97 protein-coding genes and 4 pseudogenes are annotated in these 115,343 nt (G+C 50.3%); 49 read left to right on the top strand and 52 right to left on the bottom strand.

Features of this window, described 5'->3' with window-relative positions:
* Positions 1 to 6 precede the first annotated feature (6 nt).
* Complete coding sequence (gene glgX / locus KNV97_RS04235) at positions 7 to 2,007, bottom strand: glycogen debranching protein GlgX (protein WP_218562132.1); 2,001 nt, start codon at positions 2,005 to 2,007, stop codon at positions 7 to 9.
* Between the two features lie 454 nt (positions 2,008 to 2,461).
* Here glgX and KNV97_RS04230 point away from each other — a divergent pair, with 454 nt between their 5' ends.
* From KNV97_RS04230 to KNV97_RS04220, 3 genes are all read left to right on the top strand, one after another.
* Complete coding sequence (locus KNV97_RS04230; protein ID WP_218562131.1) at positions 2,462 to 3,772, top strand: maltoporin; 1,311 nt, start codon at positions 2,462 to 2,464, stop codon at positions 3,770 to 3,772.
* 96 nt (positions 3,773 to 3,868) lie between these two features.
* Positions 3,869 to 4,687: a MalM family protein gene (locus KNV97_RS04225; RefSeq protein ID WP_136483700.1), complete on the top strand. Its 819-nt coding sequence runs from the start codon at positions 3,869 to 3,871 to the stop codon at positions 4,685 to 4,687.
* Positions 4,688 to 4,970: 283 nt separating this feature from the next.
* Entirely contained in the window at positions 4,971 to 6,137 is a 1,167-nt protein-coding gene (locus tag KNV97_RS04220) for a tetratricopeptide repeat protein (RefSeq protein WP_218561607.1), read from the top strand.
* A 264-nt stretch (positions 6,138 to 6,401) separates the two neighbouring features.
* Here the strand turns inward: KNV97_RS04220 and sstT are convergent, their stop codons facing one another.
* From sstT to KNV97_RS04190, 6 genes are all read right to left on the bottom strand, one after another.
* Positions 6,402 to 7,619: a serine/threonine transporter SstT gene (gene sstT, locus KNV97_RS04215; RefSeq protein WP_136483702.1), complete on the bottom strand. Its 1,218-nt coding sequence runs from the start codon at positions 7,617 to 7,619 to the stop codon at positions 6,402 to 6,404.
* 485 nt (positions 7,620 to 8,104) lie between these two features.
* Positions 8,105 to 8,548, bottom strand: coding sequence for a copper chaperone PCu(A)C (locus KNV97_RS04210; protein WP_407701866.1), 444 nt, complete (start codon positions 8,546 to 8,548; stop codon positions 8,105 to 8,107).
* Position 8,549: 1 nt separating this feature from the next.
* Entirely contained in the window at positions 8,550 to 9,182 is a 633-nt protein-coding gene (locus tag KNV97_RS04205; RefSeq protein ID WP_218561606.1) for an SCO family protein, read from the bottom strand.
* Positions 9,179 to 9,607, bottom strand: coding sequence for a hypothetical protein (locus KNV97_RS04200; RefSeq protein WP_218561605.1), 429 nt, complete (start codon positions 9,605 to 9,607; stop codon positions 9,179 to 9,181). Before KNV97_RS04200 ends, KNV97_RS04205 begins: the two co-directional genes overlap by 4 nt.
* Positions 9,608 to 9,847: 240 nt before the next feature.
* Positions 9,848 to 10,768: a DUF368 domain-containing protein gene (locus KNV97_RS04195; RefSeq protein ID WP_218561604.1), complete on the bottom strand. Its 921-nt coding sequence runs from the start codon at positions 10,766 to 10,768 to the stop codon at positions 9,848 to 9,850.
* Positions 10,769 to 11,177: 409 nt separating this feature from the next.
* Positions 11,178 to 11,927: a PilZ domain-containing protein gene (locus tag KNV97_RS04190; RefSeq protein ID WP_136483706.1), complete on the bottom strand. Its 750-nt coding sequence runs from the start codon at positions 11,925 to 11,927 to the stop codon at positions 11,178 to 11,180.
* 132 nt (positions 11,928 to 12,059) lie between these two features.
* Between KNV97_RS04190 and KNV97_RS04185 the strand changes: the two genes are divergently transcribed.
* Complete coding sequence (locus tag KNV97_RS04185) at positions 12,060 to 12,389, top strand: GNAT family N-acetyltransferase (protein WP_218561603.1); 330 nt, start codon at positions 12,060 to 12,062, stop codon at positions 12,387 to 12,389.
* A 79-nt stretch (positions 12,390 to 12,468) separates the two neighbouring features.
* Here the strand turns inward: KNV97_RS04185 and KNV97_RS04180 are convergent, their stop codons facing one another.
* Positions 12,469 to 13,449 (bottom strand): endonuclease/exonuclease/phosphatase family protein, encoded by a 981-nt coding sequence (locus KNV97_RS04180; RefSeq protein WP_218561602.1) that lies wholly within the window; start codon positions 13,447 to 13,449, stop codon positions 12,469 to 12,471.
* A 140-nt stretch (positions 13,450 to 13,589) separates the two neighbouring features.
* Here KNV97_RS04180 and KNV97_RS04175 point away from each other — a divergent pair, with 140 nt between their 5' ends.
* Positions 13,590 to 14,765: an MFS transporter gene (locus tag KNV97_RS04175; RefSeq protein WP_136483708.1), complete on the top strand. Its 1,176-nt coding sequence runs from the start codon at positions 13,590 to 13,592 to the stop codon at positions 14,763 to 14,765.
* A 104-nt stretch (positions 14,766 to 14,869) separates the two neighbouring features.
* On the opposite strand, the gene KNV97_RS04170 is transcribed toward KNV97_RS04175, so the two are convergent.
* From KNV97_RS04170 to deoD, 4 genes and pseudogenes are all read right to left on the bottom strand, one after another.
* Positions 14,870 to 16,453, bottom strand: coding sequence for a GGDEF domain-containing protein (locus tag KNV97_RS04170; protein ID WP_218561601.1), 1,584 nt, complete (start codon positions 16,451 to 16,453; stop codon positions 14,870 to 14,872).
* The gene (locus tag KNV97_RS04165) at positions 16,434 to 17,921 is read right to left on the bottom strand and encodes a hypothetical protein (protein WP_218561600.1); all 1,488 of its coding nucleotides are present in this window, start codon (positions 17,919 to 17,921) and stop codon (positions 16,434 to 16,436) included. Before KNV97_RS04165 ends, KNV97_RS04170 begins: the two co-directional genes overlap by 20 nt.
* A gap of 167 nt (positions 17,922 to 18,088) precedes the next feature.
* A pseudogene (locus tag KNV97_RS04160) lies at positions 18,089 to 19,557 on the bottom strand (transposase).
* A gap of 69 nt (positions 19,558 to 19,626) precedes the next feature.
* Positions 19,627 to 20,337, bottom strand: coding sequence for a purine-nucleoside phosphorylase (gene deoD / locus KNV97_RS04155; RefSeq protein WP_136483712.1), 711 nt, complete (start codon positions 20,335 to 20,337; stop codon positions 19,627 to 19,629).
* Positions 20,338 to 20,775: 438 nt separating this feature from the next.
* Here deoD and KNV97_RS04150 point away from each other — a divergent pair, with 438 nt between their 5' ends.
* The 4 genes from KNV97_RS04150 to KNV97_RS04135 are packed head-to-tail and all read left to right on the top strand — an operon-like array spanning position 20,776 to position 24,892.
* Positions 20,776 to 21,729 (top strand): YbgA family protein, encoded by a 954-nt coding sequence (locus KNV97_RS04150; protein ID WP_136483713.1) that lies wholly within the window; start codon positions 20,776 to 20,778, stop codon positions 21,727 to 21,729.
* Positions 21,719 to 22,519: a MerR family transcriptional regulator gene (locus KNV97_RS04145; protein ID WP_136483714.1), complete on the top strand. Its 801-nt coding sequence runs from the start codon at positions 21,719 to 21,721 to the stop codon at positions 22,517 to 22,519. Before KNV97_RS04150 ends, KNV97_RS04145 begins: the two co-directional genes overlap by 11 nt.
* Before the next feature lie 23 nt (positions 22,520 to 22,542).
* The gene (phrB, locus tag KNV97_RS04140; RefSeq protein WP_218561599.1) at positions 22,543 to 23,970 is read left to right on the top strand and encodes a deoxyribodipyrimidine photo-lyase; all 1,428 of its coding nucleotides are present in this window, start codon (positions 22,543 to 22,545) and stop codon (positions 23,968 to 23,970) included.
* On the top strand, positions 23,960 to 24,892 hold the full coding sequence (locus tag KNV97_RS04135; RefSeq protein ID WP_136483716.1) for a L,D-transpeptidase family protein: 933 nt from the start codon (positions 23,960 to 23,962) through the stop codon (positions 24,890 to 24,892). Before phrB ends, KNV97_RS04135 begins: the two co-directional genes overlap by 11 nt.
* 153 nt (positions 24,893 to 25,045) lie before the next feature.
* Here the strand turns inward: KNV97_RS04135 and KNV97_RS04130 are convergent, their stop codons facing one another.
* Positions 25,046 to 25,315, bottom strand: coding sequence for an Lpp/OprI family alanine-zipper lipoprotein (locus KNV97_RS04130; protein WP_136483717.1), 270 nt, complete (start codon positions 25,313 to 25,315; stop codon positions 25,046 to 25,048).
* Positions 25,316 to 25,761: 446 nt separating this feature from the next.
* Here KNV97_RS04130 and KNV97_RS04125 point away from each other — a divergent pair, with 446 nt between their 5' ends.
* Positions 25,762 to 27,096: a DEAD/DEAH box helicase gene (locus KNV97_RS04125; RefSeq protein WP_136483718.1), complete on the top strand. Its 1,335-nt coding sequence runs from the start codon at positions 25,762 to 25,764 to the stop codon at positions 27,094 to 27,096.
* A 110-nt stretch (positions 27,097 to 27,206) separates the two neighbouring features.
* On the opposite strand, the gene KNV97_RS04120 is transcribed toward KNV97_RS04125, so the two are convergent.
* A complete protein-coding gene (locus KNV97_RS04120) occupies positions 27,207 to 28,847 on the bottom strand; it encodes a methyl-accepting chemotaxis protein (protein WP_218561598.1) in 1,641 nt (546 codons plus the stop codon).
* 404 nt (positions 28,848 to 29,251) lie between these two features.
* On the opposite strand from KNV97_RS04120, the gene KNV97_RS04115 reads away from it, so the two are divergent.
* The 4 genes from KNV97_RS04115 to pstB all read left to right on the top strand — a co-directional run bounded on the left by KNV97_RS04115 (position 29,252) and on the right by pstB (position 32,772).
* Positions 29,252 to 30,073, top strand: coding sequence for a phosphate ABC transporter substrate-binding protein (locus tag KNV97_RS04115; RefSeq protein WP_136483720.1), 822 nt, complete (start codon positions 29,252 to 29,254; stop codon positions 30,071 to 30,073).
* Between the two features lie 97 nt (positions 30,074 to 30,170).
* Complete coding sequence (pstC, locus tag KNV97_RS04110) at positions 30,171 to 31,103, top strand: phosphate ABC transporter permease subunit PstC (protein WP_136483721.1); 933 nt, start codon at positions 30,171 to 30,173, stop codon at positions 31,101 to 31,103.
* A 5-nt stretch (positions 31,104 to 31,108) separates the two neighbouring features.
* Positions 31,109 to 31,972, top strand: a complete 864-nt coding sequence (pstA, locus tag KNV97_RS04105) for a phosphate ABC transporter permease PstA (protein ID WP_136483722.1) — start codon at positions 31,109 to 31,111, stop codon at positions 31,970 to 31,972.
* A gap of 50 nt (positions 31,973 to 32,022) precedes the next feature.
* Positions 32,023 to 32,772, top strand: a complete 750-nt coding sequence (pstB, locus tag KNV97_RS04100; RefSeq protein ID WP_136483723.1) for a phosphate ABC transporter ATP-binding protein PstB — start codon at positions 32,023 to 32,025, stop codon at positions 32,770 to 32,772.
* A 354-nt stretch (positions 32,773 to 33,126) separates the two neighbouring features.
* Here the strand turns inward: pstB and KNV97_RS04095 are convergent, their stop codons facing one another.
* Both KNV97_RS04095 and KNV97_RS04090 read right to left on the bottom strand, forming a co-directional pair.
* Positions 33,127 to 34,506 carry a YjiH family protein gene (locus tag KNV97_RS04095; RefSeq protein ID WP_218561597.1) on the bottom strand — a complete coding sequence of 460 codons (1,380 nt, stop codon included), beginning with the start codon at positions 34,504 to 34,506 and terminating at the stop codon, positions 33,127 to 33,129.
* A gap of 378 nt (positions 34,507 to 34,884) precedes the next feature.
* The gene (locus KNV97_RS04090) at positions 34,885 to 36,561 is read right to left on the bottom strand and encodes a SulP family inorganic anion transporter (protein WP_218561596.1); all 1,677 of its coding nucleotides are present in this window, start codon (positions 36,559 to 36,561) and stop codon (positions 34,885 to 34,887) included.
* Positions 36,562 to 36,817: 256 nt separating this feature from the next.
* On the opposite strand from KNV97_RS04090, the gene KNV97_RS04085 reads away from it, so the two are divergent.
* From KNV97_RS04085 to KNV97_RS04075, 3 genes are all read left to right on the top strand, one after another.
* Positions 36,818 to 37,441 carry a hypothetical protein gene (locus KNV97_RS04085; protein WP_218561595.1) on the top strand — a complete coding sequence of 208 codons (624 nt, stop codon included), beginning with the start codon at positions 36,818 to 36,820 and terminating at the stop codon, positions 37,439 to 37,441.
* A 227-nt stretch (positions 37,442 to 37,668) separates the two neighbouring features.
* The gene (locus KNV97_RS04080) at positions 37,669 to 37,968 is read left to right on the top strand and encodes an isoamylase early set domain-containing protein (RefSeq protein WP_136483726.1); all 300 of its coding nucleotides are present in this window, start codon (positions 37,669 to 37,671) and stop codon (positions 37,966 to 37,968) included.
* A gap of 214 nt (positions 37,969 to 38,182) precedes the next feature.
* Complete coding sequence (locus tag KNV97_RS04075; RefSeq protein WP_218561594.1) at positions 38,183 to 39,535, top strand: peptidoglycan DD-metalloendopeptidase family protein; 1,353 nt, start codon at positions 38,183 to 38,185, stop codon at positions 39,533 to 39,535.
* Between the two features lie 151 nt (positions 39,536 to 39,686).
* Here the strand turns inward: KNV97_RS04075 and KNV97_RS04070 are convergent, their stop codons facing one another.
* Together KNV97_RS04070 and KNV97_RS04065 are read right to left on the bottom strand one after the other, a co-directional pair.
* On the bottom strand, positions 39,687 to 41,594 hold the full coding sequence (locus KNV97_RS04070; protein WP_218561593.1) for a putative bifunctional diguanylate cyclase/phosphodiesterase: 1,908 nt from the start codon (positions 41,592 to 41,594) through the stop codon (positions 39,687 to 39,689).
* Between the two features lie 198 nt (positions 41,595 to 41,792).
* Positions 41,793 to 42,695, bottom strand: coding sequence for a LysR family transcriptional regulator (locus tag KNV97_RS04065; RefSeq protein WP_136483729.1), 903 nt, complete (start codon positions 42,693 to 42,695; stop codon positions 41,793 to 41,795).
* Positions 42,696 to 42,902: 207 nt separating this feature from the next.
* Here KNV97_RS04065 and uraH point away from each other — a divergent pair, with 207 nt between their 5' ends.
* From uraH to KNV97_RS21910, 3 genes are all read left to right on the top strand, one after another.
* Positions 42,903 to 43,292, top strand: a complete 390-nt coding sequence (gene uraH / locus KNV97_RS04060; RefSeq protein WP_136483993.1) for a hydroxyisourate hydrolase — start codon at positions 42,903 to 42,905, stop codon at positions 43,290 to 43,292.
* A gap of 159 nt (positions 43,293 to 43,451) precedes the next feature.
* The gene (locus KNV97_RS04055) at positions 43,452 to 43,802 is read left to right on the top strand and encodes a hypothetical protein (protein WP_136483730.1); all 351 of its coding nucleotides are present in this window, start codon (positions 43,452 to 43,454) and stop codon (positions 43,800 to 43,802) included.
* A 130-nt stretch (positions 43,803 to 43,932) separates the two neighbouring features.
* Positions 43,933 to 44,067, top strand: coding sequence for a hypothetical protein (locus tag KNV97_RS21910; protein ID WP_256611436.1), 135 nt, complete (start codon positions 43,933 to 43,935; stop codon positions 44,065 to 44,067).
* 182 nt (positions 44,068 to 44,249) lie between these two features.
* Here KNV97_RS21910 and KNV97_RS04050 read toward each other — a convergent pair whose 3' ends face one another.
* The 3 genes from KNV97_RS04050 to KNV97_RS04040 all read right to left on the bottom strand — a co-directional run bounded on the left by KNV97_RS04050 (position 44,250) and on the right by KNV97_RS04040 (position 47,316).
* Complete coding sequence (locus KNV97_RS04050; protein ID WP_218561592.1) at positions 44,250 to 44,861, bottom strand: glutaredoxin family protein; 612 nt, start codon at positions 44,859 to 44,861, stop codon at positions 44,250 to 44,252.
* A gap of 863 nt (positions 44,862 to 45,724) precedes the next feature.
* Positions 45,725 to 46,714 (bottom strand): porin, encoded by a 990-nt coding sequence (locus KNV97_RS04045; protein ID WP_136483733.1) that lies wholly within the window; start codon positions 46,712 to 46,714, stop codon positions 45,725 to 45,727.
* Between the two features lie 176 nt (positions 46,715 to 46,890).
* Entirely contained in the window at positions 46,891 to 47,316 is a 426-nt protein-coding gene (locus tag KNV97_RS04040; RefSeq protein WP_136483734.1) for an organic hydroperoxide resistance protein, read from the bottom strand.
* 116 nt (positions 47,317 to 47,432) lie between these two features.
* Here KNV97_RS04040 and KNV97_RS04035 point away from each other — a divergent pair, with 116 nt between their 5' ends.
* Entirely contained in the window at positions 47,433 to 47,903 is a 471-nt protein-coding gene (locus tag KNV97_RS04035) for a MarR family winged helix-turn-helix transcriptional regulator (RefSeq protein ID WP_218561591.1), read from the top strand.
* Between the two features lie 105 nt (positions 47,904 to 48,008).
* Positions 48,009 to 48,623: a fumarylacetoacetate hydrolase family protein gene (locus KNV97_RS04030; protein ID WP_218561590.1), complete on the top strand. Its 615-nt coding sequence runs from the start codon at positions 48,009 to 48,011 to the stop codon at positions 48,621 to 48,623.
* Between the two features lie 162 nt (positions 48,624 to 48,785).
* On the opposite strand, the gene KNV97_RS04025 is transcribed toward KNV97_RS04030, so the two are convergent.
* The 3 genes from KNV97_RS04025 to KNV97_RS04015 form a co-directional block, all read right to left on the bottom strand.
* On the bottom strand, positions 48,786 to 49,106 hold the full coding sequence (locus tag KNV97_RS04025) for an AzlD domain-containing protein (RefSeq protein WP_218561589.1): 321 nt from the start codon (positions 49,104 to 49,106) through the stop codon (positions 48,786 to 48,788).
* 13 nt (positions 49,107 to 49,119) lie between these two features.
* A complete protein-coding gene (locus tag KNV97_RS04020) occupies positions 49,120 to 49,842 on the bottom strand; it encodes an AzlC family ABC transporter permease (protein WP_218561588.1) in 723 nt (240 codons plus the stop codon).
* A gap of 120 nt (positions 49,843 to 49,962) precedes the next feature.
* The gene (locus KNV97_RS04015) at positions 49,963 to 50,799 is read right to left on the bottom strand and encodes an AraC family transcriptional regulator (protein ID WP_218561587.1); all 837 of its coding nucleotides are present in this window, start codon (positions 50,797 to 50,799) and stop codon (positions 49,963 to 49,965) included.
* Between the two features lie 189 nt (positions 50,800 to 50,988).
* On the opposite strand from KNV97_RS04015, the gene KNV97_RS04010 reads away from it, so the two are divergent.
* Positions 50,989 to 51,621 carry a LysE family translocator gene (locus tag KNV97_RS04010; protein WP_218561586.1) on the top strand — a complete coding sequence of 211 codons (633 nt, stop codon included), beginning with the start codon at positions 50,989 to 50,991 and terminating at the stop codon, positions 51,619 to 51,621.
* A gap of 75 nt (positions 51,622 to 51,696) precedes the next feature.
* Here the strand turns inward: KNV97_RS04010 and KNV97_RS04005 are convergent.
* Positions 51,697 to 52,279 (bottom strand): annotated as a pseudogene (locus KNV97_RS04005) (TetR/AcrR family transcriptional regulator).
* 163 nt (positions 52,280 to 52,442) lie between these two features.
* Here KNV97_RS04005 and KNV97_RS04000 point away from each other — a divergent pair.
* Complete coding sequence (locus tag KNV97_RS04000; RefSeq protein WP_136483741.1) at positions 52,443 to 53,486, top strand: alkene reductase; 1,044 nt, start codon at positions 52,443 to 52,445, stop codon at positions 53,484 to 53,486.
* Positions 53,487 to 53,551: 65 nt separating this feature from the next.
* On the opposite strand, the gene KNV97_RS03995 is transcribed toward KNV97_RS04000, so the two are convergent.
* The gene (locus KNV97_RS03995; RefSeq protein WP_218561585.1) at positions 53,552 to 55,258 is read right to left on the bottom strand and encodes a phospho-sugar mutase; all 1,707 of its coding nucleotides are present in this window, start codon (positions 55,256 to 55,258) and stop codon (positions 53,552 to 53,554) included.
* A gap of 322 nt (positions 55,259 to 55,580) precedes the next feature.
* Between KNV97_RS03995 and coxB the strand changes: the two genes are divergently transcribed.
* The 4 genes from coxB to KNV97_RS03975 are packed head-to-tail and all read left to right on the top strand — an operon-like array spanning position 55,581 to position 59,878.
* Positions 55,581 to 56,750 carry a cytochrome c oxidase subunit II gene (coxB, locus tag KNV97_RS03990; protein WP_256611428.1) on the top strand — a complete coding sequence of 390 codons (1,170 nt, stop codon included), beginning with the start codon at positions 55,581 to 55,583 and terminating at the stop codon, positions 56,748 to 56,750.
* Complete coding sequence (ctaD, locus tag KNV97_RS03985) at positions 56,747 to 58,390, top strand: cytochrome c oxidase subunit I (RefSeq protein ID WP_218561584.1); 1,644 nt, start codon at positions 56,747 to 56,749, stop codon at positions 58,388 to 58,390. The genes coxB and ctaD overlap by 4 nt, the downstream gene beginning before the upstream one ends.
* Before the next feature lie 11 nt (positions 58,391 to 58,401).
* A complete protein-coding gene (locus KNV97_RS03980) occupies positions 58,402 to 59,001 on the top strand; it encodes a cytochrome c oxidase assembly protein (RefSeq protein WP_136483744.1) in 600 nt (199 codons plus the stop codon).
* A complete protein-coding gene (locus KNV97_RS03975; protein WP_218561583.1) occupies positions 58,994 to 59,878 on the top strand; it encodes a cytochrome c oxidase subunit 3 in 885 nt (294 codons plus the stop codon). Before KNV97_RS03980 ends, KNV97_RS03975 begins: the two co-directional genes overlap by 8 nt.
* A 40-nt stretch (positions 59,879 to 59,918) precedes the next feature.
* Here the strand turns inward: KNV97_RS03975 and KNV97_RS03970 are convergent, their stop codons facing one another.
* Positions 59,919 to 60,146 carry a DUF2909 family protein gene (locus KNV97_RS03970; RefSeq protein WP_218561582.1) on the bottom strand — a complete coding sequence of 76 codons (228 nt, stop codon included), beginning with the start codon at positions 60,144 to 60,146 and terminating at the stop codon, positions 59,919 to 59,921.
* Positions 60,147 to 60,198: 52 nt separating this feature from the next.
* Here KNV97_RS03970 and KNV97_RS03965 point away from each other — a divergent pair, with 52 nt between their 5' ends.
* The 3 genes from KNV97_RS03965 to KNV97_RS03955 all read left to right on the top strand — a co-directional run bounded on the left by KNV97_RS03965 (position 60,199) and on the right by KNV97_RS03955 (position 62,644).
* On the top strand, positions 60,199 to 60,948 hold the full coding sequence (locus KNV97_RS03965; RefSeq protein ID WP_256611424.1) for an SURF1 family protein: 750 nt from the start codon (positions 60,199 to 60,201) through the stop codon (positions 60,946 to 60,948).
* Positions 60,949 to 61,012: 64 nt separating this feature from the next.
* Positions 61,013 to 61,552 (top strand): hypothetical protein, encoded by a 540-nt coding sequence (locus tag KNV97_RS03960; protein ID WP_136483747.1) that lies wholly within the window; start codon positions 61,013 to 61,015, stop codon positions 61,550 to 61,552.
* An 18-nt stretch (positions 61,553 to 61,570) separates the two neighbouring features.
* Entirely contained in the window at positions 61,571 to 62,644 is a 1,074-nt protein-coding gene (locus KNV97_RS03955) for a COX15/CtaA family protein (RefSeq protein WP_218561581.1), read from the top strand.
* A gap of 47 nt (positions 62,645 to 62,691) precedes the next feature.
* On the opposite strand, the gene KNV97_RS03950 is transcribed toward KNV97_RS03955, so the two are convergent.
* Positions 62,692 to 63,753: an MBL fold metallo-hydrolase gene (locus tag KNV97_RS03950; RefSeq protein WP_136483749.1), complete on the bottom strand. Its 1,062-nt coding sequence runs from the start codon at positions 63,751 to 63,753 to the stop codon at positions 62,692 to 62,694.
* A gap of 253 nt (positions 63,754 to 64,006) precedes the next feature.
* On the opposite strand from KNV97_RS03950, the gene KNV97_RS03945 reads away from it, so the two are divergent.
* Positions 64,007 to 64,651, top strand: a complete 645-nt coding sequence (locus KNV97_RS03945) for a TetR/AcrR family transcriptional regulator (protein ID WP_240798130.1) — start codon at positions 64,007 to 64,009, stop codon at positions 64,649 to 64,651.
* 178 nt (positions 64,652 to 64,829) lie between these two features.
* Positions 64,830 to 65,882 carry a 3-deoxy-7-phosphoheptulonate synthase AroG gene (gene aroG / locus KNV97_RS03940; protein ID WP_136483750.1) on the top strand — a complete coding sequence of 351 codons (1,053 nt, stop codon included), beginning with the start codon at positions 64,830 to 64,832 and terminating at the stop codon, positions 65,880 to 65,882.
* Between the two features lie 95 nt (positions 65,883 to 65,977).
* Here the strand turns inward: aroG and KNV97_RS03935 are convergent, their stop codons facing one another.
* On the bottom strand, positions 65,978 to 67,315 hold the full coding sequence (locus tag KNV97_RS03935) for an MATE family efflux transporter (protein WP_136483751.1): 1,338 nt from the start codon (positions 67,313 to 67,315) through the stop codon (positions 65,978 to 65,980).
* Between the two features lie 408 nt (positions 67,316 to 67,723).
* On the opposite strand from KNV97_RS03935, the gene KNV97_RS03930 reads away from it, so the two are divergent.
* Positions 67,724 to 70,555 carry an alkaline phosphatase family protein gene (locus KNV97_RS03930; RefSeq protein ID WP_256611418.1) on the top strand — a complete coding sequence of 944 codons (2,832 nt, stop codon included), beginning with the start codon at positions 67,724 to 67,726 and terminating at the stop codon, positions 70,553 to 70,555.
* Here KNV97_RS03930 and KNV97_RS03925 read toward each other — a convergent pair.
* Complete coding sequence (locus KNV97_RS03925; protein ID WP_240798132.1) at positions 70,543 to 71,505, bottom strand: DMT family transporter; 963 nt, start codon at positions 71,503 to 71,505, stop codon at positions 70,543 to 70,545. The two genes, KNV97_RS03930 and KNV97_RS03925, sit on opposite strands and share 13 nt — an antisense overlap.
* A gap of 115 nt (positions 71,506 to 71,620) precedes the next feature.
* Positions 71,621 to 72,343 (bottom strand): AraC family transcriptional regulator, encoded by a 723-nt coding sequence (locus KNV97_RS03920; protein WP_136483753.1) that lies wholly within the window; start codon positions 72,341 to 72,343, stop codon positions 71,621 to 71,623.
* A 420-nt stretch (positions 72,344 to 72,763) separates the two neighbouring features.
* Between KNV97_RS03920 and KNV97_RS03915 the strand changes: the two genes are divergently transcribed.
* From KNV97_RS03915 to KNV97_RS03905, 3 genes are read left to right on the top strand one after another with little or no spacing between them, the layout of a single operon-like run.
* Positions 72,764 to 73,522: a gluconate 2-dehydrogenase subunit 3 family protein gene (locus KNV97_RS03915; RefSeq protein ID WP_218561579.1), complete on the top strand. Its 759-nt coding sequence runs from the start codon at positions 72,764 to 72,766 to the stop codon at positions 73,520 to 73,522.
* Positions 73,523 to 73,525: 3 nt separating this feature from the next.
* A complete protein-coding gene (locus KNV97_RS03910) occupies positions 73,526 to 75,310 on the top strand; it encodes a GMC family oxidoreductase (protein WP_218561578.1) in 1,785 nt (594 codons plus the stop codon).
* Positions 75,311 to 75,318: 8 nt separating this feature from the next.
* The gene (locus tag KNV97_RS03905) at positions 75,319 to 76,644 is read left to right on the top strand and encodes a c-type cytochrome (RefSeq protein WP_206208381.1); all 1,326 of its coding nucleotides are present in this window, start codon (positions 75,319 to 75,321) and stop codon (positions 76,642 to 76,644) included.
* A 200-nt stretch (positions 76,645 to 76,844) separates the two neighbouring features.
* Here the strand turns inward: KNV97_RS03905 and KNV97_RS03900 are convergent, their stop codons facing one another.
* The 4 genes from KNV97_RS03900 to KNV97_RS03885 form a co-directional block, all read right to left on the bottom strand.
* Complete coding sequence (locus KNV97_RS03900; protein ID WP_136483756.1) at positions 76,845 to 77,639, bottom strand: PhzF family phenazine biosynthesis protein; 795 nt, start codon at positions 77,637 to 77,639, stop codon at positions 76,845 to 76,847.
* A gap of 308 nt (positions 77,640 to 77,947) precedes the next feature.
* Complete coding sequence (locus KNV97_RS03895) at positions 77,948 to 78,907, bottom strand: transposase (protein ID WP_136483757.1); 960 nt, start codon at positions 78,905 to 78,907, stop codon at positions 77,948 to 77,950.
* A gap of 292 nt (positions 78,908 to 79,199) precedes the next feature.
* Positions 79,200 to 80,429, bottom strand: a complete 1,230-nt coding sequence (locus tag KNV97_RS03890) for an aldose 1-epimerase family protein (protein ID WP_218561577.1) — start codon at positions 80,427 to 80,429, stop codon at positions 79,200 to 79,202.
* Between the two features lie 251 nt (positions 80,430 to 80,680).
* Complete coding sequence (locus KNV97_RS03885; protein WP_218561576.1) at positions 80,681 to 82,054, bottom strand: aminotransferase-like domain-containing protein; 1,374 nt, start codon at positions 82,052 to 82,054, stop codon at positions 80,681 to 80,683.
* Positions 82,055 to 82,162: 108 nt separating this feature from the next.
* Between KNV97_RS03885 and KNV97_RS03880 the strand changes: the two genes are divergently transcribed.
* Entirely contained in the window at positions 82,163 to 83,065 is a 903-nt protein-coding gene (locus KNV97_RS03880; RefSeq protein WP_218561575.1) for an EamA family transporter, read from the top strand.
* Positions 83,066 to 83,341: 276 nt separating this feature from the next.
* Here KNV97_RS03880 and rarD read toward each other — a convergent pair whose 3' ends face one another.
* Positions 83,342 to 84,262, bottom strand: coding sequence for an EamA family transporter RarD (gene rarD / locus KNV97_RS03875; protein WP_218561574.1), 921 nt, complete (start codon positions 84,260 to 84,262; stop codon positions 83,342 to 83,344).
* A gap of 112 nt (positions 84,263 to 84,374) precedes the next feature.
* Here rarD and KNV97_RS03870 point away from each other — a divergent pair, with 112 nt between their 5' ends.
* Positions 84,375 to 84,842, top strand: a complete 468-nt coding sequence (locus KNV97_RS03870; protein WP_218561573.1) for an Lrp/AsnC family transcriptional regulator — start codon at positions 84,375 to 84,377, stop codon at positions 84,840 to 84,842.
* A 158-nt stretch (positions 84,843 to 85,000) separates the two neighbouring features.
* On the opposite strand, the gene mqo is transcribed toward KNV97_RS03870, so the two are convergent.
* Together mqo and KNV97_RS03860 are read right to left on the bottom strand one after the other, a co-directional pair.
* Complete coding sequence (gene mqo / locus KNV97_RS03865) at positions 85,001 to 86,605, bottom strand: malate dehydrogenase (quinone) (RefSeq protein ID WP_218561572.1); 1,605 nt, start codon at positions 86,603 to 86,605, stop codon at positions 85,001 to 85,003.
* Between the two features lie 688 nt (positions 86,606 to 87,293).
* Positions 87,294 to 88,325: a helix-turn-helix domain-containing protein gene (locus KNV97_RS03860; protein WP_218561571.1), complete on the bottom strand. Its 1,032-nt coding sequence runs from the start codon at positions 88,323 to 88,325 to the stop codon at positions 87,294 to 87,296.
* Positions 88,326 to 88,548: 223 nt separating this feature from the next.
* Here KNV97_RS03860 and KNV97_RS03855 point away from each other — a divergent pair, with 223 nt between their 5' ends.
* On the top strand, positions 88,549 to 88,905 hold the full coding sequence (locus tag KNV97_RS03855; protein ID WP_218561570.1) for a DUF805 domain-containing protein: 357 nt from the start codon (positions 88,549 to 88,551) through the stop codon (positions 88,903 to 88,905).
* Complete coding sequence (locus KNV97_RS03850; protein ID WP_218561569.1) at positions 88,902 to 89,447, top strand: hypothetical protein; 546 nt, start codon at positions 88,902 to 88,904, stop codon at positions 89,445 to 89,447. Before KNV97_RS03855 ends, KNV97_RS03850 begins: the two co-directional genes overlap by 4 nt.
* A gap of 69 nt (positions 89,448 to 89,516) precedes the next feature.
* On the opposite strand, the gene KNV97_RS03845 is transcribed toward KNV97_RS03850, so the two are convergent.
* From KNV97_RS03845 to ppsA, 3 genes and pseudogenes are all read right to left on the bottom strand, one after another.
* On the bottom strand, positions 89,517 to 89,711 hold the full coding sequence (locus tag KNV97_RS03845) for a hypothetical protein (protein ID WP_218561568.1): 195 nt from the start codon (positions 89,709 to 89,711) through the stop codon (positions 89,517 to 89,519).
* Positions 89,712 to 89,755: 44 nt separating this feature from the next.
* Positions 89,756 to 89,878 carry a hypothetical protein gene (locus KNV97_RS21905; RefSeq protein WP_256611410.1) on the bottom strand — a complete coding sequence of 41 codons (123 nt, stop codon included), beginning with the start codon at positions 89,876 to 89,878 and terminating at the stop codon, positions 89,756 to 89,758.
* A 175-nt stretch (positions 89,879 to 90,053) separates the two neighbouring features.
* Positions 90,054 to 92,427 (bottom strand): annotated as a pseudogene (gene ppsA / locus KNV97_RS03840) (phosphoenolpyruvate synthase).
* A 170-nt stretch (positions 92,428 to 92,597) separates the two neighbouring features.
* On the opposite strand from ppsA, the gene ppsR reads away from it, so the two are divergent.
* Positions 92,598 to 93,431, top strand: coding sequence for a posphoenolpyruvate synthetase regulatory kinase/phosphorylase PpsR (gene ppsR, locus KNV97_RS03835; protein ID WP_136483768.1), 834 nt, complete (start codon positions 92,598 to 92,600; stop codon positions 93,429 to 93,431).
* Between the two features lie 92 nt (positions 93,432 to 93,523).
* On the opposite strand, the gene KNV97_RS03830 is transcribed toward ppsR, so the two are convergent.
* From KNV97_RS03830 to KNV97_RS03820, 3 genes are all read right to left on the bottom strand, one after another.
* Positions 93,524 to 96,367, bottom strand: a complete 2,844-nt coding sequence (locus tag KNV97_RS03830) for an FAD-binding and (Fe-S)-binding domain-containing protein (RefSeq protein ID WP_218561567.1) — start codon at positions 96,365 to 96,367, stop codon at positions 93,524 to 93,526.
* Between the two features lie 110 nt (positions 96,368 to 96,477).
* Positions 96,478 to 97,617: an FMN-dependent L-lactate dehydrogenase LldD gene (gene lldD, locus KNV97_RS03825; RefSeq protein WP_136483770.1), complete on the bottom strand. Its 1,140-nt coding sequence runs from the start codon at positions 97,615 to 97,617 to the stop codon at positions 96,478 to 96,480.
* A 102-nt stretch (positions 97,618 to 97,719) separates the two neighbouring features.
* Positions 97,720 to 99,414 carry an L-lactate permease gene (locus KNV97_RS03820; protein ID WP_218561566.1) on the bottom strand — a complete coding sequence of 565 codons (1,695 nt, stop codon included), beginning with the start codon at positions 99,412 to 99,414 and terminating at the stop codon, positions 97,720 to 97,722.
* Between the two features lie 271 nt (positions 99,415 to 99,685).
* On the opposite strand from KNV97_RS03820, the gene KNV97_RS03815 reads away from it, so the two are divergent.
* Positions 99,686 to 100,585, top strand: coding sequence for a LysR family transcriptional regulator (locus KNV97_RS03815; protein ID WP_218561565.1), 900 nt, complete (start codon positions 99,686 to 99,688; stop codon positions 100,583 to 100,585).
* A gap of 71 nt (positions 100,586 to 100,656) precedes the next feature.
* On the opposite strand, the gene KNV97_RS03810 is transcribed toward KNV97_RS03815, so the two are convergent.
* Positions 100,657 to 101,151 carry a hypothetical protein gene (locus KNV97_RS03810; RefSeq protein WP_218562127.1) on the bottom strand — a complete coding sequence of 165 codons (495 nt, stop codon included), beginning with the start codon at positions 101,149 to 101,151 and terminating at the stop codon, positions 100,657 to 100,659.
* A 204-nt stretch (positions 101,152 to 101,355) separates the two neighbouring features.
* Here KNV97_RS03810 and KNV97_RS03805 point away from each other — a divergent pair, with 204 nt between their 5' ends.
* A complete protein-coding gene (locus KNV97_RS03805) occupies positions 101,356 to 103,716 on the top strand; it encodes a Lon protease family protein (RefSeq protein ID WP_136483773.1) in 2,361 nt (786 codons plus the stop codon).
* A gap of 84 nt (positions 103,717 to 103,800) precedes the next feature.
* Here KNV97_RS03805 and KNV97_RS03800 read toward each other — a convergent pair whose 3' ends face one another.
* Complete coding sequence (locus KNV97_RS03800) at positions 103,801 to 104,919, bottom strand: mechanosensitive ion channel family protein (RefSeq protein WP_218561564.1); 1,119 nt, start codon at positions 104,917 to 104,919, stop codon at positions 103,801 to 103,803.
* Between the two features lie 219 nt (positions 104,920 to 105,138).
* Between KNV97_RS03800 and KNV97_RS03795 the strand changes: the two genes are divergently transcribed.
* Complete coding sequence (locus KNV97_RS03795) at positions 105,139 to 105,801, top strand: potassium channel family protein (protein ID WP_136483775.1); 663 nt, start codon at positions 105,139 to 105,141, stop codon at positions 105,799 to 105,801.
* Entirely contained in the window at positions 105,798 to 107,165 is a 1,368-nt protein-coding gene (locus KNV97_RS03790; protein ID WP_136483776.1) for a TrkH family potassium uptake protein, read from the top strand. The genes KNV97_RS03795 and KNV97_RS03790 overlap by 4 nt, the downstream gene beginning before the upstream one ends.
* A gap of 39 nt (positions 107,166 to 107,204) precedes the next feature.
* Here the strand turns inward: KNV97_RS03790 and KNV97_RS03785 are convergent, their stop codons facing one another.
* Positions 107,205 to 107,591 carry a DUF2850 domain-containing protein gene (locus KNV97_RS03785; RefSeq protein ID WP_136484001.1) on the bottom strand — a complete coding sequence of 129 codons (387 nt, stop codon included), beginning with the start codon at positions 107,589 to 107,591 and terminating at the stop codon, positions 107,205 to 107,207.
* Between the two features lie 436 nt (positions 107,592 to 108,027).
* Between KNV97_RS03785 and ppnP the strand changes: the two genes are divergently transcribed.
* Positions 108,028 to 108,309: a pyrimidine/purine nucleoside phosphorylase gene (gene ppnP, locus KNV97_RS03780; RefSeq protein ID WP_218561563.1), complete on the top strand. Its 282-nt coding sequence runs from the start codon at positions 108,028 to 108,030 to the stop codon at positions 108,307 to 108,309.
* A 288-nt stretch (positions 108,310 to 108,597) separates the two neighbouring features.
* Here ppnP and KNV97_RS03775 read toward each other — a convergent pair whose 3' ends face one another.
* Positions 108,598 to 109,446 (bottom strand): pirin family protein, encoded by an 849-nt coding sequence (locus KNV97_RS03775; protein WP_218561562.1) that lies wholly within the window; start codon positions 109,444 to 109,446, stop codon positions 108,598 to 108,600.
* Positions 109,447 to 109,828: 382 nt separating this feature from the next.
* Here KNV97_RS03775 and KNV97_RS03770 point away from each other — a divergent pair, with 382 nt between their 5' ends.
* Positions 109,829 to 110,122, top strand: a complete 294-nt coding sequence (locus tag KNV97_RS03770; RefSeq protein WP_218561561.1) for a hypothetical protein — start codon at positions 109,829 to 109,831, stop codon at positions 110,120 to 110,122.
* On the opposite strand, the gene KNV97_RS03765 is transcribed toward KNV97_RS03770, so the two are convergent.
* Positions 110,088 to 111,275 (bottom strand): GGDEF domain-containing protein, encoded by a 1,188-nt coding sequence (locus KNV97_RS03765; protein ID WP_218561560.1) that lies wholly within the window; start codon positions 111,273 to 111,275, stop codon positions 110,088 to 110,090. The two genes, KNV97_RS03770 and KNV97_RS03765, sit on opposite strands and share 35 nt — an antisense overlap.
* Before the next feature lie 218 nt (positions 111,276 to 111,493).
* The gene (locus tag KNV97_RS03760) at positions 111,494 to 112,390 is read right to left on the bottom strand and encodes a LysR substrate-binding domain-containing protein (RefSeq protein ID WP_136483781.1); all 897 of its coding nucleotides are present in this window, start codon (positions 112,388 to 112,390) and stop codon (positions 111,494 to 111,496) included.
* A gap of 92 nt (positions 112,391 to 112,482) precedes the next feature.
* On the opposite strand from KNV97_RS03760, the gene KNV97_RS03755 reads away from it, so the two are divergent.
* Complete coding sequence (locus KNV97_RS03755; RefSeq protein WP_136483782.1) at positions 112,483 to 113,400, top strand: DMT family transporter; 918 nt, start codon at positions 112,483 to 112,485, stop codon at positions 113,398 to 113,400.
* A gap of 23 nt (positions 113,401 to 113,423) precedes the next feature.
* Here KNV97_RS03755 and KNV97_RS03750 read toward each other — a convergent pair.
* A pseudogene (locus KNV97_RS03750) lies at positions 113,424 to 114,579 on the bottom strand (DUF3541 domain-containing protein).
* A gap of 107 nt (positions 114,580 to 114,686) precedes the next feature.
* Positions 114,687 to 115,295 carry an alpha-ketoglutarate-dependent dioxygenase AlkB family protein gene (locus tag KNV97_RS03745; RefSeq protein WP_218561559.1) on the bottom strand — a complete coding sequence of 203 codons (609 nt, stop codon included), beginning with the start codon at positions 115,293 to 115,295 and terminating at the stop codon, positions 114,687 to 114,689.
* Positions 115,296 to 115,343 lie beyond the last annotated feature (48 nt).

Raw genomic sequence — 115,343 nt, 5'->3', positions numbered from 1 at the left:
CCGGACTCAGGCTTTTTTAGCGCCGGAGGCTGGCGTTTTCTTAGCGTGCGTTTTGGGCTGGTAATGTAAAATAGTCATTGATATCGGCAACTGCAGGACTTCACCTTCGGCATGTCCCGGCTGAACCTGACGCATGTTGGTATCGCAGATGATTTTCCAGTCCTGTTTACGATCATTGGGCAGGACAAATCGGGCCGGAGCGTTGGTCTGGTTAATCAAATACAGCAGTTCCTGACCTTCTTCACCAATACCAATGTGCAGTGCCACGCAGCTGAGCCGGTTCCAGTCGTCATGTTCCATCAAATGACCATCGACCCGACGCCAGAAGATGCGGTTGAAATTGCGTTCCTCACCACTGAAAGCGCGGATGAAAGGCACCATGTAAGTCTGACGGGCTGCGACCATCTCAGCCAGCCAGTTCTTGAAATAAGACTTACGTTCTGACGGTGTCCAGTCGAGCCAGCTGATCTCGTTATCCTGACAATAGGCGTTGTTATTGCCCTTCTGGCTGTGGGACAGTACATCTGCGGTTAGAATATGCGGGATACCGAACGCAAACAGCAGGCTGGCCATAAAGTTGCGCTTTTGCCGCTCGCGGATAGTGCGGATAACCATGTTGTCGGTTTCACCTTCGACCCCATAATTATCTGAGCGGTTATCACCGTGACCGTCCCGGTTTTGCTCGCCGTTGGCTTCATTATGTTTGAGCTTGTATGACACCAAATCCTGCAGGGTAAAACCGTCATGATAAGTAATGTAGTTAACGGTCAGTTTATACGGCCAGTTGGCGGCACTGTATAAATCGCGCGATCCCATTAATCGGGTGGCGAACTCTTTCAGGTAGCCCTGATCACCACGCCAGAAACTGCGAGTAATATCGCGTAGTTTGTCGTTTGTCTCGTTCCAGCCAAATGGAAAGTTACCGACCTGATAGCCGTTGGGGCCGATATCCCAGGGTTCAGCGATGAGCTTGACCTGACGCAGTACCGGATCTTGAGCCACCGCTTTAAAGAAAGCGGCGTCACGACTGAAATCATCGCCGATACGGCCAAGAGTCGCCGCCAGATCAAAGCGAAAGCCGTCAACATGAAATTCACTAACCCAGTAGCGCAGCGTATCCATCACCAGGTTGAGTGATGCCTGATAAGAGAGATCTAAGGTATTACCGCAGCCGGTAAAATTAGCGTAATGCTTGCCATGTTTGAGGTAGTAGCTGGGATCAAGCGCTTTAAGGTTAAACACCGGGCCATCTTGACCACCTTCTGCAGTGTGGTTATAGACCACATCCAGAATGACCTCGATACCTTGCCTATGCAGCTCCCGGATGGTGGTTTTAAGTTCGGTGACGGCATCCTGACTGGCATAGCGCGGATCCGGCGCCATAAACAGATATGGGTTATAACCCCAGTAGTTAACCGTCTCCATCTCAAGTAAATGTGGCTCATGCATACATGCGGCAATCGGTAGCAGTTGCAGGGTATTGATCTGCTGCTGACGATAAAACTCCAGCATAGGTTCGCTGACAAGGCCAAGATAAGTGCCGCGCAGCGCACTATCGACTTGCGTGTGAAGTTTGGTCGCGCCTTTGACATGGGTTTCGAACAGGACCATTTCGTCGCGCGGACGATTGGGTTTCGCGACATCCTGCCAGTCAAAGTGACTATCCGTGACCACGCATTTGGCCAGAGAAAAACTATCGCGCAGTTGAAACGGAACTTTGTAAGTCAGGTTTTTGTCCAATGCTTTCGCATAGGGGTCGGAAATATAGAAAAGTTCTTCATCACTCTGGATTAAAAAGCCGTACCGTTGACCAGCCTGAATACCTTCGAGGTAAATGTGCTGAATCCCGGCGTATTGGTCTGCAAAGGGATGAGTTTGGTAACTGCCGTCAGAGTTGAACAACGCCAGTAACAGGTTTTTGTTAGCCGGTGCATACACAGCAAAATTGCATCCATCTGGATCAAGTGTTGCACCTAAAGGGTAAGGGCGAGAACGAGTCGTTTTCATCATATCCAGTCGTTGTTGTTATTGGCGTAATATTAACCATCATTTTTTAAGTAAAAGGCTTTGGCCGTTCAAGGTCAAGAGCCTGGTCACATATTTTATAATGTAATTTTATTTCAGAAGTGCATGGCTAATACGTTGAAATTGTGATCAAATATGCATTTTGTATTCCAGGATCCTGGAAGTTAATGATCTCCTCCGCCCCGAAATTCGTGATCAGCCCTAAAGAAAGACCATACCTGTAATTTTCTACGCCTTTCTACTCCCCCTTAATAATCTCAAGGGGTGGAGGAAGTGTGCCTGTCGGCCGTCAAGTAATCTGAGTTGCAGTTGAAACAAACGGGGTTTACCCCATCACCCTCTGACGTTAAACCCATCTTTTCTGCCTTTTAGAGACGTTTAGCCCGCCAGAGAGTGACGAAAATTCCGATAAAAACGACCCTAAATGGAGTTAATGATGAAAAAAGTAAGTGTAATCGCTGCCGCAGTGGCTGCTTCTCTGGCAGCAGGTTCCGCATTCGCAGTGGATTTTCATGGCTACATGCGTGCTGGTGTCGGTGTCAGCGCCGACGGTGGTCAACAAGTAACTTATGAGAAGAATAAAGTTGGTCGTCTGGGCAACGAAGGTGATATCTACGGCGAAGTTCAGCTGGGTCAGGAAGTCTACAACAACAACGGCAAAACGTTTTATGTTGACTCTATGGTTGCGATGACCTCTAACGGCTCGAATGACTGGGAAGGTACTGGTACTAACTGTGGTTTGAATGACGCAGGTGATGGTGTGGATTGTGTTGATGATGCTGAATTTGCGCTGCGTCAGTTCAACGTTCAGGCGAAAGGGGTGCTGGGCTTTGCACCGGAAGCCACACTGTGGGCCGGTAAACGCTTCTACCAACGTCACGACATCCACATCAGTGACTTCTACTACTGGAACATTTCCGGTGCCGGTGCAGGTATTGAAGGTATCGAAACCGGTCCGGGTAAATTATCTCTGGCTTGGGTGCGTAGTGATCGCAACGACAATTTTAGTTTAGGTTCAAATAACCCAGGTGATACTCCGGATAGCGGCAACAGTGGCGGCGCTGTGAACGTGAATACGCTGGACGCGCGTTATGCAGGTATCCCTTTGTGGGACAACGGCTCACTGGAAGTCGGTGTGGATTACGCGATCGTAAATGAAACGGACAGCGCTTCTCAGGCTGCAAAAGATGCGAAAAACGGCGTGATGCTGACCGCTGAACTGACTCAGGGTCTGGCGAACGGTTTCAACAAAACGGTCGTCCAATACGGTACCGAAGGTTATTCTAAAACCATGGCCTTCTATGGTGACGGCAGCTGGTACGGTGCAGAAGCTAAGAGTGGCGCTGATGGCTACCGCCTGATTAATACTGGTGTGGTTGGCCTGGGTGACAGCTGGGAACTGGGTCACCAACTTGTGTATGGTGTTGGCCAGGACATGTGGGATGGTCAGGACAAATACGAAGCGATGTCCGTTGTGGTTCGTCCTGTTTACAAATGGGATGAGTACAATAAGACTATCTTTGAGGCAGGCTACGCAGTTGATGACAACGACGGAGACAAAAATAAATTTGGTAAGCTGACAGTGGCGCAAGCCTGGTCTGCCGGTTCAAGTTTCTGGGCTCGTCCTGAAATCCGTCTGTACGCGTCTTACCTGACTAACGATAACGATGGCGATTCCAACGTGTTCGATAATGGTACTTCTGATAATTCATTCCAGTTTGGTGTACAAGCCGAAGCTTGGTGGTAATTATCTGATTTTTAAAACTAATAAACTGTCCTAAACTAATACAGCCAGATAGACTCTGGCTGTATTTCTTTCAAGCAGATATTGAGGTAAACGTTAATGAGAAAATGGCTTACTCCCATATTGTTAGGGATGGTGGTGACCGGTTGTACATCCGTAGATCCTGTTGAAATGGATTCGCAGGGAGCGCAGCAAGTCATTACTCAGGCAGAACAGATCAGCTGGACTCCGCTCGCGGTGCCGGTGACGACTGAGTTTGCGCTCACCGAGAAAAGCCAGATTTTGCTGGATGGTCACAGTGCCGGCGCGATTGCGGGCTTTAAGATCCCGGGCAACCGCGGTAGCCTGGATATGCAGATCGAAACGTTTGTCAGCCAGGATATGCAGTTCTATGCACCAAATGTCGAGGTGCTGAACAGCAAGGGTGAGTCGATTTATCATGCAGATTTTGCCCAGTTTAAATATGTTCCGGCCAAGCTGCTCGACAACGACAAATTTGTTCTAGATTTCAACGTGATTCCTGACATGAGTGGTCAGGACTTGCACGTGCTGATTTACACCACTGCTGAGGATATCAAAGGCAGCAGTACCATCATGCATCCGGCCAAAGCGTTCGCGATTGCGCGTCATACTCAGCCGCCTGATATTGCCGACCCGCAAGCCAAGCACAGCTCATTAGGCCAATTTCGTTTGTCTGTGTCAGCTAACGATATCATCAATCGCAAGATTGTTAACCAGAACGACAATATACCACAGGGTACTGAGCTGACCGGGTATTACCACACCGCGATTGAGCGTTCGGTCGAAGCCAACGATATTCCAAAAGCATTGAGCTTACTCGATGAAGCCAAAGCACTGGGTATCCAGGGGGCTCAGGAAGTGTTTGTTAAAGCGGTGAATCGTAAATCGGCTCAGTGATTTTTCTCTGTCCACAGTGGGTGAACAGTCAATTGCGGTTCACCCTTAATTTGTTTGTCACTAGCCAGACACGTTGCGAGCCCCATGTGTCTGCGCTCAAATCCTATCTTCAATAAGATTGTCAGTACCGCGCTCTAATGGAGTGCGGTACCATGGTCATCTATCCTGCTGGGATGATATTACGCAGGCCTTCATTTATTCAGCACTGTTAGCGCATATCAGACTCAATCTTTTGGCGTTTCAGCCGATACAGTGCACAAAGTACAGATAAAGAATTAATTGTATGAATACCATAGGGATCGCGATTGGCGCGACAGGCTTATCACTGATACTGATTTTTGTCTGGATGATTTCACTTTCGGTGCGTAAAAAGCGCCTGGAAGCTGAGAAAAAAGCGCGTGAAGAAGCGTATCGTAAAGCTCTGGAGCGTCAGCGAGATCTGGAGCGTAAAGAGCGCCTGCAAAAAGCAGAGTCCGGCCATGTACCGACCATGCTGTTTCTGGCCAAAGAAGCGGAACGCAGCAATTTGCGCGAAGCTCTGTTCTGGTATGAAAAAGCGGCCCAGAGCGACAGCATTCCCGGCATGTATGGCATCGTAAGATTATGCCAACGGATGCGTGACGATGTGATTTTAAAAGAAAAAGCCAAGTTCTGGCAGAATTATCTCCGTGGTGTGGAAGGTGACAACACCGCAAAGTATGAGGCAGGACGTGCACTGTTTCATGGTCGCGGTGTGGAGACAGATGTCACCAAAGGTATCGCTATCATTCAGGAAGCGGCTGAACAACACTATATCGACGCCATGTTGTTTATGGGCGAGTGGTGCGTGTCACACGATAATATAGCGCCAGCTCCGGGTGACTCGACTTACTGGTATTCTAAGGCAGCCAGCCTGCATAGCCTGGAAGGCATGATGAAACTGGGGATGAATTATATCAAAGGCGTCGGGGTAAGCAGTGATTTTGCCAAAGGTATTTACTGGCTTGAGCGGGCCTGTGAAAAAGGTCATGCTGAAGCCATGTATCATTGTGGTCAGGCTTGGATCGAACGTGGTGCTCACGGTAAAGCGAATGCCTACATCTGGTTGTTTCTGTCGGTATTATTCGGTTACGAACCTGCCAAGGCTCTGCGCGATCAGGTAGGCAGTCAGATAGGTGTGGATTCAGTGGTTGGTCTGCAGTCGCTGGCTAAGCCTTTGCAGAAGAAAATTGCCTCCGGTACGGTACGGAAACATTCCATTATCCGTGCGCTGAATAAACTGTATAAACGCGGTGTGCCGATACCCGATGTGGCGGATCCCAGTGAGGATACGCAAGAGCCCGGGCTGCACCGTGATGAGTTTGGCGTTGATGGCGAACTGCTCCAACCGACCCAGTTACCCGCGGATCAGACGGAAACGAAGCCGTCACCAGCAGTGAATTTTTCGCACACTCCGATGGACCGTTATTAGTACCTGAGAGCGCTTACGGCTTATCGCCGACAGTAACTCTCTTTCAACAGTAACTGTCTTTCAACAATGACTCAGGTTCAACAATGACTCAGGCTAATTGTCGCCTGAGGTCATGACACCGTACCTTGTTTCATTCAGACGCCGATTACTGACCGTTGACCTTGATCAACGGTCAGTAGTGAGTACAAGCAGTGAGTACATAAGACAGATCAAAAATGCCCCGACACAGCGGGGCATTTTCATGTCTAACGATCAGCTTAGTGATTAAGCAGCCGGTTTATGTTCTGAGTGACATACTGCTGCGGTAAACACAACGTCCGTCGAACTGTTTAGTGCAGTCTCTGCTGAGTCCTGAATCACGCCGATAATGAAACCGACACCGACAACCTGCATCGCAACTTCATTCGGGATACCAAACAGACCACAAGCCAGTGGGATCAGCAGCAGTGAACCACCTGCAACACCTGATGCGCCGCAGGCAGAAATTGCCGCAACCACGCTTAGCAGCAGCGCTGTCATCAGGTCGATTTGAATACCCAGAGTATGCACTGCAGCCAGAGTCAGAACGGTAATCGTGATCGCTGCGCCGCCCATGTTGATGGTTGCACCCAGAGGAATCGATACAGAGTAGGTGTCTTCGTCCAGTTTCAGGCGTTCACACAGCGCCATGTTGACCGGAATGTTGGCTGCACTTGAACGGGTGAAGAACGCAGTTACACCGCTCTCACGCAGACACTGCAGAACCAACGGGTATGGATTGGTGCCTGTTTTGATGTAAACAATCAGCGGGTTTACGAGCAGGGCAATGATCAGCATTGCGCCAAGCAGAACCGCCAGCAGTTGCGCGTAGCCAGCCAGCGCGCTGAAACCTGTGGTCGCGAAGGTCGAAGAAACCAGGCCAAAAATACCAAATGGCGCGAGACGAATAATGAAACGCACGATTTGAGAGACGCCGTGGCTCAGATCTTCAAATACCGCTTTGGTGGTTGCAGAAGCATGGTGCAGCGCCAGACCAAGGCCGATAGCCCAGGCCAGAATACCGATGTAGTTAGCAGACATCAGGGCATTTACCGGGTTGTCGACCAGTTTGAATAGCAGAGTATGCAAAACTTCAGCAATGCCTTGTGGTGGCGTTGCCCCTTCAGCACCAGCAACCAGCGTCAAAGTGGTCGGGAACAGGAAGCTTAGTAATACAGCGGTCAGCGCTGCGGCAAAGGTTCCCAAAAGGTATAGAATGACGATCGGGCGCATAAAGGTATGCTGGTTTTTCTTTTGGTTGGCGATAGACGCGGCAACCAGAATAAACACCAGAATTGGTGCAACGGCTTTGAGTGCACCTACAAAAAGGCTTCCGAGTAAACCCGCGTTTTGTGCAGATTCCGGTGCGACGAGTGCCAGCAGGATACCAAGGATGATACCTGCCAGGATTTGCAGCACCAGGTTACCGCGCGCAAAACGGGCAAAAATATTGTTGCTTTGCATTAGTTATCCCTGAGATGAAAATAAAGTTCAGTTTGTAGTTATTTCAGTGAATATCACTGAAGGTAGCCAATATTAACGTCACGGGATAATGTGTCTAGGATTAATTGTTCGTTAGAACAAAAAATTACCGCTTATGTTGAATTGCAACACATTTTAGGATTTTTGTTAAATACTTGTAGTTGACTTGGTTGTGAGCGGATTGGTCAGGTATTTGGTGTGTTGAATTATTTTCAGACTATTGTACCGCTCTCAGAAAAGAGCGCAGTCCCTTGTTCTGACTGCTATGCGTCTGGTTTGTTATTGAGTGCGCAAAGCCAGCACCGAATGACCGTTTGGTTCTAAAAGCGAGTGGAATAAGGTGTCATTAACGTTCTGGTTACATTTTCTGAATGGTGGCGGGGGCAGCAGATATCCGTGGCGTGATGAAGAAAAAGAGCGGGAAGTAAAAGTGCCGGCAGTTCAAGCGCGCGGCACTGAACGCCATATTAATGCTGATGCATTCCTGCCATCACCTTTTTTACCGGGGCATCAAAACGGTAGTGGTCGCCATTTTCTAATTGCAGTTCGACCTCAATGTTCATACCTGCCATCAGGGGCTGGGGTAAATCAAACAACATAATATGAAAACTGCCGGGTTTGAGTTGCAGCGAGCCGCCGGCCGGTAGTTTAAAAGAAGTGACCTGACGCATTTTCATCATGTCACCCTCGGTGATCACGTCATGCAGTTCTGCTTTGCCCGCTGCCGGTGTCAGCGCTGCCACTATGGAATGGTCCTGGTTGTCATGGTTGCTGATAGTGGCGAATACGGCACTGGTGACCGCATTGGGCGGGGTCGCGCGGGCATACGCCTGGCTCACTTCTAGGGTGGTGGCTGATAGTGTCATCGGACTTAGCAGGACGGCCGCTAATAAGCACATTTTGATCATCACTTTACTCTCCTTGTGATGGGGGGATATTCGACGTTGCAGACAGAACTTGCTGAATTGCGGCGATGAGCGGCGCCGGGTTCTGGGTGTGAGGCACCTTAGTGATCAGGCTGCCATCCGGACGAATAAAGTAGAAATAGGAGCTGTGGTCCAGGGTATATTGCAGCTTGGAGTCAGGTAATTCAGTCTTGCGGAAGATCACGCCATATTGATGAGCCAGAGCTGTCGTCACCGCGAGCGGGGCAGACAAACCTTCCAGCATCGGATGGAAGTAATGGGCATATTTGGCCGAGTCGGCGGCGTTATCTCTTTCCGGATCAAGAGAGATGAACATCGGGCGTAATTGATCCAGAGCTGTATCATCCAACTGATTCAGCGCTCCGGCTAACATCGCCAGTGAGGTAGGACACACGTCCGGGCAACGGGTGAAGCCAAAATAGAGAATGCGGATACGGTTGTCGTTTCGGTCAAACACCTCGACCGCTTTATTATTTTCACCATATAACACCACCGACTTAAGCTGTGTTGCGTTTTGTGGCGGTGGCATCGGCTGCTGTTGATGTGTGTCGAGATAGTTTTTTAGCGCGAAGCCAAGCGCAAAAGCCACCACCAGGATCAGAGACCAGTTTTTACTCATCGTTGCATCCTTATTGCCGGATAGACAGTTTGTCTGCCATCGGTCAGAGTACCAAGCCAGGTCATATCGCCTGCGGTACAGACTGGCAGGACGATATCAGCAGTAAAAATCCCCTGCTGATTGCGCTGCAACTTAAAGCGCACTTCTCCCATCTCCATTTCCAGACCTTGCATGGAGAGCAGCAGAGTCTCTGCAGCGGTGTCCGGCCAGTCTATGTGAATGAGGGTTGCAACCAGTGGCTGCACATGGTCGTCGGCCATTGTCATGGTGACGTTGTGTTGCTGGCAACTGATGGTGGACAGGGTGCAGTAATCGCCCAAGTCAGCCGGGCGATGTCCCTGCTGAGAAAAATCGGTCATCTGGGCGGCAAAAAAGCCGCCGGTCAGCGCTAAAAGGATGCAGCCAATGTGAAGTGTTCTTTGCATTCGGACGGCTCAGATCATCGAAGGCTACAGCGACGTTGTCTGCTATTGCCAGGTTTAACATCACAACACAGTTACGCCAGTCACGGGAATGACGTAATTAAGGCAAGACTAGCACATTGCATAATAAGTGGCTGTGAGCAAAGGGGAAAATTGTGATAGTGCGGTAGAAATCTGGGCCTGGCGCAGGGGCGATATGAATAACAAAGGTGGCCGCAGCCACCTTTTGTGTTGGTCAGTTGGTCACATGTCGTGACGGCTGGCATATTTCTCCAGGCCTAATACCAGAGCAATCGCACATACCATGAACAGGATGGCGATACCTAGTTGAGCTGGCTGGGATGTTACGGATTCAAATTCAAAAGGACTGAGATTATGTTGCAGCAGCGGTACTTGTTCACCGTGTGAATTGGTGCGCCAACTGAGAGTCTCTTTCCAGGGCCAGATTTTCGGTAGAGTCCCCAGCATCAGGCCGGTGAGAAAAGACAGCGTGACGTCACGATAGTGGTTCAGCAGCCATGACAGCAGGTGAGAGAAGCAGAGCAAGCCTGCCACACAACCGAGCACAAACAATCCCAGCACACTGCCTTGCAACGATTTCACCGCATCAATAATCGGCGTATACATACCGATCAGCAGCAGGATAAAGCTACCGGATATCCCGGGTAGAATCATCGCACAGATGGCAATGCTGCCTGCCAGCAGAATATTGAGGCTGGTAAAATCCATACTAAGAGGCTTGATTACGGTAATCGAATAGGCGAACGCCACCCCGAGTGCCAGACAGCACCAGCGGGACACACTTTTTTGCTGAACCTGACGCAGAATATGGTACACAGAGACCAAAATTAAACCGAAGAAGAAAGACCAGGTCGGGATGGGATGGGTTTCCAGCAGCCAGGAGATGAGTTTCGCCAGGCTGACGATGCTGGTGATGATGCCGCCGAACAATGCGATCAGAAATCCGCCGTTGATATGACGAAAAGCGGCAGCAAAACCTTCTCGTCTCCATAAGCTGAGTAAACGTGGGTTAATGCGGCGAATACTTTCTAACAGGGTATCGTATACGCCGGTAATAAAAGCAATAGTCCCCCCTGACACGCCGGGTACAACATCCGCAGCGCCCATGGCGATACCTTTTAAAAATGTAGTGATGTAATTCATTACTAACCTTATTAGACCAACTGATGACGGCAGTATACCCAAAAAGGCGAGTCAAATCCGACCGATAAATTGAAATTATCGTTAAACAATGTCAGCGTAGATTAAGTGATGAGTTGCGTATCAAAATGCGTGTTTTTGCATTTTGCAATTTTTAAAATGCAAAAACATGCTGAAGATTGAGGTGAATGTGCGCAGAACAGGCCGAAAAAGCGCTTTTCAAGTTGGCACGCTTAATGCATAATATGTATCGACCCTTATTAAGCCGAGGGTCACCTAGCCAACTGACGTTGTTAGTGAATCGATATTTGTTCACATCATATATAAGCCAATCGCACCATTTGCGGTTGGCTCTTTTTTATCTGTCGTTGGTCAATCCTGCCTGCAACTCCAAGTCGTTTGGGGCTAGTCTTTATTCCACGTTCAAGGTTAATTTCGTACCGTTGAATTTGAGTCGTGCCAGCAAATTTTTAGCGTTGGTCTTACCCTGATCGTTAAATTCCAAGCCGTAACGGGCATAATGCATTGAGCGCTGTAAGTTACAGATTTTACCAGTCAGCGGCGCAAACACTTTACTGCTTCTGCGGTCTGCAAACAGCTCGACGGAGACCAGATCTCCCACCTGATAGGTACGGCCAACCGGAGCGGTAATGAAACGACAGCCACTTTTAGACAGATCCCGGACTTCGCATTCCGCTTTTTGTTCACCCAGGTAAACCTTGCCGGACAAGTTGACCTCGTAACGCGGTTCTTTACGTAGCTGGGTGACTTGCATGGTGTTGGGAATGGACAGCATCGCCAGCGCTATCGGCTCTTGCATAATGTGCAGTAGCTGGCTGCGAAAATGCAGCATAGCGCCTTCCCCACGTGGGGAAATGGCTCGGACGTTGATCCAGAATCCTTCCTGAAAGAAAAAGTTGAGATCTTCTGCTGAGACCTGTGGAATCTCTATCAACAGATAAGTATCAGAATGCGTGCCAATAAAAGGGGTTTTACAACTGAATTTAGTTCCGACCGGGGTAGTGATGCTTAAAGTCAGCTCACTGCCGTGTTCCACCATCGCCAACGCATCTGTGCTGTTGAGAGTCGACACATTTTTTTGTCGGGCGCTGGACTTCGAGCTTCCATGCTCTTGCGGTGTTGCCACTGACTGTGCGCGCATTATGGTCTCCGTATTATTGACTGCTTTTATGCTTTTTTTCTGCAGTTAAGCACATTTTATGATTAGATAATTTGAGATTCAATGTGATGAGGCGACAATTTCTTTGAGTTATTTATCAAAATTGGAGCAAAAATGAAGCGGAACAGCTCGCATACGGCGTCGGATGAGGCTGGCAATTACCATGAAGTGGTGTTTGATCAACAGCAGCAGATTCGGGTGCATCTGGAGGGCGACGACTGGGCCCGGATGGACTATTACCTGGAGGGGAGAGTGATGACAATAACCTCAACCCGAATTCCCGAATCACTGCGTGGCAAGGGATACGGACAAGTCATGATGGAGTGCATTCTACCGTTGCTGGAAGCGAGACAATGGCAGCTGATTCCACGTTGTAGTTACGTTGCACACTATCTGCAGAGCCATTCCCGATGGCAGCACTTGATCAAGACGGCGGGATTATAATCTGCCTGGGGCAAGGATCAATGCTGTCCGCCTTGCGATGCTTTAAGGTGAACCGGGCAGTGATAGCGCTCATTATTATTTAAAGCGGCAACTCGCTATTCCCGGCTATGGTTTTAGCGCACTGCAAGGTCACGGCAACCAGGGCGTGATCGCTGGCAAAGCGGTCGGCTTCTGAGTGCGGATTGACCAGATGGTGATCTTCCACATGATAATCGACCACGGTTGCCACCGGATGGTCGGCGTCCTGGGTAAAGTCGCTGCTGAGCAGGATATAGTCGAGCACCTGACCACTGGCGCCACTGTAATGGGTCGGTTTCCGTGCTCCTGCGTGACTATGGCTAAAGAGCTCCCAACTGTCGTGCAGATGATAGGGCAGTAAAGGTGCAAAAGTATCAGGCTGGCGGAAACGATGAGTCGCGCGCAGCGCATTGAATTCCATGCTGCTTAGCACCTGGTTGAAATCGCCCATCAGTACCATGGGATGGCCATACTGGCGTTTGCGCTGCACCATGGCCTGATGAAGCAGATGCGCCTCTTGTCCTCGTTGCATCGCGGATTGCCAGCGTCCGTAGAGCTCTGTTTGCCAGGCATCAACCAACCTGGCGTCTTCCTCGCTTTCCAGCATTGAACGTTGGGATTTAAAATGCACCACATACACATCCACCAGGCCGAGCGCCGGATGGATGAGGGTTGCACGTAGCGGCTGACGTTGAAAACTGAACCCCTCCACCGTCACATCGATCTGCTTGACCTCGATCAGTTCGAAACGCGAGGCAATCGCGACGACAGGCGATGAATAAATGTAGCCATCGCTGATTTTGGGTTGATCGACCACCGCGAAATAAGGGTACCCCAACTCCGTCACTTGCTGTTGCAGAGCCTCTGGCGTGAATACTTCCTGGAAACCAATCACATCGGCATTCAGCGCGGCGAGTTTACGATTTAGCCAGGCTTGTTTCTGCTGCCACTGGCCAGCTTCGTAAATATTGTTAAAGTCATAAAACGCGTTCGGCGGCGCCAGATAATTGAGCAGATTGGCAGTAGCAAATCGGATATGCATAGCAGTCCTCGGCAGTCAGGTATGATGTCAGCGTTCGTTCAACAGGTATTGGTGTTAATGTTGTGCTACAGAAAGGTTACAGTGCACAGAAGTTTAGGTAAACTGGCCGCCTGTTAAACGCTAGGATGATAATAATACCCATGGAAGCTAAAAATTGGCGAACTCCTGAAAATTTTCTGCTGATAATTTCGATTATCGTGCCGATTGCATTTTCCAGCTGGATGGCTCTGCTCAACAATTTTGCGGTTGAGCAAGCGCAGTTTAATGGTGCAGACATCGGCTTGCTGCAAAGTGTGCGTGAAATTCCGGGCTTTCTCGCCTTCACCGCCATCTTTGTTCTGCTGTTCATTCGTGAACAGCGTTTTATGATCATCGCGCTGGCGATGCTCACTTTCGGAGTGACCATGACCGGATGGTTCCCGACTCTGACCGGACTGTTGTTTACCACTTTGATCATGTCGATCGGATTCCACTATTTTGAAACATTAAAACAGTCCCTCTCGCTGCAATGGCTGACTAAAGAAGAAGCGCCGGAAATGCTGGGTAAATTTATCTCGGTTGGCGCGTTGGCTTCCCTCATCACCTATGGCGTTGTCTGGGTGATGCTGGAGCAATTACAGCTCAGTTACAAATGGGTATATGGCATCACAGGAGGGACCGGTTTGGTGTTGGTGATTGCCATCGCATTACTGTTTCCTGAATTTCAGGCTAAGACACCGCAGAACAAGAAACTGGTGCTGCGTAAACGCTACTGGCTTTACTATGCGCTGACTTTTATGAGTGGCGCACGGCGTCAGATATTTACCGTGTTTGCCGGTTTTCTGATGGTGGAAAAATTTGGCTATTCGGCGGCTGATATTACCCTGCTATTTTTGATCAACTATGTGTTCAACTTCCTGTTTGCTAAGCGTATTGGTCGTTTTATTGGCATTGTTGGCGAACGCAAAGCACTAATGTTTGAGTACCTTGGGCTGATTTGTGTGTTTGTTAGCTATGCTTTCGTGACTGATGCTCATTGGGCTGCGGGCCTGTACGTGGTTGACCATCTGTTTTTTGCGCTGGCGCTGGCGGTGAAAACCTATTTCCAGAAAATTGCTGATCCGGCTGATATGGCCTCTACTGCGGGTGTGTCGTTTACGATTAACCACATCGCAGCGGTCGTGATTCCGGTGACCTTTGGTCTGCTGTGGCTGGTTTCGCCAGCCGCGGTATTTCTGATCGGGGCTGCGATGGCCGGAGTTTCTTTCCTGCTCTCTCTCAATATTCCTGGTCAGCCGCAGGAAGGCAACGAAGTGCGCATCCTGCGCTGGAGCTGATAGCGGCTCAAATTGATTGCATAAAAGGGCTTTGGGGAATAAGGGCGCCGGGTGCAATCAGTCCAGGCTAAGAGGTTGGCGAGCGTTGCGCTCGCCGGGAGGATTCAGTTCTCCGTGCAGACCTGATTACGGCCGTTGGCTTTGGCGCGATACAGCGCTTTGTCGGCACGATAGAAAGTGCGTTGGGTGTTTTCACCCTCTCGATGCAGAGTGACGCCGATACTGACGGTCAGGCGGCGCTCACCAAGAATACTTTCCCAATCAAACTGGTTAATGCGTTCGCGAAACATTTCCGCATGGCCATGGGCTTGTTCGAGAGTCGCATTTTCGATAATCACCAGGAATTCTTCGCCACCAAAACGAACACATGACGCATTACGAAAACGGAAATAGCGCGCCAGTTCGGATGAGACACTGACAATAGCACTATCCCCGACCAGATGGCTGAGTTCATCATTAATCGATTTAAAATGGTCGATATCGACGACCAGAAAGGCGAATGGTGTTACGTTGAGCAGCAGATCTTTGAGTTTGCTATCCAGCCAGCGCCGATTGTGCAGCTTGGTCATCGGATCGGTGTAGACGTCTTGCTGCAATTGCGCCACGGCATGTTTCTGATTCTCTGTGGTTTCTTTGAGCTCGCGGTTTTCCAGTTCAGATAAGATGAGTTTCAGTTGCAGTTCAAAGCGAGATAAGCGGCGCAGTTGCGGCGAGCCCAGTTCGCCGATCGGGATCTGTTTCATCAGATCGGATTCTATGCGAAAGCCTTTCTTCTCATAAGCCAGTGCCGTTTTAAACTGTCCCTGCTGCTCGCTGATTTGGCTGAATGCACGATAAAGGCGTTGTTCAAGCACCGAGGTGATCTTGGTTGGCAGGCGTTTTTCCGTTGCCTGCAGTACCAAAGTGGCGTACTGATACTTATCTAACTGCAGCAAGCAGTAGGCTTTTTCGATTCTCAGCATGACGGAAAGCCACAATGAATGCACCTGACCGACCTGGTTCGCGACGCTGCCCAGAGTCGCTATCGCCAGCTCCAGTTTATTCTGCTGGCGATATAACGTAGCCCGATAAAGCAGGATTTGTCCGGCGAGATTTTTGTCGTTGACCAGAATACTCAGCTCTTCGCACTCTTTAATCAAATCGTTGGCGGCGGTGTAGCGATGCAGATGCAGATAGCAGCCCAACATATTCAGCTTGTACCTCAGCCGTAAAGAGCGGCTGGAGATGGCATGATCAATCCCGTCTATTTTCTGGTAGTAGCGCAGTGCCCGGGTATGATCGCCATAGTCATCGCATAAGCTACCCATGCCCAGCACGGCCAGCACGTAGTCGTCAATCAGGCTGTGTTCCACCGCCAGGCCCGACGCAGAAATATACTCTGTCAGTGCCGCGGAGTAGTCGCCAAGTTCAATCAAACGTTCACTGAGGCTGTTTTTCAGTGACAGGATAAGTTCATAGTCATGACTGGCTGCTAATAGTTTCAGTGCCGAACGCAACTCCTCGCTGCTTTGGGCTAACTGATTGAGTTCAGCGCGGCATTCTGCACTGAATATCAGACACAGGGCTTTTTCTTCCGGTGTGGTCGCAATATGCTTACGTACATGATTCCAGAAAATGATCGCACCTTCGCCCGTGACCGACGTGGCGTCCAGTCCCGCGTCCTGAATTTTATTGAGTAGGACTTCCATACGACTTTTCCTGTGTTTGTATCTGTTCTAACTGCTCTAGGGTAAATGGAAAACTGAGAATATCGTACAGCTGAATATCCGGCATCTCGTGATGCAGCCCTTTACGCTGCCAGGGATAGATGTCGATCATCTGTTGCAAGGTCTGATAGAGCTTGTCTGCGGCGCGGTCTTTTTCTTTTACCAGCAGTCCCAGCCGATGAGTGCTCAGTCTTGACAACAAGTCCTGTGAAGCACACAAGGTGTGTACCAGCTCGGTACAAATGTCGAGAAAGTAGGGATCCGGATGCAAAATGGTAATCACCGAGTGATTGGCATGGTTCAGCTCCGCTTTGAACTGAACTAATTGTTCCCACCAGTAGGTTTCTGACACCATATTGGACAGATGCTTTTCCGGGTCGTATTCGAACTGGGTGCGGATGCGGTTAATCAGCTTTCTGGCGCGCTGCTCAAGCTGATCTTTGGACATACGAGCTTTATCGAGCCCGATTTGTACCGTCTGCTCCCGTAGCATGCGGGTCGAGTGGAGACGATAATGACGAAATGCCCGCAAGGCGCTTTGGTAGTCACCGCGTTCTTCGGCGATTAAAGATTGTTGATAACAGATTTGTGCCAACAATTCCCGGTTATCGGCATCGTCGGCTGAGCGTTCGGCGGCATGCAGCAGCCGAGTCGCCTCGTCCAGATTATGGCGTAGCATCTCCAGTCGTGCACGGCTGATGTAGGAGTGAGCGGTCATCCAGACTAAATCGTGTTTGACCGCCAGATCATGCGCGCGTTGGGTGGCTTCATCGGCATCACTGAGCCTTTCCAGCCCGAGTAAAGCTAATGCTCTGAAATCCCACACTTCAGCCTGCCAGGTGCGGTCCTGATGACCTTGCAGTGCTTCTTCAGCACCATCAAGTACAGTTAGCATGTCGACAAACTGATTGAGCAGGTAGAGATCCCAGGCCCATAAAATGCGGGCTTTGCCTTCCAGCCAGTGAATGCGCGTGTTGTTGGCGACCTTGACGGCCAGCTCATGGGTTGAAGCGGCCAGTTTATGCTCGCCGGTCGTTCGCCAGACATTACCCAAACCGATCAGACACTCGATCATAATGCCATGTTCATCGACCAGTGCGGCCTGCTCAAGGGCATTGATCCAAAACTGTTGTGCAGTGTAGAACTTTGCTTGTCCCCAGAAATGTAAGGCGTGGATATGCAATATTTCGGGAACATAATCATCGGTGTCCAGGCTGTTCTGGTAACTGAGCGCCTGTTTGATGGTTTTCAGCCCCTGGCCGTGATTGTGCTCAAGCCAGTGGCAACGGGAGAGAATAATCAGTGCCTGGATAATACCATCGGAGTAATCGAGTTGTTTTGAACGCACCAGACACTGCTCAGCCACCAGCAGTGTCTGCTGGGGTTCTGATTCAAATTTATTGCGCAATTGGTCGAGTTCAAGATCGATTAGGTAGTGGTTTTTATCCAAACTGATGAGATCCTTGGCGTTGTGGTCAGCAGTTGGCCGAATTTCTCCGGGTAAAATGCCGACATGACTTCAAACGTATTAGTGCAACAATTTTAGTTATTTTACAATGAGTCACTGTATTTATTGACCATAGTTCACAAATTTACGTTTGGGAATTCGCCGAAAGTTTAGGACAAAAGTTCTTTTAATGTAAGGGGGTGTTGTGTTACGCCCAGGTTTTGAGCCGCGGTAAAGCCGTGTTTATCCTGATAACAGAGGTTATGCCAGGCACGGAAAATGTCCAGTAACGGCAGCAGCCCGCCCGGTCTGAGTTTGCGTCTTGGCTCGTTGATAAAGCCATCGAACAGCAGTTGGAAGCGCTGCTGATAAAATTCAATCTGGCGGATTGAGGCTTGCTCCAGCCAGTACGTTGGCTCTGGGTTATCGCCGGCCAGATAACAGATGCCTTTGCTGCCTGATTGCTGATGAGTGATTGCCCAGCGGTCACGCCACCATCCCATAAGTACGATGTCGACTTTTTCAAACTTGTGGCCGCTGATCCACTGGCTGTCTTCCTCCACATACATCAGATCCACACGGTTGGTTCTGATTCGTGGTAGACAAACGCTGAGTGCTGCCGAGCGCAGCAGAGGATCCTGCGGCATATAGAGAGTTATCCGCTTGTTCTCATTACACATATCCAACAAATGCAGATAGTGCGCGTAGGCAGTATACGGCGGGTGAATCAAAGCACCTTTGGATGGATACTGAAAACGGGTCAGATTGCCCATCGGATCTTCCACATTGGTGCGGGCTAGAATGGTTTGGTATTTCTGATCGATACGTTGACGCAGATGCGGAGAAGGCGGCTCACTCTCCAGACTGGCTTCAGCGGACTGCTGACGGGACACAAACCGGGCCGGAAAGGCATACGGGTCGTGATCCACCGGGCCTTGTGGCTCTTCATCGGCGGAGTAATTGACATGTTGGCACAAAATGTAGCCGCTACGAGCGTCACCGGTCGTTATCCACAGCGCGCCATTATTACTGTGCGGTTGCAGCGGCATAAAGCGTGACGCAAATTGATAGCTGTCGGTGTGATTAATCCAGCGTGCATCCATGACGGCCAGTTTGCGCCGGCAACGACTGGCGATGTGGTCGACATGGTCATAGAAGGTTTTAGGATTAATGTTTAATTTACGGCAGATTTCGCGCACTGAGTAGCCAGTAAACAGCAGGCCGAGCAGGGTTTCCTGCACCTGGAGTTTGTGATTGGCTCCCGACCATTTATCGACAAACGTCGACTGGCAGGTTTTGCAGCGGTAACGCTGACGATCACCACTGTAACCAAAAGCGTGATACAAGTGCTTATGGGTATGAACCGACAGGCCGAAATTAGCGCACTCAGACTGGCGACACGCGGGCAGGCCGTCACTGTGCAACTGGCGCAGACGGTGCAGCTCGTTGAGTACTTCGCGATTGTTAAGTAAGGGGGGAAGGCGCCACATTCACGACAAACCATGGTAGGACGCTTGGGGTTTGCGCGTTGCAGAATATAACGTTCAGCATCACTTAATCCAAAGTTGTCACACGCCAATGTTTTACAAAAGTTAAGTTGCAGACCATCCGCATCCACCGGTAATTGGTCGTAAGACACGATCGCCCCCTCGGAGTTTGTCAGCCGCCACTGTTAATTACAGTGGCGGTGAGATAAGTTGAATTTACCTTAGATGTTGATCGCCGTTTCCAGTGCGACCTGCATCATGTCATGGAAAGATTTCTGACGATCCTCTGCGCTGAGTTTTTCACCGCGCAGGATATGATCGGATACAGTCAGAATAGTCAGTGCACGTGCGCCCAGTTCGGCGGCCACACCGTAGATGCCGGCCGCTTCCATATCTACACCCAGGATGCCCAGTTTCTTCATCTTTTCAAAGATTTCAGGTTCCGGGGTATAGAACAGGTCGGCGGAAAAGACGTTCCCTACTTTAATCGCAACATTCTGAGCTCGCGCCTGATTAACCGCCGTTTCCAGTAAGTCGTAGTCGGCGATTGCGGCAAAATCATGACCGCTGAAACGAATGCGGTTTACTTTGGAATCGGTCGACGCGCCCATGCCAATGACCACATCCATCAGTTTGACATCATCACGCACCGCGCCACAGCTACCAATACGAATGATGTTTTTCACGCCGAATTCTGCGATCAGTTCATGCACGTAAATGCTGCAGGACGGAATGCCCATACCATGTCCCATTACCGACACTTTCTTACCTTTGTAAGTGCCTGTGTAACCAAACATATTACGTACATCGCAGACCTTTTTTACGTCATCGAGATAGGTTTGCGCGATGAATTCTGCACGCAGGGGATCACCTGGCATCAGCACGGTTTCTGCAAAATCACCGGTTTCGGCATTAATGTGTGGGGTGGCCATTGTTGTTCTCCAAAGTTGGACAGTCTTTCGTCAACTGAGATTAATTCACTGACATGAAGGTGTGGTTACCGATCGTGAAAGTGTAATTACCTATATTGTTGACTCATGAATGATTTGTTGTGGCAATACTAATCAGTAATAGCAAGGATCCTTGCGATGTTGGTCACAAAATGGTGTTGGTAATCGAGAATGAATTACTTTGATAACTATTTATGTTGAAAGTGCTAACGTAATCGATTTGCTGCCTATCGATTGGCTCTATATCGAAGGATTCAACCGCGATATTTGCAAACTGGCAACCCGCGTTGTCTGGATGGAAACGGGGATGATGCAAACACATCAGACCGAATTTTTTGTACAAGAAATTTGTTTGTATAACCTTTAGCAGTTATGCTATATCTTATACAAAGTTTTTAATTGTACAATTTGGAGGCCAGTATGGAATCGCAAGGTATTCGAGTCGGAATCAGCTCCTGTGTGCTGGGGGAGCGGGTGCGTTTTGACTCTGGGCATAAAAAGAGCCGGTTTGTGACCGACGAGCTTGCTCCGTACTTTGAGTTTGTTGCGGTTTGTCCGGAGGTAGGCATGGGATTACCTGTTCCCCGCCCGACTATCCGGCTGATTTCGGATCAAGAGCGTATCGCTCTGGTTGAGACCAAAGACCCGAGTCGTGATCACACGGCTGGCCTGCTGGCCTACTCTGAGCAGAAAATTGCTGAGCTGCAGCACGAGCAGCTACGGGGATACATTGTCTGCGCCAAGTCGCCTACCTGCGGGATGGAGAAAGTTAAAGTGTATAAAGAGCATGGCGCGGAAAAAGAGGGCGTCGGACTTTACACTCAGAAATTGAAAGAGGCGATGCCTTGGCTGCCGATTGAAGAAGATGGCCGGCTCAATGATCCTGTATTGCGCGAAAACTTTATTACCCGGGTGTTCTGCCTGCATGATTTCTATCAGAGCATGGGTGATAAGCCGAGCGCAGGCAAAGTGGTCGACTTCCATTCCCGCTATAAATTGTCGCTTATGGCTCATCATCCGCTCTCTTACCGGGCGTTGGGCAGGCTGGTGGCCAATGTCAGTCATCATGATCCGCAAGAGTTTGTGCGTGAATACCGCTTGGGCCTTATGCAGGCGCTGTCACATCGTGCCAGCCGCAAAAACCATACGAATGTGCTGATGCATCTGCAAGGCTACTTCAAGCGCTCTCTGAATGCCGAGCAGAAATCAGAACTGGCGGGTCTGATCCATGATTATCGTCTCGGCACCTTGCCGCTGCTGGCACCCCTGACGCTGATTAAACACTATTTATCCATGTATCCGGATGCGTACCTGAGTAAACAGCGTTATCTGGATCCTCATCCTCAGGAGTTGAAATTACGTTATGGCTTATGAAGAGAAGTTGTACGCGATTCGCGAAGTCTCAGAAATTACCGGGGTTAAACCGGTCACGCTCAGAGCCTGGCAACGTCGTTACAACCTGGTGCAACCCCAGCGCACGGAGAAAGGACACCGTTTGTACACCGACCTGGATATTCAGACGATACGTCAAATTCAAAACTGGCTGCTTAAAGGTGTCTCAATCGGAAAGGTCAGCCAGTTGTTGCAGGGAGCGCTGCTTGAACCGGGTGAGCTGACAGCGGCTCAAACGGAACTGGAAGAGTGTGAAGCCCTGTTGAGTGCTCTGGCGCAGCTCAATCGTGGTAAGGCTGAAAGTGTGATTTCGACCGTGATGAAAGAGTATCCGCTTGATATCGTCGAGCGTCAGTTCTTGTTGCCGGTGATTGACGCGGTCGACAAGGTAAAAGGTCCGCTGCGCTCGCTGCAAAAAGGTCTGCTGCAATCGATTATGCTGACCAAGTTATCGGGCATCATGGAGTCGGAAAATAAAGCAGCGCATAAAGGGCGCTGCCTGGTGGTGAGTTTCGACCCTGTGGGCAGTGTGCTGGCGTGGCTTTGGGCGCTGACCTGGGCCGAGCAAGGCTATAACGTCACCTTCCTGGATGGTGTTGAGGACATGACGGGTCTGCAGGAGCATGAGTTCCTGGCGCAATATAGCGCTGTGGCGCTGTTCTCTCATCGCAGTCTGGCTGAGAACCAGGTTCAGACGCTGCATCAACTGGTCAGCCGGTTTGGCGAGCAGTTATTTCTGTCAGATGTGTTACAAACCCTGACTCAACAGTAAGCCTGTTTTGAAGAGGAACCGATATGAAGCTGGTGTGGTTACGTCGCGATTTACGCTCGGTAGATAACGGCGCGCTTAATCAAGCGATCAGCAGTGGTGAAGCGGTATGTGCACTGTTTATCGCGACGCCTGCTCAGTGGCAGCAACATGATTTGGCGCCGGTTCAGGCCGATCTCATTTACCGCCGCTTGTTCGCGTTGCAGCGCGAGTTGCAGGCGCTGAACATTCCGCTGCTGTATAAAGAAGTCGATGACTTTAACCAGGCTGCTGAGTGTGTTGCCGACATAGCGCAGCAACTCGATGCGGGCCAGGTGCTGGTGAATCGAGATTATGAGCTCAATGAACAGCAGCGTGATGCTCTGGCTGCTGAATTGCTGACGGCGAAAGGAATTGACTGGCACTCGGAACACGATAAATGCGTTCTGGCGCCCGGCAGCGTGCTCAATAAGCAGGGGGCTTATTTCAAAGTGTTCACGCCGTTTAAGCGTGCCTGGCTAACACGTTTCTCTCCGCCGAGAATTGAGTCACCGGTTAAAGCCGCGTGTTGGGTGCTGGATGCCTCTCTTAGCGTGTTGGTATGGGATGACACGCAGCCTTTTTCTTACCCGCGAGTGGACAGCAGCGACTGGCCGGTTGAATTTGATGATTTGCGTCAACGCCTGCGCGCGTTTTGTCAGGAGCAGGTGACGGATTACAAGCAACTGAGGGATTTTCCTGCTCGCGCGGCCACCAGTACGCTTTCCCCTTATTTGGCGATCGGTGCCCTGTCGGCTCGTCAGTGTATTGCTCGTCTGTATGCAGAATCTGATATGGGCGCGTTGTCGGAAGGGGCGCAGACCTGGCTCAGTGAACTGATTTGGCGCGAGTTTTACCAGCACTTATTGGTGTTTGAACCACGTCTGTCGAAGAGCAAAGATTTTCTCGATTGGGGCGCCCGCCTGGAATGGTGGCAGGATGAGGAGAAATTCCGCCGTTGGTGTGAAGGCAAAACCGGCTATCCGATTGTTGATGCTGCGATGCGTCAGCTCAACCAGACTGGTTGGATGCATAATCGGCTGCGCATGATTGTCGCCAGTTTTCTGACCAAAGATCTACACATCGACTGGCGCTGGGGTGAGCGCTACTTTATGCAACAGCTTATTGATGGTGATTATGCAGCCAATAATGGTGGCTGGCAGTGGTGTGCTTCCACCGGTTGCGATGGACAGCCCTACTTTCGTATCTTCAACCCTGTGACCCAGAGTGAAAAGTTTGATCCGCAAGGGCGCTTTATTCGCCAGTGGATCGAAGAGCTCAATCAGGTGCCGGAAAAGTATATTCACGCGCCATGGCTCTGGTCCGGTGTTAACTCTCTGTTATATCCGCAGCCAATAGTTGATCACAAAGCGGAAAGAGAAGTAACCTTACGCTTATATAAAGAAGCGAAGGATAATAGCGATCATGTTACGTAAGTTATTGCTGTGGGGAGCATTGACCACCAGTTTTGCAACCAGTGCGTGGGCTGCGACTTACGATTTGCCCCATGAAGGCAGCAGCATGGTCGGCCATACTCAATACCATGTGATTGAGAAAGGGGAGACACTGGCCAATATTGCCAAGCACTATGATGTGGGTTTCCTGGCTCTGATGGCCGCCAACAAAGGGGTTGACCCGTTTTTGCCGCAGGAAGGCTATGTCCTGACCATTCCCTCCCAGGTGATTTTACCGGATGTTCCTTACGAAGGCATTGTGGTTAATCTGGCCGAATTGCGTTTGTACTATTTCGAGCCTGACTCAGGCAAAGTCCATATTTTCCCGGTCGGTATTGGCCGGATCGGGCGTGACACGCCAGAAATGCAAACTGTGATCAGTCAGAAACGTCCGGCTCCGACCTGGACGCCAACTGAAAATATTCGCCAGGAATATCGTAAGAAAGGGATCGAACTGCCCGCAGTCGTGCCGGCCGGCCCGGATAACCCATTGGGTGAATACGCCTTGCGTCTTGGTTATGGGCATGGTGAATATCTGATCCATGGTACTAACAAAGATTTTGGCATTGGATTGCGCGTCAGCTCAGGCTGTATTCGTATGGAGCCGAAAGACATTGAATGGTTATTCCAGCAGGTTGATCGCGGCGAAAAAGTACGTGTCATCGACGAGCCGGTCAAAGTGGCACTGGAACCGGATCGCAGCGTGTTTGTCGAAGCGCATGAACCACTGACCCGCAGCGACGGCAGTAAGAAATCTCTGGCGATGCCAATGGAGCTGAAATGGTGGATGGATGAATTCAATAAATCTGACACAAAAGCGCGCGCAGTGATTCTGGCTCAAAACGGGGTACCGGTTGAAGTGGTCGCACCGGACCTGAAAACGGAAACTGCCGAGGTCAACTGAGCACTGTTTTTCTGCCGTTGAACACGTTTATCATTTGTCGCCGTGTTGCCGCTGGCCATTTAGTCAGATGTTTTGTCACAGTCAACAAGTTAGCGCTGAATGCAGACATAAAAAAGAGCCTCATCAGAGGCTCTTTTTCAATTCTACAAAGGCTTACTTGGTGTAAGACTGTGCGATATTGTCAATGCGCTCGTTTGCACGTGCAGCTTCTTCCTGAGCTGACATTGCAGCATCAGAAGTTGCATTCAGCTTAGACATCATTTGAGATTGGCTGTTTTGCAGAGAAGATACTTGATTGCTCAGATCGCTTACTTGGTTGCTAAGTTGATCCAGTTTAGAAGAGGTTGCTTCGTCTGGACCTGATGCACAGCCAGCCAGTACTAGTACAGATGACGCTGCAGCTGCGATTAACATTTTGTTCATGCTGAACTCCTTGTTTACATTTATCAAAAACGCCCTATACATTTTTGCCCATATAGTGACGAATTAAAGTGTAGACACTATTTTAGCCTTCGACTACCGGGAAAAAGTCAAAATAATCCAAATTTTTACCAATTAATCAAATAATTGACCTTCATCTCAAGCTGAGTCTTGCTTTGCTTCATTATCTAAAGGCCGATTTTGGGCTAAATTAAGTATAGATGGGAATCACACAAGCCTTAACGTATAAGGCTTTGAGAGCTTTATCCTTGTTTTGATGAAGGTTTATGGGGGGGCTAATGAAGGCAGGAGAGGCTTAACCGTAATGAAAACCAGATTATTTTGTGTGATCTCTATCTATTGATGTTCTATTCGCGTTATCATACCGCGTTTTTAATTTTGACCCCTGCCTTGCGGCGCAAGGCTTGATAACGATATTGGAGAATCCTTTGCAGTTCAAAGACTTAGGTTTAGATAATCGCTTACTGAAAACACTGGCACATTATGATTTCAAGCAGGCGACCCAAATCCAACAGCAGGCTATTCCTGTTGCTATAGCCGGAAAAGATCTTCTGGCTTCATCCAAAACGGGTTCGGGTAAAACGCTAGCCTTTTTGTTGCCGATGCTGCATAAAGCATTAAAAACCAAGGCATTGTCTGCTCGCGATCCGCGTGGTTTGATTCTGGTACCTACCCGTGAACTTGCCAAGCAAGTGTACAGTGAACTGCGTTCAGTGCTGTCGGGACTGAGCTATACCGCGACCCTTATTACCGGTGGTGAAAACTTCAATGACCAGGTTAAGGCACTGCGCCGTGGCCCGAAATTCATCGTAGCGACTCCCGGACGTCTCGCTGACCACCTTGAGCATCGTTCACTGTTTCTGGAAGGTCTGGACACCCTGATCCTCGATGAAGCGGACCGCATGCTGGATCTGGGTTTTGCTCCTCAGTTGCGTCATATCCACAACGTGGCAAAGCACCGTCGCCGCCAGACCCTGATGTTCTCTGCGACGTTGGATCATGCTCAGGTGAATGACATTGCGTATGAAATGCTGAATGAGCCGAAGCGCATTGCAATTGGTGGTGCCAACGAACAGCACAAAGATATTACCCAACGTTTTTATCTGTGTGATCATCTTGATCACAAAGAGGCGTTACTGGAACGTGTGCTCAGTGATGCCGATTATCGTCAGGTCATTATTTTTACTGCGACCCGCAACGATACCGAGCGCCTGACTGCCAAGTTGAACGAGCAAAAACTCAAAGCGGTGGCACTGAGCGGTAACCTGAATCAGACGCAGCGCAATACCATCATGAGTCAGTTTGAGCGTGCGGTATTTAAGATTCTGGTGACCACCGATGTTGCTTCGCGCGGTCTGGATATCGCGAATGTCACCCACGTGATTAACTTTGATATGCCTAAACATACGGAAGAGTATGTACACAGGGTTGGTCGTACCGGTCGTGCCGGCAATAAAGGCGATGCAGTTTCTCTGGTCGGGCCGAAAGACTGGGACAGCTTTAAGCGGGTTGAGGCCTTTTTGCAACAGGATCTTCAGTTTGATGTGCTGGAAGGCCTGCAAGGTAAGTTTAAAGGGTTGAAACCGCGTCAGGCACAGAATGACAAGGTTACGGCACGCAACGCGAAAGCGAAACCTCAGGCGAAGAAAGTCGCGAAGAAACCGGTCAAACGCGATAAAGGTTTCTATGATCATGTGGCAGTCGGTGATTCGGTCTTTATTCCGAAAAAGAAAGTTGCCCCTAAGGTTGATGACGGCGAGTAATGACTGTTCAGTCAAGCCGGTTGGTTCAACAATTAGTCAGTGTTATCGGTAAATAATCAGGCCGCCCTTTGCAGGGGCGGCCTGATTATTTTGAGTGAAAGCGGGTATTTCTATACCTTAAAATAATCCAACTGCTGTTTCTGCTGTTCGGCCAGGGCGGATAGTTCCTGGCTGGCGGTGGCTGATTGGGTAATGCCGGTGACATTCTGGCTCACCAGGTCATAAATATTGCCCAGGTTACGGTTAATATCTGAGGTAACCTGATTTTGCTCTTCAGACGCTGATGCAACCTGGGTATTGAGCGCACTCAGTTCTGCGATCGCCTGGTTAATCGCTTGCAGGGCACCGCTGACCTGTGCTGACAGAGATTGGTTCTCTTCCAGCATTTTCAGGCTGGAGTTCATGCTGTCGTTGGCGATACCGGATTGATCCTGCAGGTCTTCAATAATGGCCTGGATTTCTTTCGTCGAATCCTGGGTTCGAGCTGCCAGCATACGCACTTCGTCGGCAACCACGGCAAAGCCGCGTCCGCTTTCGCCGGCACGCGCAGCCTCGATGGCTGCATTCAGCGCCAGTAGGTTAGTCTGTTCAGATATGCCCTGAATCACTTCAATCACTTTGCCGATTTTTTCGGACTGCTCTTTCAGGTTGTTCACCACGTTGGCTGCATCACCCAGTTTGTCAGCCATCAGCGCGTTAGCACGGTTGCTCTGTTCAAACATGGCCATACTGCTTTGTGCCTGCTGGTTGGCACTCTTAGCGGCCTGATCGGCCTGAGTCGCGTTATCGGTCACGGTGCTGGCGGCAATTTCCATCTGGTTTACCGCTGAAGCAACTTGCTCGACTTCCTGTTTTTCCTGATCGGAGTTCACGCTGGACTGCGTCATTACCGCAGCCAGTTCCGTTGCCGAAGAGGCCACGTCATCACTGATGCGTACCAATGCGCCGACAGTGCTGCGCAACTGAGTCACGGTACTGTTGACATCACGTGCCAGCAGCGTCACTTCGTTATCACCGTCTTCGTCTGCGTTTACTAACAGGTTGCCTTGTGCAACTTCACGCACCACACTTTGCAGCTTTTGAATCGGGGTGACGATAACGCCGGCCAGATACCATGCGAACGCCGCGGCAAACAGCAGAACAAAAATCAGGCCGGTTATCGACATGTTCATCACACTGTGATTGTGTTCCTCGCTCAGATGGACTTTTTCGAGCGCTAAACGATTAAGCTCTTTTGACAGAGCATCAATGGCTTTGATCATGACAGCACCTTGATCACGATACACATCCATCGCCCGCGTATATTCGGCGTCAAATGCGGCTGAAGTCTGCTGGTGATGTTTGACGTTAAGCAGGGGAATCATGGTTTTAATTGAGTAATCCACATAATCCTGCATCGCGTTTTTCAGCTGTTGCACTTCTTCGTTCAGTTCAGGAATAGTGCCAATCGACTGCAGGTGAGCCAGGTTGTCACTCTGACGCTGTTTTAATACGGATGGCAGGACTTTGACTTCTTCCGGCTTGAATAAGCTATAGATGGCACTAATACGCATTGCATAGGTGTTGTCTATAATTTTAGTCACTTCGTCTTTGTGATTGATCAGCGCTTCGGTTGATTGGGTCATGTCACGAAACGCATCTTTAAGGGTGGATGTACTGTATATAATGCCGGAGATGAGTAACAGCATTGTCATAAATACCGGTACCACCACCTGCAGTTTAATCGACAAACCGCTGAGTAGCTGGCGCATTGAAATTCCTCTTCTGAAATATGAGATAAAAATGAATTAACACTTAACTAGGATGTTATTTTGATTATTAAAATAATTCGCTGATGATATCGGCTAACTACAAGATATCAATAGGGATTTAATAGAAAAGTCATCTGACTTATTCCTTTTGGTCTTAGTTTCAACAGAGGAATGTTGTTGATTTTGTCACAAGATCAATAAAAGCGGGCTGCATCAGAATTCACTTATTAAGTGATTGGTTTTGCTAACGAAGTTAACTGTGGTGCTGATTTACCTTGGTTGCCGGTATGACACTCTGTCATGCACTGTTCAATTTATTGAAACATAATTGTCATATTCGCAGCCTAAAGTGACACTCGTTCAAGTGACACACAACGGCAATAAAGCCACTAAAGGAAATTGTGATGAAAAAGACAGTAATCGGTGCAATCGCTCTGCTAGGTGCTCTGGCAGTAAATCCAGTTTCAGCAAAAGAGACCATCTCTGCAGTTGGCTCGAGCAGCGTAACACCACTGATGGAAGTTTTCTCTGAAACATACATGAAAAAGAATTCAGACGTGTTTATTGAAGTACAAGGCCCGGGTTCTTCAGCGGGTATTAAAGCTGCGAAGAACGGCAGCGCAGATATCGGCATGTCTTCTCGTAACCTGAAAGATTCTGAAAAAGAATCAAACCTGGTTGAAGAAGTCATTGCTCGCGATGGTATCGCGGTTGTGGTTAACCCAAGCAACAAAGTGAAAGGCCTGACCGCTGAACAAGTTTCAGCTATTTATAAAGGTGAAGTCTCTAACTGGAAAGAAGTGGGTGGCGAAGACAAACCAATCGTTGCTATCACTCGTGACACAGCATCAGGTACTCGCGGCGCATTTGAAGAAATCATGGAACTGAAAATGAAAGTTTCTGGTAAAACTGTGTCTGCGATTTCTCAGCGAGCTCAGGTTGCAAACGGTAACGGTGGCCTGAAAACTATGGTTGCTTCTAACCCATACGCAATCGGCTACATCTCTCTGGGTACGGTTGACAACTCAGTACACGCTCTGGCAATCGACGGTGTGAATGCCAGTGTTGACAATGTGAAGAGCGGTTCTTACAAAGTAGCTCGTCCATTCCTGGTTCTTTACAAGAAAGGCCAGCCTTCAGCAGAGACTCAGAAATTCCTGGATTGGATGCTGACTGATGAAGCACAGGAAATCGTAGGTTCTCACCACTACATCTCTGTGAAGTAAGATATTCCGTTACAACCAATCAGTAGTTTGCTCAGCCCGCTTGCTTAGGGCTGAGCGTTTTCAATCCAAATCGACTCGCTCGACAAGTGAGATGAATATGACCATCGCGACAAATAGTGATCAGCTTATGAACAGTGAATCGACACAGCTATCCAAACGCACTTTGCGTGAGAAAAAGCGTATCGACTGGAGAGAGCGCATTTTCCACGGTTTGTTCTTAACCAGTGCCGTCATCGGTATCGTCTCTCTGGCGATTATTGCTTATTTTATCATCCGGGAAAGTATTCCCGCATTTCAGGAAGCCGGTGTATCCGGTATCGTTCTGGGCCAAAACTGGCTGCCACCGGCACTGTACGGCGTGGCGACCATGATTGTCGCCTCCGTTGTCTCTACCTTTGGTGCCGTGATTGTCGGGGTGCCAATTGGTGTCCTGACCGCTATTTTTATCGCTGAGATTGCTCCTAAACGTGTCGCGGACATCATTCGCCCGGCGGTAGAGCTGCTGGCAGGTATTCCTTCGGTGGTTTACGGCTTCTTTGGTCTGGTTATCATTGTTCCTCTGATTCAGAACATCTTCCAGGTTCCGGCAGGTAACACCATTCTGGCCGGTATTATTGTGCTGGGTGTGATGATCCTGCCAACCGTGATTACCGTTTCTGAAACATCCATTCGTGCCGTGCCGAAAACTTATAAAGAAGGTTCTCTGGCGCTGGGCGCATCGAATATCTACACCATTTTTAAGTTGCTTGTGCCTGCTGCTCGTTCAGGGATTATGACCGGCGTGATTCTGGGCATTGGTCGTGCTCTGGGTGAAACCATGGCGATCATCATGGTGATGGGGAATGCGCCGGCGATGCCGCAGGGCATCCTTGATTCTGCGCGTACCCTGACCGCGAACATTGCGATCGAAATGTCATACGCGAGCGGTGTTCACGCCAATGCGCTGTATGCCACCGGCGTGGTATTGCTGGTGTTTATCATGATGCTCAATGCGGCATTGCTGTACCTGAACCGCGAGAAAGCGAGGTAATCCCCATGGATCGTGTAAAACTGAAACAAGCGCGTGAATTTAAAGATAACGTACTGCGCAGCTTGATCTGGATTGCGGCGGCACTGACCGTTGGTTTTCTGTTCTGGATCATCTGGTACATTCTGTCTAACGGCCTGCAGCACGTGGACTGGAATTTCATCAGCGACAATTACACTCGTACCGGGGAAGAGCATGGTATCTTCCCGATGATCGTCTCAACCATTTATATGGTAGTGGCCTCTATTGCTGTGGCTGCTCCGCTCGGTATTATGACGGCTATTTACCTGACCGAATATGCCAAAGTCGGCAGCCGCCTGGTTAAGGTGATTCGTTTCTGTACTGAATCTCTGGCCGGTATCCCATCGATTATTTTCGGTCTGTTTGGTATGACTTTCTTCGTTGCGATTCTGGGGCTGGGCTTTTCAATTCTGTCGGGCGCGCTGACGCTGAGTATTCTGATTCTGCCCGTCATTATCCGTACCACAGAAGAAGCGTTGATGTCTGTACCGCAAACCTATCGTGAAGGCTCCTACGGCCTTGGTGCTTCTAAAATCTATACTATCTGGCGTTTGATTTTGCCAAGCGCAATGCCAGGTATTCTGACTTCAGTCATTCTGAGTATCGGTCGGGTGATCGGTGAATCGGCTCCGGTCTTTCTGACCGCAGGCATGGTGGCACGTATTCCGGATTCATTAATGGATTCCGGACGTACCCTGACGGTTCACCTTTACAAGCTGACTACCGAGCTGTTCACTGTTGAAGAGTGGAACCAGGCTTATGGTACAGCAACGGTCCTGATTGTCGTCGTGTTGCTCATCAACATGATTACCAAATTGATCGCCAAGCGATTCAATACGGCGACTTACTAATCCGTAATTTACTCGTGTACTACGACTGACAGAATTGAAGAGATAACACAATGAACAAATTCAACATTGAAAACCTGAACCTGTTTTACGGTGAAAACCAGGCACTGAAATCGATCAACCTGCCAATCCCGACTCGTCAGGTAACGGCGCTGATCGGCCCGTCCGGCTGTGGTAAATCGACGTTACTGCGTTGTCTTAACCGCATGAATGACCTGATTGAAGGGGTTAAAATTACCGGTAAGCTGACCATGGACGGCGACGACGTGTATGGCAATATCGATGTCGCGGATTTACGCATTCGCGTTGGTATGGTGTTCCAAAAGCCAAACCCATTCCCGATGAGCATTTATGAAAACGTTGCTTACGGCCTGCGTGCGCAGGGTATCAAAGACAAAAAACACATTGATGAAGTGGTTGAAAGCTCGCTACGCGGTGCGGCGCTGTGGGATGAAGTAAAAGATCGTCTTAAGTCGCATGCGTTTGGTCTGTCTGGTGGGCAGCAGCAACGTTTGTGTATTGCTCGTACTATCGCGATGCAGCCTGACGTGATCCTGATGGATGAACCGACGTCCGCGCTGGACCCGATTGCGACCCACAAAATTGAAGAGCTGATGGAAGAGCTGAAGAAGAACTACACCATCGTCATTGTGACGCACTCCATGCAGCAGGCTCGTCGTATTTCCGATCGCACGGCCTTCTTCCTGATGGGAGAGCTGGTGGAACACGATGAAACTCAGAATATCTTTAATGAGCCGAGAGACGATCGCACTCGCGGCTATGTGAATGGGGACTTTGGCTAAGCCCCCTCGCTGTTGAACGGATTATAACTATAAAGCGATGGTAACCTTGCCCCTCATCTTGAGGGGCTTTTTTTGTTTGCTTATCGGGCGTTATCGGATCATCAGCCTGTTGTATACAGCTCTTTATGCTTGAACGCATTCATCTGTTCACCGATAGCACAAACCAACGTTTGTTTACCATCCCCGCATGTGGGCTGTTTTAACGATTGGCGGAGTATGATGGCCAAAGCACAGGATATAGAGCGGTTTTCGCTAGGCGCTTTGTTGATAGGAGTGAATGGAAAGTAAGCCGGTGATAAACCAAAACAGCCTCACACAGTGAGGCTGTTTTGCATCGTTTTGTTACAACCGGAATCAGAAAATCAGGTGGGCAACACCAGCGATCACAGGCAGTGTGATCAGGGTGCGCAGGATGAAAATCACGAACAGCTCGACAATGTTGACCGGAATACGGCTGCCCAGTAGCAAAGCACCCACTTCGGATAAGTAGATCAGCTGTGTTACCGACATGGCGGCAATCACAAAACGGGTCATTTCGTTATCGATTGAAGCGGCCAGAATTGCCGGAATGAACATGTCGGCAAACCCCACAACCATGGTCTGTGATGCCTGAACTGCTTCCGGAATGCCCAACAGTTCTAGGTAAGGCACAAACGGCTGACCCAGAATCGAGAACACAGAGGTATATTCAGCGATAACCAGCGCAATCGTACCCAGACCCATCACCACAGGCAGTACCCCGAATACCATATCAACAGCGTTGCGTACGCCTTCAGCCAATACGTGTTTCAGCGAACCAACTTGTCCAGCTTTAGCCAGCGCCAGATCCATGCCCCATGAAAACGCAGTATGCCCTTGTGGTACCGCATCTTGATCTGCTTGCGGCTTACTGCCATCGATGTAGGTGTCTTTCTTCAGGCTAAGTGGTGGCAGACGAGGGATGATCACTGCAGCAACCAAACCAGCCAGACAGATAGCGGCATAGAATGGCAAGAACAGATGCTCCAGGCCTACCTGTGCAATGACGATCAGGCTGAAAGTAATCGATACTGCAGAAAAGGTGGTGCCAACGACCGCAGCTTCACGTTGAGTATAAAATTTACCTTCGTACTGTTTACTGGTCAGCAGAATACCGACACTGCCGTCACCCAGCCAAGAAGCCACACAGTCAATCGCACTGCGTCCTGGCAGGTTAAACAGCGGACGCATGATCTTGCTCAGCAATGCACCCATCAGTTCCAGCAAACCAAAGTTCAACAGCAGCGGCAGCAACAGGCCAGCGAAAATAAATACTGAGAACAAGGTCGGTAGCAGGCCTTCCAGCACCAGACCACCGGTGTTTTCTTCCCAAACCGCTTTAGGACCAATTTGGAAAAAGGTCATGATCACTGCCGCGCCGCCAATGATACGTACCACGAGCCAGATCCAGTTCGGATTGAACAGGCCATTCAGAAACGGACGTTGAGTGATCCAGGCCGGCTGGAAAAGTTTGGTCAACACGGAAGCAACCGACATAAAAGCGATGATGATGGTCACGATAGCAACCAGGCTGTCACCCAGTACCGCTTGAATCGATTTGGCCAGAATAGCGACAGGAATCGTCAGAGAGTCCTGATAGCTGATCGGTGCCATAAACAGGAAAAGCCCGATCAGAGAAGGGATCAGGAACATCCAGAAGCTGCCGGAAGAAGTGTTTTCTGCCGGTGATTTAATAGTTTGAGCGTTATCTTGCATTGCGTCTCTCGTGATACCACTGGTTCAAGTAATACCCACTCCCTGGCATAGTCATTCACTCAATATCCCTATTTACTCATGCACGCAAGAATATCTAGTTTTTATGTTTTGAGCAATACTATTCATTAAATATCGTTAAATATTCACTTTATTTCACTAGGGAGTGGCTGCAATATAGTTAATTGTTTTGTTATTGTTACATTGGTGAATGGAATGTTTAAAATGGTTTGTGCTTTTTATGTGACCATGAACACAGTCCCATAGCGCGTTATGGTGAAAGAACACAAAAGAGGTTGATAACTCAGCATCGCGGTCAAAAAAACACCCCTGATTTGTAAATTCAGGGGTGAAGAGGACAAAATGGGTAATTAGTAATGTTCAGTTGAAGGATGGATTCTTGTCTGTGGCCGCTTCTTTCATGGCCAGCGCAGCGCCCAGGGCATGATGAAAATCCGGCTGGATATTCTGCTCACCCAGCAAGGCGACAATTCCTGCCCGACGCAGCTTGTGTGCCACTCTGGGATTGGCACCGGAGAGCAAGACATTAACCTGCTGGTGTTGGAAGCGGCTCACCATCTCTTCCAGTGTCTGCAAGCCGGTAATATCCATAAAAGGCACCCACTTCAGACGAATGATCAAAATACGGGGCGGCTGGGCGATACTGGTCATGACTCGCTCAAAGCTCTCTGCGGCGGCAAAAAAGAAGGGGCCGTCCAGAGCGTAGACCGCGATGTCGCGAGGTAATACGGTCAGGTTGTACTCGCGAAGTTCCTGGCTGAGATCCTGACTGGTATTGGCGGTGACCTCAACACTGGCTGCCATGCGTTTGACAAAATGCAGAATAGCAAGAATAACCCCGATATTGACGGCGACGACCAGATCGGCAAACACGGTCAACAAGAAAGTTATCAGCAGGATCACCACATCGGCGCGTGGCGCCCGGCGGACAAGTTTCACGAAGTGGCCTGCCTCACTCATATTCCACGCCACCACAAACAATATCGCGCTCAGTGTAGCAAGCGGGATGTTAACGGCCAGCGGTGCCAGGGCCAGAATAATCACCACCAGAGTCAGGGCATGCACCACGCCGGCAATCGGGCTGTTGCCCCCATTACGGATATTGGTTGCAGTGCGTGCGATTGCTCCGGTCGCGGCGATGCCGCCAAACAGGGGCGTAATCATATTCGCGATGCCTTGGCCAACCAGTTCCTGATTGGAGTTGTGTTTGGTGCCCGCCATGCCATCAGCGACGACCGCAGACAGCAAAGATTCAATCGCACCCAACATGGCGATGGCAAAGGCCGGTCCAATCAGACTGAGAACTTGCGCCAGGCTGACATCGGGGACGGACAAATCGGGCAGGCCCTGGGGAATACCGCCAAATGCAGAACCTATGGTTCGAACCCCCTCGAACTGGAGGCAATATTGCAGCACGGTGACCACAACCACAGCGACTAAAGGGCCGGGAATTCTATTCAAGCGCGGAATTTTAGGCGTGAGCAGCACCAAGGCCAGAGATAACAGCGCCAGCAGCGTAGTGGTGAGATCCAGATGCGGCAACGCTTGCAGCAGAGCCAGCAGTTTCTGATGAAAATGTTCGGCGTGAATTGCGGGCAGACCAAAAAATTCGCGCCACTGACCAACCCAGATGATGACACCGATCCCGCTGGTAAATCCGACGATAACCGGATCGGGAATGAAACGGATGATACTGCCGAGCTTACTGATGCCGAGCAGCAGTAAAATGGCTCCGGCCATCATGGTGGCGATTTGTAGCCCCACGATGCCGTGTTCAGAGACTATTCCCGCCAGAATGACAATAAATGCGCCGGTGGGGCCTGCTATCTGAACCCGGGATCCACCGCATAACGACACTATGATACCGGCAAAAATGGCAGTATAAATGCCTTGCTCGGGTTTGACTCCGGACGCAATCGCAAATGCCATGGCCAGTGGCAGCGCCACGACACCGACGATCAGACCGGCAACGAGATTACGTGTCCAGTGGCCGGATTTAAGTAAGCCGGCCTGATAGGACTCATAGATGGCAAACATAAGAAAAAAACCTTACAAAAGTAATGGTGATGAGCGAGTGGATTCTACGCTCATTGCTAACGCTGTAAAGTGAAACCCGGGGCGCTGCACATTTTGCTTGTGCTCCGGTAAACCGGGGTCAAGATTGAGGTATAGTGCCCGCTAATCGTGGTGTATTGGGGTGGTTAGCGAGGCCAGAATGATGAAGAGCCCGCTTTTTGCAGGCAACCGCCTGGAGGCGAATCGCTTGGAAGATAAACGCTTGGGAGAAAAAACAATGAGAAAACGCGGGCTGCCGATTCCTTTAATATTACTGACGCCACTGTTGTTGTTGGTGTTGGTCGTAGCCGCAGGGGTGTATCGGTTCTCTTTGTCGGATGATGACATTCTGGCCAAATTTCCTTCCCGTCCGGCCAGCAGCGATGAGATTGTCGAACAATTATTTGATGTTAAGGTTAGTGCACCTTTAACGATTGGCGTGCCTGGCTCTTTTGCTTTTGCCTTGATCAATCGTCGCGATGATGTCCGGGGATTGCTATTGGGTTCTTACGATTCAGGTCAGCAACGTGGCGAGGTGGCGCTCGATGCCAGGACTGTGCTCAAACTGGCGCAATACTCTCAGCGGTATGGCTATGCCGGTATTATCCGGGTATCTGATCAGAGCCGTGCTCTGATGTACTATCTCGCCTTGTTTGAGTTTGATGCCCAGCGGCAACGCATGGTGATGACTGACAGTCTTTGGTTAGGCGATCGTATTGTGGTGCAGGCATTAGAACAAAAGGATGACCAACTTAACGTTTCTCTGCTGACTCATGATGAGAATCAGGCTGTGAGTGATGTCCCGACAAAGTTTAAGTCTATACTGGTGGGTATATCGCAGAAATATCAGTTAATTCAATAACAATGAACAGCCAGTGTCACTGCAGGCGTAGTGCCCGGACTGTGCAATATCTGCCGGGTGTCCAAAGCCGCTGATGCGTACTGAACATCTGTGGCTGGTTCGTTTCACGTATGACTGACGACTTTATACAGAGCTGATTTTCTTATCTGCAGATGATGCTTTTTTCTACAGCAGGTTAGTTTTATAGTCAGCGAGCGGAGTGATTTTTTCAAAAATGGAGTTTTGACATGATTAATAAGCGTTTCTTTAAAACCAAAGATGAAGTGGAAGTGACGTTTGAGCTGGACGTTCCGTCACAAGCCTCAACGGTCGAAATTGTGGCTGATTTTCTTGGTTGGCAGCCTGAACCCATGAAAAAAGTGGCCAAAACCGGCACCTTTAAATACAAAACGCGTTTACCTAAAGATGGTGAGTATCAGTTCCGCTATCTGCTCGATACTGAGCAGTGGGTCAATGATGCTGAGGCCGATCAATACATCCCTAACGGTTTTGGCGAAGATAACTGCCTGGTGAAAACGTATCAGTAGCCAATTTATCCGTTGCTGAGATGTCGCCCCCCGCTTAGTGAGCCATTCTATCCGGGTGGGCGAGCATAATATCAGCGAAATCTAACATAAATCTTACAAGGCACTGCGGTGCCTTTTTAATCTGCGATTGACACTGTATGACACTCTACAGGTGACTTTTAGCCAAAAAAAACTTACTCTTTGTGCTCTTTTAACATTATCCACGGGTTAGATTGTGCTACCGAAGTCTTTAATATTACGATTTTCTGAGCTTTCTAAACGCAAGAAAGCATCAGTTGTAGGATTACCCCTACTGGCAGTGGCAGCCATCTCATCTTCGCTTAACAGTCCTTCGTATCCACGAACTATCGAATTGTCGATTCCAGAATCGCAAATCGTGGAGTCGATTCTGTCTGATTCGGCAGACTCACAGCGGGTCTATCCGGATTATGAATATGAGATTCAATCTGGTGATAATCTGAGCTCTATCTTCACGCAACTGGGATTTACCTACCAGGAAATGATGAAGGTAATGGAAACCGATTTAAACTACCTCGCACTGGATACGCTGAAACCGGGCAATATTTTGCGCTTCTGGAAAGGTCAGGATGGTAAGAGCCTGGCCAAAATGGAGCTGGAATTCAGCATGGTCGAGCGCGCGGTGTATTCTCGAACACCGGATGGTGGCTACGAGTTCAAGGACGTTAAAATTCCGGGCAAATGGAAAGAGTTTGCGTTGATTGGTGAAATTCAGGGCAGTTTCTCGCAGTCGGCAAATCAGTTGGGTCTGGGAAGCTCAGATATCGATCAGATAGTGACGTTGCTGAAAGATAAAATTAATTTTGGGCGTGATTTGCGTGCCGGTGACCGGTTCGAAGTTGTGCTATCACGTCAATACGTTGGCGATAAACTGACGGGCAACCGTGAGATTCAGGCGATTAAGATTTTGGGTCGCAGTAATGAAGTCACCGCGTATCTTTACAAAGATGGTCAGTATTACGATAAAAATGGTGAGAGCCTGCAACGCGCTTTCCAGCGCTATCCAAGTGCTCACAAGTGGCGTATGTCTTCACCGTTTGATCCGCAGCGTCGTCATCCGGTGACTGGTCGCATCGCGCCGCATAACGGCACTGACTTTGCTGCGCCGACCGGCACACCGGTCTTAGCAACCGGTGATGGTGTAGTCGTGATGACCCGCAACCATCCTTACGCCGGTAAGTACGTGGTGATTAACCATGGCAGTACCTATACCACGCGTTATCTGCACCTGAGTAAAATTCTGGTTCACAAAGGCCAGAAGATTACCCGTGGTCAACGTATTGCTTTGTCTGGTGCTACCGGTCGAGTTACCGGGCCGCATATCCATTATGAGTTGATTGTACGCGGACATCCGGTCAATCCGATGACGGCGAAAATTCCAATGGCAAATTCAGTGCCGAAAAAGGATATGGCGAATTTTATCGCGCGCCGTGATCAGCTCGACACCATGCTGGAACAGCAGGAAGGTTTACTGGCCGCAAACCAGGCCGAGACATCGTCCGCCAATGAAGTTTCAGCCAGTGAAACAACACCGGAATCAGGCTCTTAATGAGCAGTGTGCCGGGTCAATAGGTTGCCGGGTATCACCAGCGTTGTAAGACAAAGGCCCTGTATTACAGGGCCTTTTTTCATGCGTTCGCCCGGCCAAACCACGTTGACCACCACCAACCTCGCCGCCGTGTTAACCGCGATGATGAGGGTTAATCGCGATAATTGTTTTGATCGGGATGATTACTTTGATCGGGACGACTGGTCTGTTCGGCGTTTTCTGAACGGGTACCGGCCAGCTTAGCGCGGTTTTCACGCCACAGCTGAGCAATGTGGGCCGGCCTGTCCGGTTTTGAGAAAAAGTAGCCCTGAATTTGCTCACAGCCCATCGAATAGAGCTTGTCTAACTCATCCTGGCTTTCCACGCCTTCGGCGACCAAGTCGACCTGTAACTGTTTGGCGAGTTGGATAATCAGCCAGACGACCCGCTCCGAGTTTTCATTGCACAACATGTTGCGAATAAAGCTGGCGTCTATCTTGATGCAGTCGATCGGATAACTATGGATGTAATTGAGACTGGAATAGCCGGTGCCAAAATCATCCAGTGCGACGGTAAAACCGAGTTCTCTTAGTCGGTCGAGAATATACTTCACCTCATTGGTTTGTGATAACAGCACCGTCTCGGTCAGCTCAATGGTGAACTCATGAGGAGCGAACTGATAACGGTTGAGTGTGTGCATTAAGTGATTGAGATAACGGGTCGAATTGGTTAATTCATACGCAGAGCAGTTGAGGCCTAACTTAACTTTGTAACCCAGTTCCGCCTCTAACGCGGCCTTGGCTTCACAGGCCAGTTCGACAATACGCTCCCCAAGTTCAATGATCAGCCCGGACTGCTCGGCCGCTTCGATAAACTCAACCGGAGAAATGAAGCCCATGCTGTGATGATTCCAGCGCGCCAGGACTTCATAATAGTTCCAATCGCTCTGGCCACGCTGCACGATGGGCTGTACGACTATAAAAATTTCCGCCTCGGTGACACTGGTTTTATCCAGTTCACTGCGCAGAGCGTCAATGATTTGAGTGCGGCGGTGATACTGACTGCTCAGGTGAGTGTCATAGCAGCGAATCTGGCTGCTGCGGCTCTGTTTACAATCTTTCAGCGCCAGGCTGGCATTGAGTATCAGCTGGTCAGCGCTAATCGCTTCCGGTCCTTTTTTCGCAATACCGATACTGAGGCTGACTTTGATGCGATGGGACGGATCGAAGTAGCCTTGTTCGAGTTTATCGAGAATGGAGCGGCAAATTTTGAGTGGGTCTGATGAGTAGGTGATAAATGCGAACTCATCGCCGGCAATCCGAAATGTCAGGTTCTCCTCACGCACGCATTGCAAGATCGAATTAGCGACAAACCGAATGATCTGGTCGCCAATATAGTGTCCATACAGGTCATTGATGGCCTTAAAATTGTCAATATCAAGGTAGGCGAGCGTAAACGGCTCACTGCTGGTCTCGACCAGACGCTCTAATTTATCTGACAGATAATTGCGGTTCATCAGGTTGGTCAGATTGTCATGCGACACTTCATAACTCAGCTGATTGACCAGGCTGTCAGAGCGCTCAGATAACCATTTGTTACGCAGCGAATGGACGATGATGCGCGCAATAATACGATGGTATTCCACCATGCTCCCTTCATCGTGCATGGTTTCGGTAAAGGTTGAAATCAATATCCCCAGCACTTCGCCATTGTTGGTGCGCAAAGGTACGCCGATATACGACTCAATCTGATTGTCTGCCAGAAAATCATCAAACGGAAAAATCTTACTGACCTGAGAGGGAAACAGGCAAAACTCCTGTTTAGATTTTGCCACCTGCTCACAAGGGGTGCCTTTCAACTGGTAGCACGGGCTGACTTTCAGTTCCATGCCGGCCGCATAGGAGAGAGGATGGGCCTTGTAATGAGATTTATCGAGTTCGACAATGCAGGTACAAAACGTGCTGAAATGCGAATGCAGCACTCTGGCCGCTCTGTCCAGCAATGCGTGCTCTTCCAGCAGAAGCAATTCGTTTATGGTTTCCAGACTAACGGCGTTTCTAGCCAGTGACGTTGTAGTCATAATTCGCACTCACGTTGTCTCAGACAGACTGATGGGAATTAAGTAACTGATATCATATTATGCTCTTGGTTACTATGGCTGAAATTATCACAATTTTCCACTATCTGCGCGGCTCTGCGCAGATAGGTAGTATTAGTTATCGCAAATCAACATGTTACTTAGTTTTACCTGAATGAATGCTTTTTTCGGTTTGCGACATTATCCAAAGGTGAGCATTTTGTCCTGTGACTGAGCCAGTTTCTGTTTGAGGAAATTGAGAAACAACTGGGTGCGCGTGTGCTGATAATCCAGTTTCGGGTAGTAGGCATAGACCGTGGCCTGATCGATAGTAATGTCAGGTAAAATACGCACCAATGCTCCCTGTCTGAGTTCTTCTTTCAGCATGACATGGTTGGAGACCACAATACCCATGCCACATTTACCGGCATAAAACAGGGCTTCAGGGTTGGTTGTAGCAAAGTTACCCGATACCGTGATACGTTGATTATTACTGGTTTTCATCTCGCGCCGGGTCTGCTCACCCCAGCATAAGACATTGTGGTTATTAAGATCTTGTAGCCGGGTTGGCATGCCGTTCCGCTGCAGATATTGCGGAGAGGCGTAAAAGCCGGCATGATGCTCAAATAGGGCTGTCGCTTTAAAGCTGAGGGAATTGAGCTGCTCGATTTCACGGCTGATAAACAGGTCAAGATGCAGTTCAGGTAACTGGCCTGGCGTTGTGGTCGTCAACTGGATACGAATATCGGGATAAAGATGAAGAAACTCGTCGACATATTGCATCAGGAATTTTGAACCTACCGCCAAAGTGGCACCGATTTTTAGCAGTCCGGCCGGGCTTTGGTTGAGCGAGCGGGTTTCATCGACGACAGATTGCCAGCTTTCCAGCTGTGACTTGGCTCGCTGATAAAAAAGTGCACCAGCTTCGGTCTGGGTGACCGAGCGGGTAGTTCGCTTGAGCAGTTGAACGCCAATGCGCTCCTCTAGCCAATGGATACGTTTGCTGACCGCTGAGCTGGTGGTATTGAGCTTGCGTGCCGCACCATTAAAGCTGCCTTCCTCAACCACGCGGGTATAAGTGGTAACACTTTGCAGCCAATCCATAACATATTCCTATCGAGCGCTCTTTTCGGTGGGGAAAACTGAGCCAATGGTTAAAGAGCACCACTATAAACACTTTTCTCCGGGAATAAACCCTTAGCCGTACGGAAAAATTTTGCATCAGTTGAAATATTTATCGCAGTCTCCGGGTCTTGTGATGGGCATATTCATTACAAACAGAGGTAACTATAAATGGTTAAGCAAACACCTATGACCCGGTTTATTCAACGTAGCCTGGCGGCTGCTGCTTTATTGATTAGTGTGCCAGCTTTGGCTGATGTCAGCGTGCATGTGCTGGATACCAATCAGGGTTTACCAGGGCAAGGCGTCGATGTGCGTTTCTATCAGCAGTTGAACGGTGAATGGCAGTTACTGTCCGAGCAAACCACTAATGCTCAGGGACGCATCAACAGTTTTGCTTTAGGCGACGGAGATCACTACCGGGTGGTTTTTGATGTTGCTCCATTCTTTGACAAGCAACATATCGACAGTTTCTACAGTGAAATTCCGGTTGAATTCAATGTGACGGATAAAGACGCACATTATCACATTCCTCTGCTATTGAGCCCTTACGCTTATTCTACTTACCGCGGCAATTAAGTTAAGCTTGAGCGATAACGCGTGGGTGGCTTTGGCCACCCATTTTTAATGCCCGGCGGTTCGCCCAGCGCAAAGATAATTACCGGGGATGTAGTATTGCTGATGCAGGCCGGGCACCTTATCGTTATAATCCGGCACTGCAATCAAAGAGGAAGCAAGATGCAACAGAATGAGTTTGAAGCGCTGGTAAAAGAACTATGTGCGAAAGAATCACTGCCACAAGCGCTCGAATTGCTGAAGCAATCGGATGACGCGGATATCGCGCAAGCGGCACACTCTCTGAGTGGTCAGTTTGCTCTGGCTGATATTGAAGGTGAACAACGTATCTATCATGTGTTTGTGCAGACTGATGAACAGGGCGTAGAGCAGGAATACGTTGAGCACATCATGAACGAAGGTGAAGATGTGATTAAGTTTGTAGCCTGGTTCTTTGAAGCGCTGTTTGATGTCAAAGTGAAGGACACTTATCAGGCGGCGGGTAAGACCTATAAACAGCCTAAACGCAGCTAATTTGTTGTGTAATTACTGCTTTTCGTTGTTTAATTACTTTAAAGTGTGACCTATGTCTTGTTTTATCCTGTTTTGATGCTATATTAACTTCAATATGTAGTTAAATTACATCTTAGTGTGGGAGGAAATCATGGGTAATGATTTAGGTGCACTGTACATGAGTCAAGTGATCGGTCAGCAGCTGATGCATGCAGAGCTGTACGGCAAAATTAAGCCGAAGAAAAAGTCTTTCATCAAAACATTGTGGAAGAAGATCAGCCGCTAACGCGAGCCATCAATATTATCGAAGCCCTGGTTGTCACAACCGGGGCTTTTCGTTTTTATCCGGGGTTGAAACTATATGGCATCGAAACTATATGGAATCGAAACTATATGGAATCGAAACTATATGGAATCGAAACTATCTGAGATCGAAACATGGGATGGTAACTCCAGAGCAATGCTGTGCTATTCACCACTGACCGTGCTTGAGAAGTGGATAACATTGTTGCTGTCCATATGGCTTTTGAGCCAATCTTCAAGCGCATCACAACCGCCAATGTAGTCACCGTTAAGCCAGATCTGCGGTACGGTGACCGGAGTTTTACCACCGATATGCGCTTTGACTTCCGGGATCATACGATACAGGGCGGCACTCTCTTTCACAACATCATGATACTGATAGCGAATACCAGCGGTATCGAGCAGCTTCTTGGCTTTTTGACAATATGGGCAGTTGTATTTACCAAAGACAATATTGCCCTGTAATCTGTCGCGTTTGACCCATTCGCTGATCACAGCCTGAATAAACGCTCCCCGGTTGAGGGCTTCTCCCTGGCTGACGACCCGATTTTCCACCGTCACAATAGGTGCGTGCCATGCGCCGAAGCGCAGTGGCTGCCACCAGTTGCTGAGCCAGTCTTTGATTTCCAGATCGACCGGTACATCCAGTAGTTCATTGCGTAAACTATCTTCCAGGATATCTTTGCTTAATGTGCATTCACCGCATGGTATTTTGACTTTAAACGGGCCAAACTGCCCAGCCCACCGATAAAGTGTCACTTTAATTGGCTTGGTCATCCTCATTCCTCTGAATCTTGATTTGAGCCCGATTAATCATCAGCATAAGCATTCGCTGTCAGCTGTGCAATCGGGTGAGTTAAAGGTTAAGACAGAGATTCTGGTGTTTTTCTTTCAGTTTATTTTTAACGCAGGATTGGTTGACAGAGACAGGTTGCCGCAAACACAGCTCGCTATCGGTGCTAAACGGGATTTATATTATGCAATTGGTTTTGTATTGGTCTGATCTGCGCCACATTTGTCGATGCCATTTGTGTTTCAGGAGGCGTAGATTTTGATAATATTGATGCCGCTCAAATAACGAGCAAGCTAAAGCGACTAGTATCCTTTCGGTGTCAGATACATGACACGCAAAAAAAAACCTCCCAGAGGGAGGTAAAGAACATGAAGTGATCAGTGATTTCTGCCATATCACTGAAAAGAAGCACAAACGCTGCCTGCATTTGTAATTATAGCAATGCATTCTCTATGCCAATTTTATAAAGCCAATAAAATCAGATGATTGAGGTTTTTATCGCTGAGGTAGAACCAATTTTGCTGCTTGGTTTTAGGGCATGAGAGTAAACTTGGTGCAAAAAAAAGACCTCCCAGAGGGAGGTCAAAGAACATGAAGTGATCAGTGATTTCTGCCTTACCACTGAAAAGAAGCACAAACGCTGCCTGCATTTGTACTAACTACTAAGCATTCCTCATGCCAACTTTGAAAAGCCAATAATATCCGTTGATTAACCTGTGTGGTGAATCTTGATTCAGCGGCTGAGCATTTTCTCAGCACTGTTTCGGCTCATACTGCACTCACGAAGTGCAAAAAGGCCAAGCGAAGCTTGGCCAATGGACAGTATCCCACAAGATTAAGGGAGGGATCAGAAGTCGTAGCGCAGACCCAGGCGAACGGTGTCGTTTACATCGTAACCAGTGTCTTCTTCATCCAGGTTGTTTAGCATGTAAGACAGGTAACCACGGAAGTTTTTATTGAAGTCGTAGCGACCAGTCAGTTCGAAAAAGTCAGCTGTGTCTTCATCAACACCGTTGGTCTCTTCAGTTTGTTTCTGGTACGCCGCAATCATGCGGAATTCTTTGGTCAGTTTGTACTGAGCAACCAGTTCCACACCATCAAACTCCTGGTTCGCATCGTCGTCCAGGTCACCTGTGGTGTAGGTTGCTGCCAGGTACAGTTGATCAATGGTGTAGCCCAGGCCCGCGATAACTTGGTCAGCAGAACCGTTACCTTCACCATTGTCATTGAATGAGTAGCCCAGACCGATATCCAGACCAAATGGGGTGTTGTAGATTGCAGAGATACCAAAACCATCAGTATCTTTTTCTTCGCCGGCAATGTAGCTTGCTTTCAGGCTGACAGCGTCGAACTCGTAGCCATAAGCAATCGTGTTGTTGATTTGCTCGTTACCTGAGTTGATGAATGCCTTTTGGTCGCCAGTAAAGGTAGCAATATCTGACATGTTAGAGATTTGCACGCCAGCACTGTCCTGACGGCCGAATGAGACTGCGCCGAAGTGGCCTTTCAGACCCACGTACATATAACGTTGGTCAAAATCAGATTCTTCGTCGTTATCAGCAGATGAGTTAACACCTTGCTCTGCTTCCCAAACTGCAAAGCCTTTCATCTCGTTAGCCAGTTCCGTTTCGCCTTTCACGTTCAGACGCATACGGCTTTTGTTTTTCATTGTGCCTTCGATTTCTTCGCCTTTGGTGGTGCCGTTGAAGTCACCACGGAACTCCATACGACCGCCAACTTTCAGTTCGGTACCATCGGCTTTGTAAACGGTTGCTGCCATTGCTGAGCCTGATGCCAGGGCTGCGAAAACGGCGATTGCCACTGCTGCTTGTTTCATTGTTATTACCTTATTCATAGTTCACGAGCTTCGGTGCTCTTTCGTTTGGATGTGAGTAAGGTAGGATTTTTAAATGACGGTTTGATTTCTGCTTTGTGACGTTTAGGTTTTGTTTTTATTGAAGAAAAATGAATAAAGCCGCCAGGTGGCGGCTTTTTGTGCAATTTTGCTCCCAATTAGGCAATTTTGATACCGTTGGCAGTGACGCCGACGGCAATGTTGCCGCGGGTTGCATTGGAGTAAGGGCAAACCTGGTGTGATTTAGTTACCAGTTCGACTGCCTGTTGCTCCGGCAGTTCCAATGTTGCCGCTAAATTTACCGTCAAAGCGAAACCGCCGTTCTCGTTCTGGATAATACCGACTTCCGCACTGACCGGGGCCGACTTGAGGCTGATTTTGGCTTCTCTTGCGACGTGTAAAATCGCGTTCGAAAAACAGGCTGCATAACCTGCGGCAAATAATTGCTCCGGATTGGTTGCGGCTCCGGTGCCACCCATCTCTTTCGGGTAGCTTAAGTCCAGGGTCAGTAATCCGTCATCAGTACTGACTTTGCCGTTACGACCTGCTGATGCGGTGGCTTTGGTTGTGTATAGAGCACTCATCTTTCTTCTCCTATAGGGTAATTTAAGTTGTACGCAATTTAATTGTAAGCAATATTAGATCGATCTTTGCTCATAAGGCAAGTATATTGTGCGCAATTTAATTGCGAGTGATAAAAATGAGTGATTGCCGTTCCTCTCAAACTGATTTACCTGCCAGTAGCGATGACATGTTGTTGCTGGATAACCAGCTCTGTTTCCCTCTTTATAGCGCGGCTAATGCGGTAGTGAGGGCTTACCGACCACTGCTCGACGCCCTGGATCTGACGTATGTTCAGTATCTGGTGATGATGGTGCTGTGGCAGCAAAATGCGATCAGCGTAAAAACGCTGGGCGAAAAACTTTATCTCGATTCGGGGACCTTAACGCCGCTGCTGAAACGCCTGGAAGGGAAAGGTCTACTCGAGCGCCGTCGCAGTGCGATTGACGAACGGGCGCGTGAGTTGTGCCTGACCGAAAAGGGACAAAGCCTGCGTGAGCGGGCACTGACGGTGCCGGCTGCGATGATGTGCAAATTTGATCTGGAGGTTGCAGAACTGGTTCAGCTCAAGCAGTTATGTGAAAAAGTCATCGGCAAGGTTGCGAATTAAGAGTGGGCGGCAGATCTTAATTTTGGCATCGCATCGACAGAATTTGATGGGAGTGCCTGTCGGATCCGGTACACTTTTCCTTTCACCATAGTTCAAGGAAGAGAGATGAATTCGGTTCGTGTTGATGAGAGGTTGGTCTACCCGTCAAAAGTGGTTTGTGTCGGGCGTAATTATGTTGAGCATGTGAAAGAGCTCAACAATGTCATTCCGGACCAGATGGTGGTGTTTAATAAGCCCAATAGCAGTATTTCCAGCACTCTGCACGCGTTTCATCAGGAAGCTCTCCATTATGAAACTGAGATCTGTTTTGTGGTCGAAAATGGTCGTTTTAGCGCTGTCGGTCTGGGTTTAGATCTGACCAAGCGTGAACTTCAGTCACAGCTGAAAGGCAAGCAGCTGCCGTGGGAAAGAGCCAAAGCATTTGATGGTTCTGCGGTTCTGAGCCGTTTTATCTCTTTACAAGGCCTGGACATCGGACAGCTCTCACTGGAGTTGTATATTAACTGTGTACGAGTTCAGTGCGGTGGTGTGAGTCAGATGATGTTCAAACCCGACGTGATTCTGGATGACCTGCAATCCTATACGACGTTAGCCGATGGAGACATCGTGATGACGGGCACTCCGTCCGGAGTTGGTGTGGTGCATCAAGATGACTTGTTTCTGGCGCGCCTGAAATGCGCTGATAAAACTCTGATGGAAATTGAATGGGTTGCTGAGTAGCAACGGAGCTGAATAACGTGTTATTTTGGTGAATAACGGTTTATTTTAGTGAATCGCTTTCTATGTCATTGAATGGCATTAGAAGATATCAGTGTTGATTGAAACCACCGCTTCGCGGTGGTTTTTTGTTTTTGGCAGCCACTGATTTGCGTCCGTTGCTGGTTAAGCGGCAAAGGTAACCAGATTAAGGAACAGAAAGACAGTCATACTCAGTACGGTGGTGAGCAGAACATTTTTCGTTTTCCAGGCCAGCAGGGCAGCCAGTGCCGCAGCCCACAGATAAGGGTTGTTTTGGCCAAGCCACAGTGTGTGCTCATGAGTAAAAACGATAGGAGCCCAAATTGCCGTCAGAACCGCCGGGCCCGAGTAGCTGAGCAGACGCTGCAGACGCGGGCTGAGGCGCAGCGGCAGTCTGGGTTCGAGAAAAACGTAGCGGCTGACAAACACCAGAGCAGTCATGGCGAGGATTGAAAGCAGGATCATGCGCGGCCTCCCATTAGTTGTTTAGTGGCGAAAGTTGTTCAGTGGCAAAACCGGCCAGCATGGCCCCGATACTGGCAATCATCAGGCTACCGTCTATCTGTAATACATTAAGTGTTACCGACAGCACCAGGGCGACTATCACAGACACCAAAACCGGCACACTTTTGATATTGGGCACGACAATCGCGATAAAAGTGGCTGCGACCGCAAACTCCAGACCAAGATCAGTCAGCGCCGGGATGTAACTGCCGGCAACGATACCTGCCAGTGTGGCCAGATTCCAGCACAGATAGAAGCTCAGACCTGCACCGAGTGCATACCAGCGATTAAATTGCTGTTCATTTTGTTGTCCGCACAAAGCAAATAATTCGTCCGTGAGCAGAAAGCCCAGAATTAAGCGCCATCGGGTCGGTAACGGACTGATTTTACTGCGCATTGAAATGCTGTACAGCAAGTGACGTGAGGTGATAAACAGGGTGGTGATCAGCATGGTCAGCAGACCTGCGCCCGCTTTAAACATGCCAGTGGCCACCAACTGCGCCGAACCTGCAAACAGGATCGCTGACAAGGCCTGGCTTTCGAGTGGATTGAGACCCGCATCGATGGCGAACGAACCGGCTAACAGTCCCCAGGGCAATACCGCCACACTGAGCGGAAGCATGGCAACAGTGCCCTGCCAGAACAGGCGGGCGCGAGAAGGATTGGGGTTGGCATGTGACAAAACGGTACTACTCATAAATCATCCTGATTGTGAAGGTGACATTATACTAATTTGGCTGCGTAATGCAGCGTCACCGGTGGTGTTTATTGTTCCGAGTTAGCCACATGGAACAGAGAAAAACTTGGATGAAATTGCTCAGCTTTGCAGATATTGGCGCGGAGTGATGCCCATGGCTCGTTTAAAATGGCGGTGCAGGTGGCTTTGGTCGTGAAAACCACACTGCTGAGCGGTATCGGCAATCGAATGACCTGCACGCAGCAGGGTTTTGGCGTAGCGTAAACGCGACTGAATCTGATAAGCGTGTGGCGGCAGGCCAAACATTTTCTGAAATGCTCGGACTAAATGAAACGCGCTGATACCAGCCAGCTGTGCTAATTCATCCAAGGATACATCGGCTTGCGGAAAGTCATCCAAAAATTCTTTTACCACTTTAAGCGGTTGCTGCAGTTTGCCTGTGTCACGCGCCTGAGGTGTGTGTTTACCATGCCGGGTCATCAGTTTTACCAGGCTGGCGTAGATCAGCGTTTCGCGCAACAGGCGGTTATCTGAATGCTGTAGAGTATCAAACACCAGACGAAACTGATTTGCGAGGTCGGCATCGTTGACCACGGCACTGGGGAAATAGGGTGAGCCGTAGCGGGTGGCCCCCATTTCACGGGCTATAGTGGCAAACTGTTGTGGCAGAGGGTACATCGCCCGATAAGCCCAGCCACCTTCCACGGCTGAATGGCCGGTATGCACTTCATCGGCGTTAACCAGAATAATGCTGTCCTGAGGTGCGACGTGTTCTCCGCCGGTACGATAAAAACGCTGAGCCCCACGTTCAATGACGCCCACCGTGAACCCTTCGTGACTGTGACGGGAGAAGTTCTGCTTATGATATTCAGCATCAAGTAGCTCGATACCGCCCAGCTCATCTGCGATCTGAAAGCGGGCGCTTTCTTTGCTGCGTTCGTCGTGTGGCTTATTCATCGTGGCCTCGTAATGGCAGGATTCACCAGTCTACTGCATCAGCGGGCAGAATTTTTGTACAAAATTGCTCTCAATCGTTCATATGAAACTATAGTCTTTTTAATTGAATTTTTTCAGTTAATGGTGTTGTTATTGCGTCTATTATTAATATAAGATCCGCCACCTTTTGATTTTGACAACATGATAACTATGATTGATCCGACTGTGCTGCCGGTGTATCTGACCGCTGTGATTGCGCTGTTACTGCTGCCCGGGCCTGACATGCTGCTGATTGCCAGTTCCAGCCTCAGCTATGGAAAAAAAATCGGCGTATTTGCCAGCCTGGGTAATGCCACCTCAGGCATTATTCTGACTTTGCTGGCCGCGTTAGGCGTGTCGGCACTGATTGCCGTCAGCCCGTTAGCGCTAAGCGTACTGCATCTGTTGGGGGGCGCGTATTTACTCAAGTTGAGTGTGGATTGTCTCAGCGCCCGGGCCGAACACGCTCCGCAACTGGACGATAAACATCAGTTGGCGACCACGTTTTATCAGCGAGCCTTGGTCAGTAACCTGCTCAACCCGAAGGCGTTGTTGTTTTTTGTGATGTTTTTACCTCAGTTTGTGTCAGCCAATATTGCCGCCAGTTCTGCCCAGCAGATGCTGAGTCTTGGTCTGCTGCTTAACTGTCTGGGATTGGTATTTAATCTGCTGTTGGTTGCTGCCATCGGGGTATTTGGTCGTCCGCTGCTGGACAATCGTCGCTTTCGCACTTATCAGCATAAAGTCATGGGCGTTATCTTTTTACTGCTGGCGGGCTGGATGCTGAGTGACGGCTTGTTTTAAACCAATGAGTTCAACCAACCATGGATAATCCGGCACAGGATGTGCCTTAGCTATACGGCTATATCAGTGGTTCATTTACTGGGTTTTGATGGTTGCCAGCAGCTGTTCAGCCATCTTACACAACAATTCTTTTCTCGGTTTAGCATGTGCAAAGGTGCGTAATCCATAGATGCCCATCACCAGATAATCAGCCAGAAAATCGCAATCCGATTCCGGGCTGATTTCGCCCCGCTGACGAGCAAGTTGCAACTGATCACGCAGACCCTGTTTCCAGATATTGAGCGTGTCACGAATCACAGATTCCACTTCATCATCCTGCTGCGATAACTCACTTTGCGCTTTTTGCAGCAGACAATCTTTGACCGTGTCCTGGGCACATTCGTCGATGACCATACAGAAATAGCTGTTCAACCCGTCCATGACACTCTGGCTGCGCGGCAAAGATGGCGTTGAATTCCGCTTCACGTTCACTGGCGTAATGTTCAAGAGCGGCGAGCAGTAAGCCACGTTTATTTTCGAAAGCGCAATAGATCGACCCCGGATGCAGGCCGGTGGCTTTTTTTAGATCTTGCATGCTGGTTTTATTAAAGCCCTTCGACATAAATTCATACATCGCAGAACGCAATACCTGCTCTCGGTTAAATTCGGCTACGCGCACAACGTTTCTCTGTTGGAATGGATAGGCTGATTCTACTCTGAATTTGTAAGGCTGACAAAGTATCTTGAACGGTCATTCAAAATATATCTTGAATGATCATTCAAAATTGATCTAGCATAGTGGCACGCAAGTAAAGTAAGCATTCAAATACCAGGATAGTTCTATGACCGATTTATTGTTTCAACCTTATGCTCTTAATGAGCAGATCACCTTAAGCAACCGCATTGTGATGGCGCCGCTGACGCGTTGTATGGCCGCTGCTGGTCTGATACCCACTGACGAAATGGCGGCCTATTACGCGCGCCGCGCTGACGCGGGTTTGATTATTTCTGAGGCCACTATTATCCGCCCCGATGGTCAGGGATATCCGGATACCCCGGGACTGTTCAGCGATGAGCAGATCGCAGGATGGACTAAAGTGACTCAGGCGGTGCATGAGCGTGGCGGCAAGATTTTCGCCCAGCTATGGCACACCGGCCGTGTGGCTCATCCGGAGTTTTTTGGTGGTGGTGAGGTGATTGGCCCGTCTGCGCTTGCCTTTGATGGCAGTGTCCCGCGTCGTCGTGATCTGACTTATGTGGTGCCGAAAGCCGCCAGTAAAGAAGAGATTGAGCAACTGATCGAAGATTATGTGACGGCTGCGGAAAACGCACTTGTGGCAGGTTTTGATGGGGTGGAAATTCACGGCGCTAACGGCTATCTGCTTGACCAGTTCCTGCACTTTGATACCAACCAGCGTGAGGATGAATTTGGTCAAACGCCGGAGAATATGGCGCGTTTTCCTCTGGCGGTTATTGATGCGATCATCGCTCGTATCGGTGGTGAGCGCACTGGCCTGCGTTTGTCACCGGGTGCGTATACCCATATCAACCCGGATGCCCGTGATCGTGCGGTGTTCGATTACCTGCTGGCTGAGCTTGGCAAACGTGAACTGGCTTACCTGCACGAAGGCATGTTTGATGACAGCATGGAATTTGACTATCTGGATGGTAAAGTGTCGGAGTATATGCGCAAACACTATTCAGGTACGCTGATGGCATCAGGCGGCTTTACGGCACAAAGCAGTGCACAAGCGATAGAACAGGGCAAATTCGAGTTAGTGGCGATTGGTCGTCCGTTTATTGCTAACCCGAACTATGTGGAATTGGTTCGTGACGCCCAGCCGCTGCAAGAGTACGATGCTAGCATGTTGGATGTTTTGGTATAACTGACGGCTGGTCTGATACCAAGAGCAAAGCCCTGCCTATCTGGCAGGGCTTTGTCGTTGATGGCTCAGGTCAGGCTGTGCTGATGTTCACTCATGAGCAGCGAGAGTAGTTCATCAGCCCGTTCCTGGGCACTGGCATAGCTCTCGTTGTGAGAGAAGCTGCCCACCACCTCGTAGTAACATTTTAGTTTCGGTTCAGTACCGGACGGTCTGACGATGACACGCGCCCCCCCTTCAAGATGGTAAATCAGCACATCACTGGCAGGCAGGTCGATGTTTTCTGTGCTGCCATCAGCCAGATAGCGTATTGATGATTTCAGATCTTCCATCACAGTGACTACCCGGCCGGCAATCTCGTGCGGAGGCTCGGCACGCAGTCTGTCACCGACCGCTGGCTGAGTTGGATCGAGCGCAATACTGCACTGAGCGGTGACGTACAGGCCGTGCTGACGATAGATGGCTTCGAGCTGATCCCAGATGGTTTTGCCTTGACTGTAAAGCTCGGCTGCAAGCTGGGCAAATCCAACCAGCGCTGAGAGGCCGTCTTTGTCCCATACGGTTTGCCCCAGGGTATAACCCAGCGCTTCTTCATAAGCGAACAGGAACTGATGCTGCGGGCTTTGTTGCTGCATCGCGACATTGGTCAGCCATTTGAAGCCAGTCAGGGTCTGGTAATATTGTGCGCCGTGTGCCGCAGCAATTTTGCCCAGCAAGCTGGAAGAGACGATGGTATTGCCGACCAGCTGCTTGCTGGCATCGGTGTGACTGAGCAGGTATTCGGCGAACAGCGTTCCGACCTGATCGCCGGTCAGCATCTGATACTCGCCATCGCTGCGGCGCACTGCGACGGCAAAGCGGTCAGCATCGGGATCGTTGGCGCAGGCCAGCTCGGCCTCAACAGAATCGGCCAGGGCGATCACCATATCCATCGCGCCGGCTTCTTCGGGGTTGGGGAAATTGACGGTCGGGAAGCGGCCGTCCGGCTCACGTTGCTCAGCGACGCTCAGGACATTTTTAAATCCGGCATCACGCAACAGACTTTCTGCCATGTCCGCGCCGACACCGTGCATGGCGGTATAAGCCAGGGTAATACTTTGCGGATTCGTATGATTGTTGAGTAACTTACTGCTTTCCAGAGTGCGGCGATAGGTCTGGTAATACGCATTATCTAACCACTCCAGCAGGCCTATCTGATGGGCATCATCCAGTGCCATCAGGGGAACGGCACGGGTTGCAGCCAGCTCTATTTCAGCGGCGATACCACCATCATGAGGCGGTATGATTTGCGCGCCATTCTCCCAGTAAACCTTGAAGCCATTATACTCTGGCGGGTTATGACTGGCGGTAACAACTACGGCAGCGGTCGCTTTGAAATGTTTGACCCCGAAGGCAACAACAGGCGTCGGCGCGACTTTATGGGTCAGATACACTTTGATGCCAAGGGCAGTCAGCACCGCAGCGGTATCATGGGCAAATTGCTCTGAATCAGGGCGTCCGTCGTAACCGACGACTACACCTCGCATCTTGGCATTATCGACGTGTTTGATGAGGTATTCACCCAGTCCGGTGGCTGTTTCCTGAATCACCAGACGATTCATCCGGTTTGGTCCGCAACCGACTTTGCCGCGCAGGCCAGCTGTACCGAATTCGAGGCGCGCTTGAAAGCGTGATGCCAGTTCCTCTGTGGCCTGAGTATCAATCAGGCGTTGCAGTTCTTGGCGCGTTTTCGGGTCGGGGTCTTTTGCTAACCATTGCGTGACTTGTTGCATCATGGCGATCACCTTGTTGAATGTATTGTAAGTTTTAGTCTAAGTGATATTGATTCTCGGTTATGAGGGCGCAATCGCTAAACCGACTGCAAGCGAATGGAGTAGCCGCCTGCCAGTATTGTCATCCTAACCTATAGCAATCTTAGGACAAATTTTCAGTTACTTATCTGGCCGCAAGACTTTCCGTGCGACGTGCTTGAACAAAATTGAAACACTTACTAGTCTTTGGTTAACATAAATATAACAAGTCGTGTTGAGTTCGATGTTCACACGGAGTGGATCCTGAAACGCGCAGTTTACGCTGGCTTAGCGAAGGAGAGATCTCTTGAGAAGGTTCGTCATCAACCTGTGGCTGCTGACTGATGTATTGCTGATTAGTTTTGCTGCTCCTGCTATTTCTGCTGAACATTCGCTGAATATGACACAAGGTGTAACCGAGATCAGTGGCAAGGTTTACCATTTGCACATGCTGATTTTTTATATCTGTGTCGTCATTGCGTTAGTGGTGTTTGGCGTTATGTTCTATGCCATTTTCAAACATCGCAAGTCCAGAGGCGCAGTCGCGGCTGATTTCCACGAAAGTACTAAAGTCGAAATCATCTGGACCATCATCCCTGTACTTATCCTGATTGGCATGGCGATTCCTGCCTCCACCACGCTCATTGCGATGGAAGATACCTCACAGTCGGATTTGACCATTAAAGTGACCGGCTCCCAGTGGAAGTGGCACTACAGCTACTTCGATCAGGATGTCGAGTTTTACAGTCTGTTAGCCACTTCTCAGCAACAGATCGAGGGCAATGAAGAGAAAGGCGCGCATTATTTGTTGGAAGTGGATCAGCCACTGGTGCTGCCCATCAACCGCAAAGTCCGGTTTCTGCTCACCTCAGATGATGTGATCCATTCCTGGTGGGTGCCTGATTTTGCCGTTAAAAAAGACACCATCCCCGGTTTTATCAATGAAGCCTGGACCCGAATCGACAAGCCCGGCGTGTACCGTGGTCAGTGTGCAGAACTGTGCGGGCGCGCCCATGGTTTTATGCCCATTGTGGTACATGCCATGACGGAACAGAATTACGAAGCGTGGTTGGCGGATAAAAAAGTGCAGATTGCTGCCGCCCGGGCAGAGGCACAGCAAGCGCTGCAAAGCTCCGTTTCTCTGGAAGAGTCGATGGCCCTGGGCGAAAAAATTTATCTTGAGCGTTGTTCGGTGTGCCATCAACCGACCGGTATGGGGGTTCCCGGCGCTTTCCCTGCCATTAAAGGCAGCCCGGTTGCGACAGGCCCGCTGGAACAGCATCTTGGTGTTGTGGTAAACGGCCGTTCCGGCACGGCAATGCAGGCCTTTGGTAACCAGCTCAGCGATAAAGAACTGGCCGCGGTGATCACCTATCAGCGTAACGCTTGGGGCAATAATACCGGAGATACGGTGCAGGCTTCGGATATCAACGCGTTTAAAACTCAGGGACAAGCCACTGGCGAGGAGGCGCAATGAAACCGTCGACCGAACAGCACGCAAAATCGGCACCCGCTGCCGATGCAGATATAACCCGTTCCCACAGTAGCGCGGTGCTGGAGGGGCATGCTCATCACGCGGCGCCTTCGGGTCTGGCGCGCTGGATTTATTCCACCAATCATAAAGACATCGGTACGCTTTATCTTTGGTTCAGCTTTATCATGTTCCTGACCGGCGGTGCGATGGCGATGGTGATCCGGGCAGAATTGTTTCAGCCCGGTCTGCAGTTGGTCGAGCCAGAATTCTTTAATCAGATGACCACAGTCCATGGCTTGATTATGGTGTTCGGTGCGGTGATGCCTGCCTTTACCGGCCTCGCCAACTGGATGATCCCGCTGATGATCGGCGCGCCGGATATGGCGCTACCACGCATGAATAACCTCAGTTTCTGGATATTGCCATTTGCATTTTTGATCCTGCTTGCGTCGTTATTTACTGAGGGCGGCGGACCCAATTTCGGCTGGACTTTCTATGCGCCGCTTTCGACTACCTATGGGCCGGACAGTACGGCACTGTTCGTCTTTTCGGTGCATATTATGGGTATCAGCTCCATTATGGGCGCGATCAACGTTATTGTGACCATAGTCAATATGCGTGCGCCGGGCATGACCTGGTTCAAACTACCGATGTTTGTCTGGACCTGGCTGATCACTGCGTTTCTGCTGATTGCGGTGATGCCAGTGCTGGCGGGGGCGGTGACCATGGTGCTGACCGATAAATACTTCGGAACCAGCTTCTTTGACGCGGCTGGTGGTGGCGATCCGGTGATGTTCCAACACATTTTCTGGTTCTTTGGCCACCCTGAAGTATACATTATGATTTTGCCGTCATTTGGTATAATTTCGGCGATAATTCCCGCATTTAGCGGCAAGAAGCTCTTTGGCTACCACTCAATGGTCTATGCGACCAGCAGTATTGCACTGCTGTCATTTCTGGTCTGGGCACACCATATGTTCACTACCGGCATGCCGGTCTTCGCTGAGCTGTTCTTTATGTATTGCACCATGCTGATTGCAGTGCCGACCGGTGTCAAAGTCTTTAACTGGGTGGCGACCATGTGGCGCGGCTCGCTCACGTTTGAAACGCCGATGCTGTTTGCGATTGCGTTCATCGTGTTGTTCACCATCGGCGGATTTTCAGGGCTGATGCTGGCGATTGTCCCAGCTGATTTCCAGTATCACGATACCTATTTTGTCGTGGCACACTTTCATTACGTGTTGGTATCGGGAGCGGTATTTTCGATTATGGCGGCGGCTTATTACTGGTTGCCAAAGTGGACCGGACACATGTATGACGAGCGCCTGAGCCGCTGGCATTTTTGGTGCTCGGTGATTTCGGTCAATGTACTGTTTTTCCCGATGCACTTTCTGGGACTGGCCGGCATGCCGCGCCGGATCCCGGATTATGCGATTCAGTTTGCTGATGTGAATCAGATAGTTTCTATCGGTGGGTTTGCATTTGGTTTGTCGCAACTGATCTTTTTGTGGCTGGTGCTCAAGTGCATTCGTGGTGGTAAGCCCGCTGAGGCAAAACCGTGGCAACGGGCAGAAGGCCTGGAATGGACAGTTCCGAGTCCGGCCCCACACCATACGTTTGCAACTCCGCCGAAAGTGGATTAGGGGAGCAGAGTATGAACACGCCTTGCTCTGAGACCCGCAATCGCAAGCTGACCGTCAAATTGCTGTTGGCGGTGTGCCTGATGTTCGGATTCGGTTTTGCGCTGGTGCCGTTGTACGACATTATGTGCGAGCAACTGGGCATCAACGGTAAAACCAGCAACCAGGCCAGCATTCAGCCGCAAGGAATGCAAATTGACGAGTCGCGTACCATTCGGGTTGAATTTATGGCTCACGTCACCCACGACATGCCGTGGACATTTACCCCGCAAGTTACTCATATGGATGTGCATCCGGGCGAAGTAATACAGACCGCCTATCGTGCCCACAATGTATCAGGATCTGCAATCGTCGGACAGGCCGTGCCTTCGGTATCACCAGGGCTGGGGGCGGGGTACTTTAATAAAATCGAGTGTTTTTGTTTCAATCAGCAGCCGCTGGCAGCACAAGGTGAAGCCGAGATGGCGCTGATTTTTTACCTTGAACCGGACTTACCGGCTTCGATTCACACCCTGACCCTCTCTTATACGCTGTATAACATTACTGCCAAAGCTGATCCACAGTCACTGGCCCGTTTGGGGCAAGCGGTGACTCAAGGAGCAAATCATGAGTAATAAAAGCTCTGCTTATTATGTTCCGGCCCAGAGTCACTGGCCGATTGTGGGGGCCGTCGCCCTGTTTTTGCTGGCGCTTGGAGCGGGTATCACGGTGCAGCATGCCGGTAGTGACAGCGCCGGTGGCGTGGTCGGCAAAATTATTCTGTTTGGCGGCTTTTTTGTGTTGCTGTTTATGCTGGCTGGCTGGTTTCGTAGTGTGATTATGGAGTCGATGTCTGGGCTTTACTCGGCGCAGATAGCGCGCTCCTTTCGTCAGGGGATGAGTTGGTTCATTTTTTCGGAAGTGATGTTCTTTGGTGCATTTTTTGGTGCGCTTTTCTACGCCCGTATGATAGCGGTACCCTGGTTGGGCGGAGCCAGTAACAATGCGATGACCCATGAAGTCTTGTGGCCTGGTTTTGAGGCCATCTGGCCACTACTGAGCACACCAGATGGCACAACCACTCAGGCAATGCCATGGCAAGGTATTCCGCTGAAAAACACCATTATTCTGCTGGCGTCATCGGTGACGTTACATATGGCCCATCTCAGTCTGGAGCGTAACCGGCGTATGGCCTTAATTGTATGGCTGGAAATTACCATAGTGCTGGCCGGGTTTTTCCTCTACTTCCAGGGTGTTGAGTATGCCCATGCTTACCATGAGATGGGGCTCACCCTGCAATCCGGTGTGTACGGTAACACTTTCTTTTTACTGACCGGTTTTCACGGCATGCACGTTTGTCTGGGCACGCTGTTTCTCATCGTTTTGCTGGGTCGTATTGCCAAGGATCATTTTACGCCCGGAGACCATTTTGCCTTTCAGGCCGGGAGCTGGTACTGGCACTTCGTGGATGTGGTGTGGCTGTGTCTGTTTGTATTTGTTTACGTGCTTTAAAGCGGCGGCCGCAGAAAAAGAGGACCAGGCGCGGAGGGCGTTAGTAAGGGCTGGCATTAGGATGCAACCAGCCACTTAACAAAGCGAGGACCAGCAGCAATACCACGCAGGCGGACAGGAGCAGGCGCCGCCCGAGATAGTGACTCATCGGACGTTGGTTCTCTCCCTCATCCGGTTCTCTGACCATCTGGATCAAGGCTCGTGCGAGATTAACGATGATGAACAGCAAGAGTAAGACCAAAATGATTTTCACAGCCAGTGGCAGCATGGTGCCTCCTTTGCGCGGGTGGGGAAAATTGTGGTTGGGGATAGCATTAACTGTGGCTGTATTTATCTTGTTGGTCAAATTGGGACTATGGCAATGGGCTCGTGGCGAGGAAAAGCAGCTGTTGGAATCGCGCCTGGCCGACTATCAGCAGATGGCCCCAGTGAGTCTTAAGCAGGCGTTGGCAACGTATGCCCCGGAGCAGATAACCGGCGTGAGGGTAAAAGTCATTTTCGAACCTGATACAACCCGGACCTTTTTACTTGATAACCAGACAATGGACGGACAGGTGGGATATCTGGCCTATCAGTTGGGACGCACGGTAGATGGTGATTGGTTGCTGGTCGAACTTGGTTTTGTCGCCGCCGGATTGCAGCGCAGTATGCTGCCGCAAGTCGAATGGCTGCATCAAGTGCAGAGTTTAACCGGCCGGCTGTACACCCGTTCAGCCAATCCGCTTAGTTCGAAGCTACTCATTGAGGCTGACACTCCGCACCGGATTCAGAATCTCAATCTGACCGAATTGTCGCGCTGGCTTGGAGAGCCGGTGGTTGCAGCGGTGCTGCAACCTCAGCAGTCTGCCTGGCCCTATGCTCAGCCCTGGCAGCCTCTGGCGATGAGTTCGCACAAGCATTTTGGCTACGCACTGCAGTGGTTCACTATGGCGGCCGTACTGGCAATGATTTCGCTGATCCTGTTGAAAAAGTATCGGCGGCGAGCCCGCGATATGCGTTTGTCCAGTGCGGACAAGACAAAACAAAGTCCGGACGCGAAGCATCAAACCAAACAGCCAAACTCGCAGTGAGCCGGTGCGGGCCGGATTTGAAACAGCTAAGCCACACGAAGCCAAGCGAAGTAAGGAGGCATATATGCAAGCAAAAACCAAAGGCCGAGTAATTCTTATCGCCATCGTGCTGTTTTTCGCGCTGCCGGCGTTGGTTGCGAAAGCGGTGCTCTCCAACCACTGGTATCAGAGCGGTATCACCAATAAAGGCACTTTAATTGAACCGCGTGTCACGCTGAGCCAGCTTGGGATAGACAATCCCCTGCAGCACAGTCGCTGGCAGATGGCTTATCTGGTTCCCGATCAATGTGATGATGCTTGCCGCCAGCAACTTCATCTGCTGACCCAAAGCCATACCGCATTAGGTAAAGAGCAGGGCCGGGTTAGCCCGGTACTTTTGCTCAGTGCAGGCAGTGATTTGAACGCTATTCGTGACCTGACTCTGCCCCGCATAACGGTTAATCAACGCTTTATACAAACGGTCGGCGCTGTGCAACTGGTGATCATTGATCCGCTTGGTCAGTTAGTTATGGGCTATACCGCATCGGCGGAGCAGCAGGTAGCGCTCAGTCGCAGTGTGCTGGCTGATATGCGCAAGCTACTTAAGTTATCCCGCGTGGGTTAACCAGGACAGGGGAAGGTTATGCTGACTCATCCAACAGACAAACACAGGTTATTTGCCATCTCTCATAGGCAGACCGCCCGTTCAACTATTTTGCTCTCTCTGGTGCGTTTCAGCCTGCTACTGACGTTGATGGTGATCATTCTCGGAGCCTATACCCGTTTATCCGATGCCGGACTCGGTTGTCCGGACTGGCCCGGATGCTATGGCCATTTTACGGTTCCCCTGTCAGATCAGGCCCTGAAGAAGGCTGAGTTTCTCTATCCGCATCTGGAGGTGGAGCCAGCTAAAGCCTGGGCCGAAATGATTCACCGGTACTTCGCAGCAACGCTGGGCCTGGTGGTGTTTGCCATTACAACCCTGTGTATCCGTTATCGACCGGTAGCGGTCGGGCTACCGATTCTGATTACTGGCATCGTTATTTTTCAGGCGGTGCTCGGCATGTGGACGGTGACACTCAAGCTGCTGCCTCTGGTGGTCATGGGGCATCTGTTGGGAGGGTTGAGCCTGTTGTGTGCCTTGTTTCTGCTTTACTGGCAATTATCACCGGGTTTGAATTCTCAGCCAATGCGAGCGCAGAGTGGTACGTTGCGTGCCCTGGCTGGTGCTGCACTTGTGGTGGTAGTGGGGCAGATCATGTTAGGAGGATGGACGTCTTCCAATTATGCCGCGTTGATGTGCAGCAGTTTACCGATATGCGAAGGTAACTGGACTCAGCATCTCGATTTCAAAACGGCCTTTACTCCGATTCACTATGGTCATGACAGCTATGAATTTGGTGTGCTGGATTATGGACCGCGGCTGACCATTCATGTTGCTCACCGATTTGGTGCCATACTGACTATCCTGGTCGTTGGTATACTGGTGATGACACTGCGGGCAGCAGAGGAAAATAAACTGGCCGGTCATGTGCTGGGCGTCCTGATGCTGCAAGTGCTGCTCGGCATGGCCAATGTCGTGATGAGCTTGCCGCTTTGGGCGGCAGTGTTACATAACCTGTGCGCGGCATTTTTGCTGCTGGCGGTGGTAAAGTGCAATTATCGGCTCTGGGCATCGTCACCCTGCCGGACTGTGCTGACCCGGGTGTCGCGCTAATCCATCGTATGTACTAGGACCGTCGTGGGTATTGTCATTTATGGGGATTAGGTCGCGTCATACACCTGTTGTGGCGCGACATCGGCGACAGGTGTGGTTACGCTGCTGCGCCACCATTTTTCCAGTGGTTTAGGCTGGGACAGCACCATGCGCTCGCCTATCATGGGAGTCGTGACCTGAACATTCAGGTTGTGCGCCAGTGCGGCGACTTGTTCCAGCGGTTCGTACCAGCGGTGCAGGGACAAATCAAATGTGCTGTTATGAATCGGCAACATCACTTTACCGCGTAAATCGATATGCGCTTGCAGGCTTTGGTTGGGGAACATGTGAACTTCCGACCACAGCGAGCTGTACGCCCCGGTTTCAACCAGGGTTAAATCAAACGGGCCAAAACGTTCGCCGATCTGTTTAAAGCCGCTGAAATAGCCGGAATCACCGCTGAAAAATACCGACTTCTGTGTGCCTTTCATGACCCAACTGCCCCATAAAGTGTTGTTTCGATCATTGATTCCGCGACCAGAGAAATGCTGGGTCGGGGTAAAGGCAAATTCAATTGAGCCTAGCTGAGCGCTTTGCCACCAGGAAAACTCGTGAATTTTGTCGGCCGGTAAGCCCCATTTGATCAGCAGTTTACCCAGTTCAAGCGGAACCAGAAAACAGCCGACTTTATCAGCCAGGACTTTGACCGCAGCTTTGTCGAGATGATCATAGTGGTCATGACTGATCAGCACCACATCGATGTACGGCAAATTTTCTAAGGCAATCGGTGGCTGGTGAAAACGCTTAGGGCCCATCCACTGCACCGGTGATGCCCGGTCACTGAACACGGGATCGGTCAGGATCCACTGGTTGTCCAGTCTCAGTAAAACGGTGGAATGGCCGAGACGGTAAACCACATCTTGGCTTTCTTCATTCAGCTGTTCAGCAGTGATCTCCTGAACAGGCATTGGCTTTTTTGGTGTGTTCTCCTCACGCTCAGAGGTCAGATAGGCCCAAGAGATCGAGAGAAAATCACGCAGTGTGTTTTTATTGACGACTTCGCTGTTGGCAAATTTGCCGTTGCGCATCGGGAGCTCTTGGGAAGTTTCGTATGTAGATTCGATATTCATAGGCGTCCTTTTTGTTGTCGCAATCACACAAATGGTTCAGGCATAGTGTTCACCAAAAAAATGAAACGTTTGTGACGATTGCAATAAGATTCTAAGTAAACTAGTCGGTGTAGTTTACATATCTCAATCCAAAAAGTAAACTATCTAGTGTAATAAAGTAAACCATGCAGTTTAATAAAGTACACCGAGAAGTTTAGTAAAGTACACTACATAGTGTAACTCACTCGGTTAGTGTATTATTGAGAAAACGAACATGAACACCCAGGTAATTGAAATGAACCAGGTAGTCGAAATGAAAAAGACCCGTAGTGAATTGAAGCGCGAAGCGATACTTCAAGCCGCAATGGACGCTTTTCGCGAATTTGGTGCGCAGAACACCAGTATGGACAAAATCGCCGCGATGGCGCAGGTGTCTAAGCGTACCGTCTACAATCACTTTGCTTCAAAAGAGGCGCTGGTGATGACCTTACTGGCCAATCTGTGGCAGGCAACGGCTAATCTTATTGATTCAGACCAACTTGCGTCACTGCCGTTGCAGCAACAACTAGAGCAGTTGCTGCTAAGTGAAATTGACATTCTGAGTTCGGGTGAATACCTTGACCTGGCACGTGTGGTGCTGGGGCACTATCTGTATCGACCACAGGAACTGGCTCAGCATTCAGAGCAAATGGCCAGTAAGGAAACTCAGCTGGCGCGCTGGCTGAAACATCAGGCGGACAAAGGGCAACTCAATATTGCTGACGTTGAGTTTGCCAATGTGCAGTTGCACAGCCTGATTAAAGGTGGTTGTTTCTGGCCGCAACTGATGGGGCTGAAACCAGTACTTAATATTGATGAAAAACAAAAGCTTGCATTAGAAACAAGTCGGTTTTTCCTCAGCTGCTATGGCTGTAAATAAATAATTACACCCAATGTAAAGTGTAAATAATTTACATATATTGCTTTTGGTTGGAAATAATGCTTGCTCTTGATGGTCGAAGTGGATAAGTTACGAGGGTAGCAAGTCGACCCTGCTCTGGGAGAGACTATTTCCGTTCGAATAGTCAGCAGCAAGACGTAACAGGAAGAAGTAAGCAATGTACCAAACCGATGATGTAAATATTAAACAAATTAAAGAGTTATTACCGCCAGTTGCTGTTCTGGAGAAGTTTCCGGCGACTGAAGTTGCTTCTTCTACCACTTTTCAGGCTCGAAGCGCGATTCATAACATCATGCAGGATAAAGACGATCGCCTGCTGGTGATTGTCGGTCCATGTTCGATTCACGATCCACAGGCAGCGCTGGAATACGGCAAACGCCTGAAAGCACTGCGTGAGGAGTTAAGCGGTCAACTGGAAGTGGTGATGCGTGTTTACTTCGAAAAACCGCGTACCACTGTTGGTTGGAAAGGCCTTATCAACGACCCGTACCTGAACGATACCTACGAGATCAACGATGGTTTACGTATTGGGCGTAAACTGCTGCTTGATCTGACTGATATGGGTATGCCGACGGCAAGCGAATTCCTGGATATGATCACCCCGCAATATGTGGCCGATCTGATCAGCTGGGGTGCGATTGGTGCGCGTACCACTGAATCTCAGGTTCACCGTGAGTTGGCTTCTGGCCTGTCTTGCCCGGTTGGTTTCAAAAACGGTACTGATGGCAACATCAAGATCGCTGCGGACGCAATCCGCTCAGCCAGTGCATCACACAACTTCCTGTCAGTGACTAAGTACGGTCATTCTGCGATTGTGGAAACTGCGGGTAACCCTGACTGTCACATCATTCTGCGTGGTGGTAAAGAGCCGAACTACAGTGAAGCACACGTCAGTGAAGTGAAACATAAACTCGAGGGTGCAGGTCTGTCTCAGAAAGTGATGATAGACTTCAGCCACGCTAACAGCTCGAAACAGTACCAGCGCCAGATGGTGGTGGGTGAAGACGTTGCGGGTCAGATTGCAAACGGCGAAAATGCTATTTTCGGAGTGATGGTTGAATCTCACCTGGTCGAAGGTCGTCAGGATCTGGTGGATGGTGAAGCGCCGGTTTACGGTCAGTCGATAACTGACGCGTGTATCGGCTGGGAAGATACCGAGACACTGCTGCGCCAACTGGCCAATGCAGTTGAAGCTCGTCGCAACCGCTAATCTAGCCGAAATCAATACAGTTAAGGCGCTCATCAGAGCGCCTTTTTTAATGGTCAGATTTAATAGTCAGAACCGTGTATTGGATCGCGGCCAGGTTAAGCGCGGGCTGCCTGATGTTCAATCCGGTATAAAGTGCGCTGGTAAAGGCTCCACGCCGAAGCCCCGGCCAGAATATTACCGATAAAAGCACCGATAAACAGACCTTTTAAGTCGCCGAGTTGTGCGCCCAGCCATAAACATGGCAGGAAGAAAGCGAACAGGCGCAGAGCGGAAATGGTCAGCGCGACATACGATTTACCCAGAGCGTTTGCGACGGACACCATCAGCATACAAATACCTAACGGGCCAAGGCTGAGCGGTACAATCATCAGATGCCAGTTCAGAATTGATTCAACGCTGCTTTCGCTGGTCATCAGGCTGGCCAGCGGGGTGGACAAAGCCAGGGTAACCAATGCAATAAACAGTTGGAAAATCAGGATAAAACGAATAGCGATGGCCACCAGTTTACGAATATCACCGACCTGATTCGAACCCAGCAAGCGACCCACCATCGGCGGAATGGACATAGTGAGCGCCAATACAGACACAATGGCAAAAAATTCATAACGCGATCCCAGCGCCCACGCGGCAACCGCCGCAGTGCCGAACCCGGCCAGTAATTTGGTCGCCAGCATCGAAGAGAGTGGCGGCAGCAACTGGCTCAGCATCGCCGGCCCCATGATGTGACCGATAGAGCGAATGCTTTGGGCGATATCGAGATCGCTCCAGTCAAACAGCATCCAGTGTTTCGAGGACACACGCGGCGCCACGATCACGATACCAATGCCAAAGGCCACAATGGTTGCCATGGCGGCGCCGTTAATGCCAAAGTCAAACACGAAAATAAACAGCGGGTCGAGTACCAGGTTGAGCACGCTGGTCAGCATCATGATGGTGCCCGGCAACATCGTATTACCGTTGGCACGGCATAGACTGTAGAGGAAATACAGCACTGCACCGGTCCAGGCGCTGATAACCCACCAAATCCAGTAGCTGTCGATAATACTGAAGATTGTTTGTGGTGCGCTGAGCAGCGTTAAAATCGGTTCACGTAGCCAGTAAAGCAGGATACCGAACACGGCCACGCCAATACTCCCTATGGCGACCACTAAACCGCCAAGCTGACGGGCGTACTTAGCCTGACCTGCACCCAAAGCGCGTGAAATCACCGCGGTCGTCGCGATACCCAGACCGACCTGAACCCCGATGATGATCATCTGAATCGGCATAGTAAAGCCTTGTGCCGCCAGAGGCAGAACGCCCAACTGGCCGATGAAGGCACTGTCAATCAACTGAAAGCTCATCAGGGATAAGACGCCAAACAGCATTGGCCAGGTCATTTTAAACAGCTGACGAGAGAGTGAAGGCGAAGTGGAGATTTCGGGGTTTTGCATGTGGTGTATTCTGCTTGTTGATAAGATAAAAAAGTGACTGCGGAAGGAGTAGTCTGCGCAGATAAACGTAATGCCCTGGTAACCGGGTCAACTTTAGGTGGAGTATGTTAACAGCGTAGTCCGTTCGTCGCTATGTCAAAACGAGAACTCTTTCTCCGCCACGGTTACCATGTTATCAGCCGCGCAGAATCTAATTTCCATAACCTTATGATCTTTATAATGAACTTAGCATCGCTATCTGGTTATAGAGCGCATTTCACAAATCTTGGTCATCAACATCGAAAATTTAGACGCCGGTGCTATGGTTAGGGCCAGATATGCAAAAGGATGAATTGGAAAGATCTGATGATCATAAAGAAAACAGCACAGCGTGCCTTGCGGCGGTCGCTATTGGCTGCTGCATGTAGCATGAGTCTTACGTCACCAGCGTATGCCGCACTGGGCGAAGTGCCGGTGATTGGCGGGGTATTCAATGCAGGTGAAATCCTCAAAAATCAGGTGGTCTCAACGCTGAGCTATTCCACTGTGGTGGCGCGTGATGCGACGCTGTTTACCATCGCCGGAGTGACACTGGACAGCTATATACTGACGCTGCCACTGGAGGCGGGCGTGAAAGCGCGGGTGATCAGCCAAATTTCCAATCCGGCTTATGCCATTCCGCTGGGCTACTTTTTATACCAGTACTATGACCGCTACAGCGGAATGGCGGCGGGCGATCAGTTCAAATCGTATTTGAGCGGCGTTTATGACGACAGAGCGTTAACCGGTTTTCATCACAGCTTGTATCATCTTGGTGAGCAGGCACGATCTGCGCCGGCCACTCACAGCAAGGACCAGGCCCATCAGGAAGGGATTAAAGTTGATCGTGAGTTTATTGCGACCCTGGTGACCTTGTACGATGCGCTGGTGGATATTGGTGAGTGGCAGGATCTCGAGCAGCTGCCAGCGCACTACCAGTATCTGACTGATAGCGAGCAGGACAGGGCATTAGTTGCCAAAATTGAGCCTATCGTTGTCGGCTTGCTTACAAGAGCAGCAGACGGAATGGACGAGGGCGACATCAAGCATGCCGTGCAGGCGGTGCTGGACGATGCCAAACCGGAAAATGCAAACAAAAACAACAACAAAGCTGAGGCCGTAACGGTTTCATTGATTGATTTTGTCCGCCTCAATGTGCTCAAAGGTTATCGACAGTACGTTTACCGGCAGGAACGCACTCAGCGCCTCAATGACTGGCTGGTGGATACACTGGATGAGTCTCCGGCTCAAGTGGCAGCGTTTTTACAAGGCCTGGAGCAGCGACGTTTGGCGGTTCAAGTGACGGTTGACGGTCTGCAGCAAGGGTTGATGCAGGGCCTGGTTCAGCCGGAGCTGCCTTTTCTCGGCCACGCCTATCAGCGACATCTGGCAGCGCCTGAGCTCAAATCGCCGCTCACTACGTCCAGTCCTGATCATCAGCAGCAGACTCGTTTTCTGCAGACGCTGGCTGAGCAGACTTACCGCGATCCCAATTATCTGCCGTTCTTTAAACGGCTGTACCACAGTCGGCATAGCGCGATAGCTGAAGTCGGGATTTCTTCAACGCCGACCATCAGTGTGCGTAATTTACCCCTGATAAAAACGGGTGCTAAAGTTTCCGGACCGGGCGGAACCGGGATTCCTAACTTCCATTTCGTCGACCGGCAGCAAGACAGGGCCTACTATTTTTACGGCAATGATGCATTGCAACTGGACAGACTGGCCGGTGAGCGCGGGATGCAAACCATGTTTGATCGTCTCGACTACCTCAAAACACTCAATTGTAATGCCCAGTATGATTGGAACGCCCATGTGACTTACGATAGCCTGATTAATCTTGGCGTCGGAGAAGCGCAGCGCGATTTTGGTGAAAAGCGCTGTCTGCGTGAACTGGCAGTCCGTGCCGGGGTGGAACAAGAACTTAGTGCAATGCGCCGGGCGTTGATTGAACAAATTGAGGGTTACCAGCAGATCGGTAAATGGGATGTTCTGACCCGTTTGAGTCGTAAGTGGACATTGCAGCAGGCCTTGCGCGATTACGCCAGCAAGGACATTCAGGGTATGCCGGATTACACCTTGATCTATAATCCCTGGCCGGATCACTTCGCTCATTTTACCGGGCCGTTCAGCGATGAGATTCTGATGCCGACCGGCGAACTTAACCGGCTGGATTATTGGCTGGGACGATTTGAGGATGTGTATCGTCAGGCCGGGGTATACGACCACACGTTGTGGGGGATGGCCGGTGACCATGGCCTGGCTCCGGTTTATTACACGCTGAATCCGGAGCAACAGATTTTCACAGCGCTGCAGGAGGATCTGGGCTACCGAATAGTGGTTGAGAAAATCTCTTCGGATGAAGGCGAAGGCCCCAAACTGACCAATGCGATTGATCCGCCGGCCTACCGCGGAGTGGATGTCGTGGTGGCATCGACAGCTGGCGGCAACTATATGCTCGACTTCTTTAATGCCCGTGCCGGATGGGAGGTTCAGCCGGTTTATCAGCAACTGACCCGCTGGCAGCCCGCGCAGGCAGACAAAGCGCTGGATATCATTAGTGAAAGTGTCCGGCGCTTGGGTGATACCCTCGATTATCTGGTGGTGCGTGAATCGGCTTGTGACAGCAAGCTGTGTAGTGTGCGTCTGGTTGGTGAACGTGACGGCCAGCGGCTCGATGAGATCATTCGCCGCCGCGGCGATCGACGGTATTACTCTGGTGTGGACAGTCAGGCTCGTTTACTGGATGTTCAGGTGCTCAATCCGTATTTGCCTGCACCGGATGACAAAGCGCTCGATCATTATAGCCAGTTGGTGGATAAATGCCTGTACCGCGCACGCGAAGGTGATGTCACCAGTTGGTGCACGTCTGCTGAGTGGCGTGATTTAACCCGTTTCAGTGCCCGCCCCGACTCGGTCAACCAGTTGGCCGCGATTTATGAAGAGGACAGGGCGGGCAGTGTGAACCTGTTTCCGCGTGAGGGGATAGGCTACAACACCAAGGTTCCGGGTCGCCATGCCGGTGAAAGCTACCTCGAAAAAGATGCTTTTCTCGGCTTCTGGGGGACGCCGATCGGCCCGAATGCCGGGCCGATTCATAGTCAGGCCAACGGGTCACTGGCGCCGACCATTTATGAGTACCTGACGGGGGAGCCCGTGCATGCGGGGCAGGATGGCTGGGGATTCCCCTCTCTGCTCTCCCGGCTGGATATTCAGCCCTTGTGATGCCCCGGAGCGTTAACCAGTTCGGTTTGGCCTGGTTGCCGAGCCGGACTCGCTTGCTGTAAGCGAGCCTGATACCGGGTATAGTGCCAGACACTGACCGCGACCAGCGCGAGACCTGAAAGTGACAGCAGTGATAAACGGGTATCGAACCAGATAAAATCAAACAGCATGGCCAGGGCAGGAATCGCGTAAAACAACACACTGACCTGGCTGGCAGAACGCTGTTTGAGCATCAGCATCAGTAGCAATAAAGCCCCGGTTGATACGATAACGCTCATCCACAGCAACGAAGCGATCAGTTCCTGATTCCAGACCATGTGCCAGGGCTGGAATAACTGAATCAGGCTAAACACGAGTAGTGCCAGGCTATTCTGATACCATATCGAATCCATGGTATCGAGCGTGATACGGCTTTGAAAAATCGTACCCCAGGTAATGGCCAGCAGCGCCAGAGCCGCGCAGATGATCCCTGTCCAGTTTAGTTCAGCACCAGAGGAAGAACCCGCGACAGCAAGACATAGTCCGAAAAAGCCACCCAAAAGGCACAATACGGCCAAGCCGCTCTGTTTTTGTCGGGTCAGCAATGGGGTGAGTAACGGCTGTAACCCGAGGATCACGGTTACAATACCCGGCGATAAACCGTGCTGCAGAGCCAGAAAATAACCACTCAGATAGCCAGCCTGCACCAGGAGGCCCGCGCCCAGCACATTGCAGACCGTTGACCAGTCGAGCGTCGGTAAACGAATAGATCGCCAGCCCCTGAACAGACCTAACAGCAGTAAAATCAGAAGCAAAGAAATGGCTGAACGGGCAATCAGGAAGCTCCATACGGAGGCGTGTTGCAACCCCACTTTGGCCATCACTGCTCCGCTGCTCCACATCAGTAAGAACAGCACCGGTGCCAGAGCGGTCAGTGTTTGCTGAGAATAGAGTGTGTGCTTGTTTCGCATAAACCGGCCTTATGAAATCAATATTGACCGGGAAATCGTATAGCAATCAAAAGAAAAAATTGTGCTGAAAAGACGTTTTGCTACGCTGAAACGATGGTGTTATGTCCGGCGGTGGTTAGCCTCTTCGGGCATTAAAGTATTTTGGCGGCTGGCCAAAATAACGGCTGAAACTACGGCTAAATGCTGAGGGGTCAACAAAACCGACTTGTTCGGCAATCAGAGCGATCGGCAGATCGGAGTGAGACAACAGAGCACGTGCCCGCTCCATACGTAGCTTGGTCAGGTACTGAAAAGTGGTCATGCCCATACTGGCTTTGAACAGAGTCTTGTATTGGGTACTGCTCAGACAGGCGACACGGGCTAACTGATTTATGGTGAGTGGCATGGCCAGATTATCACGCATTACCTGCAGCGCCTTCTGAATCCGGTTGTCTAGCGGTGCGGCAAGGCGTTGACGGGCAAGCAAATCGAGAAAAAGATCCAGTATTTTATCTTCAATTCTATTGTCCACCTCGCTGCTTAACTGTGAATCGACAAACTGTGCAAAGGCCAGTGCCGGGGCGTCGAGTATGAAATCGGTGACCTCAGAATGAGCCAGGTTATCCGGTAGCTGAGAGAGGTCGGCGACCAAAAAGCGAAAAGCTGACGATGCCCGGAAATCGTGGCGCGTGGCTGCGCGGATCACCACACAATCCCCAATCCCCGCCCGCAGCGGTTTGGCACTGCCACCCAGTTCCATTTCAATAGACCCGGATAACGGGATCACAACCTGATGATAGTGATGCAGATGGCTGGTGGCGTGCGCACTGTAAGAGCGGATAGAGAGTCGGTCGCGCACGGATGAAGTCTCCTGAGATGAGTTGGCAGGACGGTGGTATGCCACGGACGCTGGTCACTGAGTACAAAGGATTTAAATCAGGAGGCAGAGCGATACGGCAAGGTGCATGTTAGCCAAAGAAGCCATAGACAACAATCTGAGCTGCGGTTGAGTTTGCGACTCTTGGGTGGGCGAGTTTTACGCGGACTCACCTCGGTTAACAACGAGTGCTAGCAATCTATGTTATCTGAAGAGTTAATTTATTTGATGTCTGTCATTCTTTTGGTGAATTTTATGTGACGGTTGTCATTGAAATTTTGTTCCAATTTCGTATTGACATTTTTTATATGAGATCTGATTCACAAAATAATTCCTGAAATAATTTATAACAAAAAAGAGATTTTAGTCACATTTTATTATAATTATTAATGGAACCTAGCAATGTCTAACAACAATGACACGCCGGATAGTGCGCTACGCCGCGATTTTCTGGCCAGGACCTTAGCCTTGATCCCCACAGTTGCCATTGGCAGTTCCCTTGGGGGATTGACCTCTTCATCAGTCGCTCGCGCGGCATCCCTTACTTCCGAAGCTGCAAGCGAGACAGATAATCAGCAAGCACGAGACTATTTCCCGACCTTTTTTAGCAGCGAAGAGTTTGCTTTTATTGAAGCGGCCGTCGCAGTGTTGATTCCCAATGACCAATATGGTCCGGGCGCTCTGGAAGCGGGCGTACCTGAGTTTATCGACCGTCAGATGAATACGCCTTATGGCAGCGGATCGAACTGGTATATGCAAGGGCCGTTTAACCCGGAGGCCGCTCCAGAGCTGGGCTATCAGCGCCCGCTGGTGCCACGTGATATCTATAAGCTTGGCATCGCAGAAGCCGAAAAGGTTGCGCAGCAGAAAATGGGTCAGCGTTTTACCAAGTTGAGTGTCAGCAAACAAACCCAATTGCTCAGCCAGATGGAAAATGATCAGGTGAATTTTGAGCAGCTGCCAGCCAGCCTGTTTTTTGCCACCTTACTGCAGAATACGCGGGAAGGTTTCTTCAGCGATCCGATTCATGGCGGCAACCAGAACATGGTCGGCTGGAATTTGATTGGGTTTCCCGGCGCGCGCGCTGATTTTATGGACTGGGTTGAGCGTGATGAGGCCTACCCATTCCCACCGGTTTCTATTACAGGTCAGCGAGGTTAAAGCATGGCAAAACAGATGAAAAAAGCCGATGCTGTGATTGTTGGCTTCGGCTGGGCTGGTTCTATTATGGCCAAAGAGCTGACAGAAGCCGGCTTGAATGTGGTGGCGCTAGAGCGCGGCCCGATGCGCGATACCTATCCCGATGGTGCGTATCCACAAACTATTGACGAGCTGACCTATAACACGCGGCGCAAACTGTTCCAAGATCTGTCCAAAAGTACAGTGACGTTTCGCCACAACGACGCGCAGACGGCGGTGCCTTACCGTCAGCTGGCGGTGTTTTTACCCGGCAACGGGACAGGCGGCGCAGGATTGCACTGGTCTGGCGTGCATTTTCGGGTCGACCCGGTCGAGCTGCGCCTGCGCAGCCATTATGAAGAGCGCTATGGCAAGCGCTTCATTCCGGAAGGGATGACGATTCAGGATTTCGGTGTCTCTTATCAGGAACTAGAGCCTTTCTTTGATAAAGCGGAGAAAGTGTTCGGCACCTCGGGCTCGGAGTGGTCGGTCAGGGGCCAGGTGATCGGTAAAGGCAAAGGCGGTAACCCGTATGCGCCGGATCGTTCCGATCGCTTTCCGCTCCAAGCGCAAAAGCGCACCTATTCGGCCCAGCTGTTTGCCAAAGCGGCCGAATCAGTCGGTTATCATCCCTATGACCTGCCGTCAGCCAATACTTCCGGTCCTTACACGAACACCTATGGTGCCCAGATGGGGCCCTGTAATTTCTGCGGTTACTGCAGTGGTTACGCCTGTTACATGTATTCCAAAGCATCACCGAATGTGAATATCTGGCCAGCACTGAAGCAAGAGCCGAAATTTGAACTGCGCGCTAACTCTTATGTGCTGCGCGTGAATCTGACAGACGATAAAAAGAAAGCTACGGGAGTGACTTACATAGATGCACAAGGCCAAGAAGTCGAACAACCGGCGGGCATCGTGGTTCTGGCGGCGTTCCAATTCCATAACGTTCATCTGATGCTGTTGTCCGGTATCGGCCAGCCCTATAACCCCATCACCAATGAAGGGGTGGTGGGGCGTAATTTCGCCTATCAGAACCTGTCGACCATCAAGGCGTTTTTCGATCAAAATACCTACACCAATAACTTCATTGGTGCCGGCGGTGCTGGGGTGGCGGTGGATGACTTCAACGCTGATAACTTCGATCACGGACCGCACGGCTTTGTGGGCGGCTCACCGTTCTGGGTTAACCAGGCGGGTACCAAGCCAATCTCCGGTTTGCCGACTGCACCGGGTGCTCCTGCCTGGGGTAGCGAGTGGAAAGGCGCGATTAAGCAGGCTTATAACCATCATGTGTCGATGGACGCGCACGGCGCGCACCAGTCTTACCGGGTCAATTACATGGATCTTGATCCTAACTATACCGATGTGCATGGTCAGCCTTTGCTGCGTATGACATTCGACTGGCAGGAGAACGACATCAAGATGTCGCAGTTTATGCACAACAAGATGGCTAACATTGCCAGGGCGATGAATCCGCAAGCGATGAGCGGCAGTGCCAAACAAGCCGGCGAGCATTTCGATGCCCGTAAGTATCAGACCACTCACCTTAATGGTGGCGCGGTGATGGGGGAAAACCCGAAAACCAGTGCAGTGAACCGCTATCTGCAAAGCTGGGATGTGCACAATGTGTTTGTGCCGGGCGCTTCTGCGTTCCCGCAGGGGCTGGGTTACAACCCGACCGGTATGGTTGCGGCACTGACCTACTGGTCCGCCAGAGCGATTCGCGAACAATACCTGAAAAATCCAGGTCCTTTGGTTCAGGCGTAAGGAGAGGCATGATGAAAAAATTGTTTGCTTGCCTGTTACTTGGCGGATTAAGCGCCGCTGCTATGGGACAGACGCCTGAGTCTGATTTGGTGGCTCGCGGCGAATATCTGGCCCGCGCCGGAGACTGTGTGGCTTGTCACACTGCACAAGGGGGCGCGCCGTTTGCCGGTGGTCTGTTGATGCCGACCCCGATTGGCAATATCTACAGTACCAATATCACCCCGGATAAAGAGACCGGAATTGGTGGCTACAGCTTTGAGGACTTTGACCAGGCAGTACGCCATGGGGTAAGAAAGGATGGTGACAGCCTGTATCCTGCGATGCCGTATCCTTCTTACGCCATTGTCAGTAAACAGGACATGCGTGCACTGTATGTTTACTTCATGCAAGGGGTTAAGCCGGTGAAGCAGGCTAACCATGCCGTGGATATTCCGTGGCCGCTGTCGATGCGCTGGCCGCTGAGCCTGTGGCGCGGTATGTTTGCGCCTGGGGTGCAGGACTTTAGCGCTGACAGCGATGCGGATGCGGCGACCGAGCGTGGCCGTTATCTGGTTCAGGGGCTGGGTCACTGCGGGGCTTGCCATACCCCACGTGCCATAACCATGCAGGAAAAAGCGCTGAGCGACGGCGAGGGAGCGGACTACTTATCCGGCGGTGACCCAATGGAAGGTTGGGTGGCGAAGAATTTGCGTGGCGATAATAAAGATGGCCTGGGGCAATGGAGTGAGCAGGAGCTGGTCACTTTCCTCAAAACCGGCCGTAACTCGCATACCGCCGTGTTTGGCGGGATGACGGATGTGGTTGAGCACAGCCTGCAATACCTGTCGCAGGAGGATCTGACTGCGATTGCCCGCTACCTGAAATCCTTGCCGGCAAAAGATCCGCAGCAAGCGTCGTTTAAACCCGATGGCAGTGTGGCCAACGCGTTGTGGCATGGCGATGACAGTAAACCAGGCGCTGCGGTGTATATCGATAGCTGTGCGGCTTGTCACAAGAGTGACGGCAGTGGTTACGACCACTTCTTCCCGGCCCTGCGCGGGAATTCCGTGGTGCAGACCGAAGATGCAACCTCGCTGATCCACGTTGTGTTGGCTGGTAGCACGCTGCCCGGCACACAGCAGGCACCGAGTGCGATCACCATGCCTCCGTTTGGCTGGCGTTTGAGCGACCAGGAAGTGGCTGAAGTAGTGAATTTTATCCGCTCCAGCTGGGGCAACCAGGCTAAAGCGGTGGATGCCGCACAAGTTAAAGCAATTCGTGCTGAGATTGAAGGCGCTAACCCTGCTCTGCTGGGTAACGTTAATCCGGATAAGTTATCGCAAGTGCAGCGCTAGCTTGAAGTAAATGTGCTTCCGGCCGAACAGGGTTAACAAGGACAAGCGTTAACAAGGACAGGCGCCAGTACATGCTGCCGTTCGCTGATGTTATTAAGCCTGCCCCGTTCGGGGCAGGCTTGTTTTATAGGAGGACAGGCACCGTTCGCCTAATCTAAGCCTGCAACTTGCATATAAAGAAACGTAAACAGGACAGACGCTTAGCTGACGTTTATCTTACCCTGCAAATATAAAACAGCATGCCCAGCCACTATCACTCTTTCTTCTTCTAAACGGCAATGCAAAATGCCGCCGCGTGCTGATGCCTGATAAGCGATCAATTCTGTTTTATTGAGTCTTTCCGACCAGAATGGTACCAAACCCGCGTGAATTGAACCTGTTACCGGATCCTCGTCACCGCCATTGGCCGGCCAAAAGTAGCGTGATATGAAATCATAGTTGGTCGAAAGTGCAGTGGCGACAACATCAAACGGCGCCAGTTGTTTGAGATTCTCATTATTACGCAGCACGTTAAGCACTGAGGCTTCATCATGATAAATTGCAAAATAGGCTTGTGGGCTGAGCCAGATTTCATCCGGTTTGATGGAAAGTCCTTCGAGCAGCGCTGCTGGGACTTGATTGATAGGGTGAGGCGCTCGATTAGGAAAACTCATCGAAATCAGTTTATCTTCAGCCTGAGTGACATTCAGGGTACCCACTGCAAGCGTATCAAATGTCAGTTTGTGCCCGGTGTTGAAATGGTTAAATAGCACATAAGCTGAAGCTAGGGTGGCGTGCCCACAAAAGTCGATTTCCGTAATCGGGGAGAACCAGCGAATCGCGTAGTGATCTTGTCCGAGACGTTTAACAAATGCAGTTTCGGACAGGTTGTTTTCTTGTGCGATAGAGAGCATGAGTTCATCACTCAGCCATTCGTTAATCGGTATAACCGCGGCTGAATTGCCACTAAACTGCTGCTGGGTGAATGCATCCACCACATAAAGATCCAGTTCCATCTATGTTTTCCGTCTGACTTTCTACTCATATTTAATGCCAAGTTACTTAATTTCATTGAATTATCAAGTAAGTTCTCACTGATGGGGTTATTGTTGGGACAGGCGTACCGGCAGGCTTGTGTGCTGAGATGACGTAAAGTGACGTAAAGGACAGGCATGTTTATTATGGCTTGCTAATTCTCAGGCTTGTGTGGCTAATATGAATTAATGCTGTTGTGAAACCGTGCTGTAGCCACTAGAGCGAGTGATATGTTTAGCGGAGATCAAAATAGTGAGTATTGTAGGCGAGAGAGCGGACGTTATTGGGGTTAAGAGATCACCAGGCCTACCATGCGGCGGCGATTTAACCGGTTTTTGGCACTCAGTAATTTTTGTGCGCCACCTATCCACAAGCGTGGTTTCGCTTCGAGTTGGGTGCAAAGATAGAGACAATCATGTGCTGACAACGCCAAACGGGTGAGGATATCCGGTTGTGCAGAAGAGATATGCCCGGCCTTATCCGGCTTAATGTGTCTGCCTAGCCAATCCACCAGATGCAGATAATCTTGGAAGGAAAAAGGAAGGCCTTTGGTTTGCAAAGAGCCATTAAAGCCAACAAAATTAAGTAATGGCGGCGATTGAGTTAGACCTTTTGCCGCTTTACTCAGTCTCAGTTTGAGTGAAGTGTATCTGGATTTTTCCGGCGTTGATGCTTCTTTGGCTCGTACCGGGTTCAGGTCAACGTAAGCCATTGCTGCCAGGAGTGCCTTTTCATCCAGTAGCGCCTGGGACTTGAACCGCCCTTCCCAAAAATGTCCGGTACATTCGTCTTCTTTGTTCGCTTGAAGAGCGATATCAAAATTGAGTTCTTTCATAAACCAACTGAGAGAAGACAATCTTTCCCGCCATGTCTCTATGATTTTCATGCACTTATCATTTTCTGGCTGGGTTGTCTGAGCGGATTTAAATCGCTGTATGATTGCCGGTAAGTGGTGATCGATACTCCAGCGTTCGATGACTTCAGCCGGGGATAATGCTAACGCAGACTCGTGGTCAATACGCACCACCAAGTGGTAGTGGTTGCTCATTACAGCATAGGCGCAGATATCGATGCAGTAGATAGCTGCGAGATGAAGGATTTTGTCTTCGACCCATTGGCGGCGATGCTCGTAGGAACGACCAGAGACGTGATCCTGGCCGCATAAGAATGAACGTCGGACACAGCGTGACACGCAATGATAATAGGGCGTTATTTGCGGACAAATAAGTTTGGCACGGGCTGTGGTCATGATGGTCGACTCTTTTGTACAGGCATGGACAGATTGTGGATCCAATCAGAGTTTTCGCAACCGGAGATAAAAGAACTGCGGGTCAGCTTGGAGAGTCGTGCAATTTGGCTGTGGTTCAAGTATGAGAAATGCAGTGTTAGGGCAGAGCGTCTGTCCAGCTCTATTGGTCTTGATTACGGTGTCTTTCCACTTAAAAATCAGCGTCTGTCCCAGTTAAAAACATCTGTCCCACATACAATTGGGGGAGGGAGGACAACCGGCAGGGCGAATATTAACCCTGCCGGTTGTTCTATTAGTCTGCTTTGCTTAAATCAACCAGTGGTTGCGTAAGCTGTTTGAGTGGCGTCTGTCCCTGAATTTCCTTGACTTTGTTCACCGCCTGAGAGACTTCTTTGTTATTGCGCAGCACAGTGTATGTGACATCAAAGTGTTTGCTTTCGCCAGCCTTGATGGTCGGGACCAGCCCGAGCGGGCGCTGGTACTTGGTGTTATAGGCATAGCTTGTGCCCGGCTCAATGCCCGTCACATAGCCCTGTTGTTCGGTGTCGGTGTTTTTCCATAATGTCAGCACCGGTAACTGAGTGACGTTGTAGCCCAGCGCAACACCGCTAGAGCCGTTCTTGTTGTGTAAAACCGCCAGGCTGTTGCCGTCCGCATCACCGATTGGTTTGAGGTTAAATACCATCTCATCAAAGTTTTTTGTCGGGCCGAGGTAGGTTTGCCACTCTTTCAGGCCAGCCTTGGCGTAGTCATTGAAGGGAGAAATTTCACTCGCTGCGGCGATCACTTTCGCACCCTGTTCCAGGATGGGGCGGCCAAAGTTGGAGTGGTAGATGATCTGGTATTCATCGTCATAGTCTGCTTGGTTGGTCAGGGTGTCATGCAAGGAAAAGCGGTTAGAGCCCGGAGTCACCTCGAGTTTGGTCAGGGTAACCAACTCGGCTTTTTTGAAGGTACGTTCAGAGACTTCGCCTTCAATCGTTATTTTGTGCGGCGCAGCGTCATCAATAGTTACTTTGACGCTGGAAGCCGGTGTATTCTGCACGCGACCATGCAGGCTCAGCAGTTGTCCGTTGTCATCCACGCCAGGGTGTCCGGTCCATTCATAACCACAGCGCACCAGCATTTCATTAAATCCGTCCAGCCATCCCAGACCGTTGCGGCTTTCCAAATCGATAAAGGCCGGGTTAACCACTTCTTTGACCGGGGAGTCCCAGCCCAGAATACGTTTGCCATCCCGTTCGACCTTGAGTATCCCCATGCCGCGGGTTGGAACAAGAGTGATCGTCAGTTCACCATTATTAACGATGAGTACGTCCACCCCCAGCTGCTTTCCGCCATGCAGGCGGCGTTTTTCTACTGAGAAAGGCGTGTTAGCCGATAAACCTAACGATTGGTTGCTGACTTGCCAGTTGCCGACATCTTCACCGCTGGCAGAATTGGTTAGCACAAACTCAACGGCCTGAGTATTCATTGCGGCTAAACTGAGCAGGATGGCAGCGTACGAAGTTTTGATTTTCATGTTCTTTCCTTATCTTTTGTTGTTATTTTTAATAACTGAATCGATTCAGCAAAAACATACGCCTGATAAAGGGGAAGCGGCAATGTGCAACTGATAGCAATGTGATCTTGCTGGCAGTGATACGCGAAGTGAAGCTAAATTTTGATTGCTGAATCAACTTCAGCAATTCCGGAGGGCGAGTTGTGTTCCTGTCGCACAATAATATAGAGGCAAAACAGGACGTGTATTGTTAATTTACTGATAAATAAGGTTTATTCTATATGGTATTCGATAAGGTTTATTAGCTGTTGTAGCTCTTGTTTAATATACTCATCGAGCGCAAAGCCGATATTAATGCGCAGGCAGTCTCGATAGCGGTCCGATTCGGTAAACCAAGGGCCGATGCGGATATCCAGCCCCGCTTGTTCCGCGGCCTGGCCCAGGGCTTCCGTGTTCAGGCCAGGGATCTGAATCCACAGCACTAAGCCTCCATCGGGTTGGGTCATTCGACTGTCTGATGGCAGATGCTGGCTCAAATAATTTTGATAGCTTATTTTGTGCTGGTTAAGTTGCTGGCGCGCCCGCTTGAGATGAGTTGCGTAAGCGCCGCTGGCGATAAAATCTGCCAGAGCATACTGAATCAGGGTTGGAACGCCAAGCGCTCGGCGGTTGTACGCTGGGAAAAAGCGCCCGGGGCGGCACCAGCCGAGCCGGTAACTGGGTGACAAAGTTTTTGAGACCGAGCCGCACCACAGCATGTACCCTCCGTCGTCATGGTAACAGGCTGGCAGTGACGCCTGGCTGGCATGCGGTAGTTCAAAATAAACATCATCCTCAATGACAGGTACCTGATACTGATTCGCCAACTGTGCCAGTCTCTGTTTCTGGACATTGGAGAGCGTAATTCCTTGCGGATTCATATGGGTCGTGCAGAACAAGCCGGCTTGCACTTCGTGCTGTTGCAGTTTGGCTTCAAACTGGTCTAAATCAATTCCATCGGGCAGCGAAGGAATTTCAAGTACGCGCAGAGACAACTGGGCGAGCAAATCCAGTAATCCATTGTAGCAAGGTGAGCTCACCGCAACGGTATCGCCGGGACGGGTGCATATTTGCAGCGCGTGGCTGACCGCATCCATACAGCCGTGGGTAATCACCAGCTCGTGCTCGCTGAGTGGAAATCCGCTAAGGGTAAAGTGCTCAGCCAGTGCTATGCGTAAAGCGGATTCGCCCTGAGGTTCGGGGTAAAAGGTGATCTGTTCCGCCGCTCGTTTTATCGCGCGCCGCAAGCTACGCTCTAAAGCTCGCTGTGTCTGAGAATCTAATTGCAAGCGCGATGTGCCTAGCGGGCCACAGGGAGAGAGCGTACGCTGTCTGCTCACTGTTGGGGTGATGGGTTGACTGCTAAAAGGCTGCCAGTCAGGTGGCAGGGTACGGTGGGTGTGTCGCGTGATAAAAAAGCCTGATTGAGGACGAGCGATCAGCCAACCTTGCGACTCAAGTTCTGCGTAGCAACTGACGGCAGTGGAAATACTGACGCTGTGTTGTCTGGCAAACTGGCGCAAAGACAGCATGCGGTCGCCCGGATTAAGTTTTCCGGCCTCGATGTCCTGAATGAATCTGGTGGCCAGCTGTTTGTATCGGCTCATGCGGTGACCATCTCCACTGTACTGGTTAAAATTACAAAAATTGTATCTGTACTGCTTTTATCTGGCAAGCGACACTGAAACCCAGGCAAACAATGCGGAAAGATAACCATGCAGGGACGAGATTTACTGCTCATCATGAGTGTAATGGCCATTTGGGGCTTCAACTTTTCTATGATTAAACTTGGCGTCAGCGCACTAGACCCGCTGCTCATCGCTGCAGCGCGTTTCGTTTGTGCCACGTTTCCAATCATCTTTTTCATCCGGCGGCCGAATGTTGGTTGGCGTTATTTGGTGAGTTACGGTTTAGTGTTTGGCACCGGGATTTGGGGTATGGCGTCTTGCGCCATCACATTTGGTTTATCGTCGGGTATGGCATCAGTACTGCTGCAGACGGACGTTTTGACGACTGTCCTGGTCGGGGTCTTGGTGTACAAAGAGGTGATATCGCGCCGCATGGCTGCGGGTATTTTGCTGGCCTTAGCCGGGCTTGTGGTGTCAATTATTTACACCAACGGAAACGTGACCTGGAGCGGGGTGATGTTCATCATGATCTCGGCGGTGTGCTGGCCTTTGGCAGGAGTGATTGTGCGCCAGTCAGGTACCCGTCAGGCATTTGCTTTTAATATCTGGGGGATGTTGTTTGCTCCTGTGCCTTTAATTGTACTGAGTGTGGCATTCAATGGCTGGGACGGCGTTGTCGCAACCTATCAGCATTGGAGTATCAATGCCTGGATATCGGTTCTGTTCCAGGCGTACCCGACCACCTTATTTGGCTATTGGGTATGGAACAAAATGGTCCTTAAATATCCAATGAGTCAATTGGCACCCATGACACTCATGGTGACTGTATTTGCGTTGCTGAGTGGGTATCTTATTTACGGTGAACAGCTGTCGGCTGCACAGTGGGTCGCGTGCAGTGCGTTTCTGAGCGGTATCATATTGGTTCTCTACCCGCAGCGGGCAGTCTCCCGCGCGGCGCAATCAGAGCGCCTGCGTCCCACGGCATTATAGTGCCAGATTAAGCGGTGAAATCAGTGCGGATTTTCAGCCGATCGCTCGGTACCTTGTTGGGCGGAATGGTGTTGGGGACAGACGCCGTTGTTTTGGGGCAGACATCGTTTTAGGGACAGACGTTCATGTTCAACATAGACCTGGGCGCGGCCGGTCATGCCACACGATGGCAGTTCGTGCTTCTGCCACCAGAACACCACTCGACTGGGCGTGTGTCCCGTTTGTCTGTGGATGGTGGGTGTCTGTCCCGGTTGTCCGGGGGGCAAATGCTATGGGTTACGAATGACGGCTTATTTTGAGTTGGGTGCGCGTGTTTTTTAGCCCGCGAATTCCTTCGATGACTAACGCCATAACCGCCAGCCAGATTGCGATGTAGGTCGGCCATTCTTTAGGGCTGATGGATTCACCCAGTAACAGCGCCACGAATAGCAGCATAACGGGTTCAACGTAAATCAATAAACCAAATAAGCTGAGATTGAGATGAGGCGCGGAAAGGGATTGAAACGCCAGCGCCATAGCGCTGATAATCCCAAGCCCGAATACCAGCCACAGCAGTTGGTAGCTGGTGGTCAAGGTTGAAAGTACATCCCCGCTGTGTATCAGACAATACAGGCTGAATGGTACGCTCAGCAGCATATCAAACCAGACTCCGCCGATACTGTTAGTATCGGTTTTCAGCCGCAGCCAGAAATAGACTGGGTAGCACAGGCAAATTGCCAGCGTAGGCCAGGCCAAGGTTTGAGAAATAATCAGTTGATTCAGAACCCCTATGACTGCGAAGCCGCATGCCAGTTGCTGTAAGCGTGACATTTTGTCGTTGAACGCAAACCTGCCGACCACAACCATGGTAATCGGCATCATAAAGTAGCCGAGTGAGACAGCCAGGCCGTAGCCGTTCACCGGAGCCCACATGAATAACCATAACTGTAGCCCGACCAGAAATGATGACAGCATGCGCGTTGCCCAGAAATAACGCTCATTGATGATGCGGCGCAATATGGTAGTCACTTGCGGCCAGTAACCGCGCATAACAATAAACAGAGTCAGCAGAGGCAGGGTTAACACAATACGCCAGCCATAAATTTCCGTGCCCTCGACGTCTTTCAGCAGAGCAGTATAAGCAAACATCAGGGCAAAGAAGCCTGATGCGATAACGTTGAGAGTGACACCCAGAGCGGTGTTCGTTTGAGTCTGCATGGTTCAGGTCTGTGATCATTTCGATAGAGAGATATTTTATTGCGTATTACTTGATAAAGGTGCTCTAAATACATAGTGTTTATGAGAAATTTTCTCATGAAGTGAGGCGGGCATGACATTAGATAAGTACGATTACTCAATATTGCAGCAGCTGCAGTACAATTGCCAAACTCCGTTACGTGAGTTGGCGGAGATGGTGCATTTGTCGACAGCTTCGGTACAGCGTCGTATCCAGAAACTTAAGGATAACGGCTATATCCAGGCTAGCGTTGCGCTGCTGGACCCGAATAAACTCAACCAGGTGATCACGATTCTGGTGGAAGTGCAGGCCGACAAAACCCACAGCACCGATCTGCAACTATTAAAACACAGTTTTTCCGGACCGGAAGTTCAGCAGTGTTATTACGTGACCGGAGAGGCCGACTTCATGTTGGTACTGCTGGTACCTAACATGCAACGTTTTCAGCAAATCTGCGATAAATTATTTCACTCGAATCCTAACGTGAAGTGGTTTCGCACCATAGTTGCACTGGATCGGGTTAAAGCCACCTTGTCCGTACCGATTGAGTCGATTGGATAAATCAGCACCCAGGTAAATACCAATGGTCATCGTATTTTCTTCGGTTCCGGGGCGTGATTTTTGCTGTGTGTCCCGTTTGTACTGGTGATTGACATCAGTCATGATGCGGGATCAAAAATGCCGCCCGGTTGGGCGGCATGGGTCGAATGAATAACAGTTTAAGCCTGAGTGGCAACAGCTTGCTGATTGTCCTGCACGCTCTGAGCTTTCGCGGCGCGAATCTCAAGCAGATCCTGCTCAAGCTGCAGTACCTGGCTGGTCTCAAGCAGAATTCTCTGGTTGAGCTCTGGATTATCTTGCAGTGACTGACCGTAAGAAGGGACCATGGCTTTGATCTTACTTTGCCATTTATCGGAAGCCATTTGGTCGGCAAAACAGCGCTCCAGCAGTTCCAGCATTACAGAGGCTGAAACAGAAGCGCCCGGGGATGCGCCAAGCAGCGCAGTCAGGCTGCCATCTTCGGCGTGTACCAGCTCTGAGCCCAGATGGAGTTCCCCACCTTTACCCGGGACATTCTTGATTATTTGCACGCGTTGGCCAGCCTGCCATAGAGTCCAGTCTTCAGCCTTGGCATTGGGGAAGAATTCACGTAATGCGTTAATACGATCTTCATTGCTTTGTACGAGCTGACCGACTAAATATTTGACCAGGTCAAAACTTTTCAGGCCGACCTGAGTCATCGGCAATACATTTGACGGGCGTACGGAGCCAAACAGATCCAGTAACGAACCCTCCTTAAGGAATTTACTCGAGAAGCTGGCAAATGGGCCAAACAACACCACTTTTTTCCCATCGATGATACGGGTGTCCATATGCGGTACTGACATCGGTGGCGCGCCGACTGCCGCTTTACCGTACACTTTGGCGCGGTGTTGGTTGACGATATCCGGATTGTCGGAAACGATAAACTGGCCGCCGACCGGGAAACCCGCATAGGCACGAGCTTCAGGAATCCCTGATTTTTGCAGCAGAGTCAGTGAAGCGCCGCCAGCACCAATAAACACATACTTGCTATGCACAGTACGCGTGGTATTGGTGGTCAGATCTTTCACTGTAACTTTCCAGGTCCCATCTTTTTGACGTTTAAGCGTGCGCACTTCATGCTGCATGCTGAGCGCAAAGTTTTCACTTTGCTGCAGAATATCGACCATATGGTGGGTCAGGGCACCGAAGTTAACATCGGTACCAAAGCGTGAGCGGGTCGCAGCAATCGGCTGATTTGGATCACGATTTTCCATCAGGAGCGGAGCCCAGGATTTGATCTGTTCACGGTCCTCAGAGAAAACCATGCCGTCAAACAGAGGACTAGTGCGCAGACGCTGATAACGCTTGCGCAAAAATTCTACGTTGTGCTCACCGGTCACAAAACTCATGTGAGGAACACTGTTGATGAAGGTAGCCGGGTCTTTAATCAAACCTTCCTGGACCAAATATGCCCAGAACTGGCGTGAAAGCTGGAATTGCTGGTAAATATTAGCCGCTTTGCCCATCTTGACTTCGCCGTCAGGCGTTTGAGGGGTGTAATTTGATTCCGCTAATGCTGAATGTCCGGTTCCAGCGTTATTCCAACCATTTGAGCTTTCCTGAGCGACTTCGTCCAGACGCTCAAACATTTCGATAGTCCAGCTTGGCTCAAGTTGCTGGATAAAGGTGCCGAGCGTTGCGCTCATGATACCGCCACCGATAAGAACCACATCGACCAGTTTTTCAGACGTAGCAGAGCCGAACTGGTTGAATCCTTTTTGACCAGATACCTTCTTCATGGGACTTAAATCTCTCTCAATTGCAGATAATAACTACTCCGTTATCCGCCCTGACCACTAGATAGCCGTCGTCCAATATTTTTTATTTGGTTTTTTATTGAACGGGGTGTTCTAGAACATCCTTTGGCTCCAGCGACAGACAACGTGTTTAGTTGATGAGTTTGGTAACTAAACAACCAAAACAGTATAAGTGTTACATATTTTTGATGATTTTTTTAGCAAAAAAAGCACAACTAATGCGATAAAGTTTGCGATATAACAATTATTTAACAACAAAGGTGCCACAACAGGACTAATGAATAGTTAGGGTGAATCATTAATAATTCAATCAATTGTATTAATAAATGATGTAAAAAACCTACGTAATATCGCTAGATTTTATTTGTGACAACTATGTTAAAATCAGTGTTTATTGATAGCGCTTTCACATACACTCGGCATGGTTATTTCAGCTGTTCTAAACAGGCAACAACAGAGGTGGAGCACAATGCGTCACGATCAGTTTAAGGGCGGTTGGCACCTGACTGTGGGTCAATCAGATTGCGGTCATTCCGCACTTTTTGAGGGTGTCTGTCCCACTTTTTGTCTGTCCCACTTTTTGAGGACGTCTGTCCTGCTTGATGTTTGTGTGGACGGCGTCCGTTCCGGTTAATGGTTGCGGCCTGACAATCGTGGCTGGCGATAATACTTATTCGGCTTGCATGGTGCGACGATAAGCGCTGGGTGTCTGTCCTGTGACGCGGCTGAATTCGCGATTAAAGTTGGACTTGGTTTGAAAGCCGGATCTGAGGTAAACCTGGGTAATACTCTCATCACTGTTTACCAGATACTGTTTGGCGTGTTCAATCCGGTATTCGTTCAGCAGTTTGGAAATATTACGGCCGTGGATCTGGTTGACTGCGGCCGAGATCTGTTTGGCCGGGATCGTCAGCTTTCTCGCCAGACGATCAAGTGTGAGATCCGGGTCGAGATAGGCTTGCTGGGTATGCATCAGATCGTTGAGTTTGAGCACGATAGCCTGCGCATCACTGGTAGCCATCGCTGAGGTTGTTTTTACTGTTGCTACTGGTGCTGTCTCTGCTTGGCTGCGGCTATTTAGCTCGTCAGACAAAGTACTGCGGCTGACCAGGATTACGCTGAGGGCCAGAAGCGGCAGCAACACGCTGTAGCCAATGGCGAGGATATACATGGCATATCGGCCAGAGTTGAAGCTGAAATCAATGCTCAGCGCACCGTCAATACAGGCTGAGAACAGCAGTATACAACCGGCCAACTGCTCGGCATAACGAACCTTGTCCAAATCAGATACGCGTACTTGCTGCGCTTCAGCGCGCGATGAGTAGAGCAGTCGTATGCCGTAGCCGATATAGAGCAGGGTTAACATTAAGTCGAGCGGTGCATGCCAGTAAGGATAGCTGAATACCGCGAAAGTGATACACATCGGACCAGACCAGTGCAACAGTGACAGTCGTCCTGTTTGATGGGCACGCTGGAAACAGTACCAGGCGGTCATCGGCACCAGAGAGGCTAAGATCGGCTGCAATAAGCGCAACAGAGTTAAATCTAAACTCCAGCGCATTCCCACCACGGCGGTTGTTACCGCACATAACGCGCTAAAGCCGCTGGCCGGTTTGCTGTCATTCTCTGGTTTGCACCACAAGATGACGGCAAGCAGCATTAACAGCATAGAGACCACAAACGGCAATGGGATCGCGATCATCGGTTTTCCTTATCTTGGCATGATGGAATGTGTGCAATGGCAAAGCTTTACTTGCGCTAGCCTAACCATTACCTCGCCCGGAGTGAAGCTCAAATGGACTGAAACCAGATTCAGGCAGACCTAAAACCGGTTTGAGGACGCAAAGAAGCCTTTCTATCGCGATAGTGAGCTGACTGCGTGATGAATGCAGTTTGTCTGTTTAACCCGTGAAGGAGCTGAAACTATGAAATGGTATTGGTTGGCCTGGCAGCATGGACTGGATTTTTCCGGCCGTGTCCCGCGCCATGCTTATTGGGCCTTTTTTGCAGTCAACCTGGTGGTGAGTCTGCTGTTGATCGCGCTCGATATTCACCAAGCGTCAATATGGTCCGCGTGGCTCGAAATAGGTTACAGCGTCGCAAGCTTTTTACCACTGCTGGCACTGACGGTGCGTCGTCTGCATGACCTTGGCCACAGTGGTTGGTGGAGTCTGGTGTTTTTGGTGCCTGCGATTGGCGTGCTGATTTTACTGGTACTGATGTTACTGCCAGGTGAGAAACAGGCCAATCAGTATGGTCTGGCAGGGGAGGAGAAGATATGAAGCGATGGACGGCGGTTTTGCTGGGCGGGTATTTAACACTGATTAGTGCGAGCGTTTGGTCGGAGGGTAAATCGGAAGTGATTAATCACTTACCCGCTGGCTTAGAGGGGATGGTGATCATACCCAAGGCTGCGCATGGGCATTTATTGTACTTACATGGCCTGGCCGGAGAAGGACGCTATCTAAGCCGCAATGAGCACGGCGAGCTGTGTATATTGGCACCGCTGCCTATGATTGCCGGTAATACCCGCCTCGGGACGATTGGTATTGATGAAAGCGGCCCGGTCATTCTCAATATTTACAATCCGGTTCTGGCGCGCCAGATCAGACACGGGCAGCAGATCGAAAGCCGGCAATGGCGAGTTGCTTTGCCTCACGCAAAACAAACAGCTGATATCGAGATTGCCAATGGCCTGGATAGCGAGATGGATTTCATTATTAATCCGCGCCGACGCTGGACGTCGTGGCTGCGCGGTGGTGAACCTCAACCGAGTTGTAAGACAATCGCTGGCGGGCCGACTGACAGTACGCCGCTAAGATAAATACAGTCAGTGGATGAGTGCCAGTATCACCATGTGTGCTGTGATACTGGCGCATTATATCGCTAAAGCTTAATGACGGCTGAACGTGGCTGACAGTTGGGTCAAGCGCGCGGTATCTTGTTTGATATTGACGATGCTGTTTTCAATGTCGGCGACACTGTGTTGTGACTGTTCGGTGGCCTGATGAATCGCCGCTATACTGTCGGTGTGAGGCTGACAGGTACTGGATAGCTCTTCCATTGCTGTGGCTATCTGTCCGGACATTTGGGTAATTTGCCCCAGCAGAGTGCCGATATTGAGTGTCGATTCTAGACTTTGAGTACTATGATCAACGCAGGTAGTAACGTCATCCAGACACTGGCATAAATCGTCTGTGAGATCCCTTTTTGTTTATCGACCATGGTCTGGATTTTATTCAGAAAGCCGTTCATGGAATATGGGATAGAACCTGAATTTATTGCGTGATTCAAATTAATGTATAGGAATGGCTATTTGGCTGGAAATAGTATGATTTGTGGAAAAAAGAAATATTCATTGTTTTTTGTTAACCAGGACACAAAAAAACGCCGGCGATGACCGGCGTTTTTCTCATTTAAGCAGCGCTAATTATTTGTCTGTGACTTCACCCAGTTTAATCCAGGTGTCAATCACAGTATCTGGGTTCAATGATACTGAGCTGATGCCCTGTTCCATTAACCACTCAGCCAGATCTTCATGGTCAGAAGGTCCTTGGCCACAAATACCGACGTATTTACCGGCTTTGGTTGCCGCATCGATCGCCATCTTCAGCATCACTTTGACTGCCGGGTTACGCTCGTCGAACAGATGAGCAACGTCGCCGGAGTCACGGTCAAGACCCAGTGTCAGCTGAGTCATGTCGTTGGAGCCGATAGAGAAACCGTCAAAGTACTTGAGGAACTCGTCAGCCAGTACGGCGTTCGATGGCAGTTCGCACATCATGATGACTTTGAGGCCCTGTTCGCCGCGGCGCAGACCAAACTTAGCCAGAATGTCGATCACCGAGGCCGCTTCGCTTGGAGTACGCACGAACGGGATCATGATCTCAACGTTTTTCAGGCCCATTTCGTTACGCACGCGTTTCACCGCCTGAGTTTCCAGCTCGAAACAGTCTTCGAATACCGGCGAGATGTAACGTGATGCACCACGGAAGCCCAGCATCGGGTTTTCTTCGTGCGGTTCGTAGTTTTTACCACCGACTAGGTTGCTGTATTCGTTTGACTTGAAGTCAGACATACGCACGATGACGCGTTTTGGCCAGAAAGCGGCCGCGATGGTCGCGATGCCTTCGGTCAGTTTGCTGACGTAGAAATCAATCGGATCTTTGTAACCGCGGATACGCTGGTTGATTTCTGCTTTCAGTTCGTCGGTTTGCGCGTCGAAGTTCAACAGTGCTTTCGGGTGAATACCAATCATCTTATTGATAATGAATTCGAGACGAGCCAGACCAACGCCTTCGTTCGGGATCTGTGCGAAATCGAAAGCACGATCCGGGTTCCCCACGTTCATCATCACTTTGGTTGGCAGCAGTGGCAGTTCATCCACGGAAGAGCGGCGGATTTCAAAGTCCAGCAGGCCGTTGTAGACATAGCCGGTTTCACCTTCTGCACAAGAGACAGTCACAGTCGCGCCGTCGGTTAGCGTGCTGGTGGCGTTACCACAACCTACGATCGCCGGAATACCCAGTTCACGAGCGATGATGGCAGCGTGACAGGTACGGCCGCCGCGGTTGGTGACAATCGCGGAAGCTTTCTTCATTACCGGTTCCCAGTCAGGGTCGGTCATGTCAGTCACCAGAATGTCACCGGTTTGCACCAGAGACATCTGATCCAGCGAATCAACCAGACGCACAGTACCGCTACCGATACGCTGGCCGATAGCACGGCCTTCGATCAGCACGTCGGCTTTGTTGTTCAGTTCGTAACGTTCAATCACGTTCTGCTCGCTCTGGGAGCAGACGGTTTCCGGACGGGCCTGTACGATGTACAGCTTGCCATCGATACCATCTTTCGCCCATTCAATGTCCATCGGACGCTGGTAGTGCTTCTCGATGATCAACGCCTGTTTAGCCAGTTCTTTGATTTCGTCGTCGGTCAGAGAGAATTCGTTGCGCTCTTGTTCAGAGGTATCGACGATTTCCACCTGTTTGCCGATTTCCTGGCTGTTTGCGTAGATCATTTTGATCTGTTTCGATCCGAAGGTTTTCTTCACGATCGGTGCCTGACCCGCTTCAAGCAGCGGTTTGTGCACGTAGAACTCATCCGGGTTAACCGCACCCTGAACCACCATTTCGCCCAGACCCCAGGCTGAGGTGATGAATACTACCTGGTCGAAGCCAGATTCCGTATCCAGAGTGAACATGACACCGGAAGATGCTTTGTCTGAACGTACCATGCGCTGAATACCGGCAGACAGTGAAATACCGCGATGGTCAAAACCCTGGTGTACACGGTAAGAGATGGCACGGTCGTTAAACAGCGATGCGTAAACGTGTTTGGTGGCTTCCAGAACGGCATCAATGCCTTTCACATTGAGGAAAGTTTCCTGCTGGCCGGCAAATGAGGCATCTGGCAGGTCTTCTGCAGTGGCGGATGAACGCACTGCCACAGAGAGATCCTGGTTACCTTCGATCAATGTTTCATAGTTGTCGCGAATGTCGCGCTCCAGATCGGCAGGGAAGGGGGGCATCCAGTACCCATTGACGAATCGTGGCACCGGTTTTACGCAGCGCGTCAACATCTTCGACGTCCAGAGCGTCCAGTAATTCGTGAATGCGATCATCCAGCCCTTCAAAATCAAGGAACTGGTTGAATGCGTAAGAGGTGGTTGCAAAACCATTAGGAACCGAAACACCGGCGTTGGCTAGGTTAGATACCATTTCGCCGAGTGATGCATTTTTACCGCCGACTTTGTCGACATCTTCCATGGACAGGCCATTATACCAGAGGGTGTTGTTTTGCATGTCTTTCTCCAGAACATTGCAGCTTTGTAGGGTGGCAATCGATTACGCATCAGCTTTAAAAAAATCCACAGGAAATTTTTAAAGCTGTGGGGGCGTAATGGTATGCCGGGTTTTATTATCGGTATTATGTGTAACATCCTAATCAAGTTATTTTTAAGTTTTAAACAAAAATGCATACAGAAAGTCAAAGTCGTGATGTATTCTACGTTTCCGATGGAACGGCCATCACTTGTGAAACCGTTGGTCACGTGGTTCTGGGACAATTCCCGTTTCCGGCCAACGAACAAACCTTCCCGTTTATCGAATCCAGCGACAAGCTCAGCGAGCTGATCAAACAGATTGAGCTCTCTTACACCCGCAATGGTGTGCGTCCGCTGGTGTTCTTTTCTATGGTCGTTCCCGAACTGCGCGAGCGCCTGCTGAATGCGCCAGCTTATTGCTATGATGTGCTGGACAGCATAGTGCAGCGTGTCAGAGACGATATTCAGATGGAGCCGGTGCCGAAGTTGCAGCGCTCGCGTAGTGTCGGTAAAGACACCAATACCTATTTTGACCGTATTGCGGCGATAGAATACACCCTGGCGCACGACGACGGTGTGTCACTCAAGGGGCTCGAGCAGGCGGATATTATCCTGCTCGGCGTATCGCGCAGCGGCAAAACGCCAACCAGCCTTTACATGGCGATGCAGTTTGGCCTGCGTGTCGTCAATTACCCGTTTATTGCCGATGACATCCGCGCGCTGCGCCTGTTGCCTGAGTTTGAGATGCATCGCCACAAGTTGTTCGGTCTCACTATTGACGCCGAGCGTCTGACCGAAATTCGTGAAAACCGTCTCGCCGGCTCCAATTACGCCAGCACTCAACAGTGTCAGACTGAACTGGCGACTGTTGAGGGATTGTTCCGGCGCGAAGCGATTCCTTACATCAATACCTCGTCGTTATCGGTGGAAGAGATTTCGACCCGCATTCTGGAGAAATCCGGCCTCAAACGCCGTCTGTTCTGAGCATCGTCTGCTGGCTCTTAGCTTTATCACAAGGCGCTCCGGGGAGCGCCTTGCTGATTGTGGCCTTTTACCTCTGTCGTGCCTGATTAGTGTCAGTTGACCAGCGGGCGGGCCACTTCATCCACCAGATACAAGATGGATTGATAAGGGATGCCGCTATGATGCGACAAACCGATTTCACAGGTACGGCTGTTACTGAACCCGCGCGTGCAATGCTCTGGTACCTGCTCTCTGAGCGGCTTAACCGCTGCTGCATTGAGCTCTGGCGTGGTAAAACCTTTATCACCGGCCCAGCCGCAGCACTGAATATGTTCAGGTACCACGACTTCTGACGCGCAGGCTTTGGCCAAAGCCAGCATGGCGTTTTCCAGCCCCAGGCGGCGTGCACTGCAGGTAATGTGCAGCATCACTGTTTCATCTTTCGGCGTGATCGCCAGATGATCGAGCAGGTATTTACTGACAAATCCAGCCGGTTCAAGCACCTCGAGCGGTTGAGTAAACTGCTCAATGCTGCGTTTGGCACACGGACTGGTGTCCATCAGCACCGGATATTCCCCCTGCCTGCTGGCCTGCCAGATGGCTTGTTCCAGCTGCTGCGCCTTACTGCTGGCCAGTTCACTCATCCCTTTGCTGTCATAGGGCATACCGCAGCACAGCTCACTGAGCGCATCCGGCAGTATCACTTCATAACCGGCTTTGTTGAGCAGCGACAAGATTACTTCTGTCAGCGGACGTTGATCCTGCGCATCTTGTTGCTGGCCCATATTGCGGCTGGCACAAGAAGGTACGTAGACCACTTTCTTTTCTCGTTGCGGAAGATTGTATGCCGCCCGCTCAAGTGGGTGCGTGTTTGCCTGCGGCATTTCCGGTATCCAGAGCGGCGTTTTGCCTTTGGTCAGGCGACGCAATCCGTTGCTCAGGCCGGCGACGGTTTTTGCGCCCAGAGTATTGGTCGCCAGTTGATTGGCTTTGAGGCCGGTTCTGGCCAGCGCGGTGGTGGTGGCAAAGTGATCGGCGGTCCAGCGCGCGATTGGGGTAAATTTTTCGTATTTGGCGCTGCGCAGTTTTTTGACCAGATCGCCAGTGTTGATGCCGACCGGACAACGCTCGGCACATAAGCCGGTTGCCGCACAGGTATCCATACCCTGGTACTCGAAGACTTTGGCCAGTTCACTCGCTTCGACCTCTTCTCCGGCTGCCCGGCGACGCTGCAGTTCGCGATACAACACGATACGCTGGCGCGGTGACAGGCTCAGTGTGCGTGACGGGCAGACCGGTTCACAAAATCCGCACTCAATACAGCGGTTAACCAGATCGTCAGCGGCAGGCATAGGTTTGAGATGACTGATATGGGAGTGAGGATCGTCATTGATAATGACGCCGGGATTGAGCAGTCCGTGCGGGTCAAATAAGGCTTTGATTTTCTGCATTAGCGCATAACCGTCTTTGCCCCATTCCAGCTCAACATAGGGAGCCATGTTGCGTCCGGTGCCGTGTTCGGCCTTAAGTGAGCCCTGATATTTCACCGCGACCAGATCAGCGACCTCATCCATAAAGGCGCCGTAGCGATCGATTTCCTGCTGACTTTCAAACCCCTGGGTAAAGACAAAATGCAGGTTGCCTTCCAGCGCATGGCCAAAAATGATCGCTTCACTATAGTGGTATTTATCAAACAGCGTCTGCAGATCGCGCACACCCGATGCCAGATATTCGACCGGGAAAGCGACATCTTCAATAATCACGGTCGTACCGACTTCACGCACTGCGCCCACCGCGGGGAACATGCCTTTACGTATCCCCCACAGGGTCGCGACCATGCGGTTATCGGACGTAAACGGCACGGACTCCAGAATCTGATAATCACTCAGGGCGGCAAGAATCTGGTCGCATTGTGCCTGCAGGGTTGCATCATCACTGGCATGAGTTTCAATCAGTAGAGAAGCGGCTTCCAGATCCAGGTTGGCAATAAAGGCTGGCATGCCTTTTTGGTCTGCGACTGAACGCATGGCGCGCCCGTCCATCATCTCCACGGCAGCGACGGGTGTGTGAGAGAGCTTCGTCACGGCCTGGCTGGCCTGCTCAATATCGGCAAACACCAGCAGAGCTGACGCTTTGTGGCTATGCTCAATGACGGTGTTATAGGTAATTTCCGCGATGAATCCCAATGTACCCTCGGAACCTATCATCAGGTGTTCCAGAACTTCAATCGGGTCGCTGAAATCGACCAGCGCATTCAGCGCGTAGCCGGTCGTATTTTTTAAGCGATATTTGTGACGAATACGTTCGCTCAGTTCCGTATTGGCCAAGGTTTCGGCGCACAGTGCCTGCAGCCCTGCGACTAACTGCGGTTTGTGCTGTTTAAAGCGTGTGACACTGGCCTCATCACGGGTATCGAGCACAAAACCATCGGCAAAGACCACTTTCATACTGTCCACGGTGTGGTATGAGTTTTGTGCGGTACCGCAGCACATGCCGCTCGAGTTGTTGGCGGCGATACCACCGATTTTGCAACTATTGATCGAGGCAGGATCCGGGCCGATTTTACGTTGGTAGGGGGCAAGATATTTATTGGCATCTGAGCCGATGACGCCGGGCTGCAGGAGAATCTTGTGGCCATCATCGAGGATCTGGTGACCGCGCCAGTCGTCGGTCAGGGTGATCAGCACTGAGTCCGACACGGCCTGGCCCGATAAGCTGGTTCCCGCTGCACGGAAGGTAAAATGGATACCGAGCGCAGCGCAGCTCTCAATGGCAAAAATGACCTCCTGCAGAGAGTTGAGGCGCAGCACTATTTTCGGTACCAGACGATAAAAACTGGCATCGGTGCCGTAGGCCAGACGTTTGGCTTGCTGAGTAATGATGCGCTCGGCGTCAATTTGGCTACTGAGCCGTTGTTCAAGTTGCTGATATTGAGCTGCAGAAGGTGACTTGTTCATATGACTTCCTGTTTTTATTCAGGCTCTCAGTACCGGAGGCTGAAAGCCTGCTTTTTTGTCTGTTGATCTCAGAGTTACAGGGCCTGAGGTCCTGCAAACTCAGCGTTGAACTAGATTCCTCTGACCAGAGAGTCTTGGGACAGTTCATGGACAGTTTTTGCTCCGGTCAGCGTCATGGCAACCTGCATCTCTTTCTTAAACAGATCAAGCAGATTCTCCACGCCAGCCTGTCCGTGGGTCGCCAGTGCATAAACAAAAGCGCGTCCGAGTAAGGTGCAATCTGCGCCCAGCGCCAGCATACGAACCACATCCAGACCGGTACGGATGCCGGAGTCGACCAGAATTTTCAAATCGCCTTTCACCGCATCGGCAATATCCGGCAGCGCTCGGGCAGTGGAAAGCACACCATCCAACTGACGGCCGCCGTGGTTGGATACCACGATACCATCGGCACCAAAGCGCACCGCATCTTTGGCATCTTCGGTGTCGAGGATACCTTTAATCACCATAGGTCCATCCCAGAAATCTCGTATCCATTCAAGATCTTGCCAGGAAATCGACGGATCAAAGTTGGTACCGAGCCAGCCAATGTAATCCTCAAGTTTGGTCGGTGTACCGCGATATCTGGAGATGTTCCCCAGATCATGCGGTTTACCGTTCAGGCCGACATCCCAGGCCCAGGCCGGGTGAGTCATCGCCTGCATGACTCGGCGCACTGCTGCGTTCGGACCGCTCATACCGGAATGCATGTCGCGGTAACGGGCACCCGGTACTGGCATATCGACGGTAAATACTAAGGTCGTCACTCCGGCCGCTTTGGCACGTTCCAGCACGTTCTTCATGAATCCGCGATCTTTGAGTACATAAAGCTGGAACCACATTGGGCGCTCAATCGCCGGAGCGACCTCTTCAATCGGACAGACGGAAACGGTGGAAAGGGTAAACGGAATACCTTTGTTGCAGGCGGCGGTTGCAGCCTGAACTTCACCGCGCCGGGCGTACATGCCGGTCAGGCCAACCGGTGCGAGGGCGATTGGCATTGCCAGTTGCTCGCCAAACAGTTCGGTCGACACATCGAGTTGTGACATGTCGTTCAGCACCCGCTGACGCAGGGCGATATCAGACAGATCGTCGGTATTGCGTCGCAAGGTATGCTCGCTGTATGAGCCACCATCGATGTAGTGAAACAAAAAGGGTGGCAACTTGGCTTTTGCTGCCGCGCGGTAGTCGGTAGAGGCTGAGATAATCATAAATACATTCCTAACGTTTCAGTCGGACAGGTCAGTCGCCTGTTTCATCATGGCAGGTTGGGGCGTTAAAAGACGGAGACCAGGCTGGTCTCCGCTACACAATTAAGCGGTCATCAGCACATCGGTGACGTGAAAGCCGTAAATCACGATCAGGCCAATAATTCCTGTTACTACAAGGTAGTAGAAAGTTGGAATCACCGTTTTGCGCAGTGTCGCACCTTCGCGACCCAGCAGGCCGACCGTTGCTGAAGCGGCCACGACATTATGGATGGCAATCATGTTGTCGGCCGCTGCACCGACCGCTTGCAGAGCAATCACAGTCACGCTTGAAATGGTCAGCGTGTGCGCCACTTCGAACTGGAACTGGCTGAACATCATGTTGGAAATCGTGTTGGAGCCGGCAATAAATGCGCCCAGAGCGCCAACGGTCGCGCTCAGCGCCGGAAAAGCGTCTCCGACCAGACCCGCGGCGAAATTCGCGGTGGTCACCGGCATACTGGCCAGGTCGGACATATTGACTCCGGAGTTAATGAAGATTCGCACCATAGGAATGGTGAACACCAGTACGAAACCGGCACCGATCAGGGTTTTGCTCGATTCACCCAGTGCCTGCGCCATAGGCTTCAGGCTGCGAGACTGGATAAGTACCGCCAGCAGGGCAGTGAACAGTAGGATGCCACCCGGCAGGTATAAAGGGGCAAAGGAAGCGCTGATACCATTCTCACCCAGAATATTATTGGCATTGATGCTAAAGCTGAGCAGCAGCTGTTTAAATTCCGGGCTGATGCGGCTTAAGACTAGGATCGCAGCCAGCAGCAGATAAGGTGTCCAGGCCAGCATCAGGCCCATTGGTTTGCGTTTTACCTCGTCCAGATCCATTTTCAGCGAACCGAGCCATTCCACCGGCCACTCTTTCTCCGGCATGAAATCCCAGCTGGTTTTCGGCACCAGAAAGCCCTTTTTCGCCGCGGTGACGACGATAGTCAGACCGCAGAGCGCGCCGACCAGAGACGGAAATTCCGGACCGAGCAATACACCGGTTAATGCGTATGGAATAGTAAAGGACAACCCGGCAAACAGCGCAAACGGCAGAATGCTCAGACCCTCACGCCAGCTGCGGTTCTGGCCGAAGAATCGGGTCAGCATCATGGCCATTAACACCGGCATCAGGCTGCCGACACAGGCATGGATTAACGCTACGCTGGCCGTAATCTGCTGCAGGTAAGCCTCCCAGTTCGAGCCATTAGCCAGCAGTGCCTCGCTGATGTTATGGGTATCCAATCCTTTATTGACACCGACCAGAATCGGGGTGCCAACCGCGCCGAATGATACCGGGGTCGACTGAATCATCATTCCCATCAGTACTGCAGCCATGGCCGGAAAGCCGATGGCGACCAGTAGCGGAGCTGCGATGGCGGCCGGAGTACCAAAACCGGATGCCCCTTCAATAAATGAACCAAAGCACCAGGCGATGATGATGGCCTGCACCCGGCGATCCGGTGAGATGTCGGTAAAGCCGTTACGAATTGCGCTAATCGCGCCGGTGTGCTTGAGAGTGTTGAGCAAAAAGATAGCACCGAACACGATCCACAGTACGGTGACCGTGATGCCCAGCCCCTGAAGGACCGAGGCCAGCACGCGGTTGGTGGTCATATCCCAGAAAGTGAGGGCGATGATAATGGTTAGGGCGAAAGCCACAGGCATGGCTTTTTTGGCTGGCCAGTTGAGGCCGACCAGCAAAATGGCCGCCACCACTATCGGTGAAAAAGCCACTAAGGCTAGCAGAGTATCGTTCATGGAGTCCTTCCTTGTCCATGAGCTCCCACACTGGGTGGATTAACGCGTATTGTAGGATACCGGTTATTCCTGACGGGCTGTTGATGAACACGGTGCTGATCGATTCAGTCTTCTCGCTTTCATCGGCTGGTCAGAAGTAAGACGTTAGAGCTCAGGTTGCTAATTTTTATATTTGTGATTGGTTTGTTAATACGGCGTGAATGTACTGCTTTATTTTTTTGCAGTATAGAGAAATAATGAAAATGATTATTTCCAAAAGTTGATAAATAAAATGCGTGCGGATGATTTAATTTTGTTTGCCCAGGTAGTGGAATTGGGCAGTTTTAGCAAGGTTGCAGAACAAAATAACCTTACAAATTCAGTAGTTAGTAAAAGAATGGCGCGTCTGGAAGAGCAGTTGGGCGTGCAGTTATTGTATCGAACAACGCGTAAATTAACCCTGACCGAAGCGGGTAAGGCGCTGCTGGCCAGTGCCAAAAATGTGAAGCAAGCCACCCAGGAAGCCAGTGATGCCGTGGCCGGATTTGGTGAAAACGTCAGCGGGCATATTAAAATGTCGGTGCCGAGTATTTCCGGCGATTTGATCCTGGCGGATGCGGTGGCGGAGTTTTGCAATCTCCATCCGGGGCTGACGGTGGATATGTCGCTCGATAACCGTTTTGTTGATTTGGTTGAAGGCGGCTTTGACCTGGTGATTCGCACCGGTTATCTGGAAGATTCCAGTCTGATTGCGCGTCATATCCTGGATTCACAGTGGGTGGTGTGCGCTTCTCCTTCCTACATTGCCCGCAACGGCAAACTGCACAAACCGGAAGATCTCGTTAATCACAACTGCCTGCAGTACGCCTATCAGACCACGGGAGCCAGTGAGTGGGAGTTCAAGAGCCCGAAAGGGACCTATATTGTGCGGGTGTCCGGAACCTTTTCCACCGATGATGCCCGTGCGCTGCGCAAAGCCGCTCTGGGCGGGCACGGGATTGCTTATGTCCCGCGTTGCCTGGTGTATCACGATTTTCGCAATGGCGAGCTGGTGGATATTTTTCCGCAGCAGGTGGGGAAAAAGCTGGGTATTTATGCGGTTTACCCATTTACCCGCCAGTTACCCAATAAAGTTCGCCTGCTGATTGAGCATATCCGGGCCAGATACCTCGCGATCTCACACTACTTCTGAGTGACTTTATTTACGCTGATATTGAGCTATTGAGCTATTGAGCGGCAGATGGTCAGCCAGTGACCGCCCATTTAGTTGATCATCACCGCCGAGCTGATGCGTTCGCGGTAGGCTTTGAGCTGAGTGAAATAGTGATGGGATTTGGTCAGATGTTCATGTTCCAGCTGCCAGGATGCCTGGCGTTGTGACAGGCAAAACTGTGTCATCTGGTTGAGTAACAGCTCGCTGGACTGATCCAGCACAGCGGCGACCGACTGAATCAGATCGGATTCCTCAATTGAGGTGAATTGCAACAGGGCATAGCAGTTATTGAGCACAGCAAACGCACGTTGCGGATGGCCCATGCTGGTCAGAATCTCAGCCTGTTTGATTGCCGCATCGCGCATGACGCTGATAAGGCAGGCCATCTGGCACGGTTTGGTCGTGGTATTCTGCGCCGCAGTTTGAATATGCTCAGGCAGATAATGCAGCACATCTTCAAACAGAAAACGTGCTTGCGCCCAGTGACCATGTTTGAGCAGATTTTCCGCCTGCTGATAGCTGGTCCAACACTGTTTTATTTCCATCATCACTCTCCGCTTAACTCAACAGTGAACATTTAAATGCAAATAATTATCAATTGCAAATAATTGTTATTATAATTGAGGTCATTATTTGGTTATTATTTGTCCATTCAGGCGTGAATATGGGGTAAGTCACTAAAAAGTCTATGCTTTGCCTCTAAACTTAGGCTACAAAAGAACAAGTATAAAAACCCAAGGAGCGGAGCGATGGCGATTCAAAAACTAGACGCAGCACAGCTTTACCACGTAGCAGAGCTTGAAAAACTGCCTTGTAAATCGACAAAAGAACTGGCTCCCATTGATGAGATTGTTGGTCAGGAACGAGCGCAGAAAGCGGTCGAATTTGCCATGTCTATCAAGGAAAAAGGCTACAACATTTACGCCATCGGGCGAAATGGCCTTGGCAAACGCACCATGATCCTGCGTTATCTGAAACGTCATAAGCACGATGTCGGCCATCTGTGTGACTGGTGCTATGTGGCTAACTTTGAGGATATCCGTACGCCGCGGGTGCTGAAGCTGCCGCGCGGTGTTGGTCAGGCGTTCCGTCAGGACATTGAAAAACTGATGGTCAAACTGATGAACGCGATTCCGCTGGCGTTCGATAATGAAATCTATTTCAGCCGCGCTGAGAAACTCAAGAATCAGCTGGCGCAAAAGCAGCAGACCGAACTGGAAGAGATTTCGCGCATTGCTACCGAGCAGGGCATCAGTCTGACGATTACCTCCCAGGGCGACTATCAGTTTGTCGCCATGAATGGTGATGAGCAGCATACCGAAGAAACCTTTGATGCGCTGAGTAAGAAAGAGCAGGAACAGTTTGGTCAGATCATTGACGAGCTGGAAGTGGCGTTGCGTAATATGGTGCGTCAATTGACCGAGTGGGAAGAGTCGTACAGCGAGAAAATCAAGAAACTTAACGACGATGTCACTCTGGATGTGATCAGCCACTTTATCAAGCAGCTCAAGCAGGATTACAGCCGTTATCCGGAAGTCAAAAGTTACCTGACTGAACTGCAAAAGGACATCGTCGACAACGTCGAGATCTTCCTGGATGAAAGCGGTGAGCAGAGTGAAATTGCCGGTGCAGCGCTGGATAAAAAACTGCCACGTCGTTATAAAGTCAACGTGCTGGTCAGTCGTCAGTCGGAAGAGTTCCCGATGGTGGTCGAGGAGAACCCCAACTATCACTCACTGTTCGGTTACGTTGAAACGGCGACCTATAAAGGTACTGTATTTACCGATTTCTCCTTGATCCGCGCGGGTAGTTTGCATAAAGCGAATGGCGGTGTATTGCTGATGGATGCGGTGAAGGTACTTGAGCAGCCTTATGTGTGGGACGGCATTAAACGGGCGTTGCGCTCGCGTCAGCTTAGTTTTACATCGTTGGAGAAAGAAGTCACCCTGACGGGGACGGTTTCACTCGATCCAGAACCGATTCCGCTGGATGTCAAAATCATTCTGTTTGGTGATTACCGCACCTACGAACTGCTGACTCATTATGATCCTGAATTCAGCGAACTGTTCCGGGTTACGGCAGATTTTGAAGATGAGATGAAGCGCACTGCCGATAGCGAGCTCCATTACGCGCGTTTTATTTCCAGCATAGTGCATGACAACAATATGCTGCACTGTGACCGTAAAGCCATCGCGCGCATTATTGAGCACAGTTCACGCATTACCGGCGATCAAAATAAACTCTCTCTGCATTCGGCTCATATTGCCAATCTGCTGCGTGAGTCCAACTATGTGGCGCGTCAGGCGAATTCGAATATGATTCGCCAGAGCCATGTTGATGAGGCGCTGCATAATCAGCAATTGCGGGTTAACCGGATTCAGGAAGGGGTGATGGAGAGCTTCATCAACGGCACTACCCTGATCCAGACTGACGGTATGGCGGTCGGGCAGGTGAATGCGTTGTCGGTGCTGGCGACCAGCGATCATGCTTTTGGTGCGCCGAACCGGATTACCGCCACTACCTCGTACGGCGACGGCGATATCATTGATATCGAGCGCAGTGTTGATCTGGGCGGCAGCATCCACTCTAAAGGCGTGATGATTTTGTCGGCTTACCTCAACTCGGTATTTGGCCGAACCGCCCGGGTACCACTCACGACCACGATTACGTTTGAGCAGTCCTACGGTGGTGTAGACGGAGACAGTGCCAGCATGGCTGAGTTTTGTGCCATCGTGTCGGCTTTTTCCAAACAACCTAACCGTCAGGAAATTGCGATTACCGGTTCGATGAATCAGTTTGGTGAGGCACAGCCGATTGGCGGAGTGAACGAGAAAATCGAAGGTTTCTTTGATGTGTGTGCAATCAAAGGTCATCATGCCGGGCAAGGGGTGATCATCCCGCGATCCAACATGCATAACCTGATGCTGCGTGCCGATATCGTCAAAGCTGTTGAGAAAGGTGAGTTCAATATCTGGGCGATTGAACACGTGACCGAAGCGATTGAGTTGTTTACCGGCAAACCTGCCGGGGTTGCAACCGAAGACGGCAGTTATCCGGTGGATACGATTTTTGGTTTGGCACAAGCTAAGTTGAATGCGTTACGTAAGTAATCACATTTTGATGTGATTGCCAAAATCGCCCCGGCTAGGGGCGGTTTTTTGACCTGCATACTGATAAGGCCGAAATGCTCCGGTTTAACGCGTTTCTGCTACCGAGCCCCGCAATACCTGGTCGGGTTGTGGCGACTGCCTGCCGGGATCAATCATCAGGGTACGGGTCGGGAAGGCCACATCGGCACCGTGCTGGCGTACAATCGCCATCACCTTCAACAGCACATCCTGCTTGACTTCATGGAAGCGAATCCAGTTGATGGTTTTGGTAAAGGTATAAATAAAGAAATCCAGCGAGGACGCCCCAAAGCTATTGAAATTGACGATCAGGGTTTGTTCTGCATCGATATCTGGGTGATTTTGCAGCATGTCACGAACATCGTTGATGACGCGTTCCATTTTGTCGGCATCCTGGTAACGCAGCCCTATGGTCTCATGAATACGGCGGTTGAGCATCCGGGACGGATTCTCGACCACAATGTTGCTGAACACCGAGTTGGGCACATATAAAGGACGCTTATCAAATGTGCGGATGATGGTCATGCGCCAGCCGATACGCTCCACGGTACCTTCAATCTGGCGATCCGGAGAACGAATCCAGTCGCCGACTTTAAACGGGCGATCAAAATAGATCATCAGTCCGCCAAAAAAGTTCGATAGCAGGTCTTTGGCCGCCAGACCCACCACCAGGCCGCCGACTCCGCCAAAGGTCAGCAGGCCTTTAAGGCTCAGTCCGAATGCCTGCATAATCGACAACAATCCCGTCATAATAAACAGTAATCGCACCACTTTCGATACCGCTTGTACCGTCGTTTCATCATGGACGCGTTGCACAAGCAGGTGACGTTCGACCTCACCGACCAGACGCAGCAGAATCCAGACAAAAATGGCAATCAGCATCAGTTTTTTGCTGTTTTGCAGCCAGTTGAATTTGGTCTGGAAGTGGTCATCCAGCAGCAACCCGAGTGAAATCGTGCCTGGCCAGCACCAGATCAGGGTACTGATGGGAGTTTTCAGGGAGTGCAGCAGCAGATCATCCCAGTGAATCCGGGTTTTCTCAGTCAGGTTAAACAGGTAGCGGTAAGCCAGGCGCCATATCCCCCAAGCCAGAAAGCTGGCTAGAGTGATCAGTAGTACGCTGTTGTCCCAGTCTTTCAGATAAGGGGATTGTTCAAAGCGCAGGATTAGTTCGTCAATGCTCATGAGAGTGCTTGTGTGAGTAAAATTGAAAGGAAAGTTTTGCCGCACAAACTACCAGAAAAGCTCGTCATTCTCTATACATGACATGCAGCGGACATTGTGGTTATGCTGAAGATTGGTATATAACTTTGGTATGTAAAATGAACAATTTAGCTTTTTAGCACTCTCTAGTTTTGGCAGAAAGAAAACTTTGCATGACGTCGATGGGCATAAGGGAGCGGAATGAAAATTCGTGATAAACAGTTTGCAGTGATAGGACTGGGGCAATTCGGTCTGTCGGTGTGTGAGGAGTTGATGGAAGCGGGAGCTCAGGTACTGGCGGTGGATATTGATGAAGACAAAGTCAAAATGGCGCTCAATTTTGCCACGCAGGCCATTGTTGCCAACTGTACGATTGAAGAAACGGTGTTTGAACTCAAACTGAAAGAGTACGACATGGTGCTGATTGCGATTGGTGAAGACATCAACGCTTCCATTCTGACGACATTAGTGGTCAAGGAATCCGGCGCCAAATCGGTGTGGGTGAAGGCGAACGACAAGTATCATGTCAAAATACTGCACAAAGTCGGCGCCGATCACGTGATTATGCCTGAACGGGACATGGGCATCAGGGTTGCGCGTAAGATGCTGGATCGCCGGGTGCTGGAATTTATCGAACTCGGTAGCGGTCTTGCCCTGACCGAAGTGGTCATTGGATCTCAGATGATGGGTAAAAGCATCGGTGATATGCCGGTTTATCATCAAAAAGGCATTCAGGTGCTGGGATTTAAACGCGGACCGGAAGTGACTTGCTCTCCTTCACTGGATACTGTGCTGGAAATCGGCGATATGTTGATCGTAGTCGGCCCGCAGCAAACCCTGACTAAGCAGTTGCAGAACTTATGATACCGCACGAACGCAGCGGGATATTCTATACCCCGATTCAGGACAAAAAACGGCGCCAGGGCTCGGAGCCGAAAATCATTCTGCTCAGCTTTCTTTCGGTGTTACTGCCGGCGGCCGTGTTGCTGACGCTGCCGGTGTTTTCTAAAACTGGCCTTAGCTTTACCGATGCTCTGTTTACCGCGACTTCCGCGATCAGCGTGACCGGTCTTGGTGTGGTCGATACCGGCTCTCATTTTACGCTGGAAGGCAAGATTCTGCTGATGCTGCTGATGCAGATTGGCGGTTTGGGGCAGATGACATTGTCAGCCGTACTGCTTTATCTGTTTGGGGTGCGACTGAGTCTCAAGCAACAGGCGATTGCCAAAGAAGCGCTCGGGCAGGATCGCTCGGTTAACCTGCAGCATCTGGTTAGGCGAATTATTATTTTTGCGTTGATTGCCGAAAGTATCGGGTGGCTGCTGCTGTGCTGGTATTGGGTGCCGAAAATGGGCTGGGCAGAGGGCATGTTCTATGCGTTATTTCACGCGGTATCGGCGTTTAATAACGCCGGTTTCTCGCTGTTTTCAGACAGCATGAGTGCTTATTCCGGTGAGCCGATGCTGCTGCTGACACTGGCTGGACTGTTTATATTCGGCGGATTGGGATTCACTGTGGTCGGCGATTTGTGGATGCATCGCCGCAACGGCTGGCGTTACTTTAGCCTGCATACCCAGATTATGCTGGCGGCGACACTGCTACTGCTGGTCGCAGGTACCTTGTTGTTCTGGCTGCTGGAGCACAACAATCCGGCGACAATGCAAAGTTTGCCGGTCTGGCAACAGTGGCTCGCAGCCTTCTTTCAGTCCGCGACGGCGCGCACCGCCGGATTTAATAGTATCGATGTGGCGCAGCTCACTCAGCCGGCGATGCTGATTATGATCATGCTGATGTTGATTGGTGCCGGTTCAACGTCAACCGGCGGCGGGATTAAAGTCTCGACGTTTGCCGTTGCGGTGGCAGCGACCTGGGCATTCTTGCGCCAGAAGAAACACGTGGTGATGTTTCAGCGCAGCGTGAACTGGCCAACAGTGACTAAATCGCTCGCCATCATTGTGGTGAGCGGAGCCCTGCTGACCGTGGCGATGTTTTTACTCATGCTGACAGAGCAGGCCAGTTTTGAACAGGTGCTGTTTGAGACGATATCTGCCTTTGCGACAGTTGGGCTTAGCGCTGGATTGAGCGCTCATTTATCCGAACCGGGTAAGTACATCCTGATTGTGGTGATGATTATCGGCCGTATTGGTCCGCTGACGCTGGCTTATATGCTGGCCCGCCCGCAGGCAAGTCTGCTCAAGTATCCTGAAGACGACGTGCTGACCGGCTAAGCTCTGTTTACGCCGGGAGTTAGGAGCGCCTGCGCTGTTTCACTCTGCACTGAAATGCTCGGACAGTGCGGCGCGGCGCACCTGACCGCCGACCTGTTCATCGCTGACGGTGTGTTCATAGCCTTGTTTGATAAGGCGCTGGGCAGGCAGGTCGGGTTTGAGACGCTTGAGCTGAGGTGAGTTAGGGGTTCCAGCCATCTGATAAAGGCTGACACCACCGCCGGTTTTGATTGAGATGGTTTTACCATCAAATTCAAATTGGGTGCTGACCATACGGCCGTTACGAAATACGCCCTGATCGTTGAGGGTCAGAACTTCCGTCTGGTAGGGCGGCGTACCGATTTCGATCCAGGTGCCGTAAACGTGGCTCTGATCGACATAATCACGGTAACTGACCAGGATCAGAGCGGCGAATCCACCCGCCATGGCACACAGCGTGAGCCAGAAAACTGCTTTGGTGGCTATACTGCCAAAGCGCGACCCGGCAGGGCTGCTTTCCGCTCGATTTCCTTGATTACCTGCCGCCACGCTGTTTACTCCCGTGTTGACTCTGTTTGAAGAAATATCCTTAAATTCAATGTGAGATAGAGTGTCTGAGCGTCTGTTGCAGCGCAAATTCCTCACATCAAAGCTTGATCCTTATTCCAAATTGTCCGCTATGGTATGCCGTAACGGCTTAATACCCTGGGTTAACTTACCTGCACATCTTAGGTGACGTATCTGGCCTAGCCTGTTTTACGCTGTAGTGATGGCAGCCGACTGTTATAAAGCATGGTTTACATCTTGTGTAATGGTCAAACTTAGGTTAAAAACAGTCAGCTAACACAGGTTAGTGATGAATACACTTTGACAAGGAAAAAAAATGATTAAGGAAAACACCTATTTCGACGGGAATGTAAAATCTCTGGCTTTTGAGCAGGAATCCAACACCATCAGTGTGGGTGTGATGTCTGTCGGTGAGTACACGTTCGGCACAGGTGCGCCGGAACGTATGACAGTTGTGAGCGGTGCGCTGACGATTAAACGTCCCACGGATGAAGACTGGCAGACCTTTAACGCAGGCGAGGCGTTCGATGTTGAAGGTGATTCATCGTTTGATGTAAAAGTGGCAACCACTACCGCTTACTTGTGTGAATACCTGTAATAAGTCGTTGGTGGGTAGCGCTTTGCGGATGCTGCCCGCTGGCCATCGATTGGCGTGTCCTGTTTATCGTGACGACCCCGTCAGGCACAGAAGTTAGCGCCAATAAAAATGCCACACTCGCAATGAGTGTGGCAAAAACAAAAAGGAATGGCAGTGGATATTCACTTTTTGTGTCGAGAGCTGAAACCTTACAGGCTCGGCAAAACAGTCAATCAGAACATCGTTTAATCACTTGCGCGGTGAATCACTTATTCGGTCAATCAACGTCCGGGTTGATTGATGCCCCGGTTAATACGTCTCAAAGATGCCGCTATTGTAATCGTTAATCGCTTGCTCAATTTCATCGATGCTGTTCATGACAAACGGACCGTAATGGACCACTGGCTCATGAATCGGCTCACCATAAAAAATCAGTGCGCCGCTGGCTTGCATGGCTGCCAATTCTGCATGATTTCCATGTGTTAATATCGCCATTTCACCTTGCTTGACCGGATGACCATCAATATTAATCACTCCTTGGTAGACATACACCATCATGTTGTAGGTCTCAATGGTACGCATGGTCAGTGTATGGCCTGTCCCTGCACGCCAGTCTGCGACGGTTGCCGGTACACCGGTTTGTGTCAGTGGCCCCTGGAGTTGGTCACCATTAGCATTGATATCCCCGGCTAATACGCGTAGTACGCCAAGTGTCTCTGTAGTATGTTCAGTGATGCTTTCCGGCTGAAAATCATGGTAGCGAGCCGGGATCATCTTGTCGCGAGCCGGCTGGTTAATCCAAATCTGGAAACCGTGCAGATCGCCGTTTTCCATAATCGGCATTTCGCTGTGAATCACACCGCGTCCAGCCGCCATCCATTGTGCGCCGCCGCTGCGAAGCTCGCCGACATTGCCCATATGGTCACGATGCTGAAAGTGGCCCTGCATCATATAAGTCAGGGTTTCGATACCACGATGCGGGTGTGGTGGAAAACCACCAACATAATCGGCGCGGTCATCGGATTTCAGTTCATCTACCATCAAAAATGGAGAGAAGCTCGCGTTGTTAAATCCTGCGACACGACGAATTTTGACGCCGTCACCGTCTGAGGTGGCTTGTGCAGGGATCAACTGTCGAATGGCTCTTGCTTTACTCATGGTTCTTCTCCGTTGGTAGAACATGGGGCAATTGTAGTGCAGTGCACTAGAAAGAGGAGTCTTCACAGTTGAGGCAGTCATTCAATATATTTGAACAACTTTGTGATTTGTACGGATTTCTGTCTCTCAACTATACTTAGAACAGCGGTTTTTTAAGCACAGAATAGGTTTTACGTACAAGAATAGGGTCTATTAACGTGGCTGTTTGGTGAAGCGCCAAGCCCTGAAAGCCCGTGATACTTGTGGTTGATATTTTGCGTGTCATCACGCGTTGTCGCGCCGTTTTGATAGTCAAAGATTTGGACTTAGTTTGAAACAATATGCTGTAACAAAATCAGTGGATGGCGACTAACGAGAGAAAGATAATAGTGAGGAGGTCACTATGGCGGTACTTCCCAAACATACGGATCAGAATCCGCGTTACGACCCGGACAAAGACTTAACGCTGGATCAGCTGCAGCGTTTTACCCGTGCGGCAAATCATGCGGAGCAAAAGCGTGAAGAACTGAGACAGATTGAAGAGCCCTCGATCGTGGAAGTGACCCGCAGAGCCAGACGGCTGGCGATGCGCCCGTTGATCAAGCCCAAACCTGACAAACCTAATACGGCCCGTTATGCTATCTGGCTGGTGGTGTTTGCTATCACTGGCTTATGGTTGATGTATATGTCTGCCTGACCGCGTGCAGAGGTGTGGTTGTGATGTGAGCTGTCTTTTCTTCGAGAGGATGCGTTTCAGATAATGTATGGTAGTAGCAGTACTGATTCTTACCATGATGCTTGGCGGCGTACATTGCCTTGTCTGCGCAGCGGGTCAACTCTTCAAGGTTATTGGCGTCGTTCGGAAACAGAGCGGCACCGGCACTAACGGTGAGCTGTTTAAACAAGGTGCGGTTTTCTTCTTGTAGTTTGTCATGAAAAAGGTGACTAATACGTTCAAGGATATGGTCGAGATCGAGTTTATTCTTCACCCCATAGAGCAGGATGACAAACTCATCGCCGGCAAAGCGCGCAATCGAATAGTCGTCCTGATCTGTCCCCTGAGCGCGGTGTCGGACGTTATTTTTCAGGCGTTGAGCAAAGTGTTTCAGGACCTGGTCACCTATCTGATGACCATAATTGTCATTAATGATTTTGAAGTCATCGATATCAATAAATACCAGTGCAGTCAGTGACTCCCGATTTCTTTGCTGCTCCAGCTTGCCTTTGGCCCAGTTCTCAAAACTCCAGCGATTCGCCAGGCCGGTCAGGCGATCGGTGTAGGCCATATCTTCCAATCCTTCCTGATAAAGTGACTGAATATACTCTGCCGCCTGCGTGTATAAGTAGGTGCAAATATTACAGATAAGGCTTAGCACCAGCAGACTGATGATCAAGCGATCGGCAGCCATCGCTTCTCCGCCAAGGCTGGGGTGACGGCTATAGATGGTCAGAGCGCTTAACAGGCAAAATCCGCCACTGAGCAGCAGGCCGACAGGAAAGCGGTTGATAAAAATGATCGTTGCGATAATTGGATACAGCCAGAAAAGTCGGTTGGGGTGGAGTTCTCCCATCAAAAAAAGAATCACCGCCTGCGCCAAAAGTACCCCAGTGAGGACATAGCCAGCCAGACTAAAAGTGTGTTTGAAAGAATAGAGCAGACTGCTACCCACAAGGAGTGAGCAGGCAATGTTAAAGCCCAGATACCACCAACTTGCATTTGCAGCGTCGAGCACCGTATACAGCACCAGCACGAACACCGTAATCACAGCACTTAACAGCACAATTTGTTGTTTGCGTATCTGGCCCAGTTCTGCCATCTCTCTGAGTCGACTTCCGACCAGATTACCCATGGGTATCATATCCTTATATTGTAAACGCGCTCGATTAAAGTCTAGATTAGATTTTTTTGTCTGAAGCAAGGTATGAAAAAAAGGATGTGACTTAATTCAACCTTTGAACATTTAAGGATATTTACGTATAGCAATACAGATATTAAGGGGAGGGGATGTCCGGCGCTGATACCTGATGTGGCTGAAAACTCATTCTGCTGCAGTTTAATCAAATCATATTACGCCGATGAAAATTCCTGTGTCAGCCAGGTACGCAGCAACATGACGCTTTCAAGAGTGAGTTTGTCTTTCTGGCAGGCAAAATAAAACCCCTGCTTCGGATGTACAGTGACCTGGCCGATTTCGGTCAGCAGACCATGGTCGATCTCTTCGCGCACAAACTGGCGGTGGGTAACAAAAACGCCCAGTTTGCGTATCGTCGCCTGTACAGCCTGGGCCGAGGTGGTAAACGTCAGGTTTTTATGCTGTTTGGGCAGACAAACCTGATTGGCATTGCACCATATTTTCCAGTCGTCCTGACGCCGGGTGTTGGCGGCAAAAATGGCCGGGTAATGTTGAATGACCGACTCTGTGCAGGTGTCGGTCAGTGCCTGAATTAACTCCGGATGTGCGACCAGGCTGAGCTCATCATCCGCCAGCTTTTCACAATAATAGTCTTGCCATTCCTCTTTGATACCGTGGATCAACGCCACATCCACACCTTCAGCTTCGAGTGAAAATGCACCGGTCAGGGTCGAGATACGAATATCAATTTCCGGCGCAAACTGCTGGAATTTGGGTACGCGCGGGATCCACCAATGCAGCGCCAGAGAGTTAATCATGTTGAGCGTGAGGCGGTTCGGGGTATTACTTACCAGCATGGACTCGGTTGCATCGACAATCTGTTCCAGCGCCGGGGCTATCTGGCGGTAATATTTTTTACCGGCACTATTGAGGATCACACTGCGTCCGACCCGGTTAAACAGCGGCTGATTAAGCTGGCTTTCCAGTGACTTAATCGCCTGGCTTACTGCTGAGTGGCTGACATTGAGCACCTGTGCCGCTTCAGTCATGCTGCCGGTTTCTGCCACAGCGATGAATGAGTACAGGGATTTAAGAGGCAGTAGTTTTCGCATGTGTAAGTTTTTCTAACAAGTTTGGTCAATATTACTCGTTATTTTTTCCGCTGTCACTGACGTAATATAAGCGCCAGATGAAGGAGAATTCCATGCCCAACAAATTATTACCTGTGGTGTTTATGCTGTCGTCGACCGCCAGCCTGTCCATCACAGGTTTACTGACCAAGTACCTGACTACTGTATTACCACTCAGTCTGCTGAGTGTGCTGCGTTTTGCCATCCCATCACTGATTTTACTGGTGTTTCTCGCGTTGACTCAATTGCGTTTGCCAACGCGCAGTATGTACAAGCCGCTGGCGATGCGGGCATTGTGCCTGGCGGCGTGTCAGCTCTGTTTCATCTATTCGTTGCAACATTTGACGCTGGTTGAAAGTGTGGTGTTGTTCAGTACCGGGCCGCTGTTCATTCCGTTGTTAGAAAAGCTCTTTTTTGGTGTTCGCATGCCCTTGACGACGCTGGCTGGGTTAGTCAGTACTTTTACTGGCGTGGTGATGTTGTCCGGCAGTGTCGGACATGTCGAATGGCGTCCGGAGCTGATGTCAGGCCTGTTGGCTGGCGTGCTTAACGCGGCTTCTCAGCTGTGTCTGTATCGGGTATCGAAAAGTAACATGCGTTCGGTTGATATCAATCTGTGGAGTCTGGGTATCGCATCGATTGTTTTGCTGCCGATGCTCGTCTTCGTGCCCTGGCAAGCCGCAGGCCAATTGACCTTGAACCCGCAATTATTGGTCATTGTCGGTTCGTTGCTCGCGGTTTCCCTGCTGGTGATTAATACGCAGATCTTTCGTTCTAAGGCGTATCGGCTGGCTGAGTCCGGATCTCAGTTGGCACCGCTGATTTTTACCAATCTGCTGTTCTCTGCGGTGCTGCAGGTGGTGTTTTTCGATGTGCAATACAGCCCGGTTCAGAATCTCGGACTGCTGCTGATTGTTGTCGCGACCATGATGACTAATGTCTTACCAATGTTGTGGAAAGCGGCCACCGCCCACAAACTGCATTCCGCTTAAGTTGTTACTTGTCTGGGGCGCTTTTATTGGATGGCCGGAGTGGGGCTTGGAGCGACTTTGGCCGGTTCCAGTCCGAACGGCAAGTCGGCAAAAATGTCCGGCTGATGGGCGAACGTTGGCGCTTCATGTACGCCCTGCCAGTCGAGCAGCATAATCGCCAGCACATTACGATGTTCGCCCCGGGCAAGGTTGGTGCCTCCTCTGACGGAAGGCACCATGCCCGCTTCTTTATTCATTGCCTGAACGATGGCCTGGCGGGTCTTGTCGACCACGGGATCATCGTCCAGTCCTGCTAATAAGAAACTGATGCCTACTTCGGCAATCACATCTTCTTTGGCATGCTGCAATATGGTGTCGATATTGGCGCGCAGATAATCGTATATCCACTGATATTGCTGTTCACTGACCAGGTGTTGATAGTATTCCGAAGCGGCGAAAATAATGTGTGTCATGCCATACAATTTATTTTCAAATTGCTGTGGTGACAGGTCATCATCCTCATTATCTGGATAGGTTGCGCGAAACGCCTGGATAAAGTTATCGACCACATCTTGCTCACCCAATTGGCGTAGCCAGTAAACCTGATTGGCCAACTGTGCTGCCCAGGCACGGATCATTTCCGGATTCGTGGCATAGTTGCTGAAGTCGTAGCGACGGATGATGTTCCTAAATAGCTTATCGGAGCGGTGTTTGAGGCCATATTCATTGGCCCTCGCCATACTGCCGAGTAGATCAAGACCAAGGTAGAGATATTCCGGGGTATGTTTCGATACGGTGTAACGCAATTTGGAACGAATCGAGGGGTCTTTGCCGTAGTTGGCAAGCTTTTTGTTGCGAATAGAGATAAATTTGCTCGGGCGAATTCACTTCAGACGCAAAATAGTTGAGCTGACTGGCTACTCTGGCCATATCACTCCACACCGCAGCAGCGTATTTGTCATCCAGCGTCTGGCGATACATTCTCAGACCATAGTGGCCTTCTTTAAAAGCGGGCAGTGTGTACAACTGACTTTCAAAGGTATTTCGAATCAGATCGGCGGTGTAAGCATAATTGTCAACCGATGCGCTATTATTCTCTTTGGCGCTGTCTGCCTGAGCCATTGACGCGGCAAGTGCCGGTTGAGGCATCAGCAGTGCTGCAGAAAGTAAGCTGATTAGGTAGGAGCGAGGTAGCAACATAGTAAGCCTGAAAATGACCATTCATAACAACTAAGCATAGAAGATAGTCCTAATGTGAAGTGAAACTGACGTCAGGCTTGTGTAAAAACACAGCAATATTAACTCTTCTAAGGGTAAATATACCGAAAAGTCAGATTGATACGCGGCTCTCTGGGCTTTGCGGTTTTTGGTACACAATGCTGCCAGTAGTGCTGGGTAGGGCCTGCCATCACCAGCAGTGAGCCGTGCCCCAGTAGCAGCTCAAATTTCTCTTTGCTGTGCAGATGTTTTAACACAAAACGACGGGTTTCACCGAATGACAACGAGGCAATCACAGGCTGATGGCCCAGTTCCGGTTCGTTGTCCTGATGCCAGCCCATAGAGTCTTGTCCGTCGCGATACAAGTTGGCCAGCACTGAATTAAATGATGAATGTGCGGCCAGTTCACACTGTTGGCGCAGCGTATTCAGGGTTGGAGTCCAGGGGGTGGGCGCCATAGTCAGTCCGGAATATGTATAGCTTTGGTCACCATACCAGGCTTGCAGGCGTGGCTGAATAACCCTCTTACCAAACAGAGTGATCGACTCCTGCTGCCAAGCGAGTTCACGCGTCAGCACGGACTGAATCTCGTCCGCCTCTGCTTGAGGCAGAAAATGTTCTACCCACAGCAAACGTCCATCTGCAATATCGATCCATTGTGGGCTGTTATCAAATAATCCTGATGTCTCTTTTTCCATAATTTATACAACCAAAATAACAATTTAAGTGTGGATTTAACGACTGAT

The organism is Vibrio ostreae (assembly GCF_019226825.1).
Taxonomy (GTDB): Bacteria; Pseudomonadota; Gammaproteobacteria; order Enterobacterales; family Vibrionaceae; genus Vibrio; species Vibrio ostreae.
Note: the sequence above shows the minus strand (reverse complement) of the source record. Positions and strands in the feature narration are given on the sequence as shown.

Bases quoted from the DNA above. Each gene is read 5' to 3' on its own strand.
- mqo (WP_218561572.1), bottom strand. From the start codon at position 86,605: ATGAAGAAGGTATCTGGTCAAAAAGGATTCAACCAGTTCGGCTCTGCT.
- ppnP (WP_218561563.1), top strand. From the start codon at position 108,028: ATGATTAAGGAAAACACCTATTTCGACGGGAATGTAAAATCTCTGGCT.
- KNV97_RS03860 (WP_218561571.1), bottom strand. From the start codon at position 88,325: ATGATCGCGATCCCATTGCCGTTTGTGGTCTCTATGCTGTTAATGCTG.
- KNV97_RS03810 (WP_218562127.1), bottom strand. From the start codon at position 101,151: ATGGAAATAAAACAGTGTTGGACCAGCTATCAGCAGGCGGAAAATCTG.
- phrB (WP_218561599.1), top strand. From the start codon at position 22,543: ATGAAGCTGGTGTGGTTACGTCGCGATTTACGCTCGGTAGATAACGGC.
- KNV97_RS04170 (WP_218561601.1), bottom strand. From the start codon at position 16,453: ATGGAAGTCCTACTCAATAAAATTCAGGACGCGGGACTGGACGCCACG.
- KNV97_RS04145 (WP_136483714.1), top strand. From the start codon at position 21,719: ATGGCTTATGAAGAGAAGTTGTACGCGATTCGCGAAGTCTCAGAAATT.
- KNV97_RS03800 (WP_218561564.1), bottom strand. From the start codon at position 104,919: ATGAGCATTGACGAACTAATCCTGCGCTTTGAACAATCCCCTTATCTG.
- KNV97_RS04015 (WP_218561587.1), bottom strand. From the start codon at position 50,799: ATGAATAAGCCACACGACGAACGCAGCAAAGAAAGCGCCCGCTTTCAG.
- KNV97_RS03995 (WP_218561585.1), bottom strand. From the start codon at position 55,258: ATGATGCAACAAGTCACGCAATGGTTAGCAAAAGACCCCGACCCGAAA.
- KNV97_RS04190 (WP_136483706.1), bottom strand. From the start codon at position 11,927: ATGCGCGCACAGTCAGTGGCAACACCGCAAGAGCATGGAAGCTCGAAG.
- KNV97_RS03745 (WP_218561559.1), bottom strand. From the start codon at position 115,295: ATGGAAAAAGAGACATCAGGATTATTTGATAACAGCCCACAATGGATC.
- KNV97_RS04000 (WP_136483741.1), top strand. From the start codon at position 52,443: ATGACCGATTTATTGTTTCAACCTTATGCTCTTAATGAGCAGATCACC.
- KNV97_RS04040 (WP_136483734.1), bottom strand. From the start codon at position 47,316: ATGAGTGCTCTATACACAACCAAAGCCACCGCATCAGCAGGTCGTAAC.
- KNV97_RS04020 (WP_218561588.1), bottom strand. From the start codon at position 49,842: ATGAGTAGTACCGTTTTGTCACATGCCAACCCCAATCCTTCTCGCGCC.
- KNV97_RS04030 (WP_218561590.1), top strand. From the start codon at position 48,009: ATGAATTCGGTTCGTGTTGATGAGAGGTTGGTCTACCCGTCAAAAGTG.
- KNV97_RS03970 (WP_218561582.1), bottom strand. From the start codon at position 60,146: ATGCTGCCACTGGCTGTGAAAATCATTTTGGTCTTACTCTTGCTGTTC.
- KNV97_RS04065 (WP_136483729.1), bottom strand. From the start codon at position 42,695: ATGGATTGGCTGCAAAGTGTTACCACTTATACCCGCGTGGTTGAGGAA.
- KNV97_RS04070 (WP_218561593.1), bottom strand. From the start codon at position 41,594: ATGACTACAACGTCACTGGCTAGAAACGCCGTTAGTCTGGAAACCATA.
- KNV97_RS03765 (WP_218561560.1), bottom strand. From the start codon at position 111,275: ATGGGTAATCTGGTCGGAAGTCGACTCAGAGAGATGGCAGAACTGGGC.
- KNV97_RS03925 (WP_240798132.1), bottom strand. From the start codon at position 71,505: ATGCGAAACAAGCACACACTCTATTCTCAGCAAACACTGACCGCTCTG.
- KNV97_RS03890 (WP_218561577.1), bottom strand. From the start codon at position 80,429: ATGAAAATCAAAACTTCGTACGCTGCCATCCTGCTCAGTTTAGCCGCA.
- KNV97_RS03945 (WP_240798130.1), top strand. From the start codon at position 64,007: ATGAACACCCAGGTAATTGAAATGAACCAGGTAGTCGAAATGAAAAAG.
- KNV97_RS04090 (WP_218561596.1), bottom strand. From the start codon at position 36,561: ATGTTTGCCATCTATGAGTCCTATCAGGCCGGCTTACTTAAATCCGGC.
- aroG (WP_136483750.1), top strand. From the start codon at position 64,830: ATGTACCAAACCGATGATGTAAATATTAAACAAATTAAAGAGTTATTA.
- KNV97_RS03980 (WP_136483744.1), top strand. From the start codon at position 58,402: ATGAACACGCCTTGCTCTGAGACCCGCAATCGCAAGCTGACCGTCAAA.
- KNV97_RS03760 (WP_136483781.1), bottom strand. From the start codon at position 112,390: ATGCGAAAACTACTGCCTCTTAAATCCCTGTACTCATTCATCGCTGTG.
- KNV97_RS03815 (WP_218561565.1), top strand. From the start codon at position 99,686: ATGCGTGCGGATGATTTAATTTTGTTTGCCCAGGTAGTGGAATTGGGC.
- KNV97_RS03880 (WP_218561575.1), top strand. From the start codon at position 82,163: ATGCAGGGACGAGATTTACTGCTCATCATGAGTGTAATGGCCATTTGG.
- lldD (WP_136483770.1), bottom strand. From the start codon at position 97,617: ATGATTATCTCAGCCTCTACCGACTACCGCGCGGCAGCAAAAGCCAAG.
- KNV97_RS04175 (WP_136483708.1), top strand. From the start codon at position 13,590: ATGGAAGCTAAAAATTGGCGAACTCCTGAAAATTTTCTGCTGATAATT.
- KNV97_RS03755 (WP_136483782.1), top strand. From the start codon at position 112,483: ATGCCCAACAAATTATTACCTGTGGTGTTTATGCTGTCGTCGACCGCC.
- deoD (WP_136483712.1), bottom strand. From the start codon at position 20,337: ATGGCCACCCCACACATTAATGCCGAAACCGGTGATTTTGCAGAAACC.
- KNV97_RS03905 (WP_206208381.1), top strand. From the start codon at position 75,319: ATGATGAAAAAATTGTTTGCTTGCCTGTTACTTGGCGGATTAAGCGCC.
- KNV97_RS04150 (WP_136483713.1), top strand. From the start codon at position 20,776: ATGGAATCGCAAGGTATTCGAGTCGGAATCAGCTCCTGTGTGCTGGGG.
- KNV97_RS03820 (WP_218561566.1), bottom strand. From the start codon at position 99,414: ATGAACGATACTCTGCTAGCCTTAGTGGCTTTTTCACCGATAGTGGTG.
- KNV97_RS03910 (WP_218561578.1), top strand. From the start codon at position 73,526: ATGGCAAAACAGATGAAAAAAGCCGATGCTGTGATTGTTGGCTTCGGC.
- KNV97_RS04010 (WP_218561586.1), top strand. From the start codon at position 50,989: ATGATTGATCCGACTGTGCTGCCGGTGTATCTGACCGCTGTGATTGCG.
- pstB (WP_136483723.1), top strand. From the start codon at position 32,023: ATGAACAAATTCAACATTGAAAACCTGAACCTGTTTTACGGTGAAAAC.
- KNV97_RS04230 (WP_218562131.1), top strand. From the start codon at position 2,462: ATGAAAAAAGTAAGTGTAATCGCTGCCGCAGTGGCTGCTTCTCTGGCA.
- KNV97_RS04045 (WP_136483733.1), bottom strand. From the start codon at position 46,714: ATGAAACAAGCAGCAGTGGCAATCGCCGTTTTCGCAGCCCTGGCATCA.
- KNV97_RS04095 (WP_218561597.1), bottom strand. From the start codon at position 34,506: ATGCAAGATAACGCTCAAACTATTAAATCACCGGCAGAAAACACTTCT.
- KNV97_RS03775 (WP_218561562.1), bottom strand. From the start codon at position 109,446: ATGAGTAAAGCAAGAGCCATTCGACAGTTGATCCCTGCACAAGCCACC.
- KNV97_RS03935 (WP_136483751.1), bottom strand. From the start codon at position 67,315: ATGCAAAACCCCGAAATCTCCACTTCGCCTTCACTCTCTCGTCAGCTG.
- KNV97_RS04050 (WP_218561592.1), bottom strand. From the start codon at position 44,861: ATGACCAAGCCAATTAAAGTGACACTTTATCGGTGGGCTGGGCAGTTT.
- KNV97_RS21905 (WP_256611410.1), bottom strand. From the start codon at position 89,878: ATGAACGGCTTTCTGAATAAAATCCAGACCATGGTCGATAAACAAAAA.
- KNV97_RS03790 (WP_136483776.1), top strand. From the start codon at position 105,798: ATGATACCGCACGAACGCAGCGGGATATTCTATACCCCGATTCAGGAC.
- KNV97_RS04195 (WP_218561604.1), bottom strand. From the start codon at position 10,768: ATGAATTACATCACTACATTTTTAAAAGGTATCGCCATGGGCGCTGCG.
- KNV97_RS04080 (WP_136483726.1), top strand. From the start codon at position 37,669: ATGATTAATAAGCGTTTCTTTAAAACCAAAGATGAAGTGGAAGTGACG.
- ppsR (WP_136483768.1), top strand. From the start codon at position 92,598: ATGCATACAGAAAGTCAAAGTCGTGATGTATTCTACGTTTCCGATGGA.
- ctaD (WP_218561584.1), top strand. From the start codon at position 56,747: ATGAAACCGTCGACCGAACAGCACGCAAAATCGGCACCCGCTGCCGAT.
- KNV97_RS03900 (WP_136483756.1), bottom strand. From the start codon at position 77,639: ATGGAACTGGATCTTTATGTGGTGGATGCATTCACCCAGCAGCAGTTT.
- KNV97_RS03960 (WP_136483747.1), top strand. From the start codon at position 61,013: ATGCAAGCAAAAACCAAAGGCCGAGTAATTCTTATCGCCATCGTGCTG.
- KNV97_RS03845 (WP_218561568.1), bottom strand. From the start codon at position 89,711: ATGTCCGGACAGATAGCCACAGCAATGGAAGAGCTATCCAGTACCTGT.
- KNV97_RS04085 (WP_218561595.1), top strand. From the start codon at position 36,818: ATGAGAAAACGCGGGCTGCCGATTCCTTTAATATTACTGACGCCACTG.
- KNV97_RS04055 (WP_136483730.1), top strand. From the start codon at position 43,452: ATGCAACAGAATGAGTTTGAAGCGCTGGTAAAAGAACTATGTGCGAAA.
- KNV97_RS03955 (WP_218561581.1), top strand. From the start codon at position 61,571: ATGCTGACTCATCCAACAGACAAACACAGGTTATTTGCCATCTCTCAT.
- KNV97_RS04205 (WP_218561606.1), bottom strand. From the start codon at position 9,182: ATGAGTAAAAACTGGTCTCTGATCCTGGTGGTGGCTTTTGCGCTTGGC.
- KNV97_RS03770 (WP_218561561.1), top strand. From the start codon at position 109,829: ATGGCGGTACTTCCCAAACATACGGATCAGAATCCGCGTTACGACCCG.
- KNV97_RS04220 (WP_218561607.1), top strand. From the start codon at position 4,971: ATGAATACCATAGGGATCGCGATTGGCGCGACAGGCTTATCACTGATA.
- KNV97_RS03895 (WP_136483757.1), bottom strand. From the start codon at position 78,907: ATGACCACAGCCCGTGCCAAACTTATTTGTCCGCAAATAACGCCCTAT.
- KNV97_RS04130 (WP_136483717.1), bottom strand. From the start codon at position 25,315: ATGAACAAAATGTTAATCGCAGCTGCAGCGTCATCTGTACTAGTACTG.
- KNV97_RS03975 (WP_218561583.1), top strand. From the start codon at position 58,994: ATGAGTAATAAAAGCTCTGCTTATTATGTTCCGGCCCAGAGTCACTGG.
- KNV97_RS04120 (WP_218561598.1), bottom strand. From the start codon at position 28,847: ATGCGCCAGCTACTCAGCGGTTTGTCGATTAAACTGCAGGTGGTGGTA.
- KNV97_RS04035 (WP_218561591.1), top strand. From the start codon at position 47,433: ATGAGTGATTGCCGTTCCTCTCAAACTGATTTACCTGCCAGTAGCGAT.
- KNV97_RS21910 (WP_256611436.1), top strand. From the start codon at position 43,933: ATGGGTAATGATTTAGGTGCACTGTACATGAGTCAAGTGATCGGTCAG.
- KNV97_RS03855 (WP_218561570.1), top strand. From the start codon at position 88,549: ATGAAATGGTATTGGTTGGCCTGGCAGCATGGACTGGATTTTTCCGGC.
- KNV97_RS03870 (WP_218561573.1), top strand. From the start codon at position 84,375: ATGACATTAGATAAGTACGATTACTCAATATTGCAGCAGCTGCAGTAC.
- KNV97_RS03785 (WP_136484001.1), bottom strand. From the start codon at position 107,591: ATGGCGGGTGGATTCGCCGCTCTGATCCTGGTCAGTTACCGTGATTAT.
- rarD (WP_218561574.1), bottom strand. From the start codon at position 84,262: ATGCAGACTCAAACGAACACCGCTCTGGGTGTCACTCTCAACGTTATC.
- KNV97_RS04115 (WP_136483720.1), top strand. From the start codon at position 29,252: ATGAAAAAGACAGTAATCGGTGCAATCGCTCTGCTAGGTGCTCTGGCA.
- pstC (WP_136483721.1), top strand. From the start codon at position 30,171: ATGACCATCGCGACAAATAGTGATCAGCTTATGAACAGTGAATCGACA.
- KNV97_RS03950 (WP_136483749.1), bottom strand. From the start codon at position 63,753: ATGAATATCGAATCTACATACGAAACTTCCCAAGAGCTCCCGATGCGC.
- KNV97_RS03805 (WP_136483773.1), top strand. From the start codon at position 101,356: ATGGCGATTCAAAAACTAGACGCAGCACAGCTTTACCACGTAGCAGAG.
- KNV97_RS03795 (WP_136483775.1), top strand. From the start codon at position 105,139: ATGAAAATTCGTGATAAACAGTTTGCAGTGATAGGACTGGGGCAATTC.
- KNV97_RS04135 (WP_136483716.1), top strand. From the start codon at position 23,960: ATGTTACGTAAGTTATTGCTGTGGGGAGCATTGACCACCAGTTTTGCA.
- KNV97_RS03830 (WP_218561567.1), bottom strand. From the start codon at position 96,367: ATGAACAAGTCACCTTCTGCAGCTCAATATCAGCAACTTGAACAACGG.
- glgX (WP_218562132.1), bottom strand. From the start codon at position 2,007: ATGAAAACGACTCGTTCTCGCCCTTACCCTTTAGGTGCAACACTTGAT.
- KNV97_RS03885 (WP_218561576.1), bottom strand. From the start codon at position 82,054: ATGAGCCGATACAAACAGCTGGCCACCAGATTCATTCAGGACATCGAG.
- KNV97_RS04180 (WP_218561602.1), bottom strand. From the start codon at position 13,449: ATGCATATCCGATTTGCTACTGCCAATCTGCTCAATTATCTGGCGCCG.
- KNV97_RS04025 (WP_218561589.1), bottom strand. From the start codon at position 49,106: ATGATCCTGCTTTCAATCCTCGCCATGACTGCTCTGGTGTTTGTCAGC.
- KNV97_RS04200 (WP_218561605.1), bottom strand. From the start codon at position 9,607: ATGCAAAGAACACTTCACATTGGCTGCATCCTTTTAGCGCTGACCGGC.
- sstT (WP_136483702.1), bottom strand. From the start codon at position 7,619: ATGCAAAGCAACAATATTTTTGCCCGTTTTGCGCGCGGTAACCTGGTG.
- KNV97_RS03930 (WP_256611418.1), top strand. From the start codon at position 67,724: ATGAGTCTTACGTCACCAGCGTATGCCGCACTGGGCGAAGTGCCGGTG.
- KNV97_RS03850 (WP_218561569.1), top strand. From the start codon at position 88,902: ATGAAGCGATGGACGGCGGTTTTGCTGGGCGGGTATTTAACACTGATT.
- KNV97_RS04225 (WP_136483700.1), top strand. From the start codon at position 3,869: ATGAGAAAATGGCTTACTCCCATATTGTTAGGGATGGTGGTGACCGGT.
- uraH (WP_136483993.1), top strand. From the start codon at position 42,903: ATGACCCGGTTTATTCAACGTAGCCTGGCGGCTGCTGCTTTATTGATT.
- KNV97_RS04185 (WP_218561603.1), top strand. From the start codon at position 12,060: ATGAAGCGGAACAGCTCGCATACGGCGTCGGATGAGGCTGGCAATTAC.
- pstA (WP_136483722.1), top strand. From the start codon at position 31,109: ATGGATCGTGTAAAACTGAAACAAGCGCGTGAATTTAAAGATAACGTA.
- KNV97_RS03915 (WP_218561579.1), top strand. From the start codon at position 72,764: ATGTCTAACAACAATGACACGCCGGATAGTGCGCTACGCCGCGATTTT.